Raw genomic sequence first — 115,343 nt, 5'->3', positions numbered from 1 at the left:
TTCTTAATCTAGTTTGTCGTTCTCATAATGGTGTGTCAATTCCAGATGTGGGAAGCCTTGCTGCCGCAAAACTTCATAAATGATCAAAGCAGCCGTATTTGATAGATTTAGGGAACGAACATGCTCATCATTCATCGGAATGCGTAGGCATTTTTCGGCATGCTCACGCATAAAGCTTTCCGGAAGCCCCGTCGTTTCTTTCCCAAAAATAAAGAACTGATCATCATCTGCGGTGTAATCGACGTCAGAATACACGCGATTGGCAAATTTCGAGATCAGGTACAACGGACGCTCTCCTAAAAAGTCCATAAAAGTAGCCAAATCTTTGTGATAGGTGATATTGACATCATGCCAATAATCAAGTCCTGCCCGCTTCAATTGCTTGTCATCCGTTGAAAAGCCTAGTGGCTCTATTAAGTGTAAATGAGTATTTGTTGCTGCACAAGTACGTGCAATGTTCCCCGTATTGGCCGGGATCTGAGGTTCAAAAAGAACGATGTGATTCATAGATAAAAACTCCTTTCGATCGGATATTGCCGATCGGTTCTCGCATTGATTTGTGTTTTTACACCTTACGTTTTCCATTTCATTCTCAATAGCTTCTTCAATAACTTCTATAGTACCATATTTTGGCACACTTGTTTTTCTAGAAACAACATTTTTTGTGTGCTTTTTTGGGCATAAAAAAAACGTACCAACTCGGTGTCGATCACTGCGAGTCGTTACGTTAGTGAAGCTCTTTTCACTAACTTTTATCAGAACAGGAACCTGATAAAAACCAATGAAAAATGACTTGAGAACAATATATCACTCCCATGGCATGATTGCAAGAGTAAATAACAAAAAAGTTCAAAATATTTTCAGGAAATTTTCGCAATCAACACCTCAACATCAACAGTTATCTGTGCCAAAGGGGTTTGACGCAGCTTTTCTTTCCTTTCCTCCGAAGCCCCCCACTCTAACGGCGACATGGCAAGTAAATCTTGCCGATATTCTTCAGGAATCGCAAAAACATGCGTTACTCTTTGACGGGATGCGGTGGGATAGTGTTCAAAAAATTTGCTAACGACCCGTTCATTCGAATACTGCTGTTTTGTTTCGTCATCAGGATAAAAAGCGGCTCGTAGTTCTTTTAAATAATCCGCTGCTGGGACGACTTTGATCAACTGGCCACCCTTTTTTAGAATGCGGTTGAACTCCCCGTAATTTGACGGTGAAAACAGATTGAAAATCGTATCAAAGCTCGCTTCAGCAAACGGTAACTTAGTCAGATCCGCCACACACCAAAAAGCGGGTACGTTTTGATTGGTAGCTAGATAGACCCCGTCTTTGGCTATATCAAAACCGACAGCCGCTTGGGTCTTTTCATTGACCATCTGTGCAAGGAAACTGCCTTCACCGCAACCGACATCTAAAAGATACTCAGCATCCCCCAAAGCTGCTTTGATGGTCTCAAGGACTGGTGCATACATGCCGCTAGCGATCATACGTTGACGCGGCAAAAACAGTGCTTGATCATAATCTGCTTTAACTTGATGATCCAAAAAGAAAAGTGTGCCTTTCTTTGATAAGTCAAATCGATGACGATTTGGACAAACTAAGCCATTTTCGGTCGGGAAAAATGCTTGGCGGCACAACGGACATTCAAATAAGTGATAATGGGCGTTTAAAAAAAGGCGCCCGCGATCGATTTTTTTTAACATTCAACTTCCCTCATCTCTGCTCTACTTTAGCATATTCTTGTGGTAGAATGCTAGTGGATAGAATAACAAATCAATTGAACACCCATCTATTGGAGGTAAATCATGTTAAAAGAATTTTGTGCAGAAAATTATACCAATATTCCCTTAGCAATCGCCCGAGGTGCCCAACGCATCGAACTCTGTGATAATTTAGCAGTCGGCGGAACAACACCAAGTACCGGCGTGCAAGAAGAAGTCCTGCAATATGCTGGCGAAAAAGGAATACCCGTTATGACGATCATTCGACCTCGAGGCGGTGATTTTGTTTACAATGATACAGAATTGAAAATCATGCATACCGACTTGATCGAAGCAAAAAAATTAGGAACAGACGGCGTTGTTCTAGGTTGCTTAACACCTAGCGGTTGGTTGGACGAAGAAGCATTGGAGCTATTGTTAGAAACTGCAGAAGGCTTGCAGGTTACTTTTCACATGGCATTCGACGCGATTCCTGCAGCGCGTCAATTCAAGGCGATCGATTGGTTAGCTGAGCATGGCGTACAGCGGATTTTGACCCATGGTGGTACTGCAGGCACCCCTATCGAAGCATATTTCGATCGTCTGAAAGAATTGATCGCCTATGCTGGTGAGCGTTTAACGATCTTACCTGGCGGTGGCATTTCCTATGAAAATGCCCAACAAGTTGCTGATATACTAGGTGTAAAAGAAGTTCATGGAACCAGAATCGTTGACCTTAACGATTGAGATTGAGGGACACAAAAGAATCACGCAAAGAAACCCCCACAAACGATGGTAACGCATCATTTGTGGGGATTCTTTTTATATGGCTTGCAGTAAGTCGTATTGTGATTGATACAAATGGTGGTACAAGCCTTTTTGTGCCATTAGCTGATCATGGTTACCAGATTCAGCGATCGTTCCCCCCGCCACGTAAAAGATTCGATCAGAATTTTTGATCGTGGACAGCCGGTGAGCAATGATAAAGGAGGTTCTGCCTTCTAACAGCTTCAACAATCCTTCTTGCAGCAATTCTTCTGTCTTCGTATCGATACTTGAGGTCGCTTCATCTAAGATCAAAATTTTTGGATCAGCCAACAACGCTCGGGCAAAGGAAATCAGTTGCCGTTGCCCTGCAGATAAAGTGCTTCCTCGTTCTTCGACGACGGTTTGATAGCCGTCTTTCAACTCCGTGATAAAGTCGTGAGCACGGACGATTTTCGCTGCTTCGATGATCTCTTCTTCTGTTGCATCTAATTTTCCATAGCGAATATTCTCTATGATCGTTCCTGAGAAAATAAAAGTATCTTGCAGCATGACCCCCATTTGTGAACGCAGCGATTCCAGCGTCACGTCACGAACGTCCATCCCATCTACTTTAACACTGCCTTCATTGACATCATAAAAGCGGCTCAGCAAATTGATGATCGTGGTCTTCCCTGCACCAGTAGGGCCAACCAAGGCAATGCTTTCCCCGGGTTCGATGTGGAAATTGACATCAGAAAGAATGTTTTTGCCTTCTTCGTATCGGAAGGTCACGTGTTCAAAATCAACGGTCCCTTTCATCGTCGGCAATACTTTTGCATCTGGTTTGTCTTCGATATCTGGGACTTCATCCATCGTTTCAAAAATCCGTTCAAGATAGGCTGTTGCTGTAATCAAAGAATTATAAAAATTCCCGATATTGATGACTGGATTCCAGAAATTATTGATATAACTGATAAAAGCGATCAGAGTACCTGTGCTGACAGCGACACCAATTTGGCGAATGCCGACAAAATAAATCAAACAAGTCGTAATGACTGAAATGTTTTGCACCCCAGGCCACATGAGAAACTGAATTTTGACAGCTTTCATCCAGGAAGTCCGATAATCATTGCTGACTTCTTGGAAAATCTCTGCATTTTCTTCTTCCCGTGCGAAGGATTGGGTAATCTTGATGCCGGCAATACTTTCATGAATGTAAGCATTTAAATTGGACTGTTTATTACTCAACTCCTGATAGGCTTTGCGCTGGTTATTTTTGATTACCATCACCATGATGAACAAAATTGGCAGCAACGCAAGGGAATATAGGGTCAATTTGAAGTCGATCGCAAACATAAAGATCAAGGTGATGATGACGTTGAAAACATCGGAAATCAAATTGATCAGGCCATTACTCAACAGGTCACTCAGTGTATTGATGTAGTTTACGATGCGGATCAAGATCTTGCCATGGGGCCTTGTATCAAAATAAGAAAACGGCAGCCGCTGCAGATGTTCAAAAATATCAAAGCGCATATCCTTCAAAACATCTTGCCCAATATTCGTGATATGGTAAATACGATAACGCATGCAGACGCCAATAACGATCAAGGTCACTAAAAAGGCAGCTCCTAAAAGCAGCAATTGATTAACATTTTTCTCAGGAATCGATGAGTCGATAGCGATCTTAGTGAAAACGGGCGCCAGCATTCCTGCTAAGTTTGCTAGGATGATCGTAAATAGTACTTTTCCAATACTTTTTTTATACGGTACGACGTATTGGGACAAACGCTTGAAATCCTTCCAGCTAAATTCCTGGTCTAATTCCTCATCCACATCAAATTTATTTCTCGCCATCGTCTTCACCTCCTGACAAACCTAATTGTTTTTGATACACTTCATAGTATTTACCTCGCAGTTTGACAAGTTCTTCGTGGGTGCCTTGTTCAACGACCCGCCCTTTTTCCATCATCAAGATCTGATCGGCTTCTCGAACGGAGGAGATGCGATGCGCAATGATGAACGTCGTTTTCTCTCCTGTTAATTTTGTCAGCTCTTGTTGGATCTTCGATTCTGTCTCCATATCGACGGCAGACGTCGTGTCATCCAAAATCAAGATCGATGGATCTTTGGCTAAGGCCCTCGCAAGAGAGATCCGTTGTTTTTGTCCGCCAGAAAGTCCGACGCCTCGTTCACCGACAATCGTCTCGTAGCCTTGAGGCATTCGAGAAATAAAGGTATCTGCATCGGCGACTACGGCCATTTGCCGAATAAAGCCTTCATCTGCTAAAGGATTTCCAAAAGCAATATTGTCAGAGATGGTATTAGAAAACAAGAAGACATCTTGCATCACCATTGAAATGTTTTCCCGCATTTGGCGCACAGGATACTCTTTGGCATTTTTTCCATCAATCAATACTTCCCCTTCAGTCGGGTCATAAAAACGTCCGACTAAATTCACTAAGGTCGTTTTTCCTGAGCCGGTTTCGCCTAAAATCCCTAACGTTTGTCCCGGCCCGATGGTGAAGTTGATGTTTTCCAACACATTTTGATCCGGGTCATCTGAAAAGTGGAACGAGACATCTTTGAATTCCACAAACCCATTGATCGGTTCTAATTTTTCTTGTTTGTGAACCGGTATTTTCGATTCTTGTGCTAGCATTTGTCGAATTTTGATACAAGCTGCAGAAAATCGCTGAACATCGTTGATCAACCAACCGCTCATACGCATAGGGTTATTCAACATCCATAGATAGCCATTAAATGCAACGAGATCACCTAATGTCATCTCCCCATTGATTACGAAAATTCCGCCTAAGACTAAGGCAATGACTGACAAACTTCCTGCTAAGCCATCAAGCCATGGCAGATAAGTGCGGGAAACTTTGGCAGATGCCATGTTGCGGGTCTTAAAATCTTCGTTGTACGAGCGAAATTTTTCGATCTCAAAATTTTCACGAGCAAAAGCTTTCACCACCCGATTGCCGCCAATATTTTCTTCTACCATTGAGTTCAAGCGCGAAAAGCTCTCACGAATATCAAAAAACAGTGGGTGTGCTTTTTTAGACATGCGATTCGTCAACAGAAAAATGATCGGTGTGACAGCCACCAATGTCAACATCAATTTCCAATCAATAAAGCTCATGACCACCACCGCAGAAAAGAACCACAAGATACATTCAGCGATATTATAGGTCACCCAAGAAACAAAGTGGCGTATGGCATCAGTATCCCCGGTCATTCGTGCCATAATATCTCCAACCCGTGTGTGATTAAAAAAGTCGAAATCCAATTCCTGCAGTTTCTGATACAAGTCTTCCCGTAAATCGTATAGCGTATTTTGTCCGACCCGTTCAAATAAAATTTGATAACTATAGCGGACAATGGTGCGAATGACGGTCGTTGCGATCATGATCAACAGTAATGGAATCAATAAGTGCGTTTTTTGCTGATTGATGACATCATCGATCACCATTCCTCCCAAGTACGGATTAACAATGATCAGCGCTGCATTGATCACTAAAAACAGGATCGCCAATATGATTTTTCCGCGGTTCTTTTTGGCATAGCGCCAGATCCATTGTGTATTACTCATCTAATTCCCCCTCTCGTTGTTAAGCTTAGCGTTTTGAAAAGCGATTTGAATGGTTTTTCTTACTCATTTTGATGTAAAATATTAGTAAGAAGCACCATTCCCTTTTTTTATCGGAGATGGGCACCCAATTGGAGTGAATCAGCCATGAATTTAGTTAACCCTCGAACCTTCAATCCCGAAATCATCTATCTCTTTGACCCATGGACGCAAGCAGAAAGTCATGGAGAAATGCACCATCATGACTTTTTAGAAATCAGCGTCTTGTTAGAAGGAGAAAGTACGTATTATTTTGAAAAAGAACCAGCGAAGAAAATTCGTGCTGGCAGTGTCATGCTTTTTAATCCTGGTGTCGACCACTGCGAGTTACAGCCTAAAGGCACTCGCTCCCACCAGTTGCATATTGGACTGAAGAATATTTCCTTGGAAGGATTCAAGCGAAATTTTTTCCCCAACAAGCACCCATTGTTAGAATTAGGCAAATACCATCATCAAGTTTTGGAAAAAGCGTGGCAGTTGGTGCGAGAAAGCAGTGAAGAGCGGGATGAGTTTCAGTTGATGCAAAAAGCTGTCTTGATGGAGATGCTCGTCTATATTTTACGCGGACTAAATGAAGACCACATCAATGTCGTTCCTTACCTTTCCAAAAGCCAAAGAAGACAACAACAAATCGTCAACTATACCGTCTATTATTTGGAAAATCATTATAAAGAAGAAATCACCTTGGAAAAACTGGCACAAGATCAATTTCTCAGCCCGACGTACCTTTCCAAGATTTTTAAAGAAGCGACAGGGGTCAGCCCCATTAACTATTTGATAGAAATCCGCCTAAAACGCGCCAAAGACATGCTAAAAAATGACAACCTCACGATCAAGGAAGTCGCCTCTGCAGTTGGCTATCAAGATGCCTATCACTTTAGCAAGTCTTTTAAAAAACTTTATGGCGTCTCTCCTTCTGGGGTGTTGCCAAAACCAAAAAATTAAAAAGCAAGCCAATGATTCTTCACTCGAAGAAAAATCATCGGCTTGCTTTTATTTTTTATTCATTGAATAAAATAGTTCATAAAAAGACTGGCAATATTGAAATAGATCAAAACACTGGTCAAATCACTGAGGGTCGTAATAAACGGACCGCTCGCCACTGCCGGATCAAACCCAAGCTTATCCATTAGCATCGGAATCAAACTTCCCGCTAAGTTGGCTACTGTGATGGCACACATCATAGCCATCCCGATCACAAACCCTAGAATCGGATTTTGTTTCCAGACAGCCACAATAGCAAAAATCGTCAATCCGGTAATAGCTCCTGTGAAAAGTCCTGTAAGCACCTCACCGACCACTGTTTTCATAAAGCTATTTTCTTTATCATCATTGATCGCCAAGCGGCGTACGGCTACCGCTAAAGATTGGGTACCGGCATTGCCGGCAGTTCCGGTGATCAGTGAGATAAAGACGGCGAGAATACTTGCTTCACTAACTAACTCTTCATAATGGCTGATTAAACTGGCGGTTGCCATTCCGAGAAAGAGTAAGGTGATGAGCCAAGGTAACCTTCTCGAAGAAGCTTTGACCGGGTTTTCACTGACTTCTTCTACATTGACCCCTGCCAAACCCGAGTAATCACTGGCTGCTTCATCATCGATAACGTCGATGATATCATCGACGGTCACGATCCCTAATAGGTGATCGTCATAATCGGTGACTGGCAATGCGAGAAAGTCATAATCCCGGAAGGTCTGAGCGACATCCTCTTGGTCATCTCCAACATGAACCGACATCACCCGCTCGTTCAAAATATCAGCAATCATGGTATCTTCATCATTGATGATCAAGTCTCTTAAAGAAATAACGCCCACAAGTTTGTTGTCGGTATCCACGACGTAAATATAATAAATCGTCTCAGCAACATCTGCGGCATTTTTTAAGACATACATCGCTGAACGAACCGTTTGGTTGGCAACAATGGAAACAAACTCGGTTGTCATCAATGATCCAGCTGTTTCATCTTCATAATGCAATAGTTCTTTGATCTCGCTAGCGGCTTCAGCAGTCATCAGACTCAAATATTTGGCCGTTTGTTTCTTGTCCAATGTATTCAGTAGATCGACAGCATTATCGGTATACATCTCTGCTAACATCGTTGCAGCATATGCCGGCCGCATTTCTGAAAGATAGTCCACCATGTTTTCATCGTCTTCTTCAATGACGTCAAACATGTCTGCCAATTCTTTCGGCGATAGATACGTATAGACGATTTGTCGATCGTCTGCTTCTAGAGATTGGTAGAATTGACCCTGCTCGTAGATATGCAGATCCAAGAATGCCTCACGAAATCCCTGGATATCATTGTCTTTTAGTGCTTGATTCAGTTGATCAAATCGTTCGGTTAATTCTTGATTTTCATCCAATCTCTTCACCTCATTTGTTATTGCTTATCGATAGCTGAACAAACAGCGGCCATGTCTGCAGGTAAAGGCAGTTCAAAAGCCAACGGTTCATTCGTAAAGGGATGCTGGAATTGCAGCTGACAGCAATGAAGTGCCTGTCGTCTGATCCCAAAAGCCATTGGTCCCCCATACATCTCGTCTCCTAGTAAGGGACAACCGATTGCAGAAAAATGGACCCTTATTTGATGTGTCCGGCCTGTGTGTAGTTGAATGTCGACTAATGCGCAATCTGAATTGCGCTGTTTTAGCCAATACTCCGTACGTGCCTCTTTTCCTTCTTCACTGACCTTGCGTTTCAAAAGCGAGGTCAGGTCCCTAGCGATAGGCAAATCGATCTCGCTATGGGCGGATAATGCGGAAAGATCTCCCGCAACGAGGGCTTGATATTTTTTAACAACTTGCTTCTTCCGTAACTGGCTATCCAGCTTCGCATGGGCAAAGCCGTGTTTTGCAAAAAGCATCAATCCTGATGTGTCACGGTCTAAGCGAGTCACTACATGGATCACTTGATCTTCATAGTGTTGCGCTTGATAGTAGGCCTTGACTCGATTGGCCATCGTGCCAGTCGGATGATATTGCGCAGGAATCGATGAGATGCCAGCCGGCTTATTCACGATTAACAGATGGGCATCTTCATACACAATCTCAATAGGTGTCGGATCAGCCAGCATCGTTTCATGTTCCCCTTCAGGAGGAATTACAATAGTTACCCTATCATTTTGCGCCAAAGAAAACAAGACGTTTTGCTCGTGGTCGTTCACAAATATCTTTCCGCCTTGAAATTTTATTTTCGCTAGCAGACCTTTGGATACTCCTTGTTCCTTCAAAAAATATTTGACTTGCTGCCCTTGTCCGGTATATTGATACGTAAATTCCATGAGTTTATTCTTCTCCAATAAAGGAATCTTTGACACGATTCCAAAAATGCATATGCCGATAAGACGCAAAATGAATCCGTTCATCGGCAATCCGGTAATAGATTGCGTCGATTTCTTCTTGCTCGATGGTAAATTGATCAATCGTCACTAAATAGTCGGTACTTTGTTGCAGTTGCACTTTGACCCACTCGTGATGACCCACGACGATCGGTGATCCAAGTGTCCGAAAGACGCGATTGTTCAAAGAAGCAATCTCTGCTAATTGAAACGCATTGATACTTGGGTGCAATACTGCCCCACCAACACTTTTGTTATAGGCAGTTGAGCCGGTTGGCGTTGAGATCGAGAGGCCATCCCCGCGAAACTTTTCAAAGAGGTCTTCTTTAATAGAAATATCGGCAACCATGGTGCGATTGCCGCGTTTGATCGTTGATTCGTTCAATGCCAGGAAATGCTTGTCTGGTTTGCCATTTGCATAAGTGATTCGGACATCCAATAAAGGATAACTGACACTCTTTTGATGGTCATTGCATAAAGACTCTACCAATTCATCCAATTCATAGTCACGCCAATCTGTATAAAAGCCGAGGTGTCCCGTATGGACCCCTAAAAATTGTACTTGGTCTAACTTATGGTTGAACAAGTGAAAAGCAGAAAGAAGCGTACCATCTCCACCAACAGAGATCACTAATTCAGGGTTCTCTTGATCGATCTTGTTTTCAGACTGCTCCAGGAGGACAGTTAAACGCTTCGTCACTTCTACTGACTTGCTTTCTTGATTATGGACGATTGCCACGCGGATGCCTTTCATTCTGATTCCTCCTTCGGCAACTTGGGCGTGTCATGTCCGCCGCGTTTGCCTTTCCCATGAGAAAACAACCGCTGTGCCTCTTGGATCTCTTCACGAATATTAGACATCTCTTCATCTAGCTGGTAGGCTGCTTCTGCCGAACGTCGTAGTCGCTCGCTAATTTCATCGGGAAATTCCCCTTGGTATTTGTAGTTCAATGAATGTTCAATCGTTGCCCAAAAGTTCATCGCCAGTGTACGAATTTGTACCTCTGCTAAGATAATTTTTTCTCCATCGATCAATTGAACTGGATACTCGATCACCAGATGATACGAGCGGTAACCACTGACTTTTTTATTGGTAATATAGTCACGTTCAATAATGACTTTCATGTCTTTACGTGTCCGCAACAGTTCAACGACTTGGTGAATGTCTTCCACAAACTGACACATGATTCGCAAACCGGCGATGTCAGACATTTCTTCTTCAAGACGATCCAGTGCGATTCCTCGTAATTTGCTTTTTGTTAAAATGCTATCTACTGGCTTGACACGCCCCGTGACAAATTCAATGGGAACATGTTTGTTTTGTTCCCGATATTGTTTTCTTATGCCTCTTAATTTTACTTTTAATTCTGAAACCGCCTGTTCATAAGGCGCTAAGAATTCTTCCCAATCTCGAATCATTCTTCTCCCTCGATTCTGTTCATAACATACCTCTTATTCTACCATACTCTTGGAATAAAACTGAATGGACAGAAGTGCAGAAACAAAAGATTTTTTTGTCTGCCCCAATCGTTTCCGCTTTTCTTTGTTTAGTTTCTTTGACGGAATAGCTGAAACAGCGTACACTATGTTTGCAATAGAAAGAGAGTGAAAATCAATGGTCGAACAAGTAGAGATTGAATATAAAACAATGTTGACGGAAAAAGAATACCACCAGTTGCTTGCTTATTACAAATTGTCAGAAAAAGCCTTCAAGACGCAAACCAATTATTACTTTGATACGCAAGACTTTAAACTGCGAGAAAAGCATTTTGGCTTACGCATTCGCACGACTCCTACCAATGCAGAATTAACGCTAAAGACCCCCATTGAACACGGTCTGTTAGAAACGACTGATCCTTTGACAATCGAAACCGCAGCGTCATTGATCGCGTCAGAAAAAATTTTAAAAACAGGTGTGGTTGCTCAACGCTTAAAAGCAGCGAATATCGAACCTGATTCATTACACATGATCGCAGCATTAAAAACGAAACGGGCGGAATTTCCGATCAATGAAGGATTACTTGCTTTGGATGAAAGCTGGTATGGTCAACAGCATGATTATGAGTTAGAGCTAGAAGTCAGTGAGCCAATTCAAGGAAAATTTGCCTTTCAATCGTTATTGCATTCTTTTGGTGTTCCTTACCGACCAGCAAAAAACAAGATCATTCGAGCCGTTGAAGAAAAATCATTGTAGGATGCCCTTTTGCTTACTTTTTTCGCGTTTTTTTGCTATATTTAATAAAACATACTTATTTTGTTTTTCAAGTTACTCAAGAATCTTAATTGGGGAGAGATTCAAATGATCGAACTTTTTTTATTTATTAATCCGATTGGGCCTATTTGTTATGATATCGAAAAAGAGATTCTCAACAAATTAAACACGAGCCGCAAAAAAATCCATTTGCAGATCCTGCCTTTCGTTAACTTGTTTTCCGTAGGTGTTTCAATGGACTATTTGTCCATGAATAAGGCGGATTTGGTCTTGCGAAATGAACAGACCAACCAAATCTATGCTGCGTCATTGGATTATAAAGCAGCCCAGTTGCAAGGAAAAAAAATTGCTCGGGATTTCTTATTGAAATTGCAACAACGGATAGGGATCGAAAAACAGGAATATTGTGACACCTTAGTGAAAGATCTATTTTCAGAAACGAATGGTGATTTAGAGATGTTCCTAGAAGATCGTACATCTGAGTTAGTGAAAAAGAACTTTGCCACCGATCAGAGGGTAGCGAAAGACATGGGCATCACGATCACACCTTCTGCTGTGGTGTATGATTTTTCAAGTGAAGAAGAATATGGGGTCCTTTTAGAAGGATCAGAGGAACTGAGAAGTCTTCCTCTCGTCTGTGGTACAGCAACAGAACTCGATACATTTATGCAAAAAGCTCAGTCTTTGAAAGCACCAAAACTTTCCACTATTCATGAAATTGATCGAGGGTTGATTCTTTTATGAAACCCTATTCAATAGCGACGCTGCGCAGCGAGCCAAACGATGATCTTGTGTTTGGCTCGCTGCGCAGCGTTTTTCATTGCGGGAGGAACAAAAAAAAACAAACCAATCCTTTTCGGACTGGTTTGTACTCTTTTCAATTATGCTTCGATTTCTTTTACGAGTTCTTCCAATTCATTCAAGCGTTGCTCAAATACTTTCATTGCATCTTCAATATAATCTGCTTTCGTCATATCTACGCCTGCTTTTTTCATGACTTCGATTGGATAATCACTACGTCCGGCTTTCAAATAGTTCAAATAGTTAGTTAAGGCATCCGGTTCGCCAGCTAAGATTTTCTTCGCCAAAGCAGAAGCTGCCGAAAAACCAGTTGAATATTGGTAAACATAGTAATTGTAATAGAAATGCGGAATGCGTGACCACTCAAGACGAATCTCCGGATCTTTTTCAACTGATGGTCCGTAGTATTTTGCATTTAACTCGGCATAGTTCTCGCTTAAGAATTCACTGGTCAACGGCGTTCCTTTCGCATCTTCCACGTGCATGAAGTGTTCAAACTCGGCAAATTGCGTTTGACGGAAAATCGTTCCTTTGAATCCATCAAGAAAATGATTCAAGACATAGGCTTTGACCCGCGGATCAGTCTCAGTCCGAAGCATGTATTCCGTTAAAATATTTTCATTCGTGGTTGAAGCGATTTCTGCTAAGAAGATCGAGTAATCCCCATAGGCATAAGGCTGGTTATTCCGTGTGAAGTAACTATGCACACTGTGTCCCATTTCATGAACGAGGGTAAAGAGTTGATCCAATCGATCATTCCAGTTCATTAAGATATAAGGCAGTGTGTCATAAGCACCTGAAGAATAGGCACCACTGCGTTTGCCTTTGTTTTCAACGACATCGATCCACCGATTGCTGAAGGCTTCTTCAACTACAGCTAGATACTCTTCCCCTAATGGTTTTAGCGCTTCTTTCGCTTTTTCGACTGCTTCTTCATAGGTATAGCGAATCGGTGCTTCCCCTAAAATCGGCGTGTACACATCATACATATGAAGCGTGTCGACAGCCAACAGGCGTTTTCTTAATGCCATATATCGGTGTAATAATGGCAAATGCTGATTAACGACGTCCACTAAGGTATCATAGACACTTTCAGGAATATGATTGGCACTCAAAGCGGCTTGGCGTGCCGAGTCGTATTTACGGGCTTTGGCTTTAAAGTTGTGGGCTTTGATATTCGTACTTAAGATTTGGGCAAAGGTATTGCGGAATTGCTCATAAACGCCATAGAGACCTTTAAAGGCCGCTTCCCGAACAGACCGATCCGTGCTTTCCATCAACTCACCGTATACACCATGAGATAGCTGTACTTTTTCCCCGTTTTCGTCTTCAACTACTGGAAAATCCAAATCAGCATTGTTTAAAACAGAAAAAATGTTGCCGGATGCTCCAAAAATTTCGCCTGCTCCGGCCAATAGCGCTTCTTGATCGGCAGGCAAAACATGGGGCCGCTCGTTAATAGTTTTTTCGATCATATGACGATAAACAGCTAGTTTCGGTTCTTGATCGAAATAGCCCCAAATCGTTTCATCGGACATCGTCAATAATTCGGGATCAAACCAAGCAACGGCTTCACTTACTTGCGCAACTAAACTGCTGGCTTTCGCATATAAGCCTTGATAAGTCGTATTAGCGGTATCTTGATCATTTTTCAAATGACTGTAAACATACAGTTTCTCTAAACGGCGAGAAAGATCTAAGACAAATTCTAAAGCGGATAGGAAGGCTTGTGGCCCATCTGCTAAAGTGCCTTGGTAACTGCTAGCTTCTTTAAGCTGTGCTTGGATTTCTTGAAATTCTATGTCAAAAGCCGCATCATCGGCATAGATTTTCGTTAAGTCCCACGTTTTTTCGACTGGAATCGATTCACGTGCTGGTAATTGTTTTGTTTCTGACATTCCCTTCACTCCTTGTTCATTGGTTAAAAATATCTTATCACACTTTTCAACGAAACCAAATCATTGGCTTGAAAAAGAAACCGAATTTTCTAAATATTGGCATTCTTGAAAGATTTCTCTCAATATTTCTCTTTGATCAAGCAAAGGAAAGCACCATTGCCAATGCAGCTTCCTCAACTGAATCAACCACTGTTCAAAACTAATGGGACATTCACTTAAATAGAGAAAGCGAAAAATCAGTATGTGGTGTTCAAATAAAAAGCCAAACCGACTTTCACAATAGCACCAAAGAGGCAACTGTGAGACATTCCCATTCAACGGGTATACTATTTCTTGAATCTCTCTGATTTTAGGCAGTCTGTTTCGCAGTTTTCGAATCACCCACAAACGATAATCGACCGCTACCCATTCAATAGAATGGTGGGTATCTGATTCATCTGCTTCGTACAAAGGTCGAAGTGTCTCTTTCCTGTATGGCTCCCCTTTTTGTATAGCGCTTCGTCGACTGATTACCCCTTCTTGATAGTGCCATTTGATTTGGTGCAGCCGCACCAATGCCTGATTTCGCGTATCAATGAGCCACAAGCAAAAGCCAGTAGACTGATAAGTACAGCAGGCTTTTGCCAAAAGCGACCAATGGCGTTTCGGATACATTTTGGTCCCTAGGATCCACCAAGGCTGATAACCATTTGCTAAATAAGTGCTGGTTCGTTCCAGAAATCGTGAAAACTTGAGTGAAGAACACTGGACTTCAACGGCAATATTTTTGTAACAGAGATCAGGTCGCTGCTGAAGTTGCGGCAAGTAGGCTTCAAGTTCAATATCCATCTCTTGATACCATTCAAACAAAAGTTGTTTTGCTTCCAAGTGCTCCTTCGTCTCCCCTTCACTGTATGTCTGACAATCAGTGGTGGCTTGATGGGCAAAGTGGGACTGTCGCTTAAGTCCTTGCCTCAAAATCACTTCTTTCTGACAGCCTGGGCAATAAAAAGGGCCCGAGGATTTCTTTGCCCCTTTCGCTAGGATGACTTCTTTTCTTTGGTTCAACGCTTTCAACATCTGGCTCACCTCAATAAGAGGTACGCCAGATTCGTCAAACACAATTAAAAAAGCCAAAAACATTGTCAAAATGTCCTTGGCTGGAAATGATTTTCATTCATTAATCATTCTTGAAATAGAAACGAGTCAATTCAAGTGCATCGTTTTCCATGATCAACTCACCGTATTCTGATAAAACTTCGGGCGTCACTGAAGTCCTTTGGGCAAATTCCATCAAATAAGAAAGTGCATTTTCCACTTCAATATCAGTAATATCTGCATCCATAAATCGAATTTCAATATAATAATGATTGCCCATTTGGTAAAGATTGGTTGCAACGGAATCCAAATATACTTCGGATGCCAATTGAATCATATCTTCGAATCGCAACAACTCGAATACAAAACGATTGCCGATTTCTTCTGCTTGCTCTGACTCTTGTAATTGAGCCGCCACATGTTTTTTCAACATATCGGTAATGTCTTCATTCGCTTCATCGTTCATCTCATCAAAATTTTCCATTCCTTCTGGTGGAAGATTTTTGCTAATAAACAATTCTAACCCATCGCCTTTAGGCAAGACTTGGAAAGTTACAGCTTCACTGCCTTTAAATTCTTCGTCAATATCAACTTCTTCAAGAATACTGTAAAAGAAGTTTTCAATTTCATTGTGATTTCCTAGAAGGTCAAGAAAAGTGATGCCTCTCGCAGCTAAGTCTTCACTTTTGATCAATACACGAATGGTGTTCTCATTGATATGTTCCATTTCCATATTAGCTACACCTCACTTTTGCTACTCACTATAGGTTCATTGTATCGAAACCTGATAAAAAGTAAAGAGAAAACGAATATCCTCTTAAGAAAAACGTAAAAACTCAAAAAAAGACTCACTTTCTACGAGAAAGCGAGTCGATGAAGTCAAATTTATAAGCCTGCCATTAATTGCGCTTGTCTTAGTTCCAGTTGGCGAACATCCCTAGGTAAGAACCGACGAATTTCATCTTCGTTAAACCCAACTTGCAATCGTTTTTCATCGATCATAATTGGCCGACGCAATAATCCTGGATTTTCTTGAACAAGTGTCAATAAATCTTTTAGGGGCAGGTCATCTAGATCCATATTCAACTTTTGGAATACTTTGGATCTGGTGGAAATAATTTCTTCTGTGCCATCTTCTGTCATTTGTAGAATTGCCTTAAGCTCAGAAATATTTAACGGTTCTGAAAAAATATTTCTTTCAACAAAAGGGATTTCGTGCTCTTGTAACCACGCACGAGCTTTGCGACAAGATGTGCAACTTGGGGAAGTGTATAGTGTCAACAACGTGCATCTCTCCTTTTTAATTTTCAATCAAGCAAGTCCTGTTCCCTCGCTTGATTTCAATTATACAGGTTTAACTAAAAAAAATCTAGTCTAAATCTCATATTTTTTAATAAAACTCGAAAGTTATATTAAAAGCGAAACCTTTTAGGCAAAAGGTTTCACTCAAAAAGTTTATTTTTAAATGAGAAAAATCAAATTTTTTTTTAATATTACTTCTTTTATACAACAGTGTGTCAAAGGTGTATCAAAAAGATGTCAGAATATTAAAATACTCTTTTAGTTGAATCCCGCGTTTTTTAATTTCCCCTCTGTAATTACATGTGTAATCAAAAAAATGGAGAAAAAAACCAAGTCCATGGCTCAATCGTTTTCAAAGGAAAAATTTCACGATCCCTTGTTGCCTTGGAAACGACAGGGCTACAATAAAAATATATGTTATTTTTTCCAGAGAAGATTCTCAACCAATGTCTTCATTCTTGATTCCATTGTATCACATTCCTTTTTAATCAGAAAACCATACAAGCATTTCTGTCATAATCGACAATAAAACAGTAGGAGAAATGAATATCTGCTTATAAATGAAAAGGGTTTCTCACAAAAATTTAGTGAAAAACGATCAACCTAAGAAACCCGTCTTTTATGCTTTTTCCTGACAAAGTATAAAAAGACTAGTGTTTTCTTGGATTGATCGTTCATTTCTTTCTTCTAAGGGAGAGAAGGTTCTCCATCACGAGCGAATTGCGCATCATGCAATGCGCGATAATGTCCCTTTTTCGCCATCAAATCTTCATGGGTCCCCTCTTCTAAGATGCCTTTATCACTAACGACAATGATGCGTGTCGCATGTTTGATCGTTGCGAGGCGATGGGCAATGATCAAGGTTGTACGGCCATCTGCCAAAGAATTCAATGACTCTTGAATCACTTGCTCGGTTTCCGTATCCAACGCTGATGTTGCTTCATCTAATATCAAAATCGGCGGGTTTTTTAAGAACATCCGAGCAATCGCTACCCGCTGCTTTTGACCACCGGATAATTTGACTCCTCGTTCACCGATGACCGTATCTAACCCATCCGTCATTTGATCGATGACCTTTTCTAAGTGTGCTAATTTGACTGCCTTTAAAATCTCTTCTTCTGTTGCATCAAGTTTGCCATAAGCAATATTTTCTCGAATCGTTCCCGGGAAAAGAAAGACATCTTGCTGCACAGTCCCAATCTGCTGACGTAAAGAAGCCAGGGTCATCTCCTGAATATTGATGCCGTCAATCGTAATGGCGCCTTCAGTGACTTCATAAAAACGCGGCAACAAGTTGCATAACGTGGTTTTCCCTGAGCCACTTTGCCCGACGAAGGCGATCGTCTCGCCAGCTTTGATCGATAAATCGATGTGATTCAAGACTTTCGTCGCATCCGCATAGGAAAAAGAAACATCTTGGTAGACGATATCCCCTTTTAATGATTGAACAGCCCGTGCCCCTGGTTTGTCTTTGATCGTCGGTTCTTTATCCAATTCTTCGGTCAATCGTTTGAAGCCAGCGATGCCTTTCGGATAGCTTTCAATCATCGTATTGACCTTCTCAATTGGTCTAACAAAGACATTCGATAATAAAATAAACCCAACAAACTGGCCATTCGTCAGTTCACCACGAATCACGTAGTAAGCACCAAAAATCAGAGCAAACAAGTTGATCAAGCGAATCAGAAAGTAATTATACGCTGAACTGATCGCCATTACCTTATAAAAAAGGATCTTCGATTGCCGATAGATTTCGCTCAATCCATCAAAGCGTTTATGTTCGAACGTTTCATTAGCAAACGATTGGGTCACTCGAATGCCGCTAACAGATGCTTCCACTCCGGCGTTGAACTCACCGAGGTTGTCATAGATCTGTGTATTGACTTTGGTCATTTTCTTATTGAAAAAAACCAAGGCAATCGTAATCAATGGAATCAACGCAAATGTCGCTACCGCTAATTGAACGTGCATATTCAACATCAATAGGAATGCCCCCACCAAAGTCATAATGGTAATAAAAACATCTTCTGGCCCATGGTGAGCGACTTCAGAGATTTCAAAGAGATCCGTGGTCAAGCGACTGATCAGCTTGCCGGTCTTTTGATTGTCATAATATTCAAAAGATTGGGTCTGCAGATGTCGAAACAGTTCTTGACGCATATCTGTCTCAATATTGACCCCAAGTTTATGACCATAAAAAACCACGATATATTGCAACACAGTATTGATCACATAAAACAAGAACAAGCCTAAGCAAGCCAATAGTATCAAGCGAAAGTTGTTCTGGGGCATGATCTTATCGATTACTTGGTTGACGGCAACGGGAAAGGCCAGTTCTAATAAACCAGCAAATACCGCACAAGTAAAATCTAGCATAAATAGTGACCGATACGGTCGATAATAACGAAAAAACCTTTTTAACACATTTCCCCCTCCTCAATAGCTATCATTATAAGCAACTCTCAGTAGAAATGCAAAATGAGAAACATGTGAAAATGGGTAAAATTCACTATAATTTTGAAAACCTATAAAGACGCGGATTTCTAAAAACAGTAAATAAAACCTTTATTTTACAGGGATTTTCCTCTTTTTTTTACAGGAATAATGGCTTATGATTGATTCGAAAACAAACTGAAAATTTTCACTAATTCTGAAAGGCGTGTCTTTTTTGATCACTAGTATTCTTTTTGATGTCGATGATACCTTATATGACCAGCAACAACCATTTCACAATGCCGTAACCTCATGTTTCCCACAAATAGCCCACAAAGATTTAACTGCTCTTTACTTACGGTTTCGGGTGCACAGTGATGAGCAGTTTGGACGGGTATTGGCAAATGAATGGACGCTAGATCATTTTCGTTATTTTCGACTGACCCATTCATTAACGGATTTAGGGTACTTACCTATTACAATAGAAGAAAGCTGTAAGTTTCAGCTGTGTTATGAACAAGAACTAGATGCCATCACACTGCATCCTGAAGTTGAGTCAACTTTGAACTATTTGTCCACATTGCCAGTCAAACTAGGAATTATTACCAACGGTCCCACTGACCACCAGCAAAAAAAATTGGATCAGTTGCAACTGACTCGATGGATCAAACCAGAGCATATGATCATTTCACAAGCAACCGGTTATCAGAAACCAGAGCTAGAAATTTACCAATTGGCAGAAACCGCCTTTGCTCTTGATCCAGAAACAACACTGTACGTAGGTGACAACTTTGATAATGATGTAGTGGGCTGCAAAAAAGCCGGTTGGCAAGCCTTGTGGTTCAATCATCGTCTTCGTCAGGCGCCTAATGGATTGGAAGATTTGCCCGATGTGTCGATCACTGCTTTCTCGCAGCTCCAAGAAAGTATTGACGCCCTCTTGCAGCTTCCTGCATACGCCTATAACTAAAAAACATGGACCTTCGCTTCAAGCGGGTCCATGTTTTTTTGAATGCTTAATGTTCTTCGCCGATACTCAAAATTAAGCGAATATCTTCTTCGGTCATTTGTTGAAGCTGGGTTTCATTGCCTTGGATCACTTTTTGGAAAAGCTCACGTTTTTCTTGTTGCAATGCATCCATTCGTTCTTCAATGGTTCCTTCGGCGATCATTCGCCAGACTTCGACTACATTTTTTTGACCAATCCGATGGGCTCGTCCAGCGGCTTGTTCTTCCACTGCTGGGTTCCACCATAAATCGTATAAAATCACTGTATCTGCACCAGTCAGATTTAGTCCAGTTCCTCCTGCTTTTAATGAGATCAAGAAGACATCTTTTTCGCCACTATTAAAAGCATTGACCATCGTCAAACGATCTTGCGGCGGTGTGCTGCCACGCAAATAGAAGGATTCAAACCCTTCCTGGGCTAATTCTTCTTCAATAATCGAAAGCATACTGGTGAACTGAGAAAATAGCAGGACACGACGGCCATTTTCTTTGGCTGCTAAGAGTAAATCTTTGACCTGCTCAAGTTTCCCAGAAGACCCTTCGTAGTCCTCCACGAATAATCGAGGGTCACAGCAGATTTGCCGTAGACGAGTCAAGCCAGCTAAAATACTGATCCGATTTTTGCGGAAAGACGTAGAATCCATTTGCGCGATTTCTTCTCGCATTTGTCGCAAATACGCCAAATAAATTTTCTTTTGTTCCTCTGTTAGGACACTGTAATAATTTGTTTCCAGCTTTTGCGGCAAATCATGTAACACAGATTTTTTATCTCTTCGCAAAATGAAGGGTTTGATCATTTTTGCAATTTCTTGTGTAGACAGTTCCTTAAATTTCTGCTTGTTGGGGAAAAAGCCTGGCATAATCATTTGGAACAAGGACCACAATTCTTCTAAATTGTTCTCGATCGGTGTGCCACTGAGGGCGAACCGCTGCGGAACTTCCAAGGATCGCAATGCCTGTGCCGTTTTGGTCGCGCTGTTTTTGACCATCTGTGCTTCATCTAAAATCAAACACGATAACTCTAGTGCTTGATAGGCATCAATGTCCTGACGCAAGCTTGCATACGAAGTAATTCGGACATCCGCTGATTGCGCCATCTGCGCTTCTCGCTCTTCTTTCGTTCCACTGATGACAGTCGCTGAAATTGAAGGTGCGAACCGTTTGATTTCTTGCTGCCAGTTGAATGTTAGACTGGCTGGTGCCACGATCAATGCATTCAATTTTTGATGCTCTTGTTTCTCAGAAAGCAAATAGCTAATGGTTTGGACGGTCTTCCCTAACCCCATTTCATCAGCAAGAATACCGCCAAATTGATAATGGCTCAACATTTTTAGCCAACGAAAGCCAACTTCTTGGTACTGCCGCAACTCAGCATGCAAGTTGTCTGGCAACTGTGCCTCAAAGTTTTCTGGATGGATCAAATCTTCCGTCATTTGCTGAAAACCTGTACTAAAACTCGCTTGATCGGCAAACTGTTCTTGCAGTAATAGCCCTTGATTCAATGGGACTTGGATTGCCCCGTTTTTCGTATCTAACGAGAGCCGTAATTTTTTGAGGGCAGCACTTGCTTCTTGAAACTCTTCCGACTCCAGCGAAAGAACTTGACCATTTTCTGTGGTATAAAATTGCGCAGATTGCAACAGACTCCGCAAAACATCGTTGATCTCTGATTCTTGAATGCCGCTAACATCAAACTTGATATCCAACCAAGAACCATTCTCTTCAATCACGATTTCTGGTCGATGATGCTGGGCATCAAGGTAGAGTTCCCGCAGCTTCTTGCCGATCCGCACTTCCCCTAATTGTCTCAAGACCGGGATCTCTCTCGTAAAAAAGGTATAGAGTTGCTCGCCTAGTGGTAGATTTTTTTGCCAATTTTTGCTGCTGGCTTGATAGCCAAAGGTTTCAATAATGGCTTCGATCCGTGCTTCTTGTTGGAAATCACGTAAAATCTCTGGATGATTTTCTGGCATGTATTGATGTTTTTCATCACTTGAAAAAACGACTTCTCCATAAGTAAAATCAACTTGTAGATCTACTTGACCTTTGATTTTCCGCAAGGAGAAAACTGCTTTCAATTCAGATTCTTCGATGTCATTTTGAACCTCAGGAGCCACTTGGACACGCCCAATTTTTCGCAAATAAGGCAAAACTTTCATAAAGAGATTCGCCAGCTCTTCTTTTGGATAATCAATGATTGGCTGTTCAAAACGTTTAAACAGCTGCTGCATCGTGACATAGATCTCCTTTTGCTCGACAGTCAATTCATAAAATGTTCCGTCCAACAGCCCCCAGTTATAATAACTAAGTAAGTGGTCGAAGTCTTTTACGAACTGCAGCGGAAAATGATCCGTTTCTTTTGTAACTGAAAACGTCAATGGTTCCCCCGATTGGAAGTCTACTTGGCTGACCTTGGTTTCACCAATGGTGATTTGCGTGTAGACATCATTGAATTGCAATAGCAGTTCTTTGCCGAATTCAACGGGCAGAAGCAAGTATTTTTTATCAAGTTTGCCATTGATTTGAATGCCCGCTTGCCCCATTAATTGTTGGGTTTGCGCGATTCCTGTCAATCGATTCAATAAAGCTCGATTTTTCTCATCAAAGGCATCCGCAGAAAGCAAAAAGGTCTGTTGCTTATTGGCCGCATATTGCTTGTTCTCTTGATACATCTGTAAAAATTTATAAATGTTTTTGACGACATAGGTCCTGGCCGTGCCGCGATGCCCGACCTTCAAAGAGACCCCTAAAATATCCATCTCTTGGTGATAAGGATTTGTCGCAATCGTATCTACCCGAAATTCAATCTGTAATGGTTTACTCGCTTCCTTTTCGCTGTCTAAGCGAGCAAAACCATTGGAAAACATCTCTGAAGCAGAAAAGGCCTTTTTGATGGGGGTTTGTTCATTGATTTTTCGTGTTTTTCCTTGTTGGCGTAAATAGAGTTCGACGGCCACCGTATGTTTGCAATAATGATGTTCTTCCCAATAGGGACATTGGCAATAATCCACTTCTTTGGCAGTAGCATCCAAAGTAACTAAATACAATTCTGTTCCGAGTACTTCTGCATGCCACACATTTTTTTCTTTATCCGGGGTGACAGACAGGACACGGCCTTCATTAAGATACGTTCTCCCCCGCTCGATTACTTTTTCTGGAATACTCCACTTCATAAGAGCCCTCCTCTCCTTATTCTTTTATTCGGATCCGGCTTTGCCCGCTGCCGTTGGTTTCTACGAAAACTTGCTGCAGGATCCTTGCCCGCAGTTCTCGAACATGACTGATGATCCCAATCATGCGCCCTTCATTTTCGATCATTTCTAATGCTTCCATCGCCATTTCCAATGATTCTTCATCAAGCGAGCCAAACCCTTCATCGATGAAAAGTGCTTCGATCTCAATCCCGCCAGCTCGTTGCTGGATCACATCTGCTAAAGAGATTGCTAACGCTAAGGCTGCAATAAAGCTTTCACCGCCTGACAGTGTATGTGCTCTTCTGACTTGACCGGCATTATCGTCATAGATGTCAATTTCTAAGCCTGTTGAGCTTCGATAGCTACCAACTTTATCCGCTAATTCAAATTGATAGCGGCCACGGGTCAAACGGGACAAGCGTTCATTGGCGACTTCTAAGATCTCCGTCAAAAATTGTTGCAACACATACCGTTCCAAGCTGGTTTTCTTCGTGTTTTCGCCATTGATGGTTTCTGCCAACTGTTGAAGTTGGCCTAATTGGGCAAGTTCTTCTACATTTTTCTGATAAATGACTTGCAACTCGTCAAATAACCGTTGATTGCTGTTGACCTTCTCCTGTTTGCGAACCGTTTCTTGCTGTAATTTCTCCATCACAGTCTGCAACTGAAGGTAGGTCGTTTCCAATTGGATTAAATCCATTGTCGCCTGCTCTTTTAATTGGGTATCTAGCAATATCAGACGCTGTTGAACAAACGCCGTTTCTTGCTCATAGGTTTTGATTTCTTCTGTCAGAAGGGTTGTTTGAGGAGCTTGGGCAATCAATTCCCGCATTGCTTCTTCAGTCATCGCTGCTTCTTGCAATCGTTGCATCAGCCGTTGTTCTGCTTTCGCCTTGGCGGCTTGCTTTTCTTCGAAAAATTGTTGTACATTCTTCAACTTCTCTGAAAGGATCGCTTGCTGCTCTTTGATCTGTGCTTCTTGCCGGGCATCCGCCTCGATTTGTTGCGTATATTCCCTTAGTAAAAGATGAATTGACGCTAAATCGGCTTGTAGTTGTTGGTAAGTAGCACCACCAAGTTGTTCTTGCAAAGAGGCCAATTTTCCTGCCGCAAGTTGGCGCGCTTCCTCGGCCTTTTTTGCTTGCTCACTGACTTGCTGATAGGATTCATCTAACTTTGTCAATTGCCCCTTTACTGCCTGATATGTTTTTTGCGCTGCTTCGTAAGAGGAGGCTTTTTGCTGATTGATAGATTGTCGTTTTTTTAATTCCTGTGCAATCGTTTCTTCAGTAAGCTTCTCTTGCGTTTCGAAAGGCTGTAACCTAGCGTATGCCTGCTGAACGTCGTTCCAAGCAGCAGCCGCTTGCTTTTCCGCCGAAACGCTTGTCGCTTGCCATTCATTGATCCGCAATAACGCTTGTTCTTGAAGCGTTTGATTTGCCGATACCTGCTGTTGGACTATCGTCAATTTTTCTTGCATTTGCTCAAGTCTTTGCTCACTCGCAAGAATGTCCTCAATGGGATAGGTCGTATGCTCCTGTGCATTCGGATGATCCAATGATCCACACACGGGACAAGGTTCATTTTCTTCCAATAAAAGACGAAGCCGCGCAATTTGCATCCGAGCATTTTGACTGGTTTCTTGTTTTAGCGTTTTTTGCAGCTCTAGCAAAGATGTTTCTAGTTGCTGTTTTTCAAGGACCAAATCCGAATGAATTTGTTGTTGTTCCCCTGTTTTTTGCTCTGCTTCACGAACCAGTGCCTTTGCTTGCTGCCATTTTTCAATTAGCAATTGTGTTTCAGCTAGTTTTAATGCTTCTGTTTGAAATGTTCTTAACGTTTCAATTTTTTCTACCAGTTGCTGCTCTTGTGTTTTGGTGTTAGCAAGCACTTGAGTAATTTTGGTCAATTTGCTCGTTTGCTGCTGTGCTGCTTTTTCCTGCTGTGCCACTTCTTCTCGCTGCTTTTCTGTGCGTTGCGCCAATGGAATCTGCTGCTGGATCTGTTGGCTTCTTTGATTGGCAGCTTCATGCTTTTTCTTAGTCTCTTCGATCAACGGTCTTTGTTCTTGCCAGCTTACTTGTTGCCGCTGAACATCTTGCAACAGCTGCTTCGTTTCGTCGATTTGCTGTGCTGCTTGCTGCGCTTCATTTACGCGTTCTTCTTTTTGCTGCATGATTTCTTGATGTTCAAGCGCCCACACAAGTTGAGTCAATCGTGCTTTTTTTTGATCGATCTCGTTTTTTTGGGCATTCAACAGTTGTGCTTTTTCTTGTAGTTCTTGCCATTCGATCCGAGCATTTTCGATTTCTTTTGCACGGTAAAAGGCATCTTGCGCAGCTTTCATTTCTTGCGTTGCCTGGTCTTTTCTCTGCAATAACTTTTGAAGTTGAATCTGTTGTTTCTCTAAATCTTGCGCCCATAAAGTCAGACATTCCGCAACCGTTAAAACTTCTTGCACTTCTTCCCATTCAAAACGCTCCATGATCTGCGAAGCGACTAGTTGCTGATGTTCAAGCTTTCTACTTTGTGCTTTGACTTGCTCTTTTAGCCATTCATTAAATTGCTGGTACATTTCTGTACCAAATAGATTTCGTAAAACCCGTTCTTTCTCGTTACTACTGGCAATCAGAAAATTACGAAATTCTCCTTGCGGCAACATCATGATTTGAAAAAACTGTTTTGCATCCAGCTGCAGCAGATCCTTGATAAACGCATCAACTTCTGTCCGTTTACTGATCTGCTTTTTCTCTTTGCCATCGGCGTCAAAAATCGTCAATTGAACTTTTGCCGTTTGGTTAGTGACACCGTCACCACGTTTTTTTGCTAACGTCTGTTCCGGTTTCCGTTGGATCTGGTAGGTAAAACGCTGATGTTCAAAAGTAAACGTGACGCTGGTCTCTTCGGTTGGTGAAGCAAACATCGATCGCATTTCTTTGCCTGAGCGCAGATTCCCCGATGTTTCACCGAACAAGGCAAACGTCATTCCATCGAAAATCGTCGTTTTTCCTGCACCAGTTTTGCCGCTGATCAAAAACAACCCGCCAGCTTGCAGCTGACTAAAATCCAATTTTTCATCAATGAATGGACCAAAATTTTTCATTTGTAAAGACTTCGGTTGCATGACTATTCCCTCTTTTCCACGACAAATGCTTCATTTAATCCTTGTTCGATCCATTTGGTTTGTGAATCGAGCAATGAATCTCCCGTCATTTCTTGAAAAAAATGACTGATCAAGGTCTGCGGGTCGGTTTCTCGTGTCGTTAGCTGTCTTTTTTTCGTCTGTTCTCGTCCATTCAACCGTTCGACAGACAAAATAAATGGATAGATTTTTCGCAACTGATTCATCATATTTGGAATCACAGCACGATCCGTCAGCAGAAAATGCCAAAACGCCTCACGATCCAGATCACGGTAAAAAACCGGATCGATCAACTCCTCAAAGGACGCCGTCAGCTGCTGGATATCCCTTTTTGGTGTCAGTGGAATAAATTCATTGGTATCTTTTACGGTATCAATAAGATAGATCCCTTTTTGGTTCGTCCGTTCAGAAAGGGAAAATTTCAGTGGTGAGCCGCTGTACCCGATCTTTGGGTGTTTGAGAGCCGTATTGGCATGTAAATGGCCTAAAACAACCCGATCAAAAGGCGCAAAAGCGGTGGTCGGTACGCTGTCCAATCCGCCAACTTGAATTTTTGTTTCTGAATCTGTTTGGCTAGAACCCGCCACAAAAAAATGGGTCACTAGCACTTGCTTTTTGGACGAGTCAAAGTTCTTGGTCATCTCCTCAATGACTCTTTGGACACTATCAGAAATCTTCATTAATGGTTCATCAAAAAACAAGCGGGCCTCGATGGGTTCGAAATACGGTAGTAAAAAGAATTGTGTATCGTCAAACTCAACCGGGTGCAAACTTTGTTCGATGCTGGTGGACAGGTAAAAGCGTGTTTGTTGAAACCACTGACTGCCGGTTTCTAAACGAGTTGGACTATCATGATTTCCTGAGATAGCCAATAATGGCAGTTCATTCGTTAAATTGATTTCAGCGATTTTTTCATTTAGTAATTTGACTGCATCAACAGCAGGAACCGAACGATCATAAAGGTCCCCCGCAATGACGATGGCATCGACCTTTTCTGCTCTTGCTAGCGCTATGATTTGATCAATGATTGCTCGTTGGTCTTCCAGCAGATCATAGCCATGTAGTTTTTTTCCGATGTGCCAATCAGCTGTATGTATAAAGCGCATTTCTTCACCTTCTTAAAAAATATCCTTCCAATCATTATACCACTTTCCCTGATCGTTAGACATCTCTCTTCCAGCGAAATTTCATTTACCACCCATTTTTGATAAAAATAGCGAACACCTAACATCATTATGTTGAAATGTTTTTTCAATTATAAATTTATATCTTGAAATATAATTACACTTCATTTACAATGAGTGTGAAATCGAATTCAACAATCGCTTTCATCACTATTCTAAAAGAAAGGAGAAACGATATGCTTGCAATAGGACTCATGTCAGGAACCAGTTTGGATGGAATCGACGCTGCTTTAGTAAAAATCAACGGCTGCGGTATCGAAACTGACGTCCAGCTGATGGAAATGCTCACACTGCCCATTGATGAAGAATTGAAGGAACGAATAAAAACTGCTTGTGATCCGGTGGAATCAAATGTTCCCCTCATCTGCCAATTAAATACTGAATTAGGGTATCAATTTTTGAAAGCGTGTCAAATCCTCTGCCAAAAAGCCGGTATTGAAGAAAAAAGCATTGATTTTGTTGCCAGCCACGGACAAACGATCTGGCACTCCCCCGATGCTGATCCAGCGAAAAACAGCACCTTGCAAATTGGCGAACCTTCGATTATTGCTTATGGCTTACAAACGAAAGTCGTCGCCGATTTCCGAGTGATGGATATGGCTGCTGGCGGGCAAGGAGCGCCCCTTGTACCTTATACGGACTATCTGCTCTATCAATCAAACGATAAAAATCGTTTATTGCAAAATATTGGCGGCATCGGCAACGTTACGGTTCTGCCTAAAAATGGTGGCTTAAGCGAATTATATGCTTTTGATACAGGTCCAGGAAACATGGTCATCGATGAACTAATGGTTCAGCTATTCGGTCAGCCTTATGATGCGTTTGGCGAAACAGCCCGAGCGGGAGCAATTATACCCACCTTGCAAAAGGAATTAAGAACTCATTTTTATTTGTCCCAGCAACCGCCGAAAAGCACTGGACGTGAACAATTTGGCAAACATTTTGTGCAGCAGCTAATGACCGAATATCCCCAAGTAGCATCGGAAGACTTGGTGAGGACTTTAACCGATTTCACCGCATTTTCCATTGCTGACAGTTACCAAAGGTTCATTTTCCCTCAGTTGGGAACAAATGATATTGAAGTGATTCTTTCAGGTGGTGGCGCCCATAACCATCTGCTGATTGAGATGATCAAAGGCTATTTACCCGAAACAGTAGCCGTTGTAACACAAGATGACATTGGCGGTTCGAACGATGCCAAAGAAGCGGTGGCTTTCGCCATCTTAGGAAATGAAACCCTTCACAGCCGTGTCAACAATGCCCCTGCAGCAACCGGGGCAGCCCAAGGCGTGATTTTAGGAAAAATCATTTCGAATCCATGGGAAACAAAAATGTAAAACATCTTAGGAGGATAAACCATGTTAGATAAATTCACTCAGTTCATCGAACGCCATCTGGCAGGACCGATGGAAAAACTTGGCAGCCAGCGTCATTTGCGAGCGGTTCGTGACGGGATCGTTTCAACATTGCCATTGATTATCGTCAGTTCGTTCTTTATGATTTTAGCCTTTCCACCGCTGCCTCAAAGTTGGGGCATCTATCAATTCTTGTCTAGCAATGCCACAACCATCTTATTGCCTTATCGAATGACGATGTACATTATGAGCTTGTATGCTGCATTCGGGATCGGATACAGTCTTTCTCGCTCTTATAAGCTTGATGGTCTTTCGGGCGGGATCTTAGCAACGACCGCCTTCTTACTGACCTTCACCCCGGTCAATATCCCAGCAGAAGCGTTGGATGCAGCTGGAACGGTCGGTTTTGTCTTGCCAATGGCCAATTTAGGGAGTGCTGGTATGTTCGTGGCGATCATCACCTCGATTCTTGCCGTTGAAATCTATCGGTTAACGGACAAATCGAAATTTAAAATCACGATGCCAGAACAAGTCCCACCTGCAGTCGCTCGCTCTTTTGAAGCCTTGACTCCCACTTTAGTGATCATTTTAGGAATGGGCGCGATCACTTACTATATCGGTTTTGACTGGCACACGATCGTGGCAAAAGTGGTCGATCCTTTAGTCAGTGCCGCAGATACCTTGCCAAGTGTGCTTTTGATCACCTTCTTGACGACCTTCTTCTGGTCATTCGGGATCCATGGTGCTTCTATCGTTGGTTCACTGGCTCGTCCATTATGGTTACAGTTGTTAGAAGGAAATACAACAGCGCTTGCATCGGGAGATATGATTCCCAATATTGCAGCCGAACCATTTTATCAATGGTTCATCTGGATTGGTGGGGCTGGTTCAACGATTGGTTTGGCTATTTTGTTAGCTTTTCGCACAAAATCGGAATTCGGTTCCAAACTAGGAAAAACAGCCTTAATTCCAGCTATTTTCAACATCAACGAACCACTGATTTTCGGTACACCGATCGTCTTGAATCCAATCTTGATCCCACCATTCATCATTGCGCCTTTAATCAATGGTGTCATTGCATGGGTCGCCACCTCAGCAGGTTTAGTCAATGCCGTCACGGTCAATGCCCCTTGGACATTGCCTGGACCAATTGGTGCTTTCTTAGCGACTGGCGGCGATTGGCGTGCGATCGTGCTGAATGTTCTTTTGATTCTTTTATCGATTCTGATCTATTACCCATTCGTAAAAATCTATGACAAAAACGAATTGGAAAAAGAAAATCAACCAGTCACACAATAATTTGTTGATAAAGGTCGGACGAAGCACCCATCAAGACAATCGGAAGAAGCGCTCCACAGCAGCATTTTTCGATACTAAGAGGTGCTTCGTACGATTTTTTTAGAAAGAGGGAAAACCATTGAAACGAGAAATTGGCCTTTCGATTTACCCCGACCATAGCGATCCTTTACTGGATCAAGACTATTTAAAAAAAGCTGCTGCCCTTGGTTACTCTCGCTTATTTATGAGTATGCTAGAAGTCAGTGAAGGCAAAGAGATCGTCAGAAAAAAATTCTCTTCGATTATCGGGTTTGCCAAGAACCTTGGGTTTGAAACGATTTTAGATATTTCCCCAGCTGTTTTTAGTGATCTGGCGATCTCTTATGACGATCTAAGCTTCTTTGCAGAATTAGGTGCGGACGGTATCCGCTTGGATCAAGGGTTTGATGGCAGCAAAGAAGCCCAACTGACCTTCAATCCATTCGGCTTGGCGATTGAATTAAACATGAGTAATGATGTGAACTATTTAGAAAATATCCTTTCTTATCAAGCCAATAAACCTTTTTTATATGGCTGTCACAATTTTTACCCCCAACGAGGCACAGGCTTAACGGAGGCTTTTTTCCGCAACTGCAGTCAACGTTTTAAAAAATATGGGTTGAAAACAGCCGCCTTCATCACTAGTCAATCAGCCAAAATTGGCCCTTGGGAAGTCAATGATGGCCTGCCAACCTTAGAATCTTGTCGCGATTTACCTTTGGCGTTGCAAGGAAAGCTGCTTTTTGCTTCTGGGTTGATCGATACGGTGATTATTGGCAATGCCTATGCGTCGGATGCAGAACTGAAAGCTCTGGCGGCGATCGATCGCTACAAACTGACCTTTGGCGTTTCCGTAGAAGCAGAAGCCAGCGAAATCGAACGGAGGATATTAGCTGAAACCAATCATTTTCGTCGCGGTGACAGTAATGCGTTAGTCGCTCGTTCCACACAATCACGGGTGAAATACCGTCCCATCGAAAACCTCCCTCATACAAACCAAGAACCGTTTGCTTATGGGGACATCGTTATCGGCAATGATACCTTTGGTCAGTACAAAAACGAATTGCAGATCGTTTTGACCCCTCACCAAGACGCCCGAAAAAACAAAGTCGGTGCTATCCCAAAAGAGGAGTTGCCTTTGTTGGAATATTTGAAACCATGGACCAAATTTGCTTTCGAATTGTTGGATTAAATCATTAGAAAAAAGCCGCTGATCACAAAAGGATCAACGGCTTTTATTAGGTATTAATCTTCTCTTTTGGACTCATCGATTTGATAAACAAATGACGGATCGATCGCTTGATCCAGTGTGTCAAATGCACCTTGGATGCGCCGTTCCACTTCCGCCAAGCCCTCTTTGTCCATCTTTTTGATGTCACTGATATCGATTGGCTCCCCAAAACGGACAGTCACTCGCTTGCGTTTAAATAAATCCTTTAATGTCAGCGGTCCTTGATAAACAGAGGGAACGATCTTGACTTTGGCCATTTTCGCGATCAACGCCATGCCACCTTTTAAGGCCGTTGCATGTCTCGTACCACTTGGGAACATGATCAAGCTAAGATCGGTTTCCTTCAAGATTTTGACTGGCGTCTTTACCGCGCTCGGTCCTGGCTTGTCCCGTTTGACTGGAAAAGCATTGGCATGAATCAAAATGAACCGTAAAATCGGGTTTTTGAACAGCTCTTCTTTCGCCATAAAACTGAATTTCTTTGGCCGAGCAGCCACTGCTAGGTACAATGGATCCCACCAGGTTCGGTGAGGAGCCACTAAAATATAGTTTTCATTTTTAGGTAAAACCTCTTTGTTTTGATAACGAGCATTGCCGTTGATCAAAAATAATACTACGCGAACCACACCGCGCATAAAGCGAAAAAACATACTCATTTTCCTTTCTATTTCTCTCCTATTCAAGTATGCAAAAAAACGGTTTAAATGACAAGCCTTTTTTAGCGTTTCCCATTATTCTTAATCGTAGTATAATACATTGAAATGAATTTAGAACAGGAGTATGCTTCATGTTGCAACCGAACGAACGCATTGACCAATTGTATGCCGATGACATCAAGATTATTCAGAGTTCCGAAGTTTTTTCTTTTTCATTAGATGCTGTCTTATTAGCCAATTACGCTAGAGTACCAAAAAGAGGTGTGATCGTTGACCTTTGTGCAGGGAATGGCGCAGTCGGTTTATTTATCAGCAGAAAAACGACTGCTCATATTTATCAGGTCGAATTGCAGGAACGCTTAGCGGATATGGCGCAGCGCAGTATCGAATTAAATGACTTGCAAGAACAGCTGACGGTCTATCCTATGGATTTGAAGAATCTCTTTCAAAAAATCAAACCTGATTCCGTCGATCTTTTGGTCTGCAATCCGCCTTACTTTAAAAATATACCGACGGCGATCAAAAACCCGAATCCCTATTTAGCGATCGCCCGGCACGAGATCACCACAAATTTAGATGAAGTGATCCAAACCGCCAGTAAAGCGTTAAAAATGAATGGAAGGTTTGCGATGGTTCATCGCCCGGATCGCTTTCTCGATATTTTGGACCATATGCGCACCCATCGAATCGCGCCAAAACGAGTCCGCTTCGTCTATCCGAAAGTAGGCAAAGAGGCCAATATTTTATTGATTGAAGGAATCAAGGATGGTAAGGCGGAAGGGTTTAAAATTGATTCTCCTCTCATTACCTATGATGAAACGGGCTCTTATAGTCCAGAAGTGAAGGCGATGCTCTATGGCTGCTGACAACCATTACTTTTATGTCTTACGTTGCAACGACCAATCCTTTTACGGCGGCTATACTACCGATTTGAGTCGCCGCTTATTAGAGCATAACAAAGGCATCGGGGCAAAATATACCCGTCCCGCTAGTCGCAGACCCTTGCAAATGATCCATGCGGAAAGCTTTTCCACTCGTAGTAAAGCCACTCAAGCAGAAGCCGCCTTCAAAAAATTGCCTCGCAAAAAGAAAGAGGACTACCTGATCAGTCATAGGAAAAGCAATGTTCTCTGACCAAGCATGCAAAAAACTACCTGCGCACGGAAGTTTCCTTCTTGAGGGAGCTTTCTTTCGTGACTTAGGTAGTTTTTTTATCGTTATTCATTCCTATTCGGTAACGCCCATTGGGTTTGACTTTTCCCAAATTCTTTCGGGATCACAGAATCAACGGATTGATATTCGAGGGTTTCTTGGGACTTTGGAATCGTGATTGCCGTTAAATAGTTGTTGGTTTCGGAATAGAAACCAATTGTTTCAAAGGAAGGATCAGTCAAATGATATTGAACCCCCTGCAGTTTAGCAGTTGTTTCCTCATCCACAAAAGTCGGTTGATAGCGAGCATAGTAAACCTGGGCGCCCATTTTAAAATATACGGAGTTATGAGCAGAACCAAGAAATTCAATCTCCCGTTCCACCGGTATTGCTTGATAGATTCCTAAAGTTTCAATCGCTTCATTGCTTTGGATGCGCTGATAAATTGCTGTAGTATCAGATTCGTAATATTTATAGCCTAGAAACATCTTTTCGCGATCTCGGATATTCGGTGTGATCAGCGCATTATACGTTTTGAATTCACCATACACTTGATCCCCAATAAAAAAACCTAATAGACACGTAACGACTATGCCGCCAAGCAATAGCGTCACTTTTGGGTTGCGGTTTTCTCGATAAAGCAGAACCATCAGGAACCCTAATAACGCAATCAGACCAACTACCATGAGAATTGGTAGGATCACATAATAAAAACGCTCACTTTGCAGCCATTTTTCGCTCGTCATAAATGCAACCATTTTTTATTCCTCTTCGATTCCTCACTACTCACTGTCTTACCTTTGGTCAAACAGTAGAAGGATCGTCCTTTCATCCCTTTTCATGCCAATTATCCTCAAGGCGCTCAATTCCCATATAAGTTCTTATGAGATTAATTTTACCATAACTATGTAGAAAAGATAAGTGTTAGATGAATTGCTTTTCACAACAAACATCCATTGACAAAAGGAGGGTTTTATCAGATAATATTAATGCTAATCGGGAATGAATGTCTCCCTCAGTTCTTACTGAAACCGCAATTTTGCTAATGACTTCTACCACTTTTTTTAGTGTGTAGCAGTCATTTTTTTATTTTCACTAGGTCGTCGTATTTGCAGGAGCATTGTTCCTATATTCTTTTTAAAGGATCGTGATAGAAATGATGAAACAAAAAACAACTAATTGGGAACTGACTGCTTTAGGTGTGGTCAGTCTGGTTATTGGCGTATTCGCTGGAGCCGTCGACACCTTCTTTGGGAAGATCCTACTTTCCTTAAGCGCCTTTCGTGATAGTCATTTTTTGCCCTTGATTCTCTTTTTACCCATTATCGGCATTTGTTTTACTTACCTGTTCCAAAAGTACGGTGACCGAAGTCCTCAGGGAATGAATTTAGTGTTTTTAGTCGGACATGAAGAAGAAAAAGACATTCCGTTGCGCTTGATTCCTTTTGTAATGGTGGGAACCTGGCTGACGCATTTATTTGGAGGAAGCGCTGGCAGAGAAGGGGTTGCGGTTCAGTTAGGTGCCACCATCGCCAATCGCTTAGGAAAATGGCTGCGACTAGAAAAGTACGCCAGCACCCTGATCATGATTGGGATGGCTGCGGGATTTGCTGGTTTATTTGAAACCCCGATCGCTGCGACGTTCTTCGCACTGGAGGTACTTGTCATCGGTAAATTCAGTCATCATGCACTCTTACCAACTTTGCTGGCTGCTTTCACCGCTAGTACGACTTCTCAATTGTTAGGATTAGAAAAATTTAGTTTTGCTTTGTCACCGTCCCCCGATTTGACTTTGGCTGTTTTTCTGAAATTACTTTTGATTGGCTTAATATTTGGTATTGTTGGTGGCAGCTTTGCGGGATTATTAGAAACGATGAAACGGATCATGAAACGACGCTTTCCTCATCCTCTCTGGCGCATTGGCATCGGTTCACTCGTGCTAGTCTTACTTTTTGTCCTTTTGTATCATGGTCGTTATTCAGGTTTAGGAACGAATTTGATCAGCGCTAGTTTCACGAATCAACCAATCTATTCTTATGACTGGCTGCTTAAGATGGTGTTAACTGTACTGACTATCAGTATTGGTTTTTTGGGCGGAGAAGTCACCCCTTTGTTTGCGATCGGCGCCTCTTTGGGCGTCGTGCTGGCACCGCTCTTCGGACTGCCTATCGAACTGGTGGCAGCCCTAGGCTATGCCAGTGTCTTTGGCAGTGCTACTAGCACTTTATTTGCACCGATCTTTATCGGTGGGGAAGTCTTTGGCTTTGAAAATCTGCCCTTGTTTGTGATCGTCTGCTCCGTCGCCTACTTTATCAGTAAACCCTATAGTATTTATCCCTTACAAAAATCATTGGCAGACGGGAAATGATTCACTTTTGATCCCTCCTCCAGAGCAAAAGAAAAAACCGCGAACAAGTCGCGGTTTTTTTCTTATTTCGCACGTTTTAAGTAGGTACCTTCAGCTGTATTGATTTCTAGCATTTCGCCTTCTTCAACAAAGTCAGGAACATTGACAACTAAGCCAGTTTCCATCGTTGCTGGCTTGCCTGAACCAGTCACAGTCGCCCCTTTGATCGACGGCTGTGTTTCAACAACCTTTAAGATTACGCTTGATGGTAGTTGAACGCCGATTACTTCGCTGCCGAAGAATTGGATTTTTACTTCCATGTTTTCAAGAATAAATTTCATTTCTTCTTCTACCACTTCAACTGGAATTTCATATTGTTCATACGTTTCCAGATCCATGAAGAATGCTGTATCATCCATTGTGTATAGATATTGTACAGCTTTCGTATCAATATGCGCTTTTTCAAATTTTTCTTCTGGACGGAAGGTTGTATCATAAGTCGAACCAGTCCGAACGTCCCGTAATTTCATACGCATAACCGTATTTCCCTTACCTGGTTTGTGATGGCTAGCATCTAATACTTTGATAAGTTTGCCGTCTTGAACGAATGTCATTCCAGCTCTTAAGTCACTTGCATTGATCATAATTTTGAAATCTCCTTCACTATGTGATAATCCTTGTCTATTGTATCAAAAAAAGCTGCTTTATTCTAGCTAAATCAGTGGGAAGGTCGCACAAGTTTACGGCGTTTCTCCATATAGTGAGGGTCATACTCATCTGTCTCAATATAAATATAGACTTTTTTATCTGCCATCTGGTGTCGAATCTCGGCTTCAATCTCATTAATGATCTCATAGCCGACCTCTTCTTGTTTCGAGGCAATATCAACTTTTGCCGCAATCAAAATTTCTGATGGTCCTAAATGCACCGTTTTAACATCAATCAAGCGATCAACATCTGGCCGTTCAAATGCTCTTTTGATCACTGCTAGATCCCGTTTTGTGACACTTTCGCCAATCAGTAGACTGTAAAATTCGCGGGCTAAGAAAATGGCTGCTACCATCAATAAAAGACCAATCAATAAACCACTGAAGGCATCAAAAAATGCGTTACCCGTAATCATGGTTAAAATCGTACCAAATAGTGCGATCATTAGGCCGATCATTGCACAAAAGTCTTCTGTGAAAATGATCAGAATCTCACTATGCCGACTTTCTTTCAAAAAACGATAGATTGGTTGACGTTCCACATTCAGTTCGCGGATCTCCTTGATCGCGATCCACAACGAACTTCCTTCAACGATCATCCCGAAAATCAAAATAGCGATCACCAACCAAGCGTTACCAACTTCATGGGCAGGATGCAGCAGCTTTTCTACCGCTTCCATCACACCGAGTGCGCCCCCACCAAAGAAGAGCATCATCGCAACGATCGTGCTAAAAAAATATTTCGCCCGACCTTCTCCAAACTGATGCAGTTCACTTTGGCCCTTTGTTGCCCGTTTATCCCCGATCAATAAAAAGATTTGATTGCTACAATCCACGACACTATGAATGCTTTCATTCAACATGGCTGCACTGCCACTTAGTGCATAACCGACAAACTTACTAATAGCCACCAAAATATTTGAGATCAGGGCAGCGATGACCGCCATCATACCATTTGCTTTCTTTTCCACACCTTACGCTTCCTCTCATCAATAAATTCCCTGTCTTTTACTCTGCTATTCTTCTCAAATGAATCACGGCTGACTGAGTTTCTTCAATCAACAGGTGCTTGTTTTTTCAACTTTGCTTCTCGGCGACTGATTTTTTTGGTCCAAAATCCACCTGAGATATACTTGGGTTCATAGCTGATGATAAACGCTCGTTCTTCCACCGCTTTGATGGTTTGATAGAGCTTTTTCTCACTTTTTCTTTGGGAAAGAATCTCTAAAATCAGTCGTGGCCCTTCTAAGCCTTCTCCATAACTTTGTGTAACTCCGTAGCCTTCTTGTCGTAAGATCTTAGGCAAACTTTTTTCCTCATCCGTATTACTAGGTAGGATCACTGTGACCATTGTATAGCCCAGAGCCAGCTTATCTTCGATTTTGATACCAATACTGACTCCTGCAGCATAACCTAATGCATAGAATAAGAGATTCAGCGGGTTATCCAAACGATCCAATACCATAGATAAGCCTAAAATATAGATCGTGATTTCGATCATACTCACTAATGGGGCAATCACGCGATACCCTTTCATTGTCAATAAAAATCGCAGTGTGTTCAATGTAACATAGGCGAGATTGATAAAGAAAATCATCGCCAGCATTTGTAGATCAACTTCCATCTTTGATTCCCCCTTGTTCTTAGCATATCAAAAGGCAAGAGAAAATTAAAATATTTGAGCAGGATTTAATTACTAAAATAGCTAAATAAAATTTATACTGGGGAAGATATAGTGCTTAAGTGATTTCATTGATCACTACCATGTCATGATTTTGCTCATTGGTCCATTGCCTGTGGTTTCACTCTCTTCTATTGATCGAAAAGCATATCCACCAAAGTGGGAAAAGCAGTTTAAACCACCGCTCGTCTGTTTCAGACAAAAAAGAAGTCCAATGGCAACTGGACTTCTTTTTGTCTGAGCAACTTTTACAGTGTTCGATCATATTCACGATTGCAGAACATGCTTACTTGTTTTCCAAGGGGTTATTCGTCAGCACCAGGTACGAAACTCAGCTCCCAATGGATGGTTCCTTGATAACTTGTTGCTTGTGGCCTCGCGCCAATAGGGATTTCCAGCTCGACACTTTTTTGCATGGTATCCTCGTTTCCATAGCGTTGAATCCAAGTTCCCGCCCCTTGCTTTTCATTGGCACGTGCAATCACTTGGTTCTGCGGTCCCAGCTCGATTGCATCAACGTAGTCTGGTGCTTCAGAGGGATTTTCTCTAGAGGTAACCATTTCAATATTCGTCAAATGCACACTCGCTCCTTTTAAGTGGTGCTTAAACGCTTCCGTGCTAACGAACCCTTCCTCTGATAATCGGGCACTCAAGGTCCAGCCATTTGGGAGAAATCGACGATCGGAAACCTGAATATAGTTTGGTCGTTCGGTTGATTCATGATCATCCACTGAAGAAATTCGTTGCGGACGCGCCGGATAGCGGCTTGTCGACGAGCGAATCGGTACTGTACCAAAATCGAATTGTGAAACAAAGTCTATACTGATAAACCCGCGATTTTCTGGTATCAATGGTGGATTTTCAGGTAGAATCGGTTGATCAGGATCAAGGGGATCTTTTGGGTCAACGTCACCAATGGGTTCCACAGTGGTTGATGCTTCTGCCCATTTACCATCAAGAAATGCCTGAGCGGTGACCACCTCACCTTGTGTAAAATACTGGAAAGGTTCTAAATCAGATAGATCAAGTAAATAGTGCCCATTTTCACCCGCTTGTGTGTGAAAGTACTCGCTATTGCCGGCACTATCGACTGGCGTTTCAAGCGTCGGTTCTGGCATCAGCCCCTCTCTTTGAAATCGAAGGTAGCTACCAGGATTGGCGGTTCCCGAAATCGTATAGGCATTAGGTAAGGTTCTATCTTCTGTCAAAGGATCGATGGTCACCGTGATGTCTGGGATTCTCTCAAATAATAGACGTTGTGAACGAGAAGCAAACTGCGAGGCAAACCCTCGACTTGTTTCCTCATTCAGTGAAGATACATTGGTCACATTGGTGTTGGTTCCGGAAATCGCCGCAGTCATGGACAGAATCGGTTGCCACTGAAAATCAGATGGATCTCCTGTATTTCCATGCCGCCACTGGCGAATCGCCTGATTCTTTGCAGTGATTCCTCCCCCTTCAATTAGACCATTTGTGGTGGTCGTTATGGCGCGGGTTCTTTGCAAATTGACACGCTTGGCATCGTCGATCGTCAATCTTGCGGGATTGTTAGCACCGGTAAAGAAAAGTAGCCGTTGGACAGCTTGTGGGCTGTCTGAACGAATATCTAAGGTAGCATCTTTGCCCACGTTGAGATTGCCAGTCGTGCCAGAGAAGTGGAAGATATTTGCGGTTGTATTTTGATTTGTTGCTTCAACCTCTAAGGTGCTGCTGTCTTCTAAGGTGACATGCGTATTGGCACTTAACCAGAAAATATGACTGTACAACGTTCGGTTTGTAGCAGTAACTGACAAGCGACTTTTTTCCATTAAGCGAATATCATGGGGCGTGCCTGATGTGATGACTGCCGGACTGTTGTTTTGTGTATTTAATGCCAATTCCGCACCTTTTCCTAACTCAATGCGTCCATTGCCAGCGACAAAGCGAATATTGGCACCGCCTGCTTCGCCAGCTGAACCGTTGGCATTTAATGATAGTCGGGCATTATTCCCTAGTATGAGACGCGCATTCGTATTATAAAAATCAAGATTTCCTGAGCTGATCGTCGACATTTCGACGTTTGCTCCCTCACGAAGCTCGATTTGGTTGATTTCAAAATTCGCTTGGGTGTTCGAGTGAATCATCCAAGAAGCATTGAAGTCTGATGTATATCTAGGCGTTTGGTGTGAAACCGAATGTCCAGAAAAGCTGGCTCGAGAGTGCAAACCGTAAAACAACTGATTGCCAGTATGGTTGAGATTGTGGTACCGAATGATTGAACGCTGCTGATTTGACATGTTCAAATCATGATATTCAATTGCCCCCCAAAAGTTTCCATGGTAGAGTTCCAAATTTTGCAAGGTAATGTCCCATGGGGAATCAGGATTGACACTGGAATCGCGAAAACAGATCGCTACGGCTCTAAGATCCATCTGAAAGGTGTCGAGACCATCGATGATTAACGTTCTTGAAACTCTCGAGGCATTGATATAAACATAGGCTAATCCGCCATTAGGATTGGCGCTGCTGCTCCAGCCGTCAATTCCCGTAATGCCTAAACGAGGATTATCGTTCGTTTGAAAACTGGCTGTCAAATAAATATAATTGACCGTCGGATCGACCATTGCAGCCATAAATTCGACCCAGTTAGCAACCCCTCTCTTTTTTACGTCGTCGCCTAACAGATATAGATTGCCAGGATCTGACTCTGATTCGTCAGGAATCTGGCTTTCTATTTCCTTCTCTTTTGGTAATTGATCCTCTCTGTCCTCTTGATCGAATTGATCAGTGGAGTCACTCGAATCGGTTAGCGCATCCTCTTGTGTATCCGTAGGGTTTGTCTCCCGTGCTTCCTTTATTTCAAGTATTATCATTGATTCTGCTACTTCAAATGGAAACGTCCCTGCTGTATCAACTACCAATGGAACCAAAAAATCACTTCTAGGGATATCAGTCGTTAGTTTCCAACCATTCTCTTCAGTGGTTGACGTAATTTTGACTCCCTTTGGCAACTCCTCTTCAACAAAAACCGCAGATTGCGGCAACCGGATCGCTATTTCACTAATGGGACGGCCCGTATGAAACGCAACTAGTAACATGTCTCCTACAGTCCCGGCTTTCGTTGATTCATCAAAATAAATGGCAACTTTTCCCTCAGCCTCTTTCTCTCGTATCGGTTCGAATGGGTCACTCGCAACCGTTTCTTCCTCCAGCTGTGCAGCAAAGAAAATGTTTGAAGAAAACACACTCATGGTTGAAAAAAAGTAGAGTCCTCCAAGTAAGCCAATAATGATGGTGAAATATACCTTTCTCTTTTTCTTGTTCATTTGTTGATGCCCCACCTTTCAGCGTATCTTTCACTTGAAATCGATCATGGATCAGTCCTTCCCAAAGAGCAGCTATAACCATCAGGACGCTTGCTTCCTTTTTTCAATTACGGCTGATCAGAAAACCACAATCCTGCCATCGATTTTAAATGACAAAAGAAATCGCCAATTAAAATAACAAACATTATAAATAACGATGGTTTTGATCGTTTCACTTTATTCTATAGCCCACGCTATTGCTTAGTAAAATCAGAATATTCCTCAGTCGGTGAAAAATGTAATTCGACTAAGTATTTTGTGAAATCGGCAGTTTCAGCACACAAAAAAAAACAGCTAGATGTTCGCCATCTAGCTGAAATCATTCATCGTTATGCTCAAAGGACTACTTCTATTAAGAGTAACTGTCTCTACTATTTAGAACGAAAATAGCCATTTGAAGATTCTTCTTGTTGATCGTCTTCAATCATTCCTTTTAATGATCGATCTAAAACGGACCGTTTTTTCTCACCATTTTTTTTATTGTTGGCCCGAAACTCGCTGCGTGTCATCCCAACAGAGGGGTGGCGATTGAATTTTTTGACGGTTGGATCGCTTTCTTCTTTGACTTGATAAGCTGCTGGTTCAGTATCAAATAACAAATAACTTTCTTGTTTTTTTGCCATTGCATCCATCAAATCGTTCGGCGTAATTTCAGGTTTTTGCTCATCTGGAATAATTGATGCAGGAATATATTTAGGCACGAAGTAAGAGCGTCCCGAATATTCTTTTTTCGAAGAAACAGGAACCTCAGCTTTTTCCTTCTTACTAGTCACTTGATAAGAAGAATGGTTCGCTTCTTTGCCAAAAAAATTGGTTTTTCCTGTCGGCATCTGCTCTTTCACCGGACGTTTTCCGTACTGAGGCAAGTTGGCACGGTGATTGGCAAGCTCTTCTTTTTGACGAACATTGTGCCCTCGATCGCGTTGGCTGGACTGCACTTTACGCTGCAAAGATTGATTTTCTTCCTTGTGAGAATGACTCACGGGATCTTTGATTTCGGTTAAAATCCAATCATCTGCTTTACTGAATGCGGGGCGATGCTCGGATTGAAGCTTCACACCGTCTGTATCATCATAAGCAGGAAAACGGAAGTGTTTTCGTTTCACATCTAAATAATTTGCCACTGTACTCATCCTCTTACATGCATTTTTTTCATCATACCACAAATAAAAGAGAATTTCACGAAAGACTGCGCCATTTCAACCGAAGTCGCTTCAATTGTCTCCCCTTGGAGGCACTGACTCCGTCAAGCTTGCCGCATTTGGTTCTTTGATATGGGCAAATAATGGATCGATCTGCCAAATATCTGCTGCATAATTTCGCACCGTTTCATCCGCCGAAAACTTCCCAGCATTCGCAATATTCATTAGACTGATTTTTTGCCAGCGATGAGTATCTTGATAAGCAATATCCACCCGATGCTGTGCATCACAATAGGCGTGGAAATCTCTTAATAAAAAGTACTCATCATTGTATTTCAAAAGTGAATCAAAAATCTCGCGTCCTTCTACTTGGATATTGGGGATTGTCCCGTCAATAAAGGCATTGACTACACGTTGTAGTAGTGGATCTGACTCATAATACGCATAGGCAGAATAATTACGCTGGGCGTAATACTGATACACTTCTTCTTCGGTTAGCCCAAAGATCGCGATGTTTTCATCACCGATTGCATCTCGAATCTCAATATTGGCACCATCTAAAGTGGCGATCGTTACTGCCCCATTTAGCATCAACTTCATATTACTTGTCCCTGAAGCTTCTTTGGAGGCCAATGATATTTGTTCACTGACATCCGCTGCTGGGATAATTTTTTCTGCTAAAGAAACGTTGTAATTTTCTAAAAAAACAACCTTGATTTTATCATTGATGGTTTCATCATGATTGATCAGATTCGCCACTTCATTGATGACTTTAATGATCGATTTTGCGTAGTGATAGCTTGGTGCGGCTTTGGCACCAAAGAGAAAGACTCTTGGATGAAACGCAGCAGTTGGATCGTCTTTGACCTCAAAGTAGAGCCTTAGAATATGCATAAGATTTAGTAATTGTCGTTTGTATGCATGCAGACGCTTGATCTGCACATCAAATATTGCCGTCGGATCTACTGTGATGCCCGTTGCTTTTTGAATGTACTGTGCTAGTGCACGCTTGTTACTCATTTTTGCGTCGGCAATTTGTTGGAGAACAGTTTCGTCCTCATAATAGTTTTTGAGTAGTTGCAGGTCTAATGGATCATTGCGCCAGCTTGTACCGATGGACTGATCCAATACTTTGGCTAACGGTTGATTGGCTAGCTGAAGCCAACGCCGTTGCGCGATGCCGTTGGTCTTATTGTTGAAACGGGCAGGATAAATAAGATAAAAGTCATGGAGTACCACTGATTTTAGTAAATCAGAATGGAGCTTGGCTACGCCATTGACACTGTGGCTGCCGATGATCGCGAGATGCGCCATATGGACTTGATCATCAATAATGATTCGCGTCCGTTCCAGTAAGGCTTGCGGATGGACCCCTTGCATCGTTTCCACAAAACGGCGATCAATTTCTTTGATGATCTGATCCATTCTCGGCAAAACTTCTTCAATCATGCGCACGGGCCATTTTTCTAAGGCTTCCGCCATGATCGTATGGTTCGTATAACTCATGACTTTCACGGTGATCGACCACGCTTGTTCCCAAGCAAGACCTTCTTCATCAACTAAAATGCGCATCAGTTCTGGGACGCAAAGGGCTGGGTGCGTATCATTGATGTGGATCGCTACTCGTTCACTCATCATGGCCAAAGGTAAATTCAATTTTTTATAATAACGGACGATACTTTGGATCCCTGCAGACACAAAAAAGTATTCTTGCATCAGCCGGGTCCGTTTGCCTGTCTCATTGGAATCATCGGGATATAAGACCGCTGTCAGATTTTCCAATGCTTGCCGCGATTCTAGTGTCGCGTAGTGCGCCTCATCTTCGACAGGAACCTCAACACTCCATAAACGCAAGGTATTGAGATGGTGATTTTGGTAGCCAACCATTGCTGTATCATAAGGAACCGCCCGCCAGGTAAAGCCACCTTCATAAACTGGGGCTAATTTCCCGTCCTCTCCGGTAACGAGATAGACATGGCCCCCGAAACGAATAGGCACCGCCTTGCTTTCTTTGCGGACTTCCCAAACATTCCCCGAACGCAACCAGTCATCGGGCAACTCTACTTGATGACCGTCAATAAATTTTTGTTTAAATAATCCGTAGCGATAGCGGATCCCATTGCCATTTCCCGGCAAACCTAAAGAAGCCAATGAATCCATAAAACAAGACGCTAAGCGACCGAGTCCCCCGTTGCCTAAAGCCATGTCTTTTTCCGTCTCTGCAACATCGTCAAGTGAAACCCCTAACTCTTCAAAAACGGCTTCCGCTTGCTCCAACAGCTGCATATTTAACAGATTACTCTTTAACATTTTGCCGGGTAAAAATTCGATTGAAAAATAATACGCTTGTTTCTGATCCTCCAACAAGAGATTTTTTCTGGTCTGACGCCAGTCTTCTGAATACATTTGCTTCACGACATTGGCTAGCGCCTGAAACAATTCCTGCGGTGATGCTTCATCGATCTCTATCGCAAACAGTTCGTGCACGTTGGTTTCTAACAGATCACGCAATCGTTCTTTTGTCATAGGGTTACACTCCTTTATGCTAACCGTTTATAAAAAAGAAGAATTCTTGCCGCCAGAATGGCTAGTCATACAACTAGCCGTTCTGTTGCAGACAAGGATTCTTCTGTCTTAAAACAATCAAACTTTGATATTATTATACAACTCAACATAAAGATCTGAGCTTTGATTCCAGCTAAAATCTTTTTGCATTGCTTGCTTGACTAATGCCGTCCATGTTGTCGGATCCGATTCATATAATTCAATCCCCTGTTTTAAGGCATTCATCAAGTAAAAAGGTGAAAACTCTTGGAAGCCAAAGCCGGTTCCTTGTTTCGTGATCGGATTATAGGAATCCACCGTATCTTTCAAGCCACCGATTTCATGAACGATCGGTAATGTACCATAACGCATCGCGATCATCTGCGATAGTCCACATGGTTCAAAAGCCGAAGGCATCAAGAAGAGATCCGCTGCTGCGTATAACTTTTGCGCCAGTGCAATATCAAAAGAAATCGCGGCAGCACATTTGTCAGGATATTTCTGCGCAAAGTAGCGAAAGCCTTCTTCAAAATCATGTTCGCCAGTCCCTAGTAAGATGAACTGAACATCAAACTGCAAGAGGTTTTCCATTTCTTCAAGAACTAAATGGAACCCCTTTTGAGTGGTCAAACGACTAACAACGGAAATCAGCGGAACCTCTTTACGAGTTGGCAAGCCAAACTGTTCTTGTAGCGCTCGCTTGTTTTTAGCTTTTCCTGATAAATCATCGACACTGAAAGGATAGTCCAAATGAGGATCGGTTTCTGGATCATTCATTTCATAATCAATTCCATTCAAGATACCGCTTAGCTTGCCACTTTCCATGCGTAAAATGACTTCAAGACCACAACCAAACTCAGCTGTTTTGATTTCTTCACTATAGGAAGGACTGACGGTCGTGATGCGGTCCGCATACAAGATTCCTGCTTTCATAAAGTTCAAGCAATCGTTTAAACGCAAGGTTCCATCATCATATCTTTCCGTACCCATCCCAAAAAGATCCGGTAAAATATCGCGACTATACCACCCTTGAAACCCAATGTTATGGATCGTCAAAACGGTGCGTATGTTTTGATACGCTTGGATCCAATGATATTTTTCTTTGATCAAGAACGGAATCATCGCCGTATGGTAATCATTGACATGTACGATGTCTGGAATAAATTCAATGCGTTCCATCATTTCGATCACGGCTAATTGGAAGAAAGCAAAGCGTTCCCCATCATCATAAAAATCATAGAGCCGTTCGCGACCAAAATAGTAGAGATTGTCTATGAAATAATAAGTCACAGCGCCTAGAACTAATTTTTTGATTCCACAATATTGCTTGCGCCAGCCGACCGCCACTTCAAAGGAAAAACAATCTTCCATTTGGTCTTGGTATTCGGCAGGCATTTTCGTGAAATAAGGTAAGACGACAACTGTCTCGACGCCTTTTTTGACCAACTCTTTTGGCAATGCACCTGCAACATCCCCTAACCCGCCTGTTTTAAAAAACGGAGCGCACTCTGCTGCTGTAAACAAAACCTTCATGCGCTTGCTCCTCCGATTACATCTTCTGTCACATGAGAATTCTTCTTAATGACAATCGGCGTTTCTTTGGTTCCCTGCACTTTTACACCTTCTGCGATGGTTACATTTTTATCTAAGATCGCATAAGAGACTTCGGCACCTGCTTTGATTTCGTTATTTCCGAAAATGATCGCGCCTTTGACTTTTGCCTCAGGATGGATTTTCGTACGGCGAGCAACCAGTGACTGCTCGACAGAGCCTTCAACGATGCAACCAGAAGCAAAGTGGCTATTTTTCACCTCAGACGTTTCCGAATAATAGGTTGGTACTTCATTCTTCAATTTGGTATAGATTTTTTGATTCGAATAAAGCAATGAGGTGAATTTATGCACATCTAGCATGTCCATATTTGTTTGATAATAAGAAGAGATATCATAAATGTTACTTAAGTAACCAGTGTACTCATATAGGCCAGTGTTCTCCACAGAGATCATCTCTCGTAAAAATTGACCGAGATCTGCCGTTGCGCCAACTTTTTGCCCTTCTTTAAGAGCCGCGATCAGACGATCCGTTTGAATGATAAAAATATCCGTACACAAGTTGACTAGGGAGCCAACTTCCCCTTTTTTCGCTTGGATCGCTTCTTCTAAGTGTCCTTCACTGTCAACATTAAACAACAAGTCACTTTCAGAAACATTGTCACTGCCGATGCGTTTATACACCACAGTCATTTCATTGCCTTGTAGTTGATGAATTTTCAGCAAAGCGCGCAAATCGATGTTGCATAAGATTTTGCTGCCCATAAATACAGTGTGATCTGATTTCGATTTTTCCAAATAGTCAATGACGTTATAGTAGTACTCTTGCCCTTCGGCTTGCTTTTTCAATGAGTCTTGAAATAAGTGAATAAAGAACCGGTTTTGAACACCGTCCAAGTTCCACTCTTTTCCACCGCCGATATGATCAAAGACCGACTGAGTCTCTCCTTCATTGAAAATCATGTAGACTTGTTTGATGTTGGCATTTTCAATACTTGAAAGATTGAAATCCAGCAAGCGATATTTGCAGTCAAACAACAAGGTCGACAGCGGACGATTCTCCGTTAATGGCATCAAGTCTTGGTATCGCTGTAGGTTCCCTAAAATTGCACACATTTTATTAGTTCTCATCAATCGTCACCCCTAAAATTTCAGAATAGCCGACTACGGCAATTTCGTCTGTTCCATCGATCTCTGCGTCGTCACCAATCACTGCATTTTCCCCAACAATCACTCGATTTAATTTGACATTTCTGCCAATCACCGCTCCAGGCATGATCACGCTATCTTTGATAGTCGAGCCTTCTTTCACTTGCACGTTCTCTGATAAAATACTGTGCTCGATCTCCCCAGCAACATAGCAGCCGTCCATCACAAGCGAATTTTTAGCAGCACCGGTTTCAGTTACAAAGTGCGGCGGTGCGATTGGGTTTTTGGAGAACACTTGCCAGCTTTTATCCCGGATATTCAACTCCATGGCTGGATCAATAAATTCCATGTTGGCTTCCCATAAGGAATCGATCGTTCCTACGTCTTTCCAATAGCCAGAGAAGCGATAGGCAAAAACGTTGTCGCCGCTTTCTAGATAAGAAGGAATGACATGTTTCCCAAAATCGACCATTTCGCCGTCTTTTGTGTAGTTACTCAATAGCATACTGCGTAGACGACTCCAATCAAATATATAGATCCCCATCGAAGCAAGATTGCTTTTTGGTTCGGCTGGTTTTTCATCAAATTCGATGATGCGGTCATTTTTATCAGTATTCATGATTCCGAAACGAGAAGCATCTTTCATCGGAACTTCGAGAACTGCAACCGTCAATGAAGCATCATTTTCTTTGTGTTTTTCCAGCATTTCTTCGTAATCCATTTTGTAGATATGGTCGCCGGACAAAATCAAGACGTATTGCGGGTCCATCTCATCGATATAGGCGATGTTTTGATAGATGGCATGGGCAGTTCCCTCAAACCATTTTTCGCCTTCTGAATTTGAATATGGCTGTAAAATTGTCACACCGGTACTGATTCCATCCAATCCCCAACTGGCGCCATTGCCGATATGATTGTTCAGTGCTAAAGGTTGGTACTGCGTGACTACACCCACATTTTTGATTCCAGAATTGACACAATTACTCAACGTGAAATCGATGATCCGATACCTGCCGCCAAACGGAACTGCTGGCTTGGCAATATTTTTTGTTAGTTTCCCTAAACGAGTCCCTTGTCCTCCTGCGAGGATCATTGCTAACATTTCTGTTTTCATTTTGTTTGGTGATCTACTCACCGTTCCCCCTCTACTCTTTTTTTATGCTTTCTTTACTGCTTTTTTACGAGTCATTTTGATTTTTTCTGGTTTGATAATCAAAGCCCCAAGTGCAGGCAGAATTGTTTTGATTTGATAGTCGTATTGTTTAAAAGGGGCATTACTGGTCTGGCAGTCTTGGTTATTAGCCACCCAAGTTCCACCAAATACATCCCGTTCAGTGTTTAAAATCTCTCGATACGTTCCTTCGTATGGCACGCCGATCGCAAAATCGTGACGCTCCACTGGTGTCAGATTGACAACAACGATCAAGAAATCTTTTTTCGTTTTTCCTTGTCGTAAGAAAGTCAATGTCGTTTCATCTAAGTTGTCTGCATCGATCACCATCAATGAATCTTCTTGATCATCCAATTCCCAAAGGGCTCGTTCTTCTTTGTATAGTTCATTCAAGGTCTGGGTGAAGAACTGCATTTTTGCATTTAATGTGTCGTTTAAATCGACCCATTCAAGCCCATGATCATATTTCCATTCTAAAAACTGTCCCCATTCACTACCCATGAATAACAATTTTTTCCCTGGATGCATCATCATGTACGTATAGAGATTTCGTAGTTGTGAAAACTGTTTGTAGCGGTCCCCCCACATTTTATGCATCAAACTTTTTTTACCATGAACGACTTCATCATGAGAAAGTGGCAAGATATAATTTTCTTGCATCCGATACATGAAAGAGAAAGAAAGCAGATTTAAATGATCTTTACGGAAAATCGGGTCCATTTCATAAAAACGCAGGACATCGTTCATCCAGCCCATATTCCATTTATAATCAAATCCTAACGCGCCTTCTTCGACCATTCCTGTTATTTTGGTTTCAGACGTACTTTCTTCTGCAATCATGACCACTGCTGGATGGGCTAACTTGATAACAGAATTAAGCTTCTGTAAAAAGTAATAGCCTTCAAAGTTGCGATTGCCCCCTTCGTGATTTGGTTCCCATGGACCTTCATCATAATCGCGATAGATCATGTTGGAAACGGCATCTACCCGAATACCATCAATATGATAAAATTCGATCCAGAACAAGGCACTTGAGATCAGAAAGCTTTGGACTTGTGGTTTGCCGAGATCAAAGTTGATCGCACCCCAGCGAACATTTTTGGCACGGTTTTCATCCATGTATTCAAATGTCGGCGTGCCGTCATAATAAGCTAAGCTGTCATCATTGACACAAAAATGTCCTGGTACCCAATCAACAAAGACACCAATATTTTCTAAATGGCATGCCTCTACAAAGTCTTGAAATTCTTCTGGTGTCCCATAATAGGAACTGAGCGCAAAATAACCTGTCAGCTGATAGCCCCACGAGGTACCTAATGGATGTTCCATCAAAGGCATAAATTCAATATGGGTATAACCCATTTTTTTCACATAAGGAATAAGTTCATCTTTTAATTCAGAGAAGCGATAAGGGGTGCCGTCTTCGTGGTGCTTCCACGAGCTGGCATGAACTTCATAAATATTTAGAGGTCGATTAAATGTTTTCTGTCTTTTTTTGCGGCCTTGCCATAGTCCATCCCGCCATTTTTTTTGTGGGATCGAATGCAACACGGCAGCAGTTCCTGGTCGAGCTTCGAAATGGACAGCAAAAGGATCAATCTTCAATACTTCTCGTCCATTTGCTTGTTTGACTTTGTATTTGTAAAGCTGTCCTTCTTTTACTTGGTTGGTCTCAATCTCCCAGACCCCAGATTCTGCCCTTTTATTCATTGGCAAAGTGTCTGTCCATTGGTTGAAATCACCAACCAGCCAAACTTGTTGAGCGTTTGGTGCCCAAACACGAAACACATAGCCATCATCCGCTTGATGGGCTCCTAAGAAATGTTGGACATAAAAATTTTCACCGCTCAGAAAGTCCTTTTCTGCAGTCAGTACCTGTTGTTTGGTAACCACTCTCTCATCAGTCCTCCTTCGACTCATCTTGATCGCTTATTCTTTAACGATCGATCATTGTCCCATTTTTTAATAGAGAAGCATTTGCAACCAAACGATCTCTACTGTTAGCATAGCATAAAATAAAATTCTAGTAACCTAATAACCCTATGATACGAACGAATTATTCAGGACAGAAAAAAACAGCTTGAACGTATCTGTTCAACCTGTTTCAGCTCTACTTTTTAGCTTTTGGAAAATGAAGTATGTGACTACACTTAACTGAAACAAACTTGCCAAAACCAGGATGAAAACAACCATCACCGGAAATGTCTCAGTTAATTCAACATATGCCAGCAGTGTCCCAAATGCAGAAGAGGCGGAGCAAAAACACCAGAATCGAAACCCGTAAAAACTCGTCACTACGGTATAAAGACTAATAATCCCCAATAAGAAAAGCTGAGTAAATCGGTCAAATACCGTATCGGTATAATAAATTTCACCTAACATGACTTGGATCGTACCAAAACTAGTTGGTACTTTATAAAGCGTCAGCAATGCACAGATCAAACTGAATGCACCAATCAAAAGATGACTGCCAGCTAAGCTGATTCGAATGTTTAGTTTCACGCGTCCTTCACAACCTTCAATCTTCGATCCTTTTACGAAAACAACTGCTTCTACAGCCGTTTCCCTTCTTCGCTAGAGCCGAAATCACCTTCAATTATTTTGCTTGCCAAAGCTCTTTTACTTGCCCATCGGTGTAAACTTTATAGGCTTTATTTACTGCCAAGGACTTGTCTGCGTGACCAATTAAGTAATAATTGCCATCACAGTCAAACTCTCCCTCACTCAATAATTTATAACTCGTTAATGGACCATCTGCCATTTTTTTCGCCAAATAACGAAGGGCATTCGCGGGATTCACTAAATAGTTTTGATTCACTAGCCAATCAATAACCACTGAAACGATCGTATTTGCCCCAAATCGTTCCTTTTGCTTTAATGCGAGAATGAGATCTCCATCAGAAAAACGCGTTTCATCGATCCCCGCATTTGTAATTGCTTGCCGTGCCGCTTCTATCTCTGACATTGATACGAATGTAATCATTTCTGCTTTCGTTTTATTCCGTTCCAACTGTTCAAAATCAACCGTTTTATATCCTTCCATTTTTATATCCCCTTTCAACGTTCTAAAACCATCATATCATCAAGAAATCAAATCTCCAAGCAAAACGATCGTTATATTTTAATTTTTATTCATCAAATTATCATTTTAGTGAACAAGAAAAAAAGCTATTAGAATAACATCTAACAGCTTTGTAATATTCAGAAAATTTAAAACAAATAACATAATTATTAGAAATCTCAATTATCATTGAAAAAAAGCGTGTTGTATGAACCTGCTTTTTTCGCTAAGTGAGCGAGCACTGATCGTTGCAAGAAAATATCCTTTTCAGCAGATGGATAACGGCCGTTTTTTAGATTATCACAATTTATTTCTTCCAGCAAGAAATCTAGCTCGGAACTAACGATTTTCAACTGTTGAAGCGATTCTAGAAAAATACTCGGACGCACTTTTTTGTTTTTACGGATACGTTCAAAGATGACACTTACTTGATCTAAGTAATAGACCGGATCGACATCGCCGATCAAATCCATTAGATCGTCATAAACCGATAGATTTTTCAGCTGGCGATTTGCTTCAAAAAAAGCCGGCAGCGTTGGTGGCCATGGCGCTTCTGCGTATGAGATCATCTGAAAACTTTCATGGGCCAAGGAATAAACAATCCCCTGCTCCACCTCCTGCAAACAACCATAGAAGTATTTATTTTCATTACTTAATGTCGCAAAGTTTTTGAGAAAACCAGCGATTTCTTGTGTTGACCAATCAAGGGCATCTTGATAAAAACCGTCACTTTCTTGCAGCTGCTTTTGATCTTCTTCAGTATAAACAGGAAAACCTAAAAAATAGCGTCGATTTTGGCGGATGATCAAAGCTGATGCGATCAGACGGTCAAGGGTTTTATCAAATGACACTTCTGGAAACTTCGCTTTTAGCTCTCGTAGTGTCGGCGGTTCCTGACAGCTTAAAAGCACATGAACCAAATCATGGAATTCAGAAGATGCCAGGATCGGTTGCAACGAACGATAATGGGGACTATAAAAAAATTTCACTGTGTGTACTCCTTATTAAAAAAATCATGAAAAATGCTGGCTTGATCTACCAAAACAGATCTCACCAGCACTCTGACATTTATCCTAATTATCCTTCGAAAACCGCTGTTAATTGAGGAACGATTTGTTTTTTACGAGAAACAACGCCAGGTAAAAAGGCACGATGGTTCGTTAATGTCGTTTCAAACGCTGCTTCTACTGGGGCAATTGGTTCACCAACAACTAATAGCTCAGAATTACTGTCTAAGATATCAGTAGCAACAAGCAAGAACAAATCATAGCCATTTGCTGACATTGATTCTTTCATGGCAGCTTCCAATTCTGCTTGACGGTCAAAGACCTCTTTTAGGTCGACTGTATTGACTTGTCCGATACGGATGTTTTTCCCGCCCATTGGGAAGCTTTTTGCATCAAGATCCAGCAATCCTGCTGCTGATTTCGTTCCAAGATTTGTGCCGGCTTTCAACATATCCAATCCGTATGCTTCCAGTTCAACACCTGCTAAAACCGCTAATTCTTTTGCTGCCGCTACATCTTCATCGGTACATGTTGGCGATTTGAACAACAATGTATCGGAGATGATCGCTGAAAGCATGATTCCTGCGATCGCTTTTGGAATTTCCACTTGATTTTCTTTGTATAACTTCAATACGATCGTACTGGTACAACCAACAGGTTCTGCACGATAATACAACGGATTGGCTGTCTCAAAGTTAGCAATACGGTGATGATCAACCACTGCCAACACTGTAACATCAGCGATATCTGCCGCACTTTGCTGAAACTCATTGTGATCCACCAGCATTACTTCTTGTGTTTCCTTAGTTACTGAATCGATTACACGAGGAGCAGCCAGGCTAAAGGTGTCTAGTGCAAATTGTGTTTCTTCATTCGGTGTACCTAGCGCCACCGCTTCACAGTCTTTCCCAAGTTGATTTTGTAAGTTTGCAAAGGCAATCGCTGCACCAATAGCGTCGGTATCAGGATTTTGGTGACCGAATACTAATATTTTCGACATTTCTTCATCGCTCCTATTTCAATTGATATTCACTTTCTAATCATAGTAAAAAAACAGGAAAGAAGCAATAGCAATCTCTTCTTTCCTGTTTTGATCAACGGGTTAAGTAGCCTTTATAGTCATCTACATGGAGCAAACGTTTGGCATTTTTCACCCGATCTTCGGTTGGTGGTTCGATCCCTTCAAGGGGATATTTCAAGCCTAGCTCATCCCACTTGTATTTCCCCATCGTGTGATAAGGTAAGATCTCAACTTTATCGACATTCTTCAACGTCTTGATAAATTCATCCAAACGGATCAAGAAGTCATCATAATCGCTTCTAAAAGGAACCAGCACATGACGAATCCAGACGGGCTGATTGATCTCTGAAAGATAATTTGCCATATCCAAAATATTATCATTGGATTGGGTGGTCAGCTCTTTATGGGCTTTGTTATCGATATGTTTGATATCAAACAACAGCAAATCAGTCACAGTCATCAACTCTTGAAACTTACTGAAAAAAGGCTCTTCTCGTGTAAATGGTTTTCCGCAAGTGTCCAGTGTTGTGCTGACCCCTTCTGCTTTGGCTTTGCGAAACAGATCGATCAGAAAGTCCATTTGAAGTAACGGTTCCCCACCACTAACGGTGATCCCACCTTTTTGTCCCCAGAATTCGCGATATTTCAACGCCTCTTCTAAGACGTCATCAGTCGTTCGTTCGATACCCGTGCCAATCTTCCAAGTATCTGGATTATGACAAAACTGGCAACGCATGCGGCATCCTTGCATGAATACAATAAAACGGATACCTGGTCCATCTACTGATCCAAAACTTTCTGTTGAATGTACTTGTCCTGTTACTGCCATAATGCTCTTCCTTTCTTCGAAACGACGGATAACCATGCTCCGTCTGATACTCTCAAAACAAGAGGCGGCGGATTTTCCCGTCCGCCGCCTGAAGTTGTTGCTTATTACATTGCTTCGTGCATTGTACGAGCAATGACATCATCTTGTTGTTCTTTGGTTAATTTAATGAAATTAACCGCATAACCAGAAACCCGAATCGTTAATTGTGGGTATTTTTCTGGGTGAGCTTGCGCATCAAGTAATGTATCACGGTTAAATACGTTGATATTTAAGTGGTGACCACCTTTTGCTGCATAGCCATCTAGCATTGTTGCTAGGTTTTCTTGTTGTGTCTCATCGTCACGACCTAATGCTTTAGGTACGATTGAGAAGGTGTTTGAAATACCATCTAATGAGTAATCATATGGTAATTTCGCAACTGACGAAAGACTTGCTAATGCACCATGCGTATCGCGGCCATGCATTGGGTTTGCACCTGGAGCAAATGGTGCACCTGCACGACGTCCATCAGGCGTGTTCCCTGTTTTCTTCCCATAAACCACATTAGAAGTGATTGTAAGGATCGAAGTTGTATGTTTTGCATCACGATATGTTTTTGTGCGTTTTACTTTCTTCATGAAAGCTTTCAACAAGTTGACTGCGATATCATCTACACGGTCATCATTGTTTCCGTATTTAGGATAATCGCCTTCGATTTCGTAATCTTCAACAATGCCGTTTTCATCACGAATCGTACGAACTTTGGCATATTTAATCGCTGATAATGAATCAACTGCAACAGAGAAACCAGCGATACCAGTAGCCATCGTACGTAGAATATCTGTATCTTGGAGCGCCATTTCAATGCGTTCATAAGAATATTTGTCATGCATGTAATGAATGATGTTCAATGTGTTCACATACAGATCACAAATCCAGTCCATCATTGTGTCATATTTTCCCATTACTTCGTTGTAATCCAAGTATTCAGAAGTAATTGGTTGGAATTTTGGTCCAACTTGTGCTTTTGATTTTTCATCGACCCCACCGTTGATTGCATACAACAATGTTTTCGCTAAGTTGGCACGAGCACCAAAGAATTGCATTTGTTTCCCGATGCGCATTGCGGATACACAACAAGCGATTCCGTAATCATCGCCCCAATGTCCACGCATCACATCATCGTTTTCATATTGAATCGCTGATGTTTGGATCGACATTTTCGCACAGAATGTTTTGAAGTTATGAGGCAAACGTGTTGACCATAAAACAGTCAAGTTTGGTTCTGGTGCTGGACCTAAGTTTGCTAGAGTGTGTAAGAAACGGAAGCTGTTTTTTGTTACCATGTGGCGTCCATCTTCACCCATACCAGCGATTGACTCAGTTACCCAAGTTGGGTCACCAGAGAACAATGCGTTGTAATCAGGCGTCCGAGCAAATTTCACAAGACGTAGTTTCATGACAAAATGGTCAACGATTTCTTGTGCTTCTTCTTCAGTGATCACGCCATTTTTTAAATCGCGTTCAACATAAATATCAAGGAAAGTTGACGTACGTCCCAATGACATTGCCGCACCATTTTGCTCTTTGATGGCTGCTAAGTAACCAAGATATAACCATTGGAATGCTTCTTTCGCCGTTTGAGCTGGTTTAGAAATATCAAATCCGTAAATGTTTCCTAATTCTTTCAATTCGCTTAAAGCGCGAATTTGTTCACTTAATTCTTCACGTTGGCGGATAATGTCTTCAGACATGGTTCCGTTTCCGCAATACAATAGGTCTTGTTGTTTTTCTTTGATCAAGAAATCCACTCCGTATAATGCAACACGACGGTAGTCACCAATGATCCGGCCACGGCCGTATGCATCAGGAAGACCTGTGATTACACCAGAACGACGAGCTGCTCTGATTTCAGGTGTATAGGCATCAAATACCCCTTGGTTATGTGTTTTACGGTAGTCGCGGAAAATGTGAGAAACTTCCGCATCGATTTCATAGCCGTAAGATTCTGCTGCTTGTTCTGACATGCGGATGCCGCCAAATGGTTGCAAGCTGCGTTTAAATGGTTTTTCCGTTTGGAAACCAACAACTGTTTCTAAGTTTTTGTCTAAGTAGCCAGGTCCATGAGAAGTAATCGTTGAAACGACTTTTGTATCCATATCCAATACGCCGCCAGCTTCACGCTCTTGCTTGTTCAGTTCCATGACTTGATCCCATAGCTTCGTCGTTGCTTCAGTAGCATCTGCTAGGAATTCATCTGTTCCGTCATAAGGTGTGTAGTTTTCTTGGATGAAGTCGCGTACGTTTACTTCTTCTTTCCAAGTTTTTCCTTTAAATCCATTCCATTGTTCCATCTGATGGACCTCCTTAAATTTTCTGTTCACTAATGTAACAGCTTTACGTGAACAGTATAACACACACCCTAATGATTGCAAGTGTTTTCAAGAATTATTTTGAACAATTTAGATTTATAAGCATTTATCAAATGTGAATCTTTTATTAAAGTGCGTTTTTTATTAATGTGAAAGATTAATTAAGAGGCAAAAAAGCAACCATTCTGTACTGGTACAGAATGGTTGCTTTGTTATAATTTATAGTACAGAATCCTCTGCGATTGCAGGACTGATTTGTGTTTTCACTTCGTAGATTTGCCCCCCTGTTTTCTCATCCATGATAAATGAGCCGTTGGAGGTCCGATCATTGATCGGGATTTGATTCGTGATGACTTCAAAGGCTTGTCCTTTTTGGTTGGTTACCAGTAGCTGCTGGTTCTCTCCATTCCCCATATAGACTACGCGATGAGGGTTTTTCTTCAATTCCCGTAAGACCATCAATCCACGCTTCGCCCGTCCTAATTGGGTGATCTCTTGGGCTAGCATGCGTTTTGCTGCGCCACGTTGGGTAATCAGAACGATCGGTGTATCCCCTTCTGAATAAACTAACAACCCATTGATAAGATAATCATCCGCTTTAAGGTTCATCGCTTTGACCCCAGCTGCTTTTGGTCCCACAACGGGCACTTCATTAAGCGAATACCGTAAGCCAAAGGCAAGATGACTGACTAAAAAGACATCCATTTCTTCTGTTTGATCAGTCAAAAAGACATTGACTAATTCATCTGATTCATCTTTCAGCTTCATGATCGTCATTGGCCGTGTCTTATAGGTGCGCCAAGGTTCAAATTCCGTCATTCGTGTTTGTTTAATCATGCCGTTTTTACTGATCAGCACAAAGTTTTTCAACGGATCGATCTCTTTGTAGGCAAAGACCCCAATGATCATTTCATCTTGCGCCAGTGTCATAACCGTTTGCGAAATATGTTCGCCTAGATCTTTCCATTTTAAATCAGGCAATTCATGAACCGGACGATAGATCGTGTTTCCTTTATTGGTTACCAATAACAGATGATCCAACGTATTCATTTGGTTGCTGTAAAGTAAAGAGTCGCCTTCTTTCATGCCGATCTCTTCTGGTTTTGAGGCACCGTAAGAACGCAAACTGCTGCGTTTGACATAACCGTCTCTTGTGACTGTCACGACGACTTCTTCTTGCGCGACTAAAACTTGTGTTTCGATCTTGATTTCTTGAATTTCGGCTTCGATCTCAGTCAATCGCGGTGTCGAATATTTTTTCTTGATCTCCCGCAATTCCTTTTTGATCACTTTCAGCAATTCACTTTCCTCATTTAAAATCGTTGTCAATTCAGCGATCGTTTCAGCAAGTTCTTTCGCCTCTGCTTGCAATTGTGTGATATCCGTATTGGTCAAGCGGTACAACTGTAAGTTCACAATGGCTTCTGCTTGCTCTTCCGTAAAACCGTGCTGAACAACCAGATTGTTTTTGGCATCTTTTTTGTCTTTACTGCCGCGAATGGTGGCGATCACTTCATCAAGAATCGATAAAGCTTTGATTAACCCATCGACGATATGCTGTCTCTTTTGGGCTTTTTGCAGTTCAAAACGACTGCGTTTTTCGATCACTTCACGCCGATGCTTGATGTAGCTTTCTAAAATCCGTTTCAAACCGACTTGTTGGGGGCGCATATTGTCGATAGCCACCATGTTGAAGTTGTAGTTGATCTGCAATTCGGTATTTTTAAATAAATAATTTAAAATTCCTTGTGCATTTGCTTCTTTTTTCAGCTCGACAACGATCTGCAAACCAGTACGGTCAGTTTCATCACGCACTTCAGCAATCCCGTCGATCCGTTTATTCAAACGAATCTCATCCATTTTTTTGACTAGATTGGCTTTATTGACCTCATAGGGAATCTCATTGATAACGATTTGCTGCTTGCCACCTTTGATGTCTTCGATCTTGGTTTTCGAACGCAGGATCACTTTGCCTTTGCCTGTTTCATAGGCTTTTTTGATTTCTTCTTTCCCTTGTAAAATCCCTCCTGTTGGAAAATCAGGGCCGGGAATATACTTCATCAGCTGATCCAAAGAAGCTTGCGGATGGTCGATCAAATAGACCGTTCCATCAATGATTTCCCCTAAATTATGGGTGGGAATTTCCGTTGCATACCCAGCTGAGATCCCAGTTGAGCCATTGACTAACAGATTTGGGTATTTTGCTGGTAAGACCGTTGGTTCTTTTTCGGTATCATCAAAATTCCACACCAATTCGACGGTGTTTTTTTCGATATCTTTTAACAGCTCACCACTTAATTCTGAAAGTCGTGCTTCGGTATAACGCATGGCAGCTGGCGGATCACCATCCATACTCCCGTTGTTTCCGTGCATTTCAATCAAAATCTGACGCAATTTCCAGTCTTGGCTCATGCGGACCATTGCTTCATAAATACTCGAGTCACCATGGGGATGAAAGTTCCCCATGATATTCCCGACTGATTTCGCTGATTTGCGGAAGCCTTTGTCATACGTATTGCCGTCTTGGTTCATGGCAAACAAGATGCGCCGCTGAACCGGTTTTAACCCATCACGAATATCTGGCAATGCCCGTTCTTGAATAATGTATTTGGAATATCGACCGAAGCGATCTCCCATCACTTCTTCCAATGTCAATTCTTGTATATTGCTTCTGTGTTCCAAGAGACCACCTCCTATTCCTTAACTAAATGTTTGCTTTCTGCTTGTTCGGTATCCATTAACTTTTCATCAACTAATTCCGGTACCGTATCTTCTTTTTTATCCAAAATACTGCCATCTTCTTCTAAACTGAATTGAACATGGCTTTCGATCCACTTCCGACGAGGTTCTACCTTGTCCCCCATCAAAGTGGTGACGCGACGTTCTGCTTGAGCCGCATCATCGATTCTTACCCGAATCAGCGTCCGCGTTTCTGGGTCCATCGTCGTTTCCCACAATTGATCGGCATTCATTTCCCCCAACCCTTTGTAGCGCTGAAGCATATAGCCTTTACCGATTTTTTGGGTCAGTTTGCTTAGTTCATCATCCGTCCAAGCATATTCGACTACTGCCTTTTTCCCTAACCCTTTAGACACTTTATACAAAGGTGGCAAAGCAATGTATACTTTTCCCGCTTCGATCAAAGGTTTCATATACCGGTAGAAAAACGTTAAAAGCAGCACTTGGATGTGCGCCCCATCGGTATCCGCATCGGTCATGATAATGACTTTGTCATAATTGCAGTCTTCAATCGAAAACTCTGGGCCAACACCGGCACCGATAGTATAGATCATGGTATTGATCTCTTCATTTTTCAAAATATCCTGCATCTTGGCTTTTTCCGTATTGATAACTTTGCCTCGTAACGGTAAAATCGCTTGGAACTTGCGGTCACGGCCTTGCTTCGCTGACCCGCCGGCTGAGTCCCCCTCCACCAAATACAATTCATTTTTCTTAGGATTACGAGACTGAGCAGGCGTTAATTTTCCAGAAAGCAGTGACTCACCTTTTTTGCGTTTCTTTCCTGTGCGGCTTTCTTCTCTCGCCTTTCTGGCAGCTTCACGGGCCTCTCTTGCTTTGATCGCTTTACGAACCAGCATTTGACTCATTTCACTGTTTTCTTGCAGGTAATAGCCTAGTTGCTCGCCAATCACATTGTCTACAGCATTTCTTGCTAAGGGTGTTCCTAATTTCCCTTTGGTCTGTCCTTCAAATTGCAAAAGATTTTCTGGAACACGGATCGACAGCACGGCCGCTAAGCCTTCACGAAAATCACTACCTTCAAGGTTCTTATCTTTTTCCTTCAACAAATTGACCTTGCGGGCATATTCATTGAAAGCTTTCGTCATTGATGTTTTCATCCCAACTTCATGGGTACCACCATCTTTGGTACGTACATTGTTGACAAAGGACAAGACATTTTCCGAATAGCCATCATTGTATTGAAAGGCAAGTTCTACCTCGATTGCTTCTTTGGTACCGGAAAAATAAACCACCTGGGTCAAGGTATCTTTTTCTTCATTTAAATAATCAACGAATTCTTTGATGCCTTCTTCATATAAAAAAACTTCATGAATTGGTTCTTCCCCACGTTCATCCGTCAGGGAGATTTTGACCCCTTTTAGCAAGAAAGCCGATTCTCTTAAACGTTCTGCGAGAATTTCATAGGAGAATTTGGTTGTTGAAAAGATCGTGTCGTCAGGTTTAAAGGTGACTGTGGTTCCAGTTGGTTTACGAGTTTTGCCGATTTTTTTCAAAGTACCAGCTGGTTTCCCACCGTCTTTGAAGCTCTGTTTGTATTCGATGCCATCACGAACGATGACTACTTCCAGCCAGCTGGATAGAGCATTTACAACACTGGCACCAACCCCATGAAGGCCGCCAGAAGTTTTGTAGCCTCCTTGGCCAAACTTCCCGCCGGCATGTAGCACTGTGAAGATCACTTCAACAGTAGGGATTCCCGATGCATGTGTCCCGACCGGCATTCCTCGCCCATTGTCTCGAACACTGATACTATTGTCTTTGTGGATCGTAACATCGATTTCATTGCCGTATCCAGAGAGTGCCTCATCAACCGCATTATCGACGATTTCATACACTAAGTGATGTAAGCCGCGGCTATCGGTCGAGCCGATATACATTCCTGGCCGTTTTCTTACTGCTTCTAGGCCCTCTAAGACCTGAATGGAAGCATCATTATATTCTGTGGTTTTCTTTGCCAAACCCACCGCTCCTTTAATCTTGATCAGTCCTTTTTTACTGCTGAAAGGACTGCAAAAAAAATCTTAACACAAAATACGCTTTTTTCAAGCGAACATTTTTCTAAACTATCTTATCCTTTTTCCTTTGTTTGCACAAGCTAGAGTCACAAAATGGCTTGTTTGTGTTTCACAGCTCCGAGGAAAGCTGTTTTTCTTCTTTCCCTGACTAGCGAAAGATTTTCTTATTGTTGGAAAGGCGTTTTCATGCTAAAATTGCCCTAGCCTTGCAAAGAAAGTTGGTTATTATGAATACGATTCTTTTATTTATTGTTGCTTACCTTTTAGGTTCGATCCCCTCGGGTGTTTGGATTGGCCAATTGTTTTTCAAAAAAGATATTCGCCAATTCGGCAGCGGCAATACGGGAACGACCAATACATTTCGCGTTTTAGGAAAGAAAGCCGGGATCGTTGTTTTATTAATGGATATCTTAAAAGGAACTTTGGCAACCAGTTTGCCTGTCCTCTTTGGTCTCCATACCGTCAATCCGCTCTGGTTTGGGGTCTGCGCGATCTTAGGTCATACCTTTCCGATCTTTGCCAAGTTTAAAGGCGGCAAAGCGGTGGCGACAAGTGCTGGGATGCTCTTAGGATACAATCCGCTCTTTTTCATTTATTCTTCATTGATTTTTGTTATCTGTCTTTATGTGACAAGTATGGTAAGCCTGACCAGTATGATCGCGGCGTGTTTGATCACCTTATCGACGGTCGTTTTGCCTTTTATCGCCCCTGCGATATTGCCTGAGCAAAACTGGTTGCTGACCTTCATCGCGATCGGCGTAACGATTTTTATCTTTATTCGCCATCGCGAAAATATTTCACGTATTAAAGACGGGACTGAAAGTCGGGTACCGTTTGGTCTGAATAAGCGTCAAGCGAACAAATAAGCAGAAGCTGAGAAAAGTGCAATGACTTTTCTCAGCTTCTTTTTGCCTGCTTTTATTTGACTGTGATCGAGTACTTTGTTTCAAATAACTCCTCAGGCGAAAGTGCTTGAATACCCAATTTTTCTGAAAGCTCACCGGAAGCTTCCAGTGTATCTGCGATACCGCACCATGGTTCTATACATAGAAACGGCGATTTTACGGGATACGTGGACCAAAAACCGACATACGGCATATTATTGTAGCTTAACGTAACACTATGAGGCGATTTCTCACTGCGAATCGAGTAGGAATGTAATCCTTTCGTTTCATAAACCAGCGCATCATTTGCAAACATATCGTGGGTCAAGCGCAAATCCGTATTCGTTTGACCGAGTGTGCGTTGTTCATAATCAATATAATTGCCTTTTAATGGCAATTTCACTCGTGATTTCTTTGGAGAAAAAGAAAGGTAGTAGTCTTCAAATGTCAGCCCTTTTTCAAGTGGGACATTGAACGCAGGGTGTCCTCCAATGGAGAAGAATAGTTCTTTTTGACCGCTATTCTTTACTTGATATTTGACGACTAAGCCATCACCGCCTAATTCGTAACTGACATACAGCTGAAAATCAAACGGATACTTCGCTTTGGTTTCAGTTGAACTTTCTAATAGAAACAAGGCATAGTCTGTACGTTTTTCAACGACAGTAAACACCATGTCTCTGGCAAACCCATGACGGGGCAAATGATAACTTTTGCCCTCATGCTGATAGGTGTCCTCTTTTAAGGCGCCAACAATCGGAAATAAGATTGGCGCATGCTTTCCCCAGTGGTTTGGATCAGCTTGCCAAATATATTCAAGGTCATTGCTTGTATCAACTAAGCTTTGTAGCTCAGCCCCTTTTTCTGCAATTTTTGCTTGCAGATGACCCGCCGTGATGGTAACTGTCATGGTCTCATCTCCTAATATTGATGTTTCGTCAATTCCTCTTTAAAGCGGCTGTTAAGCACTTTTAAATAGGTGCCTTTCATCCCCAAAGAGCGGGATTCTATAATGCCGGCAGACTCTAGTTTACGCAAAGCATTTACGATCACCGACCGTGTAATTCCAATGCGATCAGCGATACTTGACGCGGTCAGACGACCTTCGTCGCCTTCTAATGCCTCAAAGATTGCTTGAACAGCTTTCAACTCACTATAAGAAAGGGTGTTGATTGCCATTTGAACAGCTGTGGTACTGCGAACATCTTCTTCGATACTGCGGGATTTTTGGTACAAGAATTGCATACCAACAACTGTCGCACTGTATTCCGCTAATACCAAATCGTCGTCATCAAAGGACTTATCGATTCTGGAAAGAATGATCGTACCTAAACGTTCCCCTGCACCGTAAATCGGTACGATGGTCGTTAGTCCGTTGGGATACAACTCACGGCCTTCTACAGGAAAAGCGGTCATATCATCACTGATTGGCACATTAGCTTCTGTGGAAGTCAGGTGATCGACTAAATCTGTATAATTTTTAGGAAACTGTTTTTCAACAAACATTTTTTTGATGCGTTCATTATTGACATCATGGTTCTCAACAAAACCTAACACGCTACCGTCAATGCTAATAATATACGCATTGCTGTCTAGGATGTTTCCTAAAATGACAGCCATCTTGTCGTAAGGCAAATCAGAAGCTAAATTAAAGGTGTTTTTTTGCTGCAATAATTCGTTGATTTGTCTTGTCTTTTCTAATAATGTTTTCATTGGTCCGCTCCCTTTATAAAATATACCGGCTTAAGTCTTCATCTTTTGCGATGGACGCAAGTTTTTCTTCCACATACGCTTCTGTGATGGTGATTTCACCCATTTGCATCTCAGATGCTTCAAATAATAAGTCTTCAAGTAGTTTCTCTAGAATCGTATGCAAACGACGAGCACCAATATTGTCGGTATCGCGATTCACTTGATAAGCAATTTCGGCAATTTTCTCGATAGCTTCCATCGTAAAGACTACTTTGACATTTTCGGTTCCTAACAAGGCAATGTATTGCTTGACTAAGGCATTGTTGGGCTCCGTTAAAATTTTAACAAAGTCTTCTTTTGTCAAATCATCTAGTTCCACACGAATCGGGAAACGCCCTTGCAATTCAGGGATCAGATCGCTTGGTTTCGACAGGTGGAATGCCCCAGATGCAATAAAAAGGATATGGTCTGTTTGTAGGGTTCCGTATTTCGTATTGACTTGCGATCCTTCAACGATCGGCAAGATATCTCTTTGCACCCCTTCACGAGAAACTTCTCCTGACTGCTGTGATTTCGAAGATACTTTGTCGATTTCATCTAGAAAAATGATGCCACTAGATTCTGCTAAACGTAATGCTTCACTATGAATATCCGCGTCGTTGACCAGTTTTGAAGATTCTTCTTGAATCAGCAATTCTCGTGCTTCTTTTACGGTTACTGTGCGTTCAATTTTCTTTTGCGGTTTCAATGCTCCTAAGGTTTCATTCAAATCGATCCCCATTTGTTCTAAGCCATTGTTCATCATCGGTGCTTGATTTTTCGGCTCATCGACTTGGATCGTCACTTCCCGGTTGTCTAAAAGGCCCTTTTCTAATTGCTCAAAAATGGCTTGACGGTTGCTGCGAATCTCATCTGTCAATTCTTCTTTTGGCTCTTCTGGTTGTTGTGCGGCGTTGAACATATTCATCATTTGTTCATAAGGATTGGTATTCTTTTTCTGTTCCTTTTTAATACCAGGAACTAAGACTTTTACTAAACGACGGTTGGCTTTTTTCTCTGCTTGGATCCGCACGTTTTTATATTGTTCTTTTTTCACGATTTGGATCGCATTCTCAACGAGGTCACGTACCATCGATTCTACGTCTCGACCGACATAGCCGACTTCCGTGAATTTCGTCGCTTCTAACTTAACGAAAGGTGCATCAACGATCTTTGCTAAGCGTCGCGCAATTTCCGTTTTACCAACCCCTGTTGGTCCGATCATCAAAATATTTTTTGGTGTGACATCTTGTTGCATCTTTTCATCTAATTGCAGCCGGCGGTAGCGATTTCTCAAAGCAACAGCCACTGATTTTTTGGCGTTGGTTTGTCCAACGATGTATTCATCTAATTCTTTCACGATTTCTCGTGGTGATTTGTTTTGGTTTGTCATATCGTCATCCCTCTTTAAAACTCTTCTACAATGATATTGTGATTCGTAAAGACACAAATGTCTGCGGCAATATTCAAGGCACCTTCAGCAATTTCTTTGGCAGATAGTTCACCGCCATAACGTTTCATTGCACGGGCTGCTGCCAAGGCATAGTTTCCACCTGAACCGATGGCTAAGATCCCTTCATCTGGCGAAATGACTTCGCCTGTCCCAGAGACCAAAAGCATCTCCTTATCATTCATGACGATCAGCATCGCCTCTAATTTTTGCATCGACTGCTGAGTCCGCCATTCTTGAGCCAATTCTACTGCAGCTCGTTGCAAATTTCCGTTGTATTCATTTAGTTTTCCTTCAAATTTTTCTTCCAAGGTAAAGGCATCTGCCACACTGCCGGCAAAACCAACGATCACTTCACCATTGTAAATTCGACGGACTTTCCGAGCGGTTCCTTTCATAACGACCTGTTCTCCCATCGTTACTTGTCCGTCACCGGCCATGGCAAATTTTCCATCTTTTTCAACCGCACAGATGGTGGTTGAATGAAATTCTGACTTCATTTATGTTCCTCCTGTACCAATTTTACGCGCGTGGATGAAATTGGCGATAATTTTTTTGTAAACTGTCTTTGGTGACATGCGCATAAATCTGTGTCGTCGATAGATTGGCATGCCCCAACAGTTCTTGAACGGTCCGCATATCGGCGCCATTGTTTAATAAATGGGTTGCAAACGTATGCCGAAGCATATGAGGATGGATTTTACTGTCTAAACTGCTTTTTCGAATGATTTGATTCAAAACATATTCGATCCCAGTTGCAGTGATCCCGTCACCAAGATGATTCACGAAAAGGATCTCGTGTTCCTTGTTCTGCTTTTCCATCAGCTGTTTGCGTCCTGAGGAAAGATAGCGTTTGACTGCTGCTTGTGCGTAACTACCGAAAGGAACATAGCGATCCTTATTCCCCTTCCCATGGATCAGTAATACGCCGCTTTCCCAATCGATTGCCCCCAGTGTGAGACTGCTGCACTCACTGACCCGCAAACCTGAACCATAAAGGACTTCTAACAATGCTTGATTGCGCTGTTGTAGTGGCTCATCGCCAGCAACACTTTGAAAGAGAGCATCCATTTCCTTCTCATAAAAAAAACGCGGCAATTTGGCGTTTTTCTTTTTTAAATGAATGTAGGCGAAAGGATTCTCTTTGACGATCTCATGCTTGGTTAGAAACTGATAAAAAGATCGCAAACTAGCCATTTTACGACTGATGGAATTACGGCTGTACTCTCGTTCCGTCAAATAGCTTAAATAGACGCGAACATCGCGGTATTCCACTGCTAATGGGTCTTCATTGCCAGACTCTTTTAAGAAGTGAAAAAAATCGCCCATATCTTCTTGATACGCTTTTTTTGTCTTTTCCGAATACCCTCTTTCAACAATAAGATAACGAAAAAACTCTTCTTGAAACTGATCTGTTTGCAAATTAACCCCCCTTTTCATGATTCGAAATAACTTTAGCATAGACCACAAAAAAAAACAAATGAATTGTCAGAATTTAATCAATATTTCAAAGTTTAGACATAATTGTGAAAACTTTCTAAGAATCTACGTAAGATTCTTATCTTTGTTCAGAAAGATCCGTTAAATGCGCCAGAAAAACGTACCAGTCCCTCTCCTCAAAAGAAAGAGGGACTGATACGTTTCCACTTATTTGCTTTTATTCGATTGGATCAGTTGTTGGCTGATGCGAACCAGTGCTTTCAGATACAGCCTGAACTAGCTCTTTGTTTCCTTGTTTTGTGGACATCGTGTCATTGATTAACCCAACTAAGTCTAATCCGGTTGTCTCTTTGATCGTATCAAAGGTTCGCGCTAAACCAGCTTCCCCCATTGATTGAAGACCATCATTGCCGCCAAAGCTAACCACTTTATCAATATTGCTCAGTGGCGCATTGACCTCTTTCGCGATTTCAGGCAGCACTTTGATGAACTCCATCAAAATACCAGCTTCGTTCAGTTTGGTCAAAGCAATCGCCATCTTTTCACGGCTTTCCGCTTCGGCTTGACCGACTTTTGCGATCCGTTCCGCGTCGGCACTACCTAGTTTTTCAATTCGTTCGGCTTCTGCTTGGGCAGCTAATTTGACTTTTTCCGCTTCCGCTTGTGCTCGTGCGATTTCTCTTGCTTTGTCTGCTAAAGCGTTTTGTTCAACCACATATTTATCCGCTTCGGCTTTTTTACGGACAGTTGCATTCAATTCTTTTTCCGTCAATTCCGCTTGTTTTTCTTGAATCTCGATATTTTTTTCTTGTTCGATCAATTGAACTTTCATTTGTTCGCCGACCGCGATCTGTTCCGCTTTCGCATCCGCAACTTCGCGTTCTTGTTTGTATTGTGCTTGTTTCAATGCCATATCTTTTGTCGCTTCTGCGATTTCTGTTTGGCGACGGATCTCTTCATGCTGTGCCAATTGCTCATTCTCAGCTTGCTTGATTCGAGTTTCTCTTAAGGCATTGGATTCCGCTACTTCGGCATTTTTTTTCACTTCAGCAATCTGAGGGCGTCCTAACGCATCCAAGTAGCCATTGCTGTCGCTGACATCTTTGATCGTAAACGAAACGATCTCCAACCCCATTTTCTTCAAGTCCGTAGAGGCAACTTCTTGCACTTGTTCCGCAAAATCATCGCGGTTTTTATAGATGGCTTCTACCGTCATCGTTCCTAGAATCGCCCGTAAGTGACCTTCTAAGACTTCTTGGGCTTCATCTTCCAATTCACCTGTGGATTTGCCTAAGTATTGCTCAGCAGCTGTCTTGATCGACTCGGTACTGTTGCCGACCTTTACAAGCACCGTCGCACTGGCTTTGATCGGTACGCCTTGTTCCGTATAAACTTCTGGTGTCCCAATCTCTAACTTGTGGGTCAATAAACTTAATTTATGGGCTTTTTGAACAATAGGAATCACAAACGTCCCACTGTTTTTTAAGATTTTGATGCCTTCTTTTCCTAAAAACGACCCCGTAACAATCAATGCTTCATCGGGTTTCCCAATGCGATAGCGTATCATCAAAAAAGCGATCAATAAAACAACGAGGACAACACCCCATAAAATCGGATTACTTAAAAAATCTACTGCTGATCCTGTATCCACCATAACGTAACACTTCCTATTCTATAAAATTTTTACTTTCCACCACCAACGCGATCCCTTTTTTATCAAAATCGACAATGATGACTTTGGTTCCGACTGGCAATCGAACATTGTTTTCACGATCTTCTTCCCGAAAAAAACGTGCAGGATAAACAGAACGTGCACCTTGACTCCCTATCTCCATGACTTCGCCGATTGTATCTCCGACAATCTTTTCCGTCAGTTCACCGATCACAAAATCATTGCGACTAATGACATTGCTGCGGTTTTTGTCTGTGATGCGATTGTAAAGCCACATAATGGGACCTAACAGCAAACTAAATAAAACAAAGACAACGAAAATGACCCCGACCAAAAGGATCAGCCATCCTAAAAATTGAATTACTGTAGGAAAACGCTGTAAATAGTTTTGAATCAAATGAATCCATTCTCCAATCACCATCTTCACCACCTTCTGTCATTGTTACTGTCTATCATAAGTCACCTTGATTAAAGTTTCAAGACAAATTAAAAAAAAACCTTCTTACCATTTATTAGTAAGAAGGTGATGACTCATCGCTCTTATAGTTGTTCTTTGGCTTCTTCTAAGGCAGCTAATGCCCGGTTTGCCAATGCTTCATAACGAGATTTTTTATCTCTGATTCGTTCTGGAAGTTCTGGCAGCAAACCAAAGTTGGCATTCATCGGTTGGAAGTGTTTGCCTTCTGCATGAGTGATATAATACGCCATACTGCCAATTGTCGTCTCTTGTGGCATAATGATCGGCGCTTCCCCTTTTGCAAGTTTGGCAGCGTTGATCCCGGCCATCAATCCACTGGCTGCACTTTCAACATACCCTTCAACGCCTGTCATCTGACCAGCAAAAAAGAGGTCTTCACGTTTTTTCGATTGGTACGTTTGTTGTAACAACTCTGGTGAATTCATAAAACTATTCCGATGCATCACGCCGTAGCGCACAAATTCTGCCTCTTCCAAACCAGGGATCATACGGAAAACCCGTTTTTGCTCGCCCCATTTTAAATGTGTTTGAAAACCAACGATGTTGTAAAGAGAAGCAGCCGCATTGTCTTGACGCAACTGAATCACTGCGTAGGGACGTTTGCCGGTTTTCGGATCTTCCAATCCAACTGGTTTCATCGGACCAAACAACATGGTTTTCGGTCCACGGCCAGCCATAACTTCGATTGGCATACATCCTTCAAAAAATTTTTCTTTTTCGAATTCTTTCAAAGGGGCCACTTCCGCATTGACTAAAGCTTCACGAAACGCATAAAACTCCTCTTCGTTCATTGGACAGTTCAGATAGGCTGCTTCGCCTTTGTCATAGCGTGATTTCAAATAAACTTTATCCATATTGATGGTGGATTTATCGACGATCGGTGCTGCTGCGTCATAGAAATAAAATCCTTCTGATCCGTTAAAAGCTTGGATCGCTTTGGATAAAGGTTCAGAAGTCAAAGGTCCAGTTGCAATCACGGTGATCCCATCTGGAATTTCAGTGATCTCCTCTTCGATGACAGTGACTAAAGGATGTTCTTTGACACGTTTGGTGACTAACTCTGAAAAATCATCACGATCAACAGCTAAAGCTCCACCTGCTGGAACCGCTGTTTTGTCTGCAGAGGTAATAATCACTGAATCTAAGCGACGCATCTCTTCTTTCAAAACACCGACCGCATTTGTTAAATTGTTGCCTCGTAGTGAATTCGTACAAACAAGCTCGGCAAAATTATTTGTATGATGGGCTTCTGTCGATTTCTTAGGACGCATTTCATAAAGCTTTACTGCGACACCTGCTTGCGCTGCTTGCCAAGCAGCTTCGCTTCCGGCTAAACCGGCACCAATAACATTGATTTCTTTCATAGTGCTCTCCTTTTATTTCAAAAGCTCGCCTCTTGTCATAAGAAACTGCTTGTATTAATCAAAAGGACCGGCACTTTCTTTTGTCAGCCAACATCAAGGCTGACCGTTCAAAAGAATGCGCCGATTCTTTTTTTAACAGGGAATCCTGCTAGTTATTTTTGCACATTTTCTTCATAGTCCCCATTGATACACACGACTTGCTTGCCGCCTTTAACTTTCTTCTCGACTAAGTAATTATCACATTTCGGACAATTACGGCCTACAGGTTTGTCCCAAGAAGTAAAGTCACAGTCCGGATAGCGGGTACATCCATAAAACAACCGATTTTTTTTCGATTTGCGTTCAACAACTTGGCCTTGATGACAGACCGGGCACTCAACGCCGATTTCTTTGACGATTGGTTTCGTGTTGCGACAGTCAGGGAAATTGCTGCAGGCATAAAATTTTCCGTAGCGACCTAATTTGATCACCATTGGATGGCCACAAAGGTCACAGTCAAAGCCTGCAGGTTCGTCTTTGATTTGAATTTTTTCGATACTTTCTTCTGCAGTCGTCAATTCTTTTTCAAATGGACGGTAGAATTGATCGACGACTTTGACCCATTCTTCTTTCCCAGCTTCAATGCTATCCAAGCTATTTTCCATTTCAGCAGTAAAATGCATATCAACGATTTGCGGGAAGAATTCCTCGATCAATGAATTGACGATCTCACCAAGTTCAGTTGGCTCGAAACGTTTTTGTGTCAATTTCACATAATAACGTCGTTGGATTGTTTCCAACGTTGGTGCATAAGTTGAAGGACGACCCACACCGTTCTCTTCAAGGGTTTTGATCAAGGTGGCTTCACTGTAGCGGGCAGGTGGTTGAGTGAAATGCTGTTTTGGTTCGATCGATACGGATTGGACCACATCTCCTTCAATTAACTCTGGCAAAATGTTCTCTTTGTCTTCTTTGCCATCATCGCGCCCTTCCACATAGACCTGCATAAACCCTTTAAATTTGATCTTTGAACCATTGGCAATAAAGATGACACCATTTTGATCCAAGGTAACTTTCATTGTATCCAAAATCGCCGGCGTCATTTGACTAGCCACAAAGCGAGACCAGATCAAGCGATACAGTTTTAGTTGGTCTTTGTCTAAGAATTTCTCCATGGCTTCTGGCGTACGCATCACACTTGTTGGTCTTACCGCTTCATGGGCATCTTGTGCCCCTTGTGCATTCGCGCGTTTTTTGCCACCGTGCGCCGAAAACTCTGAACCATAAGTACTTTCAATAAATTCGGCCGCTTCACCTTTGGCTGTGTCTGCGATTCGGGTCGAATCGGTACGCATATAGGTGATCAAACCAACGGTTCCTTGTTTACCAAGAGCGATCCCTTCATAGAGCTGCTGTGCGACCATCATGGTTTTCCGCGTTCGAAAGTTCAGTTTACGGGCTGCTTCTTGTTGCAAGCTACTGGTGGTAAACGGTGCCGCCGGGTTGCGTTTGCGTTCTTTCTTTTCAACCTTCGTCACTTGAAACTCTTTACTAGAAAGACGATCGGTGATTTCTTTTATGCTTTCAGCATTCGGTAATTTTTTCTTTTTGCCATCTAGGCCCCAAAAATTGGCTTTGAATTTTTTCGTGGCTTTTTTAAAGTTTCCATCAATGCTCCAATATTCTTCAGGAACAAAATCACGGATCTCTTTTTCACGATCAATAATAATCTTAAGCGCCACCGATTGAACACGGCCAGCACTCAATCCTTTTTTCACTTTACGCCAAAGGATCGGGCTCAATGAATACCCGACTAATCGGTCTAAAATCCGGCGCGCTTGTTGAGCGTCAACAAGATCTACATCGATCGTTCTTGGCTCTTTGAAGGCTGCTTTGACCGCATCTTTAGTGATTTCATTAAAGACGACGCGATTTTTATCTTTTAAATCTAATCCAAGTAGAAAAGCTAAATGCCAAGCAATAGCTTCTCCTTCTCTATCCGGGTCACTTGCGAGGTAGACTTTTTCGGCTTTTTTCGCAGCTGAACGGAGACTTTTGATTACATCGCCCTTGCCACGTATCGAAATGTAATGCGGTTCGTAGTCATTTTCGACATCAATTCCCATTTTACTTTTAGGAAGATCACGAATATGACCGACACTTGCGACGACTTTGTAATTTCGTCCAAGGTATTTTTCAATGGTTTTCGCCTTTGCCGGCGATTCCACGATTACTAAATATTTATATGCCATATAAAGAATGGCTCCTTCCTGAATTTTTCCTACTATTATATTCTATCAATCAGTGAACCTATCGTATGCAGATGAAACATACAAATCGTAGCTTATCATAGCTTTCAAGAAAAGGTTTGTCAAGGAAGGTTGATTGGAAAAATCAAAAAAAGGCTAACTCCTGTAAAATATCTGACACACTAATCGTACATTTTGCGCCATCTTGAATCAAGTGGTGACAACCTTTTGACTGATCGGAAATCATTTCACCAGGCACTGCAAAAACTTCTCGGCCATTTTCCATTGCTAATTGTGCCGTAATCAAAGAACCGCTTCTTTCTTTAGCTTCAATCACACAGATCGCTTTTGAAATACCGGCAATGATGCGATTGCGTAAGGGGAAGTGATGTCTTTGCGGTTTGGTGTCGTGAGAATATTCACTCAGTACTAGATGTTCTTGACGAATCTGCTGGAACAACGGATACGCAGAAGTAGGATAACAATGTTCCAAACCAGAAGCAATCACGGCAATGGTTTGTCCCCGATTTCTGATGGCTGATTCATGGGCAAAACTGTCGACGCCATTTGCTAATCCACTGACGATCGTATAGTTTTCTGTCACTAAAGGCGGGATCAGCTTTTCGCAAACTTTACGCGCGTAGCGAGAAGCTGTTCTTGCGCCGACAAATCCAATCATGGGCGTTTGCAACAATTGCAGATTTCCTTCGTAAAATAGTAATAATGGTGGGTCCGCAATTTGTCTTAAAAGCATCGGATACTCCGCTGAAAAGAAGGTGAGGTAGTTTTGTCCCCCCATCTTTTGTGTGATGTGCTCTTCTGTCATTTGCTCCCACGATCGGCGAAAAACCGTCCTATGCTGTGGAAGGATGCCGATGGCAATCATCTCTTCCAACGAACAACGCATTTCTTTTGTTTCCAGCCAATGCCAAATAATCTTCCAGCAACCTTGCAGACCGATTCCCTGACAGTAGTACAGTTTTATCAACTGTTTTTCAAAATCTGTTGCTTGTTGATACTTCATAAACAAAACCCTCTTTTCTTAGTGATCTTACTTATAAGATTCGCTAAAAAAAGAGGGATGGATGAAATTTATAAGTATTGTTTAACTGGGGCAAAGGTTTTACGATGAATAGGGCAAATTCCATGGGCAGCTAACCCTTCTAAATGAACTTTGGTCCCATACCCAGCATTTTGATCAAACCCATAAAAAGGATACACATCATGAAAATCTTTCATTAAATTGTCACGATAGACTTTGGCAATGATACTTGCTGCGGCAATCGAAATGGAGCGGGCATCGCCTTTGATCAAGCTTTGTTGAGGGATGTCGGTCTCGATGGTCATCGCATCAATGAGCAAATGTTCCGGCTTGACCGCTAAGTCGATCAAAGCTTCTTTCATCGCCAGGCGGCTCGCTTGATAGATATTTATCCGATCGATTTCTTCAGGACTAACCACACCGATACCGACAGCAACGGCTTTATTTTGAATTTCGATAAACAGTTCTTCTCTTTTCTTCGCAGAAAGCTGTTTTGAATCATTTAACCCCAAAATCTGGCATTCTTTAGGCAGAATCACCGCAGCTGACACCACGGGTCCTGCTAAAGGTCCGCGCCCCACTTCATCTAAACCGGCGATAAAACGGGCGCCTTGTTGAAATGCTTCGTTTTCAAAACGCATCATTTCTTCGTATTTTTCCTGCAATAGCTGCTGTTTGACTAATTGTTTCTCATATCGTTGCAACAGCTTTTGGACCCCTGCGCGTTCATCTGCTAGCAATTCCTGCAAAAATGCCGGGTCATTAAAGGTTGGATCAAATAATCGCTCTTTGATTGTCTTAATCGGTTGTTTCATCTTGGCTTTCCATTTCCTCCACTCGATCTAGTGTATAACGGCCTAATTTTCCTTGCCGAATGTCAAAGACAACAAGCTCGCTTCCTCGATCATAGTTATCTTTATACCCACGTTTTTCAGTGATTTTCATCAACAGGTCCGGCGCTAACAACGCCTCTTCCTCCGCCTTTAGTTGGTAACGATTGGCGATTCTTTCAGGATAATAGCGGGCAAAAAAATCAAGTCCATACAATGCGATATCATCCAAATGGATCAGCTGATCTTTAATAGCCCCCGTCAATGCCAATTTTTTACCAATCTCAGGATCTTCAAATTTTGGCCATAAGATCCCAGGCGTATCTAGCAGCTCTAGATCAGTCCCAAAACGCAGCCATTGCTGTCCTTTGGTCACGCCGGGTTTATTACCCGTCTGAGCAATTTTCTTCCCTACTAAACGGTTCATCAAGGTTGATTTTCCGACATTCGGAATGCCAATCACCATCGCTCGAATCGCACGGGGCTTCAATCCTCTGGCTTTGTCACGAGCGATTTTTTCCTTCAAGACTTGCTTAGCCGTCGGGACAATGGCTTTGACGCCTTGATTGTCTTGGGCGTTGATCGCCAAGGCTAAATAGCCTTGTGCTTGGAAATAATGCTCCCATTTTTTGGTTTGAACGGGATCTGCTAAATCCGCTTTATTGATCAAGATCAATCGTGGTTTTTGCTGTAATAATTGGTCCAGCATGGGGTTGCGGGATGAGATCGGCAAGCGTGCGTCCACGAGTTCAAAAACGATATCCACGAATTTTAATTTCTCACTTACTTCACGTCTGGCTTTCGCCATATGGCCTGGAAACCATTGAATGGTCATTTGAACGTTTTCCTCCTTGGTACTTCTTCGAATTGGTAAAAAAAGACAGTAGTGTCTAAATCCATGCAGTATATACCTAACAAGAACGAGGACTATTTGCTCTAAAACCATCAGAGAAACTAGTCACACTGGGCATTTTGCTAAAATTGCTTTAGGACAATGTTCTTGTTCCAACCTCGTGCATAGGTAAAGCTTTCAGCGCGATTCTCATGCGTCATACGCGCTTTCTCGCTTTTTAATTTTGGGGAAGTGGTTGAAAAAAAGCTTGTCTACCCACTCATTCTTCCTTTTTTCTGACACCTTTACCATTAGACCGACTGTTTTTTACTACCTTTTATCTTCGTTATTGTACCATATTTCACACGACATGTTTCGTTCTGAGTAAGGTTAACAAGTCATTTTCTAGTGGATCTAGAGGAAAACCTGCTATCTTTGCTTCTTATCACTGAGAGTGATCAAATCATGCTGTTTTTTTCTTTTGATTCTGCTAATCACCAGCAGGAGTAGTAATAGTGTGGTGCTTACAACTAGCAGCACCCACAAATCCTGCTGGTTTGCTTTTTTTGCGGCATTTGTTTCATTTTCTTCATTGTAAGGAACCCTTTTGCCGCGAACCAATAAACGATGGCTATTGACCATATAGGGTGTGCAGGTTAGTAAGGTGACATAATCACTGCCTTTGACAATTTTTAGTGCTTCGGTATCATCAGGGGCGACCGTTTTAATCTGATCTATTTGATACGCCAACGTATCATCAAACGTTTCGATATAAAACTCATCGCCGATCTGCAGCTTAGGCAGATCCGTAAAGAGGGTTGCACTCGTTAACCCACGGTGTCCGCACAAAACTGCATGGGTATCTTCACCACCTATTGGATACGAAGCGCCCTCCAATAATGTTGCTCCTCTTTTTAACAACGTATCGGTGGTTTGATCAAAAATCGGGAGAGCGACACCAATCACGGGGATCTTTAAAACGCCGATCGTATGTCGTTCATAGTAATCAGGTGTATCGCCTGATTCTGAGTCCCTTGTTTCTGATAAATCTTGCGTTTCTTTGATTCCAGGATTGCTGGGATGCTGTGCCAGCTCTTGATTTACTCGTTCCAACTGGTTCCTTTTTTGTTGTTTTTCTATTTCACTCATTTTTTTAGCTTGGCTTTGGTAGTAGCTGATCAACTGTTGATCCAAAAAGGTGTTGAGCTGATTACTTACAAAAGGATAACTGATGATCAGAACACCTAGCAGCAGCAGAATACCCATTAGAACATCCAACAAAGTCACTTTTTGAGTAGGTACTTTCGTGCCATTTCTTTTCCTTTTGATTGTCATCGTGCATTTTCATCTCATTTACTTACCCTTTTTTCCGTTTAACAAAATAACACCCAGCTAAACCAACGATCACCACTCCGATGGCGCCCATTAAATACGTGCCGGCACCACCAGTTGCCGGTAAGGTTCCTTTGCGGCGGTTAGGGACTTTTTCTGGATCTCCCAATTGCTCTTTCGTTCCATAAGACGTTTCATGTACTTCAAAAGCGATGCGATTTGTTAGCAGTACATAATTTTTTGGTGCTTTTACTTCTTCCAAATAGTAGGTGCCAAATTTTAACCCGATGATATCAACTAATCCATCTGTCCCTGTGGTAAATTTCGTCGCTTCATCCGCTGTTTGCACCCAAGATACCTGTTTGGTTCCTTCTTCGATTTTCAGGTAGTTGGCATCATCACGGTCTTGATCCCGTACAACAAAAACTGCATCTGCCAATGCTTCGGTAGCGGTCACAGCCCCATCGACTTTTAAGAACCGTTTGCCCCCTGTCAAAACTTCCACGCTTGGAGGCGTTTGATCCGTCATGAAATCCGTTTCTACATTTGCTTTATTCGTAAAGCCATTAATAGGCATAGCCTGTTCATTTAAATACATATAATACACAAAGCGCAATTGATTTCCCGGCCTTAATTGCGGCACGAATTCTGGATTGATAGTTACCGTAAAGCCATGCTCTTTTTCCGTTACTTGGTAATTCGTCGCATCGATTTTCTGCTCTCCATCATACAACGCATAGCCCGTTTCTCCTTCAGCTGTATTTTCAAAAGTTAATGCTGGATCATGGGCATCGATCAATTGAAAATGTTTGTATTTGTTTTCTGATCCTACTTTATCTTGAATACCTGATGGGTTATTGACCGTTAGGTGATATTGGATTCTTTCGCCGATCTCCACGTCTTTGCCGTCTAATTGTGGTGTTGTTTTTGTAACATTTGTTGTGTCATTCTTGATTGTTAGCTCAACAGTAACGTTACTTCCTGAATCAATCGAGAAATCCTTGATTCTTTCTTCCTCGATTAAGGCGGCTTGACTTGGGGCTTTCGTTTCCTCTAATTGATAGGCGCCTGTTTCTAGTTGCGCAATCTTTAGCTGTCCTTTTTGGTTCTCACTCACATCGATACCAGCGTCTCCAGCAGCATATTGTTTGCCTGTCAAAAAACGGTACGCTGCCTGTTTGTCAGTTGTCCATGTATAAAGTCCATCGGCTGCACTTAAAATGTATTTCTTGGTATTTTCGCGTCCTTCTTGCTTTGAAACAACAAATTCCGCATCATTCAGTGGTTCGTTTTCCCCCGTTCCTCGCTTATTCACAAGGAGCGTTCCTTCATTTGTGACGATATTTTTCGGATAAAGATGGATCGTGTCTAGCTCTTCTTCTCCATAAACATATGAGCCATCAGCTTGTTGGATCATTTCATATACGGGAAAGGCGATCACCATATTCTCAGCAGTTGTAACGCCGTCTTTAGGGGCTTCTACAATGGTGTAAACTGCATCCCGATCGGCTTGTTTTTTCGGCAATTCAAAAACCAAATCACCGGCTGCATCTGTTTTTCCGCTAGCTATAGGGGAACCAGACGTCAAGGTTTGAACTTGACGCTTGGCTTCTTCAACGGATGCCCCTGCAGATCGTTTTTCATAAAATGCTGCTGTCACATCATAGACAGAAAAAGTGACATCGGCTAAGCCTTGGTATTGATCAAACTCTTCCATCTCAGTCCCACTATTTTGAATCAATGAACCTGGCAGATTGACCATTTTCTTTTTATGGAGATGGATCTGTGCCAAATTGCTCTCTGCAGACACTTGCTGATTTTTTGTTCCAAAAAAGACAAATGGCAAAAGTAAAAATAGGAGACAAACCATTTTCGTATGATTAAAAATCTTTTTCATTGTTCTTTCCTCTCTTCTAAATTTTTTTTCGTTTTTCATTCGCTAATGGAAAAATTACTTTAATGAAGGCTTATCTTTGCGCTTAACGTGCAAATAGCTACCAGCTAAAAGGACTAGCAGACTTGCTGAAAGAATGACCATCCATCCATGCCAATTCCCTCCGGTTTCAGGAAGAGACACTTTCACTTGATTGGTTACGATCAATTCTATTTGATTGTTCTTTTCTCCAGAAACAAGAAGATTCGGTAGTCGTTCTTCATCGATAAAGACCTGACCATCCTCTTCAATCTTGATTTGGACAGGTGCTGTTAAACCTGCATAGCCTGCGGGTGTACCAGTTTCTTCCAAGGTATAGCTGCCGGGTGTGAGATCTTGGAAGTGAAATACCGCTAGTGCTTCTCCGTTTTCAGGCAGTTCGACAGTCCGTCCGTTTCCACTTAGCCGGAATTTTGCCCCCTCAAGTGCTTGTCCCAGTTCATCCTGTTTATTGACCACCAAATCAAAAGGTTTTAACTGATTGCCATGGGTAAGGGTCCAACAGTTGGCATCCCCGTCGACATTTTCCCCTTGATACTGGATTTTTCCGTCTGTACCAACGACAAATTCATAGTCACCGGCAACCGTATCATATCCGAGCGGACCGGCTGTTTCTGAGATACGATAAGCGCCAGGCTCAAGGATCGTAAATTCAGCCATCCCAACATCATCCGACGTTTCTGAGGCGATTTCTTGATAATCCCCTCCTGCTGTTTTTTGTTGCAGAGAAAAGACAGCGCCTGCTAACAATACTTGCTGCTCATTTTGCAACGTATATTTTCGAATAGCGACTGGAATTTCTGTAAACGGATTGATAATCTCCAGGATAATCGTATGCTCGACCAGTGTGACAGGTTGTCCATCAATCGTCGCATGCCCTTGCTCATCAATATGGATCAGCCACTCTGTTTGCTTAGCCAAATGATGTCCCGCCGGTGCAGTGACTTCCTTTAAACGATACGTCTGACTTTTTTGCAACGTAGTATCTGCTGGCAGCCCGTACGTTCCATCCCCTTGATCCACAAGGGTTACTGTCTTTCCAGCGCCCGTCAATTCAAAAACAGCACCTGTCAGCTTCACCTCTCCTACAGCGGATTTTTTGATCAGATTTAATGCGAGGGGCACAAACGTCTTTGTGTTTTTCCATGTAGAAACGTCCACTCTTGTCGACTCGTAGCCTGATACTGCCAGTTCATTTGTGACTTGATAATTAAACGTTTCTCCTTGATTGTTATAAAGCGGCAGTAGACGGGTTTCTTCGTAATCCGTTCCATCCTTTTCAGAAACCGCGGAAACCTTGCTTCGTTCCCAACTTGTCTGATCTTGTGCATCGGTCTCAGTAAGTTTGAGATATCCTGTTTGCCAGCTCTCCTTGCTAGTAACTGGGCTTCTGCTTATTTCAAAATAGACAGATTCTGGGCGACTTGACGTATCGCCATCGTATTCCTCCCAGACTTTTTTGATCGTCAACTCTTTCCCAGGTGCTTTGGCAGAAGGCACACCAAACAATGCCTTTTGATCGGACTGATGATTCGGATAAAACACCGTTTCTCCATTCATTTGATACCAAGTATCTGGTTTAAAATCCGCTGCTTCCGTTTGAATCCGCACTTGATAATGAATTTGCAGTTCCTGTCCTTCGCCTAAATAAAGACCAGAAGCATTGAGTGTATTGTCAGATATCGTGACCTCAGGCTGCACCGTTAGAGCAGCAGAACCGACACTTTTGATTGACAAGCTATTTTCTTCGTATAAAAATGGTTGCGAAATGGGGTCAGTAATCTCTCCATCAGTGACTGTCGCCGAAATATGAAGGGCTTTTTTCTCGAGATAGTCGGCAATATCCGCTGCTTCATTGGCTGACTCATAATAAAGATGCCCCTCTTCATCAGCAGAAACCATCTGTCTCATTTTGTTCTCAACATCGGCCTTTGTATACCCAGCTGTTTGATCCCCTTGCAGTTGAATCCCCAATCCGTGAATCTCAATCCCGCGCTCTTTTAACGCCATCGCCTCACCGATCGTGGCGACAAACGTATTGTTGATCCATTTAGAGTTACCGTACTGATCAGATGCAAAATACCCGTTGTAGAGATGTGAAGTATTCATCGGCTGGTCTTGAGAAAGAGAAAAGGCGGTTCCATAATAACTACCATCTGCTTGTGTATGCACTTTGGACACATGATAACTGTAGGTCGGCACGCCATCTGTTAGCAAAACGATGACTTTCTTATGTCCATTTTGCGTTGATAGCATATCCCCAGCTTGGCGCAGCCCTCTTTGGGTAAAGGTCCCCCCAGCTGCTGTTTCTGGCGTCATCGTTCGGATCGTCTCTTTGACTTCAGAAAATTTTCCTAACTGGCAGGTTTTGTTTTGGTAATTGTTACCATCACTGGAATAACCGACATAGCCCATGTAGACACTGTCTTGAATGCCGCTTCCTTCAATTTGATTCAAAAAGCGATCCACACCTTTTTTTACCTCAGTGATGCGTCCCATCTCATTCATACTCCCTGACCAATCCACTACCAACACAACATCGATCGGATCAATTTGGCGTTGAACATTCCCTCGTACATTTAGGTAGACATCAAACAGTCCTGGAGTATTCGTCTCTTTTGCAAATTTCCGTAAAGCAAAATCCGCTTCATCTCCCACACCACCATACTCAATATACGAGTTGGTCAAATTTTCTGGATCACCATTCCATGTAGTTACGCCATCCCAGGTTTCGCCTGCATCTTTGTTCCCCTGATGATTTAAGACATTGCTCTTTTCATCAATTGTCCAATTAGCCGAAGGATACGTCCCGCTTTGGTCTGTCGTATAATCTGGTTCAATCGAAGCAAAAGCCTGTGAAACGGTCGTTTTTTGATAAAGACGTTCTTGTTTAAACGGTTCAATGAGTGTTTCGTCTTCAGAAGAACTTGTCGTTGTTCCTGTTTCCTTTGTCTCTTTCTGCGTTTCTTCATTCGAAACACCTTTTGAGTCTTCATTCGACACTTGTTCCGAAGTTGACTCCGTGCCGGTTTCTGCAGCTTGTGAATCAGTTGAGCTGACTTCCACCCTATCTGAGGAAGCAGATTCTGTCGCAAGCGGAATGTCAACTATCAATTCATCCAAAGACGCCAATTTGTGCGATTCTTGATTTTCGTGATCATATTCTTCAATCTGAATCGCCAACTTCAGTTTTTTTGTTTCATTAGGTAGTTGAAACGTTACTTCTTGTTCACAGGGTGTTTTCAAGAAGTCTTGTGTTGTTAGCCAAGACTGCGCGGATTCATCCTCAATAAAAACCACCTCTTTGTTGTTCGTTTTCGTTAGCGGTTGTTCTTTTGTTTCATCAAGTGCATATAATTGCAGCCAGATGCGTTGCTGTTTGTTTTTTTGTGATAGCTGATATCGTAAAGTAAATTGATTGCCCTCCCGTTGACCTGTCAACTTGATCTGCTCCGTTTCGGTAATAGCGATCGTATTTTCTTCTTGTGCACTTGCTATCCCATTTGTTTGCAAACTCGAATAAATGAAAAATAATATCCCCCCTAACATACAGAAAATGAAAGAGAACCAGTGGTGTCTCTTTGTCAAAAACATAAAAAGACCTCCTTTCAAAGAATCAAAAATTACAAGCTGATGATACAAGAAAGAAGCGAAAGACACCTCTTTTTTTTATTTTCTGAAAAACAGGAAAAATTTACGCATCTGTAGTTATTCATAAATAAAAAAGTTTTTTTATTTCAAAGCGGAACCAATTAACCAACGTTATTTAATAACTAAAAAAAACTAGCGTTTTTCACATGCGATTTCTATTTTTGTTCTTTATGAGACAGCTCTGGCAAAAATTTGTCTCAGTTTTTCTAAAAAAAAGCAAAAGTTTTGAGACGTGTCTTTACACAGTAATATAAATAAGTTATTAATAAAATAAGAAGGTGATCATTTGATTGAAAAAATACTCTTAGATACCCGAGCATTAGACAAAATCGGACTCTACGGAAAACTACTATCAATTGCTCCGGGTGAATACAACATAGAGTTCGTGAAAAATCTGACCCATTTAAGTGCAACGAGATTGAAAAGTTTACTTTCCTCGATCCAAGAGGACCTGCAAAACCTCTCCCCAGTAAATCTTTCATTACATAAAAACACCCTTAGTCTCCCTAAAAATTTGATTGAATACAATCAATATCAGCAGTTTTTAGCCCAAGAAAGTATTTCTTATAAAATGTTGTTAAGTATCTTGACCAATCAAGATGAAAGTTTGCTGGCATTTTGCCAAAGAAACTATATCAGTCGTTCGACTTGTTTCCGTCAAACTAAAAAGCTTCAGGATCATTTAAAGGAATTCAACGTAACCTTAAATCAATCAGCCATGACGCTTATCGGTTCAGAGATGGTGATTCGCATCTTATTGTTTAATTTTATCTGGCACATTTCTTTAGGGGATAGTTTGGTGAAGGCCTTTGACCAAGAGATCGAAGAGCTTTTTGTTACCTATGAAGGAACGAAATACAAAAGCAAGTATGAAATTGGCAAAAAAGAAGCCTTACTTCATTGCAAGATTTGTCTGTTTCGTTTAAAGGATGGTCACAAGACAAATCTTTATCAGTTAACGAACCGATCATTTATCCCCAGTGGTGAAAAGCTTGATTTCTTCTCTGCTTTCTTTATGATCATTGATTCAGCAATAGACATTCTTGAGATCAATTCTTTGTTCTTTCTTTTTTATTACTGGCCGATGCTGACTTCTGCCAAAGATGTGCGTCTTCCGATTGTAGCGGATTGTTACAATCACGAAAAGCTAGAATTAAAAGAGCTGATGACTGAGTTTGAAGAACATTGCCAAAAATTTCTCTGTGATTTTGACTTCGACCATCAGTCGTTCCTTTATATGAATACATATCTTACGTTGCTGAAGTTCTGTATATTTAAGCAAAAAGTTCCCCTTTCAAATTTTTTCGAAGCAAATGTCATTAAGGATAAATACCCATTACATACGATTTTGACAAATACCATTCAAAGTTTTTGGCGTAAAATAGCAAATCGTAAAGGTTATGAGTGGTTAAAAACCTGTTATACCGATCTTGCTTTTTATCAAGCCTGTTTGCTTTATCCCATTTACATTGAAAAGGAACAAAAATATAAACTTAAAGTTGCTTTTGTCTATGTATCTAACTACTTGGTTTCCATGGAAGTTTTTAATATATGTGAACGGTTGCCCTACGTTGAAATTGAACGGATCACGCTGCCAACTGAAGAACCTTTTGACTTTTATATTTTGAGCTCACCACAGCTTTTACCCCCTTTTACAACCGAAGAAAACTCGGCAATCATTGATTTTTGTCGCTATCGTGATTTTGAAACGAATTTATGTCAGAAACTATCGAATGCTTTTAATGAAAAAATAAAAAAATTAACAGCAATTAGTGACTAAACAAACGCTTCTTTCGATGCTAACCATTTCCCTTTGGAAAAAGAGTAAAAAGCTAGACAAAATCCCCCCTTGGAATCAACGGATGATTCCAAGGGGGGATTCATTATTTAATTATTTATTGATTTTACACAGACTAAATCAATCGAATATGAGTCAATGGATAATAAACAAAACGAGCATTGCCTAAAATGGCCTCTCCTGATATTGGTCCAAAGGAACGGCTATCTTTGGAGGCACGTCGATTGTCTCCAATGACAAAGTAACTATCTTTCCCTAACTTCTCAACACCTAATAAAGATTCCAAATCAAAGTCATTGGTGTAAGAGACAGACTCGTGATCATTGCTGCGGTTCTTCACTAGAAAATCTTCATCTACCGGTTCATCATCAATGTAAAGCTGATCATTGACATATTTCACTGACTCACCCGGTAAGCCAATCACCCGCTTGATATAGGTCGAACCATCCGGCAACTGGAAAACAACGACATCAAAACGTTGGATGGGCGAAATCTTCTCAATGACCACCATGTCTCCTTGTTTTAAGGTTCCTTCCATCGAATTTCCTTCAACAGGAACTGGGATCAACAAGAATGCCCGAATCAAGAATGCTGTTGCAAAAGCGATCAACGCATATTTCACTACTAGCCAAAAACGATCAACCCAGAGTTTTTTCGCCTCCACACGTCTGCCTCCTCTCCAATTTTTCACTTAGTTTATTCTTCAGAAAGCAAGGACAGTGCTTTTAAATATGCTGGGTCCTCTGCTTTGAGTTTCTCCGTTACTTCTTTTTCGATCGCTTGGGCAGTGTCTGCATCGACTTCCCCAGTCACTTTTAAATCATGAGCCTCTTGGAAAGTCTTCACTGCTGCTGTCGTCTCATCATTGAAGGTATCACCACTAGTGGCATACCCTAAAGCTTTAAGAAATTGATTTAGGTTATTGACTGCCGTTGATGATTGTCCAGCTTTTAAGGCATTGTCCCGTGGTAATGGCGGGAAATACGCATACTCTGGATAGTCCTCTTCATAATCCGGCATCACACCTTGATCATTGACCCAATTTTCATCCGGTGTCAGCCATTTCATGACCGTCATTTTTAATTCACTATTATCCCCCAGATCCTTCACGTTCTGAACGGTTCCCTTGCCGAAGGTTTCTGTACCAACAACTGGGATATCCGCTGATTCTTGCAAGGCTGCGGCAAAAATCTCCGATGCAGAGGCACTGCCGCCGTCGACTAAAACAACGACCGGTTCTGTGACTTTGAATCCTTCATCCAATGCTTCGCTCGCTTTGGTCTCACTGACCACCCCTTGATTGTTGGCAAACTTCACGATCGTTTGGCCGTTTTCTAAAAACATACTTGCCATGATCTGTACTTGGTCCAGCAGTCCGCCAGGATTTTGTCTTAAATCCAAGACAAACGACTTTGCGCCGGCTTCTCGCAGTTCGGTGATGGTTTCTTTCAACTCAGCTGCTGTGTTTTCACCAAAGGAAGTAATATCGATACGACCGATTGTGTCATTATTTTCAGCAATTTCTCCATGGACCGTTTCGATTGGGATCACATCACGAGTGATCTCCACATCAAAGGTGTCCTGATCACGTTGAATCGTTAAGGTGACTTTCGTCCCTTTTTCACCACGAATCTTACCCACAACTTCAGATAATTCCTGTCCCTGCGTATCTTCACCGTCTACCTTAACGATTCGGTCATTGATCCGCAGACCACTTTTTTCAGCAGGCGTATTTTTTATCGGCGCTTGTGCGACTTCTGGATAGTCTTCAACGATCGACAAGGTAGCACCAATCCCTTCAAAACTTCCAGAAAGTGATTGTTCTAAGTTATCCGCATCTGATTGGTTCAAATACGTCGTATAAGGATCATCTAGCGCATCAGTCATCCCTTGAAGGGCACCTTCTATCAAGGCATCCTCATCAACTTCTTGGTAATAATTCGCAAGGATTTGGTCATATAGCGACTGGATTTTCTCCATTCCGCTGGCTTCTGTGGTCGTTTCTGTCACCGGTTGCGTCGTCTGCTGATTTTGCTGAGCCGTTTGCCATAAATAGACACCGCCTCCTGACAAAATTGCGACACAAACGAGAGAAACGATATATCGGCTCGTCGTTAAACCTTTCATTCACAACACCTCTCTGAGAAAAAACAGCTCCGTTCTGCGGATTTTATGCAACCATACAAAACGAAGGATAGTTTTTTTATTTGTTATTTTCGAGATACTCTGCCCAGATACGATCAAAAATATCCATGGATGGCAAATAATCAACATTTAGTTCCAGATAAGAAGAGACTTCATCATAGTCATCGCTGTGCTTCGGAAACTGGATATCATGACTTGCATGAGTAGCAAAGATCTGGGCCTCATCTGTATGACTCGGTCCTTTGACTGCCATTAAATAGGTATAAAAACTTTTACGCATGTTCTTGCTCCCAATGATTTTCTAAAAAGGCTGCTCTACGGGCATGATTGCGAGCAAAATTCTCAGGATTCTTTTTGTAATACTCTTGGTGCTCTTCTTCCGCTAAATAAAAAGGTTGGGCTGGTTCGATCGTGGTCACGATCGGATCGGTAAATCGACCGGAAGCCTGAAGCGCCTCTTTGCTGGCTTCGGCTTTTTTCCGCTGCTCTTCATTAAAATAGAAGATAGCCGGACGATAATTGTCGCCGCGATCTTCAAATTGACCAAAAGCATCTGTCGGATCCGTTTGCTGCCAATAGATCGTCAAAAGGTCTTCATAACTGATTTTTTCAGGATCAAAAATGATTTCCACTGCTTCAGTATGCCCTGTTTGATGGCTTTTGACTTCTTCATAGGTTGGATTTTCGGTATGTCCTGCGGTATAGCCGGAAAAAATTGAATGCACCCCTTCTAATTCATCAAAGGGTTGGATCATACACCAAAAGCACCCACCGGCAAAAATTGCTCGTTCCATTATTCATCCTCCGTTTCAGCTGGTAAATATAAACTCATTTGAATTTCATCATCCACAAGATTGATTTTGTTGGCTTTGATAAACAAGCCATTTTGCATACGGAATTGATCCAAACGTATCAAAATGATTTGTTCATCTGCATTGACATCGATCCAGTCAGGAAATTTAAAACTACGTTTGATCATTTTCATTACTTCACTGGTGGGCAGATCCAAGGTGCCGATTGATAAGCTTTTGGCTTTCAATTGAACGTTACCTTCTTCGGTCACGTAAGGATCAAAATAGAGATAGAAGGTGATAGGAAATCCTAATACTTGAAACTCTCCCGTCAACAATGCCTCATTTCTTAGCTCAAAATTATACTTGACCTCTTGATCTTTTTGAAAATCTGACAGATAAAAATCAATCAATTGGTTGACCTGGCTCTTGTTGCTGTTAACGGTCAGAACAGGACTGCCCTCCCGTTGAACAAGTTCAGCACTTTCATTTAAGCCGGTTTCTCGCTGTTGAAAAATTCTTGAAGCAAAGAAAACCGTTGTGCCTAAAAGGATACCGACCAACACTAGAAAAGCAATTTTCCAGTAGTTGATCGATTTTTTTTTCGTTGCAGCTGTTTTTTCCGGCTGCTTCGTTGATTCGCTTGGTTTCATTTTGCTTCCTCCTCTAGCAACCAATAATTTTGCGTTTTGATCACTTCATCGCGAACGGCATTCGCCATCAGTTGATACCCAAGATTATTGGGATGGAAGCGATCGCCTTCATACAAAACATTGTTTGTGATATTATTCCCGACAGTTTGCGATGAGTCAGTTGTCGTTGAAGTACTGCTTTGTGATTCATCCGAAGCTGTCGTCGATGAATCAGATAAGCGTTCTGTGTCCGATGATTCGGCAGTTTTCTCTGATTCTCCTTCTTCTGTATCAGCAATACCGACCTCATCACTTAACCCTTTATAGAGCAAATCGTTGATAGGAATAAAAAAGGCATTGTCTTGCTGATTGACGAACGTTTCCGTTTGTTTATTCCAGTTATCAATGATCGTCTGCATATCCGTGATTTCTGGGAAATTCAGATAAAATGGATTGTAGATGCCCAAGACATAGATTGGTGCATCACTATTCAAATCGCGGATTTGAGCAAACAAGTCTTTTAAACGTTCCTGGTAATCTTCCATCGGTTCCGTAAACGTCTCAATGCTCAAGCCGAAGAAATTGCTCTGAATCACTTTTAGTACGTCGTTACCGCCGACAGTCAAGGTAATCAAATCCGCTTGACTAAGATCTTGGCGTAAGTCTTCATCGTTTTTCACTCGCTTTAAAATCTGATCGCTTCTTTCACCAGCGACCCCATAATTTTTAGTTACCAAATTGCTCAAATCATAGCGATCCTCTAGATCCCCAGCCAAAATTGGCACAAAGCCACCACGAGCTGTTTCATCACCAACCCCTTCTGTCAAGGAATCCCCAAGAGCGAGATATTCAATGGCGGATTTTTTCGAATCATTGGCTGCTAGCTTGTCCACAGGGGTCAGCAATGGTTGGGCTTTGGGAACAGTAAAATGAAACAGTAAGCCAGTTCCAATAGCTATCAATCCCACAACGAGTAGATAAGTTACTAATTTCTTCCATTTCACAGGTATTCAAACTCCTTTGTAATCTTTGCTATTTTAACAAAATTCTCATAAAATTCCTAGTCGCAATCCTTCAAACTTAAGAAAGAAAACAGCTACCTGCCAAAGAGTCGACAAGCAAAGGCAGCTTCTTTTTTTGTTTTTTCTTCCCGACAGCTTGTCATACGCCAAAAAGCGATTCGTCATTAAACGAATCGCTGAAAGAAAACATGCTTTTTTATTCCGTACTATAAGTAATCGCAAAGGCACCTTTACCTGTGTGAGTGGCGATGATCGGTGTCGTGTGCAACAAGGGGATATCCAACTCGGGGAATAGTTCCGCTAATTCCTTTTGGAAACGTTCTGTGATTTCTAACCCTTCAGCATGAGAAATACCAATTTTCGTCACTTTAGGCATACTCTTCAGTTCAGCTTTTAACTCTTCAAACCATTTATTGAAGGTCTTGACACCACGTCCTTTGACGACTGGAATCAGTTCTGAATGATCAAAATCCATAATCACTTTCATGTTCAGCAAACTCGATAAAAGACCTTTGGCACGACTGATACGACCGCCTTTTACTAAGTTTTCTAACGTTGAAACGCCGATAAATAATTTCGTATGCTCACGCACCAAATCCACCTCTGGTAAAACTTCTTCTAGTGTCTTACCGGCTTTAGCCAATTCTGCTGCCCGAATCACTTGAAAAGCCAACGCTTGGTCTGTCGTGTCACTATCGATCACGGTGACTTTAGCTTTTGATAAATGACTGGCTTGACGAGCCGCTTCCACGGTTCCGCTAAGCCCTTTGGTCATATGAATCGATAGTATTTCACTGCCATCTTTGCCTAATTCATCATATAGTTCTACAAAATGACCGATTGGCGGCTGGCTAGTTTTAGGTAATTCTTTGGCTTGCGCCATCATTTGCATAAATTTTTCTCCCGGCAGCGTTTCATCATCTGGATAAACGACACCATCGATCATTACAGATAAAGGCACGACATGGATAGCCAAAGCATCACGGACACTTGGTTCCATCGTACTGGAAGAATCTGTCACAATTTTAAGATTTGCCATCATATATTCACTCTCTCTTTAAATCAAGTCTTTTTTCGTGGTAAAATAACCACAGACCATTTATACTAAGTATAACAGAGAGAAAATTTTTTTTCATCTAATTTCGATTCGAAAGGACGGTGCCGAATGCAGCACATGAAGTTTAGTCGCAGATATTTGATCGTCAATGAAGTATTAAATGCAGTAACCCACGGGATCGGATTAGGACTGAGTATCGCAGGACTGGTCATCCTCTTAATCAAGGGGGCAAATCTAGGGTCACCTATCCACATCGTTTCCTATGCCATTTATGGGTCGATGATGATTTTGCTCTTCCTCTTTTCTACCTTATTTCACAGTTTGATTTTTACCAAAGCAAAAAAGGTCTTCCAAGTCTTTGATCATGCCTCCATTTTCTTGCTGATCGCCGGAAGCTATACACCTTTTTGCTTGCTTAGTATCCAAGGCTGGCTTGGCTGGTCACTCTTTGTCTTGATTTGGCTACTAGCAATTAGCGGCATCGTTTATAAGTCACTGACTCTTCATAAAAAAGAGACTGTCTCAAAAATCTCCACCCTGATCTACATCATCATGGGCTGGCTATGTGTCGTCGCCTTCAAACCTCTGATCGAACATTTAGGATACTGGGGAACATTTTTACTAGCAAGCGGTGGTGTTTCTTATACTGTAGGTGCGCTATTCTATAGTTTAAAATCCGTTCGATTCATGCATGTGGTTTGGCACTTATTCGTTATGTTAGGTGCTGGACTGATGTACTTCTCCGTCTTGTTGTATACCTAAAAGTGAAGCATTGCTTACAAACAAAGAACAGGAAACTTTCGCTGCAGAAAGCTTCCTGTTCTTTTATTTTCTATGATAAAATTCAAATTGATGGGGATAACGGTTCTTTTCATCGACGATCCCATCGATCACATGATCAAGTTTCCATTGCGTCCAATCAATCTCTGGGAAATACACATCTCCGTTAAATTCCGCATCGATCACTGTACGGTACAATTGATCGCAATCGTCAATCATCGCTTCAAAAACACCCGCTCCACCAGTTAAAAAAACGGGATGCTCTTGTTGCTTCACATACGCTAAGATTTCCTCTCGGTCATGCATCACTAACGCGCCGTTGGCTTGATAGTGTGGATCACTTGTCAAAACGATTGTCGTACGCTGCGGCAGTAATCTTTTTCTCATTCCTTCAAAGGTTTTGCGCCCCATTATAATCGTATTATTGATGGTTTGCTCTTTAAAAAATTTCAAATCATTTGGCAAATGCCACGGCAACGTGCCATCCGCTCCGATCAAACCCTTTTGATCTTGTGCCCAAAGTGCGATCAACATAAAAATTACATCCCTTCTGTATAAAATGATTCCGAAATAGTAGCAGCAACCTGCAGCCGCTGCATCAGCTGAAAAGCTGATTCATGCTCAAATGGATCTTTGTTGCGTTCATCAAAGCGCAAGCCATCACAGGCTTGGTAAACAATTGTGCCGCCGCTTCTTTGGACATTTCTCGGCCATTCCCCATCGTTTAAACGCGCGTTGTTGTTTTTCAGTAAGGTCGGTATCAGGGAGATAGGAAAGAGAGCACTACCAGCTGCGACATCAATTTCTTGTATTTGAAAAAAGTCAGCTGCGATCTCGTTGATCAAGCGCTCCGTTCTTTGCCACGTTTGCGGATGACTCGCAAACGCCCTTGCAGTTCGCCCTAGGATACAATACGTATTCTCTGGTAACGGCTGTTTGCTTATTGCCACAAGTTCTTCCGGATACGTCTCGATCCAAGTCACTACGCGATCAAAATCACAAATATGCAATGAATCCAGCATTGGTAAAGTATGCTGTGCCGCAAAAATAAGCCTTCTGCGGGCATCCGCCGCCCCTTTTGCTGGTATAAAAAGGGCAGTGCACTGCTGATTTGATCGAATGGCTTCTTTTAGCTCCGGCACTGTTTCCTCGGATACGGATAGCCAAACTGTATCATAGTGCTGATGCAAGAAATCAATGCATTGATCAATGAGCAATGCATGAATCGATCCAACATGTCTCTGATGAAAGGTCGCCGCAAAGCCTCGTTTGTGGGTATTTCCCATTACGCCTCATTCCTTTCTTTATGAAATGAAACCAAACAACCACTTAAACTGCGATCGGTGCTTTGATTGTTGGATGCGGATCATACCCTGCCAGGGTAATATCTTCCATTTCAAAATCAAAGATTGACTGTTTTTCAGGATTTAACTGTAAGCTTGGCGCCGGACGTACTGAACGAGTCAACTGTTCCTTCATCTGTTCTATATGATTACTGTACAGATGAGCATCACCTAATGTATGGATAAAATCTCCGACTTCTAGTCCAGTTTCATGAGCAATCAGGTGCGTTAATAGCGCATAACTAGCAATATTGAAGGGAACGCCTAAAAAGACATCGGCACTGCGTTGATATAACTGACAGCTTAAGCGACCATCATGAACATAAAATTGAAACATCGTGTGACAAGGGGGCAACGCCATCGTCGGTACATCTTCTGGATTCCAAGCAGAGACGATCAAACGACGAGAATCTGGCGTCGTCTTGATCATGTCGATCACTTCTTTGATTTGATCGATAAACCCGCCCGTACTTTTTTCCCAATGGCGCCATTGGTACCCATAAACGTGTCCCAAATCGCCGAAGGCTTCAGCGAATGTATCATCAGATAAGATTTTTTCACAAAACTGTTTCAACTCGTGTTGGTACTGTTCGTTGAAAGCTTCATCCACTAGGGAACGACGGCCAAAGTCCGTCATGTCAGGACCTGTGTAAGCATCACTTTTAATATAGCGCTCAAACGCCCATTCATCCCAAATGTGGTTATTATGTTCTAGGAGATAACGAATGTTGGTATCTCCTTTTAGAAACCACAATAATTCGCTTTTGATCAAGCCAAAAGGAACTCTCTTGGTTGTCAACAATGGAAAGCCTTGGGACAGATCAAAACGCATTTGGTGACCAAAGACACTGCGTGTTCCCGTTCCTGTACGATCACTTTTATCATTGCCTTCTGCTAATATTTTTCTTCCTAGATCTAAATATGCTTGTTCCATCGTTCTCTCCTTTACTCTACACAAACTCGCTCAAATATTCCCAACGATCCATTTTTTCTGCAAGTTGCGTTTCAACCTCGCTGATTTCTTGCTGTAATTTTTGGAGCTTGGTAAAGTCAGCTCCTTGATGATTCATCTCTTCAGTCAAAGCGGCAGCTTTTTCTTCTAACGCCGCGATATCATCTTCAATTGTCGCCCACTCTTTTTGTTCCATATAACTCAGTTTCTTTTTGACAGGCGCTGCAGCAGACTCCTCACTATCAGGAGAAAGTGAATCGTTTTTTGATTCTTTTGGCTCTAGTACACTTGAACTAGCTTTATTGGTATTGGCTGCTAGGTACTCATTAATGGAACCAAAGTAGGACTTAATCCTGCCGTCTCCTTCGAAGATCAGCAATTTTTGGGCAACTTTATCTAAAAAGTAGCGGTCATGGGAAACAGTGATTACTGCACCTGGGAATGTTTCCAAATAATTTTCCAAAATCGTCAGGGTATCAATATCCAAATCGTTGGTCGGTTCATCTAACAAGAGAACATTTGGCTGCCCAATCAATAGCTTGAGCAAAAATAGGCGTCGTTTTTCCCCGCCAGACAGCTTGCCGATCTTAGTGCCGTGCATGGATCGCGGAAACAAAAACTGTTCCAGCATTTCTGCGACACTGACTTGTGAGCCATCCACTTTTTGCACTTCCTCGGCTGCTTCTTGCAAATAAGCAATCATTCGCTGATCAGGGTTCATCGCTTCAATCGTTTGCGTATAATAAGCCATTTTCACAGTCACGCCAATCGTCCGCTCCCCTTCTTCTAAAGGCAGGCGACCAGCTAAAATATTGAGCAACGTAGATTTGCCCGCACCGTTTTCTCCTGTGATCCCTAAGCGTTCTCTTGATTGAATCAACAGATCAAAGTGAGACAAAATCGTTTTGTTTTCAATCTGGAAACTCGCATCTTTTAGCGCTAAGACTTGTTTGCCTAAGCGTGTCGTAGCAACATCAATGGCCACTTCGCCGTTCCGTTTTACTTGATGTAGGTTTTCTTTTAAATCATCGAAACGATCGATCCGTGCCTGTTGTTTCGTTGTACGGGCCTTCGCTCCGGTGCGAATCCAAGCCAACTCATGTTTGTATAACTGCTTGCGCTTGTCTTCTTGCGTCTCCTCCACTCGTTCTCGTTCTGCTCGAGCATGAAGATACGTCTCGTAATTGCCTTGATATTCATGCAGCTTGCCAAAGGACAATTCAAAGATCCGGTTAACGACTCGATCCAAAAAGTAGCGATCGTGGGTCACCATCAATAACGCACCCCGATAATTTTTTAGATAGCCTTCCAACCATTGGATCGCATCATAATCTAAGTGGTTAGTCGGTTCATCCAATAACAACAGGTCTGGTTCATCGATCAATACTTGAGCCATAGCCACTCGTTTCTTTTGACCTCCAGATAACTCACTGACCTTTTTCTTTAAATCACTGATCCCAAGTTTTTGGAGGATAATTTTGGCTGTTGTATCTGTGTTCCAAGCATCCGCTTTATTCATCGCTTCTTCTGCCAATTGATAATTGCGCTGCGTTTGTTGATCCATACCATTATTTTCTAAAGCAATCAGCGCTTTTTCATAGTCGCGAACAACGCGGATCAGCGGACTGGTCCCTTGAAAAACAGCATCTACAACGGATAATTCTTCTTGTAGCTGATTGTCTTGCGCTAAAAAGCCAATTCGATAATCTTGATTGGCAAAAACAGTTTGGCGATCACCATCTCCACGATCCAAACCTGCTAAGATTCGCAGCAAACTTGATTTCCCCGTGCCATTGACACCGATCAAACCGATCCGATCTTTTTCATGTATCAGAAAAGAAAGCTGATCAAACAGTGTTTTTTCACCGTAAGTTTTGGTTAATTCACTTACTTTTAATTCTTTCACAGAATCCCTCCTGAGTTTTTTCTTCGCTCATTGTACCACATTTCATCCGAGGAAACGATGAGAGAAAGGAGCAGTTTTTGCAATAAAAAAGAATGCCTTCGTCAGTTTATTCCCTCTGATCATCGATGTTGATCATCTTTTAGGAATAACCTGACGGAGACACTCCATAAAACGTGCATCAAGTTGCGCGCCTTTTGAGACATATTATCGGCGGAACATCCGCTGTTTCGGTTGTTCTTCCGCTCGAGACATCGCATACGATTCTAACAGATTGACATTGCGTCGGTACTCATTTGCAGAAATCGTTGAAATTTTCTCAGCCACTTCATATTCATCGATCGTCTTGCGCTCAAGATAATAGCCCCAAAGGACTTTCTTAACAAAAATCGGGTCTTGCTCAATCATGATCGTTTCAATGAAATTGCTATGTTCAAACCGTTTGATGCTCATTTCTCGTTGACGAATAAAGAAATTGATCAGCGAGGAATCATAAACATCTTCTAAATTGCTCAAACTGTGAAAAATGTATTCGCTGTTTTTTAAGTAGATTTTTTGTACTTCAGAAATGTCTCGTTGTTTCAAGGCATCTTTCAGTTGCTGCTGCCGCTGTAAAAACAAACGTGGATGGATCAGTACACGAATAAAACGCTGAATAAAGAAGAGCCAAAAACTAAAGAATGAGAGAATTTGTTTTGCGAGGGAATGCTGCTGCTGAGAAATAAAGCGTGAATAAAAACGATAGCCATTTAGGCTGACTTTCCCATTTCGATAAGCTTCATCCAAGCCGTCTTGTTCGATCGATAAGATCAATCCTTGAATTTCTTGGATTTCTTGTTTTTCTGAATCAGTCAAACTATTGCGATACAATTCCCAACGACGATTTTCATAGGAATTGATGACAGCATCGATCGCTAAGCGACCTTTATCAGAAAGCTCTTGTTTTTCTTCTGCTTCCAATTGTTCGATGACGTCTTCTAAGATCAACAAGTGATTGAAGTCGACACTTTCGGCAGCTTCACCATCTGCCAAATAAGGTAAGACCATCACGCTGATGATCAATGTCAGCAAAATTACACAGGCGGTCAAAAACAGGAGCAAGCTCCGTTCCTGAAACGGTGTATCATGCACCATCACCGGTAAAATGAAGATGGCTGCCAAACTGACTGTTCCCTTGACGCCACCAAAGGTCAACAAGGCGACTTGATTCATGGATACTTGTTTTTTTGACTGTAAGAACCAATAATAAAATAGCAAAAAGATAAAACGTACGAGGAAAATCACCGCTGTGACGACTAAAATCGTGATGACTAGATGCCAGTTTGCATAGTTTTTGCTTTCCCAGATCGGTGAAAAGACTTGTGACAACTCGATCCCTAGAAAGAGAAACACTAATGCGTTCAATGTAAAGACAATGGTCGACCATGTGCTTTCCGAAATGTTCGCTAATTCTGCATCAAACAACGAGATCCGGCGTTTTCTTTGGGCTTGGGCTACACCTGCCACAACTGCTGCGATAATCCCTGAGACGCCAATCATTTCTGCCAGCAAATAGGCAGCAAATGGCAAGAGCAGTTCAATCAATAAGTATACTGTGACATCTTGTGCCGAGATTTTTTCAATAAAACGTAAAATCCGGCGTTTCAGCCATACTATCAAGTAACCGACAAGCCCGCCACCGATACTAGAGAAAAGAAGTTGGAAGCCTGCGTTGGCTGCTGAAAAACTCCCGGTAGTCAAAGCCACGATAGCAAACTGTAATGCGGTAACCCCCGAAGCATCGTTCAGTAAGCCCTCGCCTTCAAGAATATGCATAATGTTTTTGGAAATTTTCAAACGCTTTGCTAATGAGGAGACTGCCACCGCATCAGTTGGTCCTAACGCAGCCCCGAAAGCGAAGCAAGCAGCCAGAGGTATCGTCGGCATCAACCAATGGAGGGTTCCGCCGACCGCAAACAGCGTCATTAACACGCCACCAAAAGCCAAAAACAGCACGATCTTGCTGTTTTTTAGGATCTCAGGTACATCTGCTCGTTCCCCTTCTCGAAATAGCAATGGACCAATGATCATTACTAAAAACATTTCCGGTTCAAAGGCGATCTCTTGACCCATTTCTGTAAGACCTAATAAAATTCCTAAGATGATTTGAATAAAAAAGATCGGTACTGAGGGCAATATTTTGCTCGCCACATTTGATAATGTGACAAGAATTGCAATGATAATGACGAGTTCAATAAATTCCATCCATTACCCTCTTTTCTTTCGAATGGCTAATAACAGCTCAAGAAAATCTTCTTTTTTTAAAAGGATCTTGTCGTTTAGAAGACCTAACTCCTTTTCGTTATTTTCAATCTCGCATTGGACACGCCGTGATTCCAAGCGATATAAATCGTGTTTCATTCGTTCAAATTTTCGGAAAAGCAATGGATTTTTCCGTTGCAAATAATCCCGAATCTCCTTTTTTTCAGCTGGTGTAAATTGTCCCAACTGCTTCATTAGTTCTTGCTTACTTAAACATTCCTTGTTCATAATTACGTTTTTTACCCCTTTTATCATCAGTTTATCTTTTTATTTAACGTGCAAATCAAAATTATCTCTTGACCGCTAGTATTCTAAGCCAATCATTCAAAAATAGCAAGTCTTTCTCACTAAATGTTGGTTTTCTATCAGTTTTCTTATAAAACAAAAAAACCGCAGTCTTCACTGCGATTTTTTATGCTTATTTCATATATAAGTCGTAGTAAGCATCCATGATCTCTTTGGCGATTTGAATATTTGGATGGGTATCTGTGTCGCCTTTTAATTGAGGCATTACGATCGCAATCGCAATATCCGCATCACTGCTTGGCCCGTAGGCAACGATGTTTAGGTTAACTAAGCTGATGGTATTGCCATTACTATCCACAATTGGTGTTTCGGCAGTACCTGTTTTGGCAGAGACCTCCATTTTCGCAGAAGCCAAGCCTTTGGCAGTTGCCCAAGCATCCGTTCCATGAACTGCATCATAAAATCCATTTTGAACAATTTGCATTTGAGCATCTGTTAAACCAACTTCGTTCAATACCGTTGGTTCGATCTCTTCAATCAGTGAGCCAAGACCGCCAGTTTCATCATTGCCGTAAATACCGTCGACGATATGAGGCTGCAATCTTTTGCCACCATTAGCAACAGTTGCTGCATATTGTGCCAGTTGCAACGTGGTATAGGTATCAAACTGACCAAAAGCCAAGTCAAGGATCTTCCCACCATCACTGACCGGGTCCATGTTATCGATCGATGTGCTGATACCAGTCGCTTCTCCCGGTAAATCGATCCCAGTTTCAGTTCCCATACCAAAAGAGGCAAAAGACGAACGTAGTTTTTCATAGACATCCCCTTGACGATCCACTGTTGGAATCGAGATACCTGACTGATAATTGATGCCCATCAAACGTAAAGCGACTTGCATCATATAGGAGTTAGAAGAAACTTCCAACGCCTGCTCCGCAGAAAGGTTACGATTATTTGCCCCAGTTGGGTTGAAAATTGAGGCTTTTACATCGGAGCCAATTCTGATTGGTTGATCCAATAACACTTCATTGCCGTTTAAGACCCCATTTTCCCAGCCGGCAGCCAAAGTCCCTGCTTTGACAACGGACCCTGGTACAAAGGAATTAATGAAGGTACCAATGGCATTTTCCTGCAATTCATTTGAACCTGTATCATGATGATAGCCGGACATTGACAAAACGCCGCCGGTTTTTGGATTTAACGCCACTGCGTAAACCCCTGGAGAATATTCTGCTGCCCCAGAATCAATCAGTTTTTGGAAATTGTCTTGCAAGATTTTATCAACTCTCGCTTGAAACTCAGCATCTAATGTTAATACAAGGTTATCCCCTTTTGCCCCTGCAAAGGTTTCTTTTTGACTTTCAATATTATTATTGTTATCAAGGGAAATCTCGGAAATGGATTTTGTGCCTTGTAAGACTTCTTCATACTGCTGCTCTAAATAACTGCGTCCAACACGATCATTACGAGCATAGCCTTTTTCTAAAAATTCATCCAAAACTTCTTCCGGAATCCCTTGTTCTTCACTAGTCACCGTTCCGATCAAACTAGCCAGAGAACTTCCTTCAACGATGTTTCTCGTCCAATCAGTCCCCGTGGAGATTCCCGGTAAATCAACCATATTTTCAGCGACAACAGCTAATTCACGGTCAGACACATCCGACGTCTTAATAAAGACCGTACTCAAAGATTGGGCGCTATTCATCCGCTTAAAAATCGTGGCTGCTTCTAATTCTGCATCAGAGAAATTGATTTCATCTTCTGTCACTTTATCAACGGTTGCCGCATATTGTTCAGAAGTACCTAAAGAACGCTCTTCATCACTCAATCGGTCAGTTGCTGCTTCAAGATTTTCTTCATCGGCCAGCCAAAAGTCCTTAAGATCACGATCAGACAAGTTTTTGTCCACAGGTACTTCGATCAACTCGCTCAATTTTTTGGCCGTTTCTAACAAATCTTGAGCGGTCATTTTGTTTCCGCGGGTAAATGTGATTGCTGCATTGGCTTGATTTTCCACCAGCGCTTTTCCAGAAGCGTCATAGATCATTCCCCGAGGGGCGCTTCCTTTGACTTCCACTACAGATGAAGCTTTCAACTGCTGCTCAATATTGTCGCCATTGACGATCTGTAGATAGCCTAATTGAACGATCAAGGACACAAACAAAGCAAAAATAATAAAAAACAAAAAGTTCAATCGAAATGGAACATGAGATTTGCGATACGATTTAGCCTTTGGTTCTTCTGGCCCCTTGCGTATCCCTTGGACAACTTTATCTTTCAAATTCTTCATCTCATCTATCCTTCCAATCTATAATGACTACTGTCCTATTTTACCAAAAAATTCGATTCGAAACAGAAAAAACAAAAAATATCCATTAATCCTTAGAAAAAACTATAAAAATTAGCGTGAATCCGAGTAAATGTTTCACAGTTTGATTGTTTCATTTTCATTCTTTCATGAAAAAATTGTTTTTTTAAGCTTTCTTATGTTTTTTCATTTGATGGTTTCGTGAAACAAGATTTCCGTTGGTGCTTTTGTGGAAAACTAAAAAGCAGGAGGACTTTCGGTCATCCTGCTTTTTAGGCTTCTAAAGAAACTAGCTACTCTCCAGTTGTTGAGTTTTCTTCTGAAAAGGTCAGACTGTCGTCGTATAACTGATAATTAGGCGATCCGTTAGTAAATTCGTCGCCTTGGGTCAAACCCTCGTTCGTCGGAAGCTGCAACTGCTCCTTTAATAAATTTTGCGTATGCAACAACTGATTCGTCCCCAATAACTGATAATATACTCCACCAATCAGTTGCCCTTCTCCTTGGAGTTGCTCTTGCTTGATGGTCGTAAAAGCAGGAATATAATTGGTACCGATGTCCATCATATCATTCCACGTAAGATCCGTCTTCGAATTCTTTTCAACCGCCTTAAGAATCTTTTGGTAATTACTGATACCATCCAGACTCATAACTTTTTGAAGAATTTTCGTAACCACTTCTCTTTGCCGTCTTTGGCGACCGATATCCCCTTCCGGATCTTGTTTTCGCATTCTTGCATAAGCCAGACCTGTCTTACCATCTAAAGTAATTCGCCCTTCAGGGACATGAACACCTTCTAAAGTAAAATCGATATCATTTGTCACCTCGATGCCCCCAACTGCATCGATCAGATCCCGCATACCCTGCATATTGATCGTCACATAGTGATCGATAGGAATGTCCAAGAGATTTTCAACAGAGTCCATGGCCATGGCCTCCCCACCAAAAGCATAAGCATGATTCAGCTTATCGATCGTATTGTACCCAACGATTTGTGTGTAAATATCACGGTCAAGGCTAATGATCGTTGACTGTTTTTTTTCTGGATTGACCGTCACCACCATCATACTATCCGAACGACCTTGTTCGGTTCGCCCTAAAGCCCCAGTGTCGATTCCCATTAGCAAAATGGAAAACGGATCTCGATCTTCAATGCTGATCGCTTCCTCTCGTTTGTCTGTTTTCCGATCAACAGCGTGAGAGATTTGATTAAAAGTGGCATTCGTCTCTTGATAAACCTGCATCCCGTAGATCGTTACTCCAATGATTCCAACCACTAACACGACTAAAATACCTAAAATTACCTTTTGATATCTCCGCATCTTACACCTCACCAGTAAAAATTTACTCATCAAATAAATTTTCCCACAAAACGCATCTTTCAGCAATCGCTATCATGCATCAACTTCATATTTAATCCTTCCGTAACTTCTTTGAAATAAACAAAAATAAAGTGTCCCCTCTAAGTTAGAGGGGACACCGCAAATAGTCTTTTTTAAATATAATCCACAAAACGAGCGCGGAACTTCATATGCAAATGACTTCCTAGAATAAGAAGCATCAAAGTTAAACACCAGAAGATAAGTGTATAAGTTGTTTTTTCCCAAACCCATGCACGAGAAAGGAAAGCATCACGAAATCCTTCGATTAAATAGTAAAATGGATTCAAGCGAAGAATCTTGATTAACCAAACAGGCATATTTCGGTTATTAATATCCCAAATCGGACCAGAAACATAAAATAATAATCTCAAAACAGACTGTAGAAAAATATGATAGTCACGTATCAGTACTGTTATGGTCGCATTCAATAGACCAAAAGCAAATAGGAATATGACCATCGCAAGAAAGTAATAAATAAATTGTAACCAATAGATGCTTGGTGTCACACCTGCTATGAATAACGAACCTACGACGATTGCCACCATAGGAATGTAGGATGACAAATTACTTATAATATTGATCGATGGTAAAATGCTTACTGGGAACTTCATTTTTGCTACCATTCCAACTTGTCGGTGAATACTATTAGAAGCGCCTAGTACAGATGCATTAATATAAAACCAAGCAGTGATCCCAATCAGCATCCAGATAATAAAAGGAACGCCATCAATTTTTCTATTCCCGTTCACTCCTAACCCGAAAACCAAATAATAAATACCGATTTGAATCGCAGGATTTAATATTTGCCAAGCTAATCCCAAATAATGGCTCTGATAAGTAGCCTTATCCTCATATCGAGACATCCGGAATATAATTCCCGCATGCTTAAATTGTTCTTTTATAACTGCAGCAATCTCTTTCACAAACTTCTTCCTTTTCTATATGAACTAAACAAAGAAACATCTTCTTTATTTGAAAACTTGACTGATCGTTTCAACGGGATTCTTAATTGCGTAAGTAATCGAACGCCCACTAAAAGAAACCAGCGAACAAAATATCGTTGCGGCTACTACCAAACCTAGGATTCCTTTGGTTGGCCAGCTCATTTTTTCCCCTAAAGGTGTACGTTTCAAGTTTTTTTGGATCATTTGGTCCGAAAGATTTTGTTGTTGCAAGAAGTGATCTTCACGGCTTTTTTCTGCTAATTTCTCCAAATTAAAGGCTTTCTGGTCTTCTTTATAATTGTCTTGATACGCTTTTTGCTCTTTCTTTGGCTGCTTTTTGAACCAATCAATGAATTTGCGATATTCAGCCATTACTTCTTCAGTAGGACCAAACATCCGTAAATCACCATAGTGCATCCAAATCGTTCGGTCGCAAAGTTTTTCTACCTGTCCTAAAGCATGACTGACAAAAAAGATGGTTTTTCCGGCTGCTTTAAATTCCATGATTTTATCCACACATTTTTGATAAAAAGTTTCATCACCGACAGACAAAGCTTCATCAATAACTAAAATATCTGGATCATTATGAACAGCAATAGCAAAGCCTAACCGTGATTTCATCCCACTGGAATAGCTTTTAACCGGTTGATTGATAAAGTCACCCAAATCAGCAAAGGCCACGATCTCAGGCATTTTTTCATCAATTTCTTTATTAGTCATTCCAGACATCAATGCTTTGAGTCGAATATTTTCTAACCCAGTCAGCTGATATTTTAACCCCGCACCGATTGCGATAATCGAGGTGTCACCATTTACTTCCATCGTACCAGATGTCGGTGGGATAATCCCACTGATCACGTTGGATAAAGTTGATTTCCCAGAACCATTGATTCCAATGATCCCTACTGATTCGCCGGCTTTCACATCGAAGCTGACCCCTTTTAAGGCCCAAAATCGAGGAACATTGCGATGATAGAACTTGAATAGTGCTTTTACTTTATCCGCTTTCTTTTTATATAAGTCGTATTCTTTCGTCACTAAAGTTGCACGGACTTTGATTTCTTTTTCCACTTTCTTCATCCATTCTCATAGAATTTCTAATTGATCGAGTCAACTCACAAAACATCATACCATATTTTGTGTTCTGAACAAATAATCAATGAAAAACTAGTAATAAAATCTTAATTTCTTGAAGTTGGGCTCAATAAAAAAAACATCTGTAAAAGATGCTTTTTTATAATAGTCTTTTAATTGTTAAGTTTCAAATCTTTTTTGATTTGAGTAGTTGATATTTCCGGAGTCCGTGCTAGATAGATCACTTCAGCATCTGTCTCTTCTTGAATAAAATCAAATTTGCCAGCCCAATCGTCTCCCATAACAAAGGTATCCACATGATATTCTTTGACATCGGAAACTTTTTGGCCCCAGCCTTCTTCAGGAATCACTAGATCCACATACCGAATCGCTTCTAATAACTGCTTTCTTTTCTCATAAGAAAAGTAGCATTTTTTTTGTTTTTCGTTCCAATTAAATTCATCCGTTGATAGTGCTACGATCAAATAATCGCCTTGCTCTTTTGCACGACGCAAAAGATTGATATGTCCATAATGCAATAAATCAAATGTTCCGTAAGTAATTACTCGTTTCATTCTTATCCCTCTTCGCTTCCTAGTCTTACTAATGTATTGAAGATACCAAATATGGCGAGAAATAGCAAATTAAAAAAGCTGAGGGCTTACTCAGCTTTTCCGTTCTGTTTTAGACTTTGGTCACTTCCGCTGCTTGAGGTCCGCGGGCACCTTCAACGATCGTAAATTCAACTTCTTGACCTTCTTCAAGTGACTTAAAACCGTCTCCTTGAATGGCAGAAAAGTGAACAAATACATCATCGCCACCGTCAACTGTAATAAAACCAAATCCTTTTTCGTTGTTGAACCATTTTACTTTCCCATGTTCCATAGTGTGTAAAGCCTCCAATAATTATAATCCGACGATTCCGTCGCCTTTATTATAGCGGATTATGTAAGCGTTAGCAATATCAAAACGATTCTTTCTATCCACAAAAAAAGAAGCCTTTTAGCAGGCTTCTTTCTAGTAAATTGTTTAAGCTTTTGCGAAATATTCGTTTACTTTGTCCCAGTTAACAACACTCCAGAAAGCATTGATGTAATCTGGACGAACATTTTTGTATTTCAAGTAATACGCATGTTCCCAAACATCTAAACCTAAGACAGGTGTTTGGCCATCCATCAATGGTGAATCTTGATTCGCTGTTGAGGTGATTGCTAATTTGCCATCTTTAACGACTAACCATGCCCAACCTGAACCAAAACGTCCGGTTGCAGCAGTTTTAAATTCTTCTTTAAAGTCTTCAAAGCTGCCAAAAGTTTCTTCAATTGCCTCTTTGATGGCTCCAGTAGGTTCGCCACCAGCATTTGGGCCTAAGATTTCCCAGAAGAACGTGTGGTTGGCATGGCCGCCACCATTGTTACGAACTGCTGTTTGAATATCTTCTGGTACAGAAGAAAAGTCAGCTAATAATTCTTCAACTGTTTTTTCACCTAATTCAGGATGTTTTTCAATCGCTGCGTTTAAGTTTGTTACATAAGTGTTATGGTGTTTATCATGATGCAAATGCATCGTTTCTTCATCAATGTATGGTTCTAATGCATCGTATGCGTAAGGTAAATCTGGTAATGTGTAAGTCATAAAAAAATTCCTCCTCAATGATAATGTTTACATAAGTAACATTATCAGACTATCAGACTTTGTTCAAAAAATATGCTTACTTTTTCTCACTTTTTTTCGTATTGAAAATCAAAAATTTACTAAACACATAGTTTGCCAAAACAACAACAACTTGGGTGACCAGCTTGGCAACTAGATCGCCGGTTGCCAAAATTGAAATAAATAGATACATACAAAGCATATCTAAGCCTAATGATAAGACGCGAAAGAAAATGAACTTCCCAAATGCCGCCCATGACTCTTGCTTTGTCTCGGTTTTTGCTTCAAAGACCCATAACTTATTTGTAAAGTAGGCGAACAAAACAGAAGCAATCCAGGAAATCACATTCGCTGTCTGGTAATAAAGACCAAATCCTTCACGAAAAATGAGATAGACGACAATGTTGACTACAGTCGTTAATCCACCAAAAAATAAATACGTAATCGGCTCCCACAACTTTTTTTGCTGCAAGAACTGCTTGTATTCGTTGTACTTTTGCATTCTTTTGCCTACTTTCATTTCTTTATTTATTCATTCATTCGATTATTGGTTCTTTTTTTGTGAATTCCTTGTAATTCAAAGAACCCTTCGTTACAATTACTCTAGTTATACCACAAAGGAGTTCATCAGCAAATGACTATCGTCCAACTATTTAAAATTGCTTTTTTCCGAATACCTGATTTAAAATTTGTCAAAAAAGCAGAATTTTCCAAAGTAATCGTTTTTCTATTAAGCGCCTCCGTGCTTATCGCGGTACCGATGACCATCAATGTATTAGGTGTCTTTCGCGATGTGCAAGCAGACGGACAAAAAATTGGAGAATCGATTCCAGATTTTACGATCGAAAATGGGCAGCTTGCTACAGCGCCGGATACGCAAGGTTTCATTTATCAAACCGATTCGATCATCTTTACTTTCGATCCAGATGGCAACCGTACGCCAGCAGATATTGCATCTGATGTTACTGGCTCTGTCATCGCTGTTGGCTTGTTAAAAGATCAGCTGGTCATCCGTATCCCCTCTTCTGGCTTATCGACGTCAATGTTAGATTCTAATCAATTAGAATTTGATTACAGTGAGCCTGCGCTGCGCAATCTTAACGGTCAGGCGATTCGAGAAGCGCTATCAAACCAAGCAATTCCATGGCTAATCAAACTCATTGTCTTTTTTGTTGCATTGTATCCATCATTTGTCAGCTTGCTGATCACCTTAGTGATGGGGACCTTTATTGCAACGATCTATACAAGATTAAAACGATTCTCCTATACTTTCTTTGAAAATTTAAAGATTCTGATCGTAAGTGCTGCATTGCCTACGCTTATTAGTGTAATCGTACAACTACTATTGCCTTCCTTCGATGCAACCACCTTTATTTTGTTTGGTTCTTTATTCTTATTCACACAAGGGGTCAAACATTCTCCAAAAATTCAGTTTAAAACCTAATCTAGGCCATGTTCAATTCCTTGAACATGGTTTTTTTCTCATTCTTTGCTACACTTAAGTTAAAAGGAGGCTTGGCAATGAAAAAAATAATCTTAGCCACTCGAGAGTTTCGCGACACATATGTGAAACAAATCGAAAAAGACTATCAATTTCTTGTGTACACAAAGGACCAAGCAATTGATTGGTCACAAGTAGAAATCACCATTGGTTGGAAGTCGGAATGGAAGGACTACCTGCTAACGGAGAAAACAAATTTGAAATGGGTCCAAGCGATTTCAGCTGGCGTAGACACCTTACCATTAAAAGAGTTTGCGAAATACAATATTCGCTTATCTAATGGCAGCGGCATCCATGCCGAATCGATCACAGACCATTTGTTGGCTCTACTATTTATGGAAAACCGCGGGATTTTCCAAGCAATTCAGCAACAGAGAAAACAGCAATGGTCACCGAATACAATTCACTATACAAAATTGTCGGACCAAGAGATTTTGATCGTTGGTACAGGACAAATTGGCCAAAAGTTAGCTCAAGCATTGACCTTTTTTGGTGTAAGTCCCATTGGTATCAATACTAGCGGGCATGACGTGACAGGTTTTGAAAAAACGTTTGCGTTATCTGACTTACACGCTTGCGCAAAAACCGCCGATTGCGTCATCAACATCCTTCCTCTGACGGAAGAAACCACTCACTTGTATGATGCAGCTTTTTTTGCCCAAATGAAACCTAGTGCTTCCTTTTATAATGTCGGCCGTGGGCCTAGTGTGGATACCGATGCATTAGCAAAAGCCCTAGAAAAAAAGCAGATAGCATTTGCCGCTCTGGATGTTTTTGAAGAAGAGCCATTGCCCGAGAATGATCCGTTATGGCTCATCGAGAACCTTTTGATAACCCCCCATATCTCAGGGCATACGCCCCATTTTCAAAAGGCATTTATGGCCATTTTCTTAGCGAATTTCCAACAATTTTTGGCGAAACAAGAACTTGAAAAAAATGAGATAAACTTGGATAAAGGCTACTAACAAATTCTTTCCGCAAAAAAAGTGTACAGTTGGAGGCGAAACCTTCAGATTGTACACTTTTAATTTATCGTTGTTTTTCTTGGTCTTTTTCAGTTTCTTTCAAGAAATATAAGGGTCTATTTTTAGTTTCTAAGAAAATTTTCCCAATATATTTCCCGATGATTCCCAAACAAAGCAATTGCAAGCCGCCCACAAATAAGAAAATGCTAACCATCGATGGCCAACCAGTTGTTGGATCACCAAAGATAAAGGTTCTGATCACAATAAATATCAACGCAATCAGAGAGCCAAAACAGGAAAGCGCCCCAATAAACGAAGCAATGTTCAGCGGCGTATCCGAAAAGTTGACAATCCCATCGATCGAATATTGGAATAGTTTCCAAAATGACCACGAAGTCTCGCCAGCGACTCGTTCCCGGTTCTCATAGGCGATGTATTCTGTATCAAAGCCTACCCAACTGAAGATCCCTTTTGAAAAGCGATTGTACTCTGATAGCTGTAAAACGGCATCTACCATATTACGGCGCATCAAGCGAAAATCTCGGGCACCATTTACCATTTCGGTATCGGCAATCTTGTTGATAATATTATAGAAGGCATCTGAGAAAAAACTACGAATTTTCGGTTCTCCTTTGCGATCCGCTCGTCTGGTCCCAACACAATCAAGCTCTGGTTTTGCTTCTAGCATCGCAAACATTTCCGGCAGTAGAGTCGGGGGATCTTGCAGGTCTGCGTCCATCACAGTGACAAAATCGCCTTTCGCCGCTTGTAAGCCTGCATAAAGTGCCGCTTCTTTGCCAAAGTTTCTCGAAAAAGATAAATAGCGAACACTGTCGGGGTGGGCACGATATAACGCTCTTAAAACAGGTAGTGTTTGATCTGAAGAGCCATCATTGACAAAAATATATTCAAAGGGCATATTTAATTGTCTCTTCACTTTTTCTGTTTCCTCAAAGAATATCGGCAAGCTCGCCTCTTCATTAAAACAAGGTACAACAATTGATAACATCGGTTTCATCTCCTAGAGCCAATCGTGGGAAGCCGGTCAGCTATGACCGAATCCACATTATTTTTTATCTTCACTAAAATCGTACTTCGGTTCATCCAACGTTTGATCATAATCAACTGTCAGATTATAGCCTTTGAAAAACCACTCATCCGCTTCATCAATAAAAAAAAGCAAGCCGTCAATGGTTTGTTCAACGATCGGACGTTCTGGTTTGTCCACTGACATCCCCACGGAAAATCCGTCATGCACTTGTGTCTTTCCATAAATTTTTCCAAAAAAACGAATCCCACTTCCTTGGTCTACCACCAACTCTTTTTTGAACCATTGCATTGCTTCAGGACTTATTGTTAAGTTCATTTTCCTCACTCCTAATCATTCATATGTTCATCGAGTATATCTACATCATCTGTATTGCCGATCACGAGTAAATTGTCATTTTCACGCACGATTGCCTCTGCATCAGGTGAAACGATCACTTGTCCTGGTCCACGACGAATCGCAACGACTGTCAGACCATACTTTTGTCGAAAATTCAGCTCAATCAGGGATTTATTGAAAAAGCGTGGATTGGACACGCGAATCTCTGCTAGAGAAAATTCGTCAGATAGTTCAATATAATCTAAGATATTTTTGGAAACTAGATTATGGGCGATGCGAATCCCCATATCACGTTCAGGATGGACGACACGGTCTGCGCCGAGTTTTTCCAGTACACGGGCATGGTATTCGTTTTGGGCTTTGGCTAAGATATTAGGAACACCCATTTCTTTAACCATCAGTGTGACCAATATACTGGCTTGAATATCTTCACCTATCGCAACAATGACATGGTCAAAGTTACGGATACCCAATGAACGCAACGTCATCTCATCTTGTGCGTTCCCGACCACCGCATGGGTGGCGATATTCATGTATTCATTGACACGATCTTCGTTGCTATCGATTGCCAACACTTCTTGACCTGATTCAATCAACGTACGACAAATACTTCCACCGAAACGACCTAATCCAATAATTGCATAATTTTGCTTCACCACAAACGCTCCTTTGTTTGCCAGATCATTATTTAGTATAACAAAAACCTCCCCTGCTTGCCATGAGGAGGTATGATTATTAAGATTTTATTTTATCAAGCCATGTTTAAAAGCATATATCGTAGCTTGTGTACGATCTTCTACTTCTAATTTTGATAAGATGTTTGACACATGTGTCTTCACTGTTTTCAGCGTAATGAAGAGTGAATCCGCAATCTCTTGGTTGCTCTTTCCTTCAGCGATCAACAGTAACACTTCTTGTTCCCGATTGGTCAAATCTTCATGTAGGATTGGTGTCCGATTCGTCAAACGATCCATCATTTTCGTGGTGACTTCGGGTTCTAAGACCCGCTCTCCTCGCTGGGTTGCACGAATGGCTTCCGCAATCTCATGAGCAGTTGACGTCTTTAACAGGTAACCGGCCGCACCCGCTTCAATTGCAGGATAGACTTTCTCGTCATCAATAAAACTAGTGACAATGATGATTTTTGCTTCTGGCCAATCATTTAAAATCAATTTCGTAGATTCGATCCCATCCATTTCATCCATCACCAAATCCATCAAAATCACATCTGGACGTAATTCCAATGCCTTTTCATACCCGACTCGACCATTTTCCGCTTCCCCAATTACTTCTATATCGTCTTGAATTGATAGATAAGAAGAGACCCCCAGACGAACCATTTCATGGTCATCAACTAACAACACTTTAATCATACGTTATGCCTCCTTCAACAGTGGAACTTTGATTTCAATACTGGTTCCTTGATTTTTAAAACTAATAATTTTCAACGTTCCGCCAACAGCACTTACCCGTTCTCGGATATTCATCAAGCCATAGCTGCCGGCCTTTTGATCTTGGGGATCAAAGCCAACTCCGTCATCGATCACCCGCAATAACACGTTATTATCGATGCGATGCAAGTATACTTCTAACTCATCAGCTTTCGCGTGACGCAGTGTATTAGACAAGAGTTCTTGGATCACGCGAAAGAGTTGATCTTCAATCGAACTAGGCATCGTAAAGTCTTCAATATCCCAAGTCAATAGAATTTTGATTTTGGTCTCTAATTCCTTTAACAATTGCTCGATTCCTTGCTTTAGACTCTTCCCTTCCAAAGTTACAGGTCGTAGATGAAGCAAGAGCGCCCGCATTTCAGATTGCGAAGCATTAATAATGTCTGTGACCATAGCTAACTGTTTCTTTTGGCTTTCTGGAGCATCTGTTCGAATCGCTTGCTCATTCAGTGCAGACATCATCATCATGGCGGCAAACAGCTGTTGAGAAACAGAGTCGTGCAGTTCACGAGCCAGACGCTGCCTTTCTGCTTCTAAAATCTCTTCTTTCGTCTGACCATCAACAAACTGCGGTTTCGCATTCAATTGCTGTAATTCCATCGACATCTGTTTCATCTTCGATTGGATACTGGCAATATCACGATCCACATTCGCAATCAAATGGTTTTCAGACGCATGTGGGATCTTTGTTTCCAATAAAGGGCTATCGATATAGCCGCTGGCTAACAGTCTTAGCTTTTCTTCCACCGGACCGTATTGACGGTTGCGAAAAAAAGAAATCAGTAAAAAGACAGCTAAAGCAATCAATGCAGATATTACAAGTAAGTGAAAGACGATTGGGATAAAAAAGAGTTTGATTTGAAAGACTTCTATCAGCCAATTATTTTTCCCACTGGCATACAAATAGGAAAACAGCATCAATATCATGGTGAAAAAACTTGCTAATCCTGCGTAAAAAGCGATCATGCCTCTTGAAAATTTCCCAATCATACCCGAATCACCTCAACATCACCAACAAGGGTATTCGTTAAGATTTTCAAACGCCGACTATTTTCGCCATAATCCGGGCTGTAAATCGTCACTTTTTCATTTTTCAAGCTCGTTTCTTCGCCTTCAAAGATAACGGAGCCAATAAAAGTACTGTGCTCTAATTTGATCGCTATGCCAGCAGGCACTAAAATACGAGTTCTACCAAAGCCTTTTCGTACGATCACGATGTTTTCTTTCTTAGGCAATAAAGTGTTGCCTAGATCGATGAAAGTGTCTCCCGTCAAGATATCTAAATTGATATCGTCCCATTCATAGACTTGACTGCCGATCCGTTCATTGCCTAACCATTGCTGCTTTTGTTTCAGCGGATGATCCACTTTGGGTTCTTCAGTTTCAACGATAATCATTTGTTTTTTGCGCCAGAATGAATTTTTAGTTAAGTCGATTCCGGTAATCTCGACTCCTTTTAAACCAATAAATAAAATCGCAAAAATCAGCATCAGCCACAGTGCTGGACTATTTAACAAACTGATCAAAATAGCAATGGAACTTGAGACCATCAAGAAATTTTTAAAATTGCTCTTGCGCTCACTTCGGTTCACAAGGACCAAGCACGTCACACCAAGTATTAATAAAAATAATAATGGCGGATTAGATAAAATTTGCCATACCGCAAAAAGCAGTAAGAGCGCTTCAACAATAAAGAAAAAACGCCAAGGACTTTTCATTCAAGCTCCTCCTCCTAATAATTCTACTTTATCATACCTGAAAAAAATGGTTTGTCCATCCGTCGCTGGTCCGAAAAAAGACCCTGTTTGATCAATTTCCCTAAAGGAGAATGAACAACAGGGTCACCTAAATCTACCTAGTGATCAAGCGACTAGCTTTTCTTTACTTCTGTGATTCTTACTTGCATATCTCCGCCTGGCGTTGAGATCGTCACTTCATCATTGACTTTTTTCCCAATCAAAGCACGAGCGATTGGTGAATCATTGGAAATTTTACCAGAAAACGGATCTGCTTCAGCACTACCAACGATCATGTACTCTTCTTCGTCACCATCAGGCAACTCAACAAAAATCACAGTTTTTCCGATGGAAACTTCATCAGAGTCTACACCCTCATTATCAATGATCTCTGCAAAACGAATCATATTTTCTAAAGTAGTGATTCGGCCTTCGACAAACGCTTGTTCATCTTTAGCAGACTCATACTCGGAGTTTTCGGATAAATCGCCAAAACTGCGGGCTACCTTGATACGTTCAATGATCTCGCCGCGTTTTACCGTTTTCAATTCTTCTAATTCTTGTTCTAGCTTTTCTTTTCCTTCAAGTGTCATTGGGTAAACTTTTTCTACCATAGTTCTTTTCTCCTTTTAGTAACTTCTAATAAATCGCAAAAGGTAATCTTTTGCGATGAGTCCACAAAAGATTACCATGCTTTTTTTTAAATGTAAACTATAAACCTATGAAAATTTAATTTGAGGTATTGTTTACATATTGTTCCACTAATTGCATATGCTGTTCATAGGTTTCCGCAAAGTAAACTTCTTGGGTTTGAATGTCAGCAACGAAATAATAGTAGTTGTTCGGTGTTGGATCTAAGACAGCTTGGATCGCTGCTTCGCTTGGATTGTTGAATGGTCCAGGTCCGTAGCCAGTATGCACATAGAGATTATAAGGAGAGTCAACTTGAGTGTCCTCATAAGTGACTAGCTCTTTGTGCTCACCTAACGCGTATAGAATCGAAATATCCGATTGCAGCGGCATATCAATCGCTAAACGATTGAAGAATACCTGTGCGATATTTTTACGATCTTCTAGCTTACTACCCTCTTTTTCAACAAGTGAAGCCAATGTAAGGACTTCTTGGACCGTCATTTCTTTTTGAGCAATTTGATCGAAATATTTGGACAAGACTGAATTTGATTTATCCACCATTTGGGTAACGACTTCTTCTAGGGTATTCCCTGTATAGTAGTCATACGTCGCTGGGAACAAGTATCCTTCTAGTCGGTAACGCACGCCTTGCGCATCGCCGGCACTTGCTAAAAGCTCAGGATAGGTTTCTTTCATTTTTTCAAAGAACTCATCGCTTTCCATCAAAGCTAAGAAATCGTCTTTCGAGATATTTGTTGCTTCCGCTAGAGCATCACCGATTTGATCCACATCAAACCCTTCTGGAATCGTCACTTTTGCATCAGAGGTGACCGAACCTTCGCCATTTTGCAGCATCTTTGAGATTTGATCCAAAGTCATACTAGGAGAAAAATGATAATTTCCTGCTTGAAATCCAGTTAAATTATTGAATTTCGTATAATAGTTAAAGATCATACCACTTTTAATGATATTGTCTTCTTCCAATATTTCTCCAATTGCTTTGTTGGACGATCCACTAGGAATCTCAACTGCCACCGTTTCTGTATCTTCTGGATTCAACGGCTGCAATCCTGATGTTACATAACGATACATTGAAAATCCTAAAACACCACCGATGACGAGCAGAGCAAGGACTACGATCAAAACGATCCGATTGACAATCCGATCTTCTTTTTTGCGTTGCTGCTTGCGCAATTGCGTTTCCCCACCTTCAGCTATGGGCACTTCTTCCGCTGCTGCCCTACGACTTGTAGCAGCTTGCTTTGCTTGTTTATTTTTGGTCTTTCCACTTGCAGTTCGCGAACCCACCTCTTCTTGAGGTTGTTGAATAGGACGCTCGTTCAAACCATCGCTTTCCTGGGTTTGATCTGATTGAGGTTGCTTTAAAGCTCCTAATACTTCGTCTTTAAAGGATTTATCCTCTGGATGTTGTTTACTCAAAACAACTCCTCCTAACTTTCGTAATACTGGCTTGTACCATTATACACGAAAGTTAGGGGGAGTGGAATGATTTTAATATTTTTGAAATCATTAAATATAAATAACCTTATTTTACTAAGCTATTCCATACTGCAAGAGACTGTTGTTCTTGTTTTTCAAAATCATATTTCCCTTGAATGGGGTAACCTTCCATATAAAAAATCCAACCTTCAATTATACTGCTTACATTATTTTGTACAATTAGTGCCGGTAATTCATCTGAAGAACCATCTTTTAAGAATTGAGTGGTTGCTGGAATATCGACAGTGATAACATCTGTTCCTACGGCCAATGCTTCAAATACTACCAACCCTAAACCTTCATACAGACTAGTAAAAATAAATGCATCACATAGTTTAAGTAAAGAATAGGGATTATCCATTCCTCCTAAAATAATAATTTTTTCTTTGATACCACTTTCTCTTACTTTTGCAATAGTCTGCTTTTTTAAAGGTCCATGAGGAGCTACAATAACAAGACGTGTGTTTGGAAATTTTTTATTTACTTCTACAAAAGACTCGATTAATCGATCATGACCTTTTTGTAAATCAAATCTACCAATATTGATAAAAACTTTAATATTAGGATTTAGCAAATCATCAATTAATCGCAATTTAGTAACACCATAAATATATCCTATTTCGTTTAAAGTGAAATCTATCTTCTCTCTAATACCTAGATGAACTTCAGCCGCTTTTTGAAAAGCTTTTAAAAGCTCATCAGAATTATTTTCAATATTGGGAAAAAGTCCATCTCGACTTAGTTCATGTGTTTTCACCACATTAAATATTTTACGATATCCTACATTTTCTGTCTGAGTTTTTATTCCTAAATCACTCTTTATTTTATCAGAAATATGTTCTGAGTATCCATATTGCAATGGTACATTCAAAAGAGAAGTAAAAATTGATTCGTTACTTGC

General features: G+C 41.5%; 97 protein-coding genes and 1 riboswitch. Of the genes, 16 read left to right on the top strand and 81 right to left on the bottom strand.

What is annotated here, in order from left to right:
- Positions 1 to 3 precede the first annotated feature (3 nt).
- Both trmL and A5877_RS15040 read right to left on the bottom strand, forming a co-directional pair.
- Positions 4 to 507 carry a tRNA (uridine(34)/cytosine(34)/5-carboxymethylaminomethyluridine(34)-2'-O)-methyltransferase TrmL gene (trmL, locus tag A5877_RS15045; RefSeq protein ID WP_086299581.1) on the bottom strand — a complete coding sequence of 168 codons (504 nt, stop codon included), beginning with the start codon at positions 505 to 507 and terminating at the stop codon, positions 4 to 6.
- A gap of 353 nt (positions 508 to 860) precedes the next feature.
- On the bottom strand, positions 861 to 1,703 hold the full coding sequence (locus A5877_RS15040; protein WP_086299582.1) for a methyltransferase domain-containing protein: 843 nt from the start codon (positions 1,701 to 1,703) through the stop codon (positions 861 to 863).
- Between the two features lie 102 nt (positions 1,704 to 1,805).
- Here A5877_RS15040 and A5877_RS15035 point away from each other — a divergent pair, with 102 nt between their 5' ends.
- A complete protein-coding gene (locus tag A5877_RS15035; protein WP_086317076.1) occupies positions 1,806 to 2,447 on the top strand; it encodes a copper homeostasis protein CutC in 642 nt (213 codons plus the stop codon).
- Between the two features lie 75 nt (positions 2,448 to 2,522).
- Here the strand turns inward: A5877_RS15035 and A5877_RS15030 are convergent, their stop codons facing one another.
- Positions 2,523 to 4,304: an ABC transporter ATP-binding protein gene (locus A5877_RS15030; RefSeq protein ID WP_005236718.1), complete on the bottom strand. Its 1,782-nt coding sequence runs from the start codon at positions 4,302 to 4,304 to the stop codon at positions 2,523 to 2,525.
- On the bottom strand, positions 4,291 to 6,042 hold the full coding sequence (locus tag A5877_RS15025; protein ID WP_016613253.1) for an ABC transporter ATP-binding protein: 1,752 nt from the start codon (positions 6,040 to 6,042) through the stop codon (positions 4,291 to 4,293). Before A5877_RS15025 ends, A5877_RS15030 begins: the two co-directional genes overlap by 14 nt.
- A 144-nt stretch (positions 6,043 to 6,186) precedes the next feature.
- Between A5877_RS15025 and A5877_RS15020 the strand changes: the two genes are divergently transcribed.
- A complete protein-coding gene (locus A5877_RS15020) occupies positions 6,187 to 7,023 on the top strand; it encodes an AraC family transcriptional regulator (RefSeq protein ID WP_005236722.1) in 837 nt (278 codons plus the stop codon).
- 59 nt (positions 7,024 to 7,082) lie between these two features.
- Here the strand turns inward: A5877_RS15020 and mgtE are convergent, their stop codons facing one another.
- The 4 genes from mgtE to A5877_RS15000 are packed head-to-tail and all read right to left on the bottom strand — an operon-like array spanning position 7,083 to position 10,840.
- Complete coding sequence (gene mgtE / locus A5877_RS15015; protein ID WP_086317074.1) at positions 7,083 to 8,447, bottom strand: magnesium transporter; 1,365 nt, start codon at positions 8,445 to 8,447, stop codon at positions 7,083 to 7,085.
- Positions 8,448 to 8,464: 17 nt separating this feature from the next.
- Positions 8,465 to 9,364, bottom strand: coding sequence for an RluA family pseudouridine synthase (locus A5877_RS15010; protein WP_034872214.1), 900 nt, complete (start codon positions 9,362 to 9,364; stop codon positions 8,465 to 8,467).
- 4 nt (positions 9,365 to 9,368) lie between these two features.
- On the bottom strand, positions 9,369 to 10,166 hold the full coding sequence (locus A5877_RS15005) for an NAD kinase (protein WP_301280263.1): 798 nt from the start codon (positions 10,164 to 10,166) through the stop codon (positions 9,369 to 9,371).
- 5 nt (positions 10,167 to 10,171) lie between these two features.
- Positions 10,172 to 10,840 carry a GTP pyrophosphokinase family protein gene (locus tag A5877_RS15000; RefSeq protein WP_005236729.1) on the bottom strand — a complete coding sequence of 223 codons (669 nt, stop codon included), beginning with the start codon at positions 10,838 to 10,840 and terminating at the stop codon, positions 10,172 to 10,174.
- 196 nt (positions 10,841 to 11,036) lie between these two features.
- On the opposite strand from A5877_RS15000, the gene A5877_RS14995 reads away from it, so the two are divergent.
- Positions 11,037 to 11,615, top strand: a complete 579-nt coding sequence (locus A5877_RS14995; protein WP_008379748.1) for a CYTH domain-containing protein — start codon at positions 11,037 to 11,039, stop codon at positions 11,613 to 11,615.
- Positions 11,616 to 11,720: 105 nt separating this feature from the next.
- Positions 11,721 to 12,377, top strand: a complete 657-nt coding sequence (locus tag A5877_RS14990; RefSeq protein WP_008379746.1) for a DsbA family protein — start codon at positions 11,721 to 11,723, stop codon at positions 12,375 to 12,377.
- Positions 12,378 to 12,514: 137 nt separating this feature from the next.
- Here the strand turns inward: A5877_RS14990 and pepF are convergent, their stop codons facing one another.
- The 5 genes from pepF to A5877_RS14960 form a co-directional block, all read right to left on the bottom strand.
- A complete protein-coding gene (pepF, locus tag A5877_RS14985) occupies positions 12,515 to 14,332 on the bottom strand; it encodes an oligoendopeptidase F (protein WP_086317072.1) in 1,818 nt (605 codons plus the stop codon).
- Positions 14,333 to 14,392: 60 nt separating this feature from the next.
- Entirely contained in the window at positions 14,393 to 15,391 is a 999-nt protein-coding gene (locus A5877_RS14980) for a competence protein CoiA (RefSeq protein ID WP_042890434.1), read from the bottom strand.
- Between the two features lie 100 nt (positions 15,392 to 15,491).
- Positions 15,492 to 16,142 carry an adaptor protein MecA gene (locus A5877_RS14975; RefSeq protein ID WP_005236753.1) on the bottom strand — a complete coding sequence of 217 codons (651 nt, stop codon included), beginning with the start codon at positions 16,140 to 16,142 and terminating at the stop codon, positions 15,492 to 15,494.
- A gap of 152 nt (positions 16,143 to 16,294) precedes the next feature.
- Positions 16,295 to 16,693 carry a transcriptional regulator SpxA gene (gene spxA / locus A5877_RS14970; RefSeq protein ID WP_003127030.1) on the bottom strand — a complete coding sequence of 133 codons (399 nt, stop codon included), beginning with the start codon at positions 16,691 to 16,693 and terminating at the stop codon, positions 16,295 to 16,297.
- 705 nt (positions 16,694 to 17,398) lie between these two features.
- Positions 17,399 to 19,135, bottom strand: coding sequence for an ABC transporter ATP-binding protein (locus A5877_RS14960; protein ID WP_005236757.1), 1,737 nt, complete (start codon positions 19,133 to 19,135; stop codon positions 17,399 to 17,401).
- A 244-nt stretch (positions 19,136 to 19,379) separates the two neighbouring features.
- On the opposite strand from A5877_RS14960, the gene A5877_RS14950 reads away from it, so the two are divergent.
- On the top strand, positions 19,380 to 20,114 hold the full coding sequence (locus tag A5877_RS14950) for an HAD family hydrolase (protein ID WP_086299586.1): 735 nt from the start codon (positions 19,380 to 19,382) through the stop codon (positions 20,112 to 20,114).
- 46 nt (positions 20,115 to 20,160) lie between these two features.
- Here the strand turns inward: A5877_RS14950 and A5877_RS14945 are convergent, their stop codons facing one another.
- From A5877_RS14945 to A5877_RS14935, 3 genes are read right to left on the bottom strand one after another with little or no spacing between them, the layout of a single operon-like run.
- Positions 20,161 to 23,325 carry a DEAD/DEAH box helicase gene (locus A5877_RS14945; protein ID WP_086299587.1) on the bottom strand — a complete coding sequence of 1,055 codons (3,165 nt, stop codon included), beginning with the start codon at positions 23,323 to 23,325 and terminating at the stop codon, positions 20,161 to 20,163.
- Between the two features lie 16 nt (positions 23,326 to 23,341).
- A complete protein-coding gene (locus A5877_RS14940) occupies positions 23,342 to 26,470 on the bottom strand; it encodes an SbcC/MukB-like Walker B domain-containing protein (RefSeq protein ID WP_016613243.1) in 3,129 nt (1,042 codons plus the stop codon).
- A 2-nt stretch (positions 26,471 to 26,472) separates the two neighbouring features.
- Complete coding sequence (locus A5877_RS14935) at positions 26,473 to 27,594, bottom strand: exonuclease SbcCD subunit D (protein ID WP_005236763.1); 1,122 nt, start codon at positions 27,592 to 27,594, stop codon at positions 26,473 to 26,475.
- Positions 27,595 to 27,848: 254 nt separating this feature from the next.
- Between A5877_RS14935 and anmK the strand changes: the two genes are divergently transcribed.
- From anmK to A5877_RS14920, 3 genes are all read left to right on the top strand, one after another.
- Positions 27,849 to 29,009, top strand: coding sequence for an anhydro-N-acetylmuramic acid kinase AnmK (gene anmK, locus A5877_RS14930; protein WP_086299588.1), 1,161 nt, complete (start codon positions 27,849 to 27,851; stop codon positions 29,007 to 29,009).
- A 21-nt stretch (positions 29,010 to 29,030) separates the two neighbouring features.
- Positions 29,031 to 30,326 (top strand): PTS sugar transporter subunit IIC, encoded by a 1,296-nt coding sequence (locus tag A5877_RS14925; RefSeq protein ID WP_008379718.1) that lies wholly within the window; start codon positions 29,031 to 29,033, stop codon positions 30,324 to 30,326.
- Between the two features lie 118 nt (positions 30,327 to 30,444).
- The gene (locus tag A5877_RS14920; RefSeq protein WP_086317070.1) at positions 30,445 to 31,536 is read left to right on the top strand and encodes a DUF871 domain-containing protein; all 1,092 of its coding nucleotides are present in this window, start codon (positions 30,445 to 30,447) and stop codon (positions 31,534 to 31,536) included.
- A 53-nt stretch (positions 31,537 to 31,589) separates the two neighbouring features.
- On the opposite strand, the gene A5877_RS14915 is transcribed toward A5877_RS14920, so the two are convergent.
- Complete coding sequence (locus A5877_RS14915; protein WP_005229679.1) at positions 31,590 to 32,225, bottom strand: 1-acyl-sn-glycerol-3-phosphate acyltransferase; 636 nt, start codon at positions 32,223 to 32,225, stop codon at positions 31,590 to 31,592.
- A 137-nt stretch (positions 32,226 to 32,362) separates the two neighbouring features.
- On the opposite strand from A5877_RS14915, the gene A5877_RS14910 reads away from it, so the two are divergent.
- A complete protein-coding gene (locus tag A5877_RS14910; protein ID WP_005236774.1) occupies positions 32,363 to 33,097 on the top strand; it encodes a tRNA1(Val) (adenine(37)-N6)-methyltransferase in 735 nt (244 codons plus the stop codon).
- Complete coding sequence (locus A5877_RS14905) at positions 33,087 to 33,365, top strand: GIY-YIG nuclease family protein (RefSeq protein WP_005236776.1); 279 nt, start codon at positions 33,087 to 33,089, stop codon at positions 33,363 to 33,365. The genes A5877_RS14910 and A5877_RS14905 overlap by 11 nt, the downstream gene beginning before the upstream one ends.
- 83 nt (positions 33,366 to 33,448) lie before the next feature.
- Here the strand turns inward: A5877_RS14905 and A5877_RS14900 are convergent, their stop codons facing one another.
- The gene (locus A5877_RS14900; protein WP_008379712.1) at positions 33,449 to 34,141 is read right to left on the bottom strand and encodes a hypothetical protein; all 693 of its coding nucleotides are present in this window, start codon (positions 34,139 to 34,141) and stop codon (positions 33,449 to 33,451) included.
- A 231-nt stretch (positions 34,142 to 34,372) separates the two neighbouring features.
- Positions 34,373 to 34,445: riboswitch (Fluoride riboswitch) on the top strand.
- A 94-nt stretch (positions 34,446 to 34,539) separates the two neighbouring features.
- Between A5877_RS14900 and A5877_RS14895 the strand changes: the two genes are divergently transcribed.
- The gene (locus A5877_RS14895) at positions 34,540 to 35,751 is read left to right on the top strand and encodes a chloride channel protein (RefSeq protein WP_086299712.1); all 1,212 of its coding nucleotides are present in this window, start codon (positions 34,540 to 34,542) and stop codon (positions 35,749 to 35,751) included.
- A gap of 62 nt (positions 35,752 to 35,813) precedes the next feature.
- Here A5877_RS14895 and efp read toward each other — a convergent pair whose 3' ends face one another.
- From efp to parE, 18 genes are all read right to left on the bottom strand, one after another.
- Positions 35,814 to 36,374 carry an elongation factor P gene (gene efp, locus A5877_RS14890; RefSeq protein ID WP_005229668.1) on the bottom strand — a complete coding sequence of 187 codons (561 nt, stop codon included), beginning with the start codon at positions 36,372 to 36,374 and terminating at the stop codon, positions 35,814 to 35,816.
- A 74-nt stretch (positions 36,375 to 36,448) separates the two neighbouring features.
- The gene (locus A5877_RS14885; protein WP_005236780.1) at positions 36,449 to 37,408 is read right to left on the bottom strand and encodes a cation diffusion facilitator family transporter; all 960 of its coding nucleotides are present in this window, start codon (positions 37,406 to 37,408) and stop codon (positions 36,449 to 36,451) included.
- An 83-nt stretch (positions 37,409 to 37,491) separates the two neighbouring features.
- Positions 37,492 to 38,061 carry a DUF2179 domain-containing protein gene (locus A5877_RS14880; protein WP_005236782.1) on the bottom strand — a complete coding sequence of 190 codons (570 nt, stop codon included), beginning with the start codon at positions 38,059 to 38,061 and terminating at the stop codon, positions 37,492 to 37,494.
- A gap of 362 nt (positions 38,062 to 38,423) precedes the next feature.
- On the bottom strand, positions 38,424 to 41,423 hold the full coding sequence (locus tag A5877_RS14875) for a WxL domain-containing protein (RefSeq protein ID WP_086317069.1): 3,000 nt from the start codon (positions 41,421 to 41,423) through the stop codon (positions 38,424 to 38,426).
- Positions 41,424 to 41,833: 410 nt separating this feature from the next.
- Positions 41,834 to 42,595 (bottom strand): hypothetical protein, encoded by a 762-nt coding sequence (locus A5877_RS14870; protein WP_035006818.1) that lies wholly within the window; start codon positions 42,593 to 42,595, stop codon positions 41,834 to 41,836.
- A gap of 81 nt (positions 42,596 to 42,676) precedes the next feature.
- Positions 42,677 to 45,130: a glycogen/starch/alpha-glucan phosphorylase gene (locus tag A5877_RS14865; RefSeq protein WP_086317067.1), complete on the bottom strand. Its 2,454-nt coding sequence runs from the start codon at positions 45,128 to 45,130 to the stop codon at positions 42,677 to 42,679.
- Positions 45,131 to 45,247: 117 nt separating this feature from the next.
- Positions 45,248 to 46,681 carry a glycogen synthase GlgA gene (gene glgA / locus A5877_RS14860; protein WP_086299592.1) on the bottom strand — a complete coding sequence of 478 codons (1,434 nt, stop codon included), beginning with the start codon at positions 46,679 to 46,681 and terminating at the stop codon, positions 45,248 to 45,250.
- Positions 46,678 to 47,829: a glucose-1-phosphate adenylyltransferase subunit GlgD gene (gene glgD / locus A5877_RS14855; protein ID WP_016613233.1), complete on the bottom strand. Its 1,152-nt coding sequence runs from the start codon at positions 47,827 to 47,829 to the stop codon at positions 46,678 to 46,680. Before glgD ends, glgA begins: the two co-directional genes overlap by 4 nt.
- Positions 47,819 to 48,961: a glucose-1-phosphate adenylyltransferase gene (locus A5877_RS14850; RefSeq protein ID WP_016613232.1), complete on the bottom strand. Its 1,143-nt coding sequence runs from the start codon at positions 48,959 to 48,961 to the stop codon at positions 47,819 to 47,821. Before A5877_RS14850 ends, glgD begins: the two co-directional genes overlap by 11 nt.
- Before the next feature lie 42 nt (positions 48,962 to 49,003).
- Positions 49,004 to 50,938 (bottom strand): 1,4-alpha-glucan branching protein GlgB, encoded by a 1,935-nt coding sequence (glgB, locus tag A5877_RS14845; RefSeq protein WP_016613231.1) that lies wholly within the window; start codon positions 50,936 to 50,938, stop codon positions 49,004 to 49,006.
- A 174-nt stretch (positions 50,939 to 51,112) separates the two neighbouring features.
- Positions 51,113 to 51,520 (bottom strand): hypothetical protein, encoded by a 408-nt coding sequence (locus A5877_RS14840; protein WP_086317066.1) that lies wholly within the window; start codon positions 51,518 to 51,520, stop codon positions 51,113 to 51,115.
- Between the two features lie 94 nt (positions 51,521 to 51,614).
- Positions 51,615 to 52,061: a hypothetical protein gene (locus A5877_RS14835; RefSeq protein ID WP_005236794.1), complete on the bottom strand. Its 447-nt coding sequence runs from the start codon at positions 52,059 to 52,061 to the stop codon at positions 51,615 to 51,617.
- 197 nt (positions 52,062 to 52,258) lie between these two features.
- The gene (locus tag A5877_RS14830) at positions 52,259 to 53,068 is read right to left on the bottom strand and encodes a DUF1803 domain-containing protein (RefSeq protein ID WP_086317064.1); all 810 of its coding nucleotides are present in this window, start codon (positions 53,066 to 53,068) and stop codon (positions 52,259 to 52,261) included.
- 88 nt (positions 53,069 to 53,156) lie between these two features.
- Positions 53,157 to 54,086, bottom strand: coding sequence for a manganese-dependent inorganic pyrophosphatase (locus tag A5877_RS14825; RefSeq protein WP_086317062.1), 930 nt, complete (start codon positions 54,084 to 54,086; stop codon positions 53,157 to 53,159).
- A gap of 94 nt (positions 54,087 to 54,180) precedes the next feature.
- Complete coding sequence (pflA, locus tag A5877_RS14820) at positions 54,181 to 54,936, bottom strand: pyruvate formate-lyase-activating protein (RefSeq protein WP_008379682.1); 756 nt, start codon at positions 54,934 to 54,936, stop codon at positions 54,181 to 54,183.
- A 104-nt stretch (positions 54,937 to 55,040) separates the two neighbouring features.
- A complete protein-coding gene (pflB, locus tag A5877_RS14815; RefSeq protein ID WP_086317060.1) occupies positions 55,041 to 57,269 on the bottom strand; it encodes a formate C-acetyltransferase in 2,229 nt (742 codons plus the stop codon).
- A 237-nt stretch (positions 57,270 to 57,506) separates the two neighbouring features.
- Positions 57,507 to 59,969 carry a DNA topoisomerase IV subunit A gene (gene parC / locus A5877_RS14810; protein ID WP_005236805.1) on the bottom strand — a complete coding sequence of 821 codons (2,463 nt, stop codon included), beginning with the start codon at positions 59,967 to 59,969 and terminating at the stop codon, positions 57,507 to 57,509.
- An 11-nt stretch (positions 59,970 to 59,980) separates the two neighbouring features.
- Positions 59,981 to 62,008, bottom strand: a complete 2,028-nt coding sequence (gene parE, locus A5877_RS14805; RefSeq protein ID WP_034872209.1) for a DNA topoisomerase IV subunit B — start codon at positions 62,006 to 62,008, stop codon at positions 59,981 to 59,983.
- 284 nt (positions 62,009 to 62,292) lie between these two features.
- On the opposite strand from parE, the gene plsY reads away from it, so the two are divergent.
- Positions 62,293 to 62,931, top strand: a complete 639-nt coding sequence (gene plsY, locus A5877_RS14800) for a glycerol-3-phosphate 1-O-acyltransferase PlsY (RefSeq protein ID WP_008379676.1) — start codon at positions 62,293 to 62,295, stop codon at positions 62,929 to 62,931.
- Positions 62,932 to 62,983: 52 nt separating this feature from the next.
- Here the strand turns inward: plsY and A5877_RS14795 are convergent, their stop codons facing one another.
- From A5877_RS14795 to A5877_RS14725, 15 genes are all read right to left on the bottom strand, one after another.
- Complete coding sequence (locus tag A5877_RS14795) at positions 62,984 to 63,859, bottom strand: aldose 1-epimerase family protein (protein WP_005236816.1); 876 nt, start codon at positions 63,857 to 63,859, stop codon at positions 62,984 to 62,986.
- An 11-nt stretch (positions 63,860 to 63,870) separates the two neighbouring features.
- Positions 63,871 to 64,662, bottom strand: a complete 792-nt coding sequence (codY, locus tag A5877_RS14790; RefSeq protein ID WP_005236817.1) for a GTP-sensing pleiotropic transcriptional regulator CodY — start codon at positions 64,660 to 64,662, stop codon at positions 63,871 to 63,873.
- Between the two features lie 13 nt (positions 64,663 to 64,675).
- Complete coding sequence (gene hslU, locus A5877_RS14785; protein ID WP_005236820.1) at positions 64,676 to 66,073, bottom strand: ATP-dependent protease ATPase subunit HslU; 1,398 nt, start codon at positions 66,071 to 66,073, stop codon at positions 64,676 to 64,678.
- A gap of 14 nt (positions 66,074 to 66,087) precedes the next feature.
- Positions 66,088 to 66,630 (bottom strand): ATP-dependent protease subunit HslV, encoded by a 543-nt coding sequence (gene hslV / locus A5877_RS14780; RefSeq protein WP_005229630.1) that lies wholly within the window; start codon positions 66,628 to 66,630, stop codon positions 66,088 to 66,090.
- Between the two features lie 22 nt (positions 66,631 to 66,652).
- The gene (xerC, locus tag A5877_RS14775) at positions 66,653 to 67,552 is read right to left on the bottom strand and encodes a tyrosine recombinase XerC (protein WP_034872208.1); all 900 of its coding nucleotides are present in this window, start codon (positions 67,550 to 67,552) and stop codon (positions 66,653 to 66,655) included.
- A 235-nt stretch (positions 67,553 to 67,787) separates the two neighbouring features.
- Complete coding sequence (locus tag A5877_RS14770) at positions 67,788 to 69,224, bottom strand: flotillin family protein (RefSeq protein WP_005236824.1); 1,437 nt, start codon at positions 69,222 to 69,224, stop codon at positions 67,788 to 67,790.
- Between the two features lie 13 nt (positions 69,225 to 69,237).
- On the bottom strand, positions 69,238 to 69,663 hold the full coding sequence (locus tag A5877_RS14765; RefSeq protein WP_008379668.1) for a hypothetical protein: 426 nt from the start codon (positions 69,661 to 69,663) through the stop codon (positions 69,238 to 69,240).
- 119 nt (positions 69,664 to 69,782) lie between these two features.
- Positions 69,783 to 71,084, bottom strand: a complete 1,302-nt coding sequence (gene trmFO, locus A5877_RS14760; protein ID WP_005236828.1) for an FADH(2)-oxidizing methylenetetrahydrofolate--tRNA-(uracil(54)-C(5))-methyltransferase TrmFO — start codon at positions 71,082 to 71,084, stop codon at positions 69,783 to 69,785.
- A gap of 152 nt (positions 71,085 to 71,236) precedes the next feature.
- Positions 71,237 to 73,315 (bottom strand): type I DNA topoisomerase, encoded by a 2,079-nt coding sequence (gene topA, locus A5877_RS14755; protein WP_061053957.1) that lies wholly within the window; start codon positions 73,313 to 73,315, stop codon positions 71,237 to 71,239.
- A gap of 142 nt (positions 73,316 to 73,457) precedes the next feature.
- Positions 73,458 to 74,336: a DNA-processing protein DprA gene (dprA, locus tag A5877_RS14750; RefSeq protein WP_016621296.1), complete on the bottom strand. Its 879-nt coding sequence runs from the start codon at positions 74,334 to 74,336 to the stop codon at positions 73,458 to 73,460.
- A gap of 68 nt (positions 74,337 to 74,404) precedes the next feature.
- Entirely contained in the window at positions 74,405 to 75,169 is a 765-nt protein-coding gene (locus tag A5877_RS14745) for a ribonuclease HII (protein ID WP_016621295.1), read from the bottom strand.
- Positions 75,153 to 76,019: a ribosome biogenesis GTPase YlqF gene (gene ylqF, locus A5877_RS14740; protein ID WP_005229614.1), complete on the bottom strand. Its 867-nt coding sequence runs from the start codon at positions 76,017 to 76,019 to the stop codon at positions 75,153 to 75,155. The genes A5877_RS14745 and ylqF overlap by 17 nt, the downstream gene beginning before the upstream one ends.
- 426 nt (positions 76,020 to 76,445) lie before the next feature.
- Positions 76,446 to 77,351 carry a class C sortase gene (locus tag A5877_RS14735; RefSeq protein WP_086299598.1) on the bottom strand — a complete coding sequence of 302 codons (906 nt, stop codon included), beginning with the start codon at positions 77,349 to 77,351 and terminating at the stop codon, positions 76,446 to 76,448.
- A 22-nt stretch (positions 77,352 to 77,373) separates the two neighbouring features.
- Entirely contained in the window at positions 77,374 to 79,245 is a 1,872-nt protein-coding gene (locus tag A5877_RS14730) for a SpaH/EbpB family LPXTG-anchored major pilin (RefSeq protein ID WP_086317058.1), read from the bottom strand.
- 54 nt (positions 79,246 to 79,299) lie between these two features.
- A complete protein-coding gene (locus A5877_RS14725; protein WP_086317056.1) occupies positions 79,300 to 82,875 on the bottom strand; it encodes a SpaA isopeptide-forming pilin-related protein in 3,576 nt (1,191 codons plus the stop codon).
- A 343-nt stretch (positions 82,876 to 83,218) separates the two neighbouring features.
- On the opposite strand from A5877_RS14725, the gene A5877_RS14720 reads away from it, so the two are divergent.
- The gene (locus tag A5877_RS14720) at positions 83,219 to 84,712 is read left to right on the top strand and encodes a helix-turn-helix domain-containing protein (RefSeq protein WP_005236849.1); all 1,494 of its coding nucleotides are present in this window, start codon (positions 83,219 to 83,221) and stop codon (positions 84,710 to 84,712) included.
- Positions 84,713 to 84,845: 133 nt separating this feature from the next.
- Here the strand turns inward: A5877_RS14720 and lepB are convergent, their stop codons facing one another.
- The 7 genes from lepB to A5877_RS14685 all read right to left on the bottom strand — a co-directional run bounded on the left by lepB (position 84,846) and on the right by A5877_RS14685 (position 90,359).
- On the bottom strand, positions 84,846 to 85,394 hold the full coding sequence (lepB, locus tag A5877_RS14715) for a signal peptidase I (RefSeq protein ID WP_008379649.1): 549 nt from the start codon (positions 85,392 to 85,394) through the stop codon (positions 84,846 to 84,848).
- A 32-nt stretch (positions 85,395 to 85,426) separates the two neighbouring features.
- Positions 85,427 to 86,857: a S41 family peptidase gene (locus tag A5877_RS14710; protein ID WP_086299603.1), complete on the bottom strand. Its 1,431-nt coding sequence runs from the start codon at positions 86,855 to 86,857 to the stop codon at positions 85,427 to 85,429.
- Positions 86,858 to 86,933: 76 nt separating this feature from the next.
- Positions 86,934 to 87,155 carry a YozE family protein gene (locus tag A5877_RS14705; protein ID WP_005236867.1) on the bottom strand — a complete coding sequence of 74 codons (222 nt, stop codon included), beginning with the start codon at positions 87,153 to 87,155 and terminating at the stop codon, positions 86,934 to 86,936.
- The gene (gene msrA / locus A5877_RS14700) at positions 87,148 to 87,669 is read right to left on the bottom strand and encodes a peptide-methionine (S)-S-oxide reductase MsrA (RefSeq protein WP_008379644.1); all 522 of its coding nucleotides are present in this window, start codon (positions 87,667 to 87,669) and stop codon (positions 87,148 to 87,150) included. Before msrA ends, A5877_RS14705 begins: the two co-directional genes overlap by 8 nt.
- Complete coding sequence (locus A5877_RS14695) at positions 87,669 to 88,319, bottom strand: YpmS family protein (protein WP_005236869.1); 651 nt, start codon at positions 88,317 to 88,319, stop codon at positions 87,669 to 87,671. The genes msrA and A5877_RS14695 overlap by 1 nt, the downstream gene beginning before the upstream one ends.
- A complete protein-coding gene (locus tag A5877_RS14690; protein WP_086317054.1) occupies positions 88,316 to 89,302 on the bottom strand; it encodes an SGNH/GDSL hydrolase family protein in 987 nt (328 codons plus the stop codon). Before A5877_RS14690 ends, A5877_RS14695 begins: the two co-directional genes overlap by 4 nt.
- Positions 89,303 to 89,516: 214 nt before the next feature.
- Entirely contained in the window at positions 89,517 to 90,359 is an 843-nt protein-coding gene (locus A5877_RS14685; RefSeq protein WP_034872242.1) for a DegV family protein, read from the bottom strand.
- A gap of 126 nt (positions 90,360 to 90,485) precedes the next feature.
- Here A5877_RS14685 and A5877_RS14680 point away from each other — a divergent pair, with 126 nt between their 5' ends.
- A complete protein-coding gene (locus tag A5877_RS14680) occupies positions 90,486 to 91,139 on the top strand; it encodes a hemolysin III family protein (protein ID WP_005236874.1) in 654 nt (217 codons plus the stop codon).
- Between the two features lie 63 nt (positions 91,140 to 91,202).
- Here the strand turns inward: A5877_RS14680 and A5877_RS14675 are convergent, their stop codons facing one another.
- The 14 genes from A5877_RS14675 to A5877_RS14610 form a co-directional block, all read right to left on the bottom strand.
- Positions 91,203 to 91,691, bottom strand: a complete 489-nt coding sequence (locus A5877_RS14675) for a dihydrofolate reductase (protein WP_086317052.1) — start codon at positions 91,689 to 91,691, stop codon at positions 91,203 to 91,205.
- Positions 91,692 to 91,696: 5 nt separating this feature from the next.
- Positions 91,697 to 92,443, bottom strand: a complete 747-nt coding sequence (locus tag A5877_RS14670) for a hypothetical protein (protein ID WP_086317050.1) — start codon at positions 92,441 to 92,443, stop codon at positions 91,697 to 91,699.
- Positions 92,444 to 92,486: 43 nt separating this feature from the next.
- Positions 92,487 to 93,434, bottom strand: a complete 948-nt coding sequence (locus tag A5877_RS14665) for a thymidylate synthase (protein WP_086317048.1) — start codon at positions 93,432 to 93,434, stop codon at positions 92,487 to 92,489.
- A gap of 16 nt (positions 93,435 to 93,450) precedes the next feature.
- Complete coding sequence (locus A5877_RS14660; RefSeq protein ID WP_086317046.1) at positions 93,451 to 95,358, bottom strand: ABC-F family ATP-binding cassette domain-containing protein; 1,908 nt, start codon at positions 95,356 to 95,358, stop codon at positions 93,451 to 93,453.
- A gap of 204 nt (positions 95,359 to 95,562) precedes the next feature.
- Positions 95,563 to 97,599 carry a sodium:proton antiporter gene (locus A5877_RS14655; RefSeq protein WP_086317044.1) on the bottom strand — a complete coding sequence of 679 codons (2,037 nt, stop codon included), beginning with the start codon at positions 97,597 to 97,599 and terminating at the stop codon, positions 95,563 to 95,565.
- Positions 97,600 to 97,602: 3 nt separating this feature from the next.
- A complete protein-coding gene (locus A5877_RS14650; protein WP_008379625.1) occupies positions 97,603 to 97,884 on the bottom strand; it encodes a hypothetical protein in 282 nt (93 codons plus the stop codon).
- Positions 97,885 to 98,074: 190 nt separating this feature from the next.
- Positions 98,075 to 100,195, bottom strand: a complete 2,121-nt coding sequence (locus A5877_RS14645) for a penicillin-binding protein 2 (RefSeq protein ID WP_016613209.1) — start codon at positions 100,193 to 100,195, stop codon at positions 98,075 to 98,077.
- Positions 100,196 to 100,506: 311 nt separating this feature from the next.
- Positions 100,507 to 101,535 (bottom strand): LCP family protein, encoded by a 1,029-nt coding sequence (locus A5877_RS14640; protein WP_034872205.1) that lies wholly within the window; start codon positions 101,533 to 101,535, stop codon positions 100,507 to 100,509.
- 173 nt (positions 101,536 to 101,708) lie between these two features.
- A complete protein-coding gene (locus A5877_RS14635) occupies positions 101,709 to 102,518 on the bottom strand; it encodes an ABC transporter permease (RefSeq protein WP_086299611.1) in 810 nt (269 codons plus the stop codon).
- 45 nt (positions 102,519 to 102,563) lie between these two features.
- Positions 102,564 to 103,619: an ABC transporter ATP-binding protein gene (locus A5877_RS14630; protein WP_086317042.1), complete on the bottom strand. Its 1,056-nt coding sequence runs from the start codon at positions 103,617 to 103,619 to the stop codon at positions 102,564 to 102,566.
- Between the two features lie 167 nt (positions 103,620 to 103,786).
- Positions 103,787 to 104,188, bottom strand: a complete 402-nt coding sequence (tagD, locus tag A5877_RS14625) for a glycerol-3-phosphate cytidylyltransferase (protein WP_086317041.1) — start codon at positions 104,186 to 104,188, stop codon at positions 103,787 to 103,789.
- Between the two features lie 109 nt (positions 104,189 to 104,297).
- On the bottom strand, positions 104,298 to 104,498 hold the full coding sequence (locus tag A5877_RS14620; RefSeq protein WP_005229578.1) for a cold-shock protein: 201 nt from the start codon (positions 104,496 to 104,498) through the stop codon (positions 104,298 to 104,300).
- A gap of 144 nt (positions 104,499 to 104,642) precedes the next feature.
- The gene (locus A5877_RS14615) at positions 104,643 to 105,248 is read right to left on the bottom strand and encodes a superoxide dismutase (RefSeq protein ID WP_005229576.1); all 606 of its coding nucleotides are present in this window, start codon (positions 105,246 to 105,248) and stop codon (positions 104,643 to 104,645) included.
- Positions 105,249 to 105,324: 76 nt separating this feature from the next.
- Positions 105,325 to 105,768 carry a GtrA family protein gene (locus A5877_RS14610; protein ID WP_034872204.1) on the bottom strand — a complete coding sequence of 148 codons (444 nt, stop codon included), beginning with the start codon at positions 105,766 to 105,768 and terminating at the stop codon, positions 105,325 to 105,327.
- A gap of 132 nt (positions 105,769 to 105,900) precedes the next feature.
- Between A5877_RS14610 and A5877_RS14605 the strand changes: the two genes are divergently transcribed.
- Together A5877_RS14605 and A5877_RS14600 are read left to right on the top strand one after the other, a co-directional pair.
- Positions 105,901 to 106,710 (top strand): DUF1189 domain-containing protein, encoded by an 810-nt coding sequence (locus tag A5877_RS14605; RefSeq protein ID WP_005236906.1) that lies wholly within the window; start codon positions 105,901 to 105,903, stop codon positions 106,708 to 106,710.
- Between the two features lie 77 nt (positions 106,711 to 106,787).
- Complete coding sequence (locus A5877_RS14600) at positions 106,788 to 107,732, top strand: phosphoglycerate dehydrogenase (RefSeq protein ID WP_034872203.1); 945 nt, start codon at positions 106,788 to 106,790, stop codon at positions 107,730 to 107,732.
- A gap of 64 nt (positions 107,733 to 107,796) precedes the next feature.
- On the opposite strand, the gene A5877_RS14595 is transcribed toward A5877_RS14600, so the two are convergent.
- The 9 genes from A5877_RS14595 to A5877_RS14555 all read right to left on the bottom strand — a co-directional run.
- Positions 107,797 to 108,741 carry a glycosyltransferase family 2 protein gene (locus A5877_RS14595; RefSeq protein ID WP_176273488.1) on the bottom strand — a complete coding sequence of 315 codons (945 nt, stop codon included), beginning with the start codon at positions 108,739 to 108,741 and terminating at the stop codon, positions 107,797 to 107,799.
- Between the two features lie 57 nt (positions 108,742 to 108,798).
- Positions 108,799 to 109,098, bottom strand: coding sequence for a HesB/YadR/YfhF family protein (locus A5877_RS14590; protein WP_008379609.1), 300 nt, complete (start codon positions 109,096 to 109,098; stop codon positions 108,799 to 108,801).
- Positions 109,099 to 109,109: 11 nt separating this feature from the next.
- Complete coding sequence (locus A5877_RS14585) at positions 109,110 to 109,775, bottom strand: TrkA family potassium uptake protein (protein ID WP_005229566.1); 666 nt, start codon at positions 109,773 to 109,775, stop codon at positions 109,110 to 109,112.
- An 87-nt stretch (positions 109,776 to 109,862) separates the two neighbouring features.
- Positions 109,863 to 110,492 (bottom strand): response regulator transcription factor, encoded by a 630-nt coding sequence (locus tag A5877_RS14580; RefSeq protein WP_005236913.1) that lies wholly within the window; start codon positions 110,490 to 110,492, stop codon positions 109,863 to 109,865.
- A 3-nt stretch (positions 110,493 to 110,495) separates the two neighbouring features.
- Positions 110,496 to 111,563, bottom strand: a complete 1,068-nt coding sequence (locus A5877_RS14575) for a sensor histidine kinase (RefSeq protein WP_008379604.1) — start codon at positions 111,561 to 111,563, stop codon at positions 110,496 to 110,498.
- Entirely contained in the window at positions 111,560 to 112,291 is a 732-nt protein-coding gene (gene liaF, locus A5877_RS14570; protein ID WP_086317037.1) for a cell wall-active antibiotics response protein LiaF, read from the bottom strand. Before liaF ends, A5877_RS14575 begins: the two co-directional genes overlap by 4 nt.
- 152 nt (positions 112,292 to 112,443) lie before the next feature.
- Positions 112,444 to 112,923, bottom strand: coding sequence for a transcription elongation factor GreA (gene greA / locus A5877_RS14565; RefSeq protein ID WP_005229556.1), 480 nt, complete (start codon positions 112,921 to 112,923; stop codon positions 112,444 to 112,446).
- Positions 112,924 to 113,038: 115 nt separating this feature from the next.
- Positions 113,039 to 114,382 carry an endolytic transglycosylase MltG gene (gene mltG, locus A5877_RS14560; RefSeq protein WP_015510027.1) on the bottom strand — a complete coding sequence of 448 codons (1,344 nt, stop codon included), beginning with the start codon at positions 114,380 to 114,382 and terminating at the stop codon, positions 113,039 to 113,041.
- Positions 114,383 to 114,488: 106 nt separating this feature from the next.
- Positions 114,489 to 115,343, bottom strand: an 855-nt coding sequence (locus A5877_RS14555) for a glycosyltransferase (RefSeq protein WP_176273485.1), incomplete at its 5' end; no start/stop codon positions are given.

It is taken from the genome of Enterococcus sp. 3C7_DIV0644, assembly GCF_002141235.1.
Lineage (GTDB): Bacteria > Bacillota > Bacilli > Lactobacillales > Enterococcaceae > Enterococcus_D > Enterococcus_D entomosocium.
This window is presented reverse-complemented; position numbering and strand designations above follow the sequence as displayed.

Bases quoted from the DNA above. Each gene is read 5' to 3' on its own strand.
- trmL (WP_086299581.1), bottom strand. From the start codon at position 507: ATGAATCACATCGTTCTTTTTGAACCTCAGATCCCGGCCAATACGGGG.
- A5877_RS15040 (WP_086299582.1), bottom strand. From the start codon at position 1,703: ATGTTAAAAAAAATCGATCGCGGGCGCCTTTTTTTAAACGCCCATTAT.
- A5877_RS15035 (WP_086317076.1), top strand. From the start codon at position 1,806: ATGTTAAAAGAATTTTGTGCAGAAAATTATACCAATATTCCCTTAGCA.
- A5877_RS15030 (WP_005236718.1), bottom strand. From the start codon at position 4,304: ATGGCGAGAAATAAATTTGATGTGGATGAGGAATTAGACCAGGAATTT.
- A5877_RS15025 (WP_016613253.1), bottom strand. From the start codon at position 6,042: ATGAGTAATACACAATGGATCTGGCGCTATGCCAAAAAGAACCGCGGA.
- A5877_RS15020 (WP_005236722.1), top strand. From the start codon at position 6,187: ATGAATTTAGTTAACCCTCGAACCTTCAATCCCGAAATCATCTATCTC.
- A5877_RS15010 (WP_034872214.1), bottom strand. From the start codon at position 9,364: ATGGAATTTACGTATCAATATACCGGACAAGGGCAGCAAGTCAAATAT.
- A5877_RS15000 (WP_005236729.1), bottom strand. From the start codon at position 10,840: ATGATTCGAGATTGGGAAGAATTCTTAGCGCCTTATGAACAGGCGGTT.
- A5877_RS14995 (WP_008379748.1), top strand. From the start codon at position 11,037: ATGGTCGAACAAGTAGAGATTGAATATAAAACAATGTTGACGGAAAAA.
- A5877_RS14990 (WP_008379746.1), top strand. From the start codon at position 11,721: ATGATCGAACTTTTTTTATTTATTAATCCGATTGGGCCTATTTGTTAT.
- pepF (WP_086317072.1), bottom strand. From the start codon at position 14,332: ATGTCAGAAACAAAACAATTACCAGCACGTGAATCGATTCCAGTCGAA.
- A5877_RS14980 (WP_042890434.1), bottom strand. From the start codon at position 15,391: ATGTTGAAAGCGTTGAACCAAAGAAAAGAAGTCATCCTAGCGAAAGGG.
- A5877_RS14975 (WP_005236753.1), bottom strand. From the start codon at position 16,142: ATGGAAATGGAACATATCAATGAGAACACCATTCGTGTATTGATCAAA.
- A5877_RS14945 (WP_086299587.1), bottom strand. From the start codon at position 23,325: ATGAAGTGGAGTATTCCAGAAAAAGTAATCGAGCGGGGGAGAACGTAT.
- A5877_RS14940 (WP_016613243.1), bottom strand. From the start codon at position 26,470: ATGCAACCGAAGTCTTTACAAATGAAAAATTTTGGTCCATTCATTGAT.
- A5877_RS14935 (WP_005236763.1), bottom strand. From the start codon at position 27,594: ATGCGCTTTATACATACAGCTGATTGGCACATCGGAAAAAAACTACAT.
- anmK (WP_086299588.1), top strand. From the start codon at position 27,849: ATGCTTGCAATAGGACTCATGTCAGGAACCAGTTTGGATGGAATCGAC.
- A5877_RS14925 (WP_008379718.1), top strand. From the start codon at position 29,031: ATGTTAGATAAATTCACTCAGTTCATCGAACGCCATCTGGCAGGACCG.
- A5877_RS14915 (WP_005229679.1), bottom strand. From the start codon at position 32,225: ATGTTTTTTCGCTTTATGCGCGGTGTGGTTCGCGTAGTATTATTTTTG.
- A5877_RS14910 (WP_005236774.1), top strand. From the start codon at position 32,363: ATGTTGCAACCGAACGAACGCATTGACCAATTGTATGCCGATGACATC.
- A5877_RS14905 (WP_005236776.1), top strand. From the start codon at position 33,087: ATGGCTGCTGACAACCATTACTTTTATGTCTTACGTTGCAACGACCAA.
- A5877_RS14900 (WP_008379712.1), bottom strand. From the start codon at position 34,141: ATGGTTGCATTTATGACGAGCGAAAAATGGCTGCAAAGTGAGCGTTTT.
- A5877_RS14895 (WP_086299712.1), top strand. From the start codon at position 34,540: ATGATGAAACAAAAAACAACTAATTGGGAACTGACTGCTTTAGGTGTG.
- efp (WP_005229668.1), bottom strand. From the start codon at position 36,374: ATGATCAATGCAAGTGACTTAAGAGCTGGAATGACATTCGTTCAAGAC.
- A5877_RS14880 (WP_005236782.1), bottom strand. From the start codon at position 38,061: ATGGAAGTTGATCTACAAATGCTGGCGATGATTTTCTTTATCAATCTC.
- A5877_RS14875 (WP_086317069.1), bottom strand. From the start codon at position 41,423: ATGAACAAGAAAAAGAGAAAGGTATATTTCACCATCATTATTGGCTTA.
- A5877_RS14870 (WP_035006818.1), bottom strand. From the start codon at position 42,595: ATGAGTACAGTGGCAAATTATTTAGATGTGAAACGAAAACACTTCCGT.
- A5877_RS14865 (WP_086317067.1), bottom strand. From the start codon at position 45,130: ATGACAAAAGAACGATTGCGTGATCTGTTAGAAACCAACGTGCACGAA.
- glgA (WP_086299592.1), bottom strand. From the start codon at position 46,681: ATGAAGGTTTTGTTTACAGCAGCAGAGTGCGCTCCGTTTTTTAAAACA.
- glgD (WP_016613233.1), bottom strand. From the start codon at position 47,829: ATGAGAACTAATAAAATGTGTGCAATTTTAGGGAACCTACAGCGATAC.
- A5877_RS14850 (WP_016613232.1), bottom strand. From the start codon at position 48,961: ATGAAAACAGAAATGTTAGCAATGATCCTCGCAGGAGGACAAGGGACT.
- glgB (WP_016613231.1), bottom strand. From the start codon at position 50,938: ATGAGTCGAAGGAGGACTGATGAGAGAGTGGTTACCAAACAACAGGTA.
- A5877_RS14835 (WP_005236794.1), bottom strand. From the start codon at position 52,061: ATGGAAGGATATAAAACGGTTGATTTTGAACAGTTGGAACGGAATAAA.
- A5877_RS14825 (WP_086317062.1), bottom strand. From the start codon at position 54,086: ATGTCGAAAATATTAGTATTCGGTCACCAAAATCCTGATACCGACGCT.
- pflA (WP_008379682.1), bottom strand. From the start codon at position 54,936: ATGGCAGTAACAGGACAAGTACATTCAACAGAAAGTTTTGGATCAGTA.
- pflB (WP_086317060.1), bottom strand. From the start codon at position 57,269: ATGGAACAATGGAATGGATTTAAAGGAAAAACTTGGAAAGAAGAAGTA.
- plsY (WP_008379676.1), top strand. From the start codon at position 62,293: ATGAATACGATTCTTTTATTTATTGTTGCTTACCTTTTAGGTTCGATC.
- A5877_RS14795 (WP_005236816.1), bottom strand. From the start codon at position 63,859: ATGACAGTTACCATCACGGCGGGTCATCTGCAAGCAAAAATTGCAGAA.
- codY (WP_005236817.1), bottom strand. From the start codon at position 64,662: ATGAAAACATTATTAGAAAAGACAAGACAAATCAACGAATTATTGCAG.
- hslU (WP_005236820.1), bottom strand. From the start codon at position 66,073: ATGACAAACCAAAACAAATCACCACGAGAAATCGTGAAAGAATTAGAT.
- hslV (WP_005229630.1), bottom strand. From the start codon at position 66,630: ATGAAGTCAGAATTTCATTCAACCACCATCTGTGCGGTTGAAAAAGAT.
- A5877_RS14770 (WP_005236824.1), bottom strand. From the start codon at position 69,224: ATGGTGGATACAGGATCAGCAGTAGATTTTTTAAGTAATCCGATTTTA.
- A5877_RS14765 (WP_008379668.1), bottom strand. From the start codon at position 69,663: ATGGTGATTGGAGAATGGATTCATTTGATTCAAAACTATTTACAGCGT.
- trmFO (WP_005236828.1), bottom strand. From the start codon at position 71,084: ATGAAAGAAATCAATGTTATTGGTGCCGGTTTAGCCGGAAGCGAAGCT.
- topA (WP_061053957.1), bottom strand. From the start codon at position 73,315: ATGGCATATAAATATTTAGTAATCGTGGAATCGCCGGCAAAGGCGAAA.
- dprA (WP_016621296.1), bottom strand. From the start codon at position 74,336: ATGAAGTATCAACAAGCAACAGATTTTGAAAAACAGTTGATAAAACTG.
- A5877_RS14745 (WP_016621295.1), bottom strand. From the start codon at position 75,169: ATGAAACAACCGATTAAGACAATCAAAGAGCGATTATTTGATCCAACC.
- ylqF (WP_005229614.1), bottom strand. From the start codon at position 76,019: ATGACCATTCAATGGTTTCCAGGCCATATGGCGAAAGCCAGACGTGAA.
- A5877_RS14735 (WP_086299598.1), bottom strand. From the start codon at position 77,351: ATGACAATCAAAAGGAAAAGAAATGGCACGAAAGTACCTACTCAAAAA.
- A5877_RS14730 (WP_086317058.1), bottom strand. From the start codon at position 79,245: ATGAAAAAGATTTTTAATCATACGAAAATGGTTTGTCTCCTATTTTTA.
- A5877_RS14725 (WP_086317056.1), bottom strand. From the start codon at position 82,875: ATGTTTTTGACAAAGAGACACCACTGGTTCTCTTTCATTTTCTGTATG.
- A5877_RS14710 (WP_086299603.1), bottom strand. From the start codon at position 86,857: ATGAAAGGTTTAACGACGAGCCGATATATCGTTTCTCTCGTTTGTGTC.
- A5877_RS14705 (WP_005236867.1), bottom strand. From the start codon at position 87,155: ATGCGTAAAAGTTTTTATACCTATTTAATGGCAGTCAAAGGACCGAGT.
- msrA (WP_008379644.1), bottom strand. From the start codon at position 87,669: ATGGAACGAGCAATTTTTGCCGGTGGGTGCTTTTGGTGTATGATCCAA.
- A5877_RS14695 (WP_005236869.1), bottom strand. From the start codon at position 88,319: ATGAAACCAAGCGAATCAACGAAGCAGCCGGAAAAAACAGCTGCAACG.
- A5877_RS14685 (WP_034872242.1), bottom strand. From the start codon at position 90,359: ATGGCAAATCTTAAAATTGTGACAGATTCTTCCAGTACGATGGAACCA.
- A5877_RS14680 (WP_005236874.1), top strand. From the start codon at position 90,486: ATGCAGCACATGAAGTTTAGTCGCAGATATTTGATCGTCAATGAAGTA.
- A5877_RS14675 (WP_086317052.1), bottom strand. From the start codon at position 91,691: ATGTTGATCGCACTTTGGGCACAAGATCAAAAGGGTTTGATCGGAGCG.
- A5877_RS14670 (WP_086317050.1), bottom strand. From the start codon at position 92,443: ATGGGAAATACCCACAAACGAGGCTTTGCGGCGACCTTTCATCAGAGA.
- A5877_RS14665 (WP_086317048.1), bottom strand. From the start codon at position 93,434: ATGGAACAAGCATATTTAGATCTAGGAAGAAAAATATTAGCAGAAGGC.
- A5877_RS14655 (WP_086317044.1), bottom strand. From the start codon at position 97,599: ATGGAATTTATTGAACTCGTCATTATCATTGCAATTCTTGTCACATTA.
- A5877_RS14650 (WP_008379625.1), bottom strand. From the start codon at position 97,884: ATGAACAAGGAATGTTTAAGTAAGCAAGAACTAATGAAGCAGTTGGGA.
- A5877_RS14645 (WP_016613209.1), bottom strand. From the start codon at position 100,195: ATGAAGAATTTGAAAGATAAAGTTGTCCAAGGGATACGCAAGGGGCCA.
- A5877_RS14640 (WP_034872205.1), bottom strand. From the start codon at position 101,535: ATGCGGAGATATCAAAAGGTAATTTTAGGTATTTTAGTCGTGTTAGTG.
- A5877_RS14630 (WP_086317042.1), bottom strand. From the start codon at position 103,619: ATGAAGAAAGTGGAAAAAGAAATCAAAGTCCGTGCAACTTTAGTGACG.
- tagD (WP_086317041.1), bottom strand. From the start codon at position 104,188: ATGAAACGAGTAATTACTTACGGAACATTTGATTTATTGCATTATGGA.
- A5877_RS14620 (WP_005229578.1), bottom strand. From the start codon at position 104,498: ATGGAACATGGGAAAGTAAAATGGTTCAACAACGAAAAAGGATTTGGT.
- A5877_RS14615 (WP_005229576.1), bottom strand. From the start codon at position 105,248: ATGACTTACACATTACCAGATTTACCTTACGCATACGATGCATTAGAA.
- A5877_RS14610 (WP_034872204.1), bottom strand. From the start codon at position 105,768: ATGCAAAAGTACAACGAATACAAGCAGTTCTTGCAGCAAAAAAAGTTG.
- A5877_RS14605 (WP_005236906.1), top strand. From the start codon at position 105,901: ATGACTATCGTCCAACTATTTAAAATTGCTTTTTTCCGAATACCTGAT.
- A5877_RS14600 (WP_034872203.1), top strand. From the start codon at position 106,788: ATGAAAAAAATAATCTTAGCCACTCGAGAGTTTCGCGACACATATGTG.
- A5877_RS14595 (WP_176273488.1), bottom strand. From the start codon at position 108,741: ATGTTATCAATTGTTGTACCTTGTTTTAATGAAGAGGCGAGCTTGCCG.
- A5877_RS14590 (WP_008379609.1), bottom strand. From the start codon at position 109,098: ATGAACTTAACAATAAGTCCTGAAGCAATGCAATGGTTCAAAAAAGAG.
- A5877_RS14580 (WP_005236913.1), bottom strand. From the start codon at position 110,492: ATGATTAAAGTGTTGTTAGTTGATGACCATGAAATGGTTCGTCTGGGG.
- A5877_RS14575 (WP_008379604.1), bottom strand. From the start codon at position 111,563: ATGATTGGGAAATTTTCAAGAGGCATGATCGCTTTTTACGCAGGATTA.
- liaF (WP_086317037.1), bottom strand. From the start codon at position 112,291: ATGAAAAGTCCTTGGCGTTTTTTCTTTATTGTTGAAGCGCTCTTACTG.
- greA (WP_005229556.1), bottom strand. From the start codon at position 112,923: ATGGTAGAAAAAGTTTACCCAATGACACTTGAAGGAAAAGAAAAGCTA.